This window comes from Rhodococcus sp. C26F, from assembly GCF_053345925.1.
Map to the genome: position 1 here is coordinate 1 of NZ_JBKFBA010000022.1, position 94,417 is coordinate 94,417.

A 94,417-nucleotide genomic window follows, 5' to 3' on the forward strand; every position below is an offset into this window, starting at 1 on the left:
CGGGCCGGGGTCAGGCGCGCGCGGGGGCGCGGCGGGGCCGGGGAGGCCAGCGGGCGCAGTTCGATGATCGCGCTGAGCGGATCGGTGGGCTCGCCGACCCGGCGGGCATGGACCCGCACGTCGATGCCCTCGGCGAAACGCAGCGGTCCTTCCCATTCGTCCTTGGCGGCCAGGTGGGTGCTGATCCAGTCCCAGATCATCATCTGATCGGTCGAGTCCATCAACCGCGACACCGTCGGGGTCGCGATCACCGTGTCCCGGCTCATCGCCACCACCGCCGCGTGGCCGCGGCGTTTGCTGCGCATGTATTCGCGCAGCAGGCTCTGCTCGCTTCGCGCGGACAAGGCGAACAGCCGCTCTTCGATGTCGCGCACGGCCGAGAGCACCAGCGGCGCCATCAGCTCGTTGACATCGTCGACCTCGCAGGTGATGTCGAGAATGCCGGTCACCGCACGCGAGACCGGATCGACGATCGGTGAACCGACACAGGCCAGCGGGTGCAGCGACTCGAGCAGGTGTTCCTCCCCGCGCACCCGGAACGCTTTGCGTTCCTCGAGTGCGGTGCCGATCCCGTTGGTTCCGGCGCATTCCTCGGCGAAGATGAACCCCGGGGCGACCTGGGCACGGTCGAGACGACCGAGCAGCGACCGCTGCCCGGCCCGGCGGTCGACGATGGTCGCATCCTGGGAGGCGAGCAAGATCGTCACCGGTGCGTCGGCGAGTTGATCGGCCAACCGATCCAGGACCGGCCGGGCCGCACGCACAAGCTTCGGATCGGTGGGTGCGTCGTCGATATAGCGCAGTGGAGAACTGTCGGGTGTCACTCCCATTGCGAGGCAGCGGCGCCAGGACTGTTCGATCTCCGGCCGCATTTTCGGTATGAGATTCTCACAGCTATCGGAACCGTGTTCTTCTGCTTGCTCACGGAACCGGTCGGTTACCACACATCCACCTCCGAAGACCTCACGGCGAGAACGGACTCTATGCAAACGAGGTGACACCGGTTCGGAGTGTCCCAGAACGCTACACCGGGAACTTCTGGACATGTCTTCGGTGCGTGCGCACCTTGTCCAGTGTGTTCACCGGCGTCTTGAGGGCCTGTCGATCCGCACGGTGGCGGAACACGATGCTACTCATCGTGCAGCGTTCCATCTCCTCTGCAGGACCAGGGCCGTTTCGGCCGATGCCATTCCAGTCGATCGGTCCGGCGGAGTCGGCGGAAGTGAACAGTGGGGAGGTGTGCGTTGGCATTGTCGGCGAGGCCGTGCGTCTGCGCGCGTCCGTTCGCGCCGTGTTCCCCTGGAACGACGCTGGTGCGTCACGAAAGCTGTTGGTTGGCAGTGTGGCCCCTGCTGTCGACCATCAATGCTCCGTGAACTGTATGTGTATATCACAGGGTTCCTGCGCGTGACCACGAGTTGCCTAGCTACCAGTGGGTTTCGTGGCCGGGCAGGGTTCGGGGACAGTGGGGTCGGCTGTGTGGCATTGATCCGGGCGTTCGGAACTCGTCCGTATCTGTCCGACCGGAACCCACGGTTGTGGGAGTGTGCTCGGCGCCGGACTCAGGGGGGTGGAGTCGTTCGTCGGCGGCGTTGGCAAGAAGATCCGGTCTGTCGGGAGATGGGAACGGGACAGGATGTCATCTGTGCTCATCGTCGGGTGCTTCGACGATGCAGTGTCGGGACGGATGAAAAGCCATGTAATTTGCTGTTACGGCGAGTTTTTCGCTAGTCTTTTGGTGTTGGAGCGAGTCGCCCTATCGGGGAGGACGGGGCCTTGTTTCAACATTCTGTTCTCCGTGCTTGGAACCTCGCCCCTGCTGTTCCGAGTTGCTACGCGACTATGTCCGAGTCGCTGCGCAGTACCGAGAACGAGAACCCCGTTTCGTCGCTCTGCGACGAACCGTCGCCGCCCTGTCGGCGACAGGTACGGGAGCCGTCGGTGTCCGCCTCGACAATCTAAGCGGGCACCGACGGTGCCTCCCGATACGACCTAATCGACTTCAATCAGAAGTACTAGTGCACAAACAATTTCGGAATCGCGTTCGATTCGTGCAATGAGGGAAGACGACTTCACGCGGTGGGGCGTCGAGCCCGGACACAGAATACCGGCATCCGCGGCTGCCGGGTACTCATCACCTTCACCATGGGTGAGTGTGGCGGAAGCCGGCCCGAGCAATCGGTTCCGTGGCCTCCGAGACGACTGTCACCCCGACGCGCCGGCCCGGGGCGCGTCCCTATCTCATCTGGGGCAAGCCGTGGATGGGGTCGAAGGGGCCGATGTCGTACGTGCATTCCTGTGGTCGAGGATCCAGTACGAAGGCCCACAACAGCGCCCCGGCAGTGCCCATCGTGTGATACCGGTCGATCTGGGCACCGACGCGGGTGGCGCGTTCGGTCAGGGGTAGGCAGCTTCCAGCGCGGATCCCGAACTCGGCAACGAGCACAGGTTTTTCGGTTTGTTCGAGTCGCAGTGGGAGGAATGCCGCATCGTCGTAGTCGTGGTACTGAACCACGTCGAGATAGGGCGAGGCAGCGACCAGGGCATAACCACCGTCGGCGAGACCGCACTGCTCGCCCCCGAGTAGACCGAGCGTGAGCAGGTGTCTCTGATCGTGCGCACGAGCCACCGCCCCGGCCGCATCGACCCAGTCGCGCAGCACCTGCGACGAGTCTTCCGGGCACCGATGTTGGTGCAGGTCGCAGTCGGGGGTGGTGCAGACGCCGACCTCGGGTTCGCCGAGTAGTTCCCATGCAGCGATCGAAGGTGATCCGGCCCAGCGATCGACGGCGGCAGCAACCCACTCGCTGTAGCTCAGCGGCATGTCGGTGGGTTCTTTCCATCCGCCGAGATACCACTCGCGCGTTTTGTATTGCTCGTCCTCACAGGCGCCGTCCTGGGCGGCGAGCACCGGGATGAGTAACTGTCGGTGCCGTTCGGCGGCCGCGAACACCGCATCGATCGGTTCGAAGTTCAGCTTGCCGTTGCGCTTGTCCACGGCCAGATTCTGAAAGGCGTTGAATCGGGTCACTGTCCCCGGTTGGCGGGACGAGAAGTAGGAGTCCAGATCCACCATCGCTCCGCAACCGGCGTTGACCGTCCAATCCGTAGCCAGTTGATATGCATTGAAGCCGGTCGGCCACCAGGGTCGGCCGTCGAGGTGCAAAGTACCACTGGTGGTGGTCACCCGCAGTGGGTGAGCATACGAGACCCATGGGGTGGAGGTCGGTGCGCTTGTGTCCTCACCTGGCGATGCTGCACTGGGTCCGGGGATGATGCACGCGCTCGCAAGGGCGACGACCAGGAGTATCGCCGACATGCAGACGAGTCGCATCCAGGTCATATCGGTGCCTCTCCCAGGTTTCCAGCCTTCCCGACTCGACGGGTGAGCGTGGGGGTAGCGACCGTTGCGTCGGCCGAACGCGCGCGATCAACGAGCTGCGTCGGCGCGGGTGCACCGGTGACAGTTGTCGACGTGAACTGCCCAGGAGCGTCTTTCGAGAACATGGGTTTCGCTCAAGGTTCCATGATTTGGATGGAGTGCAGAGGTGGCCGTGGTCCGGCGGATCTGCAGCGGTGTGTGTCTGTGTCTGTGTCGGTGTCTGCTCGAGCGTGACGGATCATCGGATGCGTTCCATAGCAGCCTCGACCGACGGCGACAGTGTGATTACCGACTGTAAGCGGGTCCGTTCGATCATCGCCTTCACCCGGGTGCTGGGCGCGGCGAATGTCAGAGAACGACGATGCGTCCGTGCCGTCTTGATGGCATGGACCATCACACCGAGACCGGTGGAATCTACAGCGGTCACGCTCCCGAGGTCGACGACCACATCGGTATCGTCGGCCAGCGCTCGGTCCAGACGCTGCCGCAGCCGAGCCGACGGGGCGCCTCGCAGCACACCGATCGGGCGTAGCACCAGGATGCTGTTCTCTACACGTTCTTCGTAGGATTGCATGCGGGGTCTTTCGCTCGATAATTGCGCCTTCCTCAGGAAAGTCCTTCCAGAGCAGCGGCGTACGGCGGGTTGAGTGTCCTCGCTCCCGAACGCGCGCTCGGGGCGAGGGAGGTGTCCGATAGTCACCGGTTCCGGTCCGACCGTACGAGTCCGCAGCGCATGGTCTCGTACGGTCGGACAAACGGGTTATGCGATGGTGCTGGCTGCAGCCGGCGGCACAGGATAGTTCCCGACTGCATGTTCGTAGAGATGGGCGACGCGCAGCACCGTCGCGTCGTCGAAATGCTTGCCGATGATCATCATTCCGGTGGGAAGACCGTGGACCAGATCAGCGGGGACACTGCAGGCGGGGTGACCGGTGACGTCGAATGGTGCGGTGTTGATGATCATCGACAGTGCGGTGTCCAGGTAGTCGGCCAGCGGAATGTCCATGGTCGGGATCTTGGTGGCGGTGTAGGGGAGGGTGGGCATCACCAGCACGTCGTACCGCGCCAATGCGGCGTCGTAGGCGGCGCGGACTTCGGGGACGAGTTGGCGGGCCATGGCGTAGTACTTGCCACCGCCTACCTCCAATGTGTAGCGCCCGGACATCCCGACGAGTTTGACCGTCTTCGACAGTTGGTGACCGTGCTCGAGTCGTTGACGGGAGAAGTGGGCGATCAGTTCGGGATCGTAGAAGCCATCAGTGTTCATGCCGTAGGCATTGCCGTCGAGCATCTGGTAGGCCGCTCCCTCGGTGGCGATCACGTTCCAGACGGCCATTGCATCGAGGTGCCAGGGGATCGAGACTTCTTCGACGGTAAGTCCGGACGAGCGCAGTACGTCGATGGCGGTGCGGACGGCATTGTCGACGGCAGCGTCGGAGACAGGGGTGTCGAAGCCTTCGGTGACCACACCCACGCGCAGACCCGATGCGGGTTCGGCCAGCGCCGCGAGGTAGTCCACCGGTTCGATCCGGTGGGTCTGTCGGGGATCGAGGCCGTCGGTGCCGGCGAGGACGGTGAGCATTGCGGCGGCGTCGCTGACCGTGCGCGTCATCGGACCGAGGTGGTCGATGGTTCGCTCGATGGGAAATGCTCCCGTATAGGGGACCAGTCCGTGGGTGGGTTTGTGTCCGACGATGCCGCAGAACGCGGCGGGGATGCGGATCGAACCGCCCTGGTCGCCGCCGACTGCCATATCCACCTGGCCGCTGGCGACCAGGGCGCCGCTGCCACTGGACGAGCCGCCGGTGATGCGGCTTTCGTCCCAGGGGTTGCGGACCGGCTGGGGGTGGGAAGTGAAACTGGCGCCGGAGAAGCAGAGATCTTCACACACCGCTTTACCGGTGATCGTTGCGCTGGCGTCGAGCAGGCGGCGTACGACGGTGGCGTCGTAGCGTGGGGTGAAGCCCTCGACGGTTCGGGAGCCGTTCATCATCGGCACGCCGGCGACTGCGACGTTGTCCTTCACGGCGACCGTTCGCCCGGCGAGGGGGCCGTCGTCGGTTTCGCTGATCGAGGTGGTGACGTACCAGGCGCTCAGCGGGTTCTCGTCCGCCGAGGGTGAGGTCCATGACCGCTGAGGCGGCTCGGGCGCGGTGCGCTCGTAGAGGCGTTCGACGGTTTCTGAGGACGCGAGCGTCGCTTCGAGGGCCGGTGCGAACTCTTCGAGTTCCGGCGTCGTCAGTCCGAATCGGAAGTGGTTGTTCAGGGCCGACATTTGGTTGGAATTGGGGCGAGTCAACGAAGACATGAGGTTCCTTTCGAATATGTGAACAGCATCATCGAGTGGAGGAGGGAGGGATCGCTCGGTGCGCTGTGTCGTAAGTGTCTGTCAGCGCTATGGGTATCTCGGTGGCTGATGTGATCGTGGGCGCCTTCAGTTCCGTTGAGCTTTCAGGTGGTTGAACAGCAACGCGCCTGTCCAGGTGAGGATGAAGGCGGCTGCGACGGCATAGCCGAGGAATTCGAAGTTTTCGGAGATGTCACCGATCGGGGACAGCGCAGCGAACATGGGCAGGTGTGCCAGTAGTGCACATACGTAGATGCCGGCTACGAAGAGGCCGATGATCACGGTGGCGCCGGTCGTCGCAATGTTGAAGTTCAGTCGACGCTGGGGGTCCTGGTACGACCACGAGTATGCACGGGTCATGAACAAGGAGTCCGCTGTGTCGAACGTGCTCATCCCCGCGGCGAAGAGCAACGGGAGGCTGAGCACAGCGGCTATCGACAACGTGCCCCCGGTGGCTGCCGAGGCGGTGAGGGTGAGCAAGGTGACCTCGGAGGCGGTCTCGAGCCCCAGTCCCATCAACAGGCCGACGGGGTACATGTGCCAGGACGATCGAACCAGTCCGCGCCAGCGGTTGCCCAGTAGGCGGGTGAACAGCCCGCGCTCACTGAGTCTGCTCTCGAGGTCGCCGGTGATGTCCGATCCGGCGCGTACCTGTCGGGACAGGCAAAGCAGATTGCGCAGGACCACACTGTTGAGTCCTGCAACGATCAACAGGAAGGTGACGGCGACGACGGTGGCGACCAACCCGCCGATTTCCTGTACTCCTTCGAGTTCGGTCGTGGTCAGGGCGCTCGCGCCCAGTGCCACGACGAGGGCAAGGACAACGACGACGGTCGAGTGTCCCATCGCGAAGAAGAATCCGACTCCAACGGGACGGCGTCCCCGTAGCAGCATCAGGCGTGTCGTGTCGTCGATTGCCGCGATGTGGTCGGCGTCGAATGCGTGACGAACGCCGAGCACGTAGGCGAGCACACCGGATCCGGCGAGGCCCCCGGCCGCTGCCGGGTTGCCCGAGTATCCCAAGTACAGCGCCACGCCCAAGACGTGCAGGATCACGATGGCACCGACAACGGACGCCAACCGTCGACGCTCGGTTCGAGTCCAGGCACCACCTATGTGGTGCGGTGTAATGGTGGTGCTGGTCAAACGCTTGTCCTTCAGATGATTCGCAGCGTTTTTCGGATACGCCTGAGACTGAAATGTTCGGGGTGCCGCGGGTGCGGTGCGGGCATGATCCGGCCCGATTCGAGCCGCGGTACCGGTGACGCTCCGTAGGTCCGCGGTGGAGCCGGGCCTGAAGACCGGGAAGATACTGATGTCGCGGCGTTCGGGATTCGCACCAACAGTCGCTGTTACACGGAGCGCGCTTCCGGGAGCGACTCGACGTCGGTGAACCCGCTGGGTTCGCGGCGACGAGGCTCCGGCTACCCGTCGGAGTCAGTGGTGGGTGTGCCGATGGCGTGCACGGCGATGGGATCGCGCACGGCGTGCTGGTGATGGGCGCCGACGGGCGTTGCCAGCACCTGATCGGTACGGTGCGCGAGCTCCTCGCCTGCGACAAATCCCTTGTCGTGCAGCAACTCTTCGAGTGCGAGCATCCAACGCTCGTAGTAACTCCACTGCTCGGTGGTGGCGTGTTCGGCTTCCCACTGTTTGATCGACTCGATCAGGCGGGACTGGAATTCGTCCCATTCGAATCGGCCCTGGCCATGCAATGCGGTGGCAATGCTGAAGGCGCGGATCTCCCAGGCCTGATCGAAGGCGACCTCGCCGGAGCGGCGGGGGATTCGTTCGTTGAACGGCAGATTCTGTACCAGGTCGCCGAGGTTGTCTTCGAGATCCGGGTGGGGTTGTTCGTTGAGTCGGGGCATGTCAGGCCTTGCTGGGTGTGGTGGGGACGGATACGCCGATGAGCGAGTCGCGGGTGACGAGGTCGGCGAGTTGTTCTTCGGTGAAGTTCTCGGTGCCGGCTGGGCGTTGCGGCAGGACCCAGTAGCGAAGTTCGGCACTCGAGTCCCATATCCGGATCTCGACGTCAGCGTCGGGGGTATATCCGAATTCGGCCAGCACACCCCGGGGGTCGCGGACAGCGCGGGCGCGGTAGGCGGGGTACTTGTACCAGTTGGGTGGCAGGCCGAGAACCGGCCACGGATAGCACGAGCACAAGGTACATACGACCATGTTGTGGACCGTGTCGGTGTTTTCCAGCACGACCATTTCTTCGCCCTGCATGCCGCCGACGCCCATTTCACGGCAGGCGCTGGTGGCGTCGGTGAGCAGGCGCTGCTTGAACTCGGGATCGACCCAGGCGCGGGCGACGATCTTGGCGCCGAGTTGAGGACCGACCTCGTTCTCGTAGACCGAGGACATGTGGTCGATGGCGTCGGTGGAGATCAGGCCCTTGTCGACGAGGATGGTCTCCATGGCCTTCACGCGTGCGGCGATCTCCTCATTCGATCGTGGCAACGGGCCCTGGACGGGATTGTGGGCGGTCATCGGGGTGGACTCGTTTCTGTCTGTGGTGAAGGGACGTCTCGCTGGGTGGACCGGATGACCTGGTCAGGCCGGTAGCAGATACGGTTCGAACACGTCGATGTGATTGACGACGTTCGGGGCGGCAGGTTCACCCCACAACTCGGTCGCCGAGAACCGCACTGTGTACAGGTGTTCGGGGTTTTCACCGGCGCCGAGTGCGTTGGTGTCCGGGAAGACATACCCGCCGTGGGTCGCCACGACTTCGCCGACACGGCCACGGACGTATCCGGCGCGGCGGGTGTGGGTGTTCGGTGAGGCGTCCGGCCGCACGATGACTTTGTCGCCTACGGCGAATGCGGGCTCGGTGGCGGTTGGGCGTCGGTAATCGGCTCCGTGGGTGATCAGCTGCGAGATCGTCTCCACCAGTCGCGGATCCTGCCGCGTGGGGGTCGCTTCGTCCGGATGGTCCATGTAGTACTGGGTGCGGCGGTCGAGTTCGTCGGGATCGAAGATGCCTGCCTCGATGCCGTGGTGGATCATCGCGTGCATCCAGTGCTCGTAGTATTGCGAGGTCAGATAGTCGTGCGGGGGGATCTGCTCCATCGCGCCCCGGAACTGGTCGAGATTGAACGCGCCGGCCAGCGCCATGGCCGGAAACATTGTCAAAACCGACCGCTCCCAATCGGAATGGAAAACAGGTTCATCGGATTCGGGGTTGACCGGACCTAGGCCGGCGCGGCCCCCGAGGTCGTGGATTCCATCCATGAAATGCTCTCCTTGTGCCGTGAGTCACCAACCCTATGTGCCCCCATCTAATGCGTCAACACGTCATGACCTAATGACATGTAACTGTCTTGTTACCACCGGACTGGGTGATCCGCGCTGTGGGCTGTCCGGGCGTGGACGCGTCGGCGCGAGTCGCTCCAGAGAGAAAGTGCGCCTCCCGCCATCCGTCTGGAGGCGCGATCGTGACGACCGATCCGGTGTGCGGGTTGCGTACAGTAGAGTGCCGCACTCCCTGCGTCGGCAAAAGCGTTGTGGCAGTAATTCTTTGTTCCCGCATGTATCACACTGACGCGCTATGGACAGTCCGGCAACGGCTCGCTAATCTGAGTTCGATTGCCGCGCATTCACTCTGCCGTTCGACCTCGCTGACGGCAACAAATTCAACCACACTGCTGCTCGCTTCGGCGACAGGAAGGCGCTCGTCGATCCCCCGGACGGAGCTGTGAACCGTCTGCATTCGGAGCTATTCCATAAGATGCTGAACTGTGGCCAGATGCGCCGCAGTGAGACGTGCACAAAGGAAGATGGAGAATGAAGTCAGAGCCACCCCCGAGAGGGAAACGGATCTCACCGGGGCAGAAAGACTCGACCTCCGCATCCGGTCCCGATCCCACAGACGAGGATCTGGCAGCTGTCATCGTCGCCTTGACCGAGATCGACATCGCACCGAACAGTGATGACGTGGGGCCTGATCGCAGTCGGAAACAATTCTGACGACACCGATGTATGGACGACCCGGCAGGTGCACACGGTGGGCCCGGAGGTTGCGCATCCCCGGCGAAGAACCGAACGGTAGGCGAACGCAACCACGTCGAGGTGATCAAGACACATGCCCTGATCTTCGGTACCAGAAATCGTGGTTGCCCGAACTTATCCGAGGGCGGGATACAGTTCCGTGCCGGTCGCTTTCGTCAAATGCAGCTGCTGTCTGAGTCGGTCCTCGCTCAAAGTGACGGTACCCCGCGGTAGCTGAAACTCGCCGTGACGCATTCTCGCGGCGATCCGCTCGCTATCCTCGGCTTTCCGAGCCGCCTGCCACCATATGTGAACCGCCTCGAACACAGACTCGCTCAACGTCGACAGCGGCGGTGCCCAAGGACCGAATTCCGCCTGGTACCTCTTCAGAAGCGAGGCGTTGCCTTCCGTTTGTAATCTTTGGAAGTACCCCGAGACGGTGTAGAGGCCACGAGCCGCTTCGGCGCCGATGTACGTCAGCGTGGACTCTTCCAAGGCAGGCGCCAGAGTAATGCACTGATCCCGCAATCCCATTGCATAACATTGCCGTTCGAACGCAACAGCATCAGCTCCGACGAAGGTCGACAGTACGATGTCGGCACCCGATTTCTGGATCGATTCGATGATCGGGGCGAAGTCACGAGTTCCCAGAGACGCGAACTTTTCCCCGACGACTCGGGCGCCGTACCGAGGCAACAGTTGGCGAGCCAGGCCGTGTGTCGTGCGGGGCCAACAATAATCATCGCCGGCCAGAAACCATCGTCGCACCCCCTCCATCCGCATGAGCGGTTTCACGGCTGCTGCCAACTGGTCGTCCGGCCGCTCGCCGAGCTGGAGACGGAGACGATCGCCGCTCCCTCCTTCGTTCATGACCGGCTGTACCAGCAGCACGGGTGCATCGCTGAGCGCTTCGGCAACTGCAGTGTAGGTAGCCGATGTGGTGGCGACCAGGATGGTCCGGCAGCCTGCCTGGACGAGTCGTCGCGCTTCCCTGACGCCGGTCTGCGGGTCTGTGGCGTCATCGCCCACGATCAACTCGACTGGACGGCCGCGGATACCGCCCTCGGCATTGATTTCCTCCAGCGCCAGCATGGCGACGTTGTCGATTGCGGTGGCGAAAAGACTGCCGGGTCCGGATTTCGACGTCAACAAGCCCAAACGGGTATGGGAAGAGACGTTTCGAGAGGTAGGGAACCCTCGACGCCGCATCAACCATTCCAATCCGGGCTGGTCGAGCTCGGCGACGAGCCGAACTCTCGTGCCACCATTTGCGGCTTCGAAACGGAGTTTGATACGCCCTCGCCAAGGCTGGTCGTGCACGATTTCAAGGTACGCATGCGGACGTGCGGCAGCAATGCGCCCAAGGATTTCGACCGGATCTGCTCCGGAACCGCTGAGGTGGACCGCCATACGCACAGCGGCGCCGGGTTCGACCCGATCGCATACCGCGCCGAACAGCCATCCCGCCTCCGCGTCTGCTCCGAAAAGGCTGTAGGCCACCGAGGGCAGGGATGCGGTCCACTCTTCCGCGTGCAGTACGAGCTGGGTCACCGTGTTCCCTGGAAGCTACGCACGTCGCAAGGTTGTGTCGGTGACAGCGGTGCGGTCTGCGGCCTCGACGGCATCTGCCAGCGCTCCTCGGAACAATTCCTGCAACATTGCGATGACGTCCCGAGCGGGACCGGCCGGGTCGATCGAGTAGAAGCGGAAGCGGCCGGCCTTACGTTCGGTGACCAATCCCGCGTGCCGCAGGATTCGAAGGTGGTTCGAGACCCCGGTACGTCCCACGCTGTCGATCTGTTCGACCAGTTCGTTGACACTGCACTCGTCGCGCTCTGCCAGCACAGTGAGAATGGCTCGCCGTACAGGGTCGGCGAGGGCATCGAAGGCCAGCTGTGCGGACAAGGTCCCGATCTCCTCGAGTCAGCAGTCAATGACATATAGAAGAGTACCCCCCTTGTAGCTCGTACAGGATGGGCCGACCTCGCGGCACTCGGACGGCAGGGCAGCTACATCTGCAGCGGGAGAAGCCGGGTGTTAGGGTCGGTGCCGTCCCCACGGGAGCCCTATTGCAGGGGCTGAGATCGGGCTGAGGCAGCCTGCGACCGTCGAACCTGCCCGGGTAATGCCGGCGAAGGAAGTAGGAACGATTCCGATGAGTGCATCCGATTCCCATGCCCTGAGCTATGTCCACGACGAGGAACACGACCTGCGTGTGCCCGTCACGGAGATCCGTTTGGATGACTCTCCCGACGGGGTGCCGAATCCGCCGCTGCGGGTCTACCGCACTGCAGGTCCCGGTAGCGACCCGCTGGCCGGGCTCCCGCCGACGCGCGCCGACTGGATTGCTGCTCGCGGCGACGTCGAGCACTACCCGGCGCGAGAACGGGATCTGCTCGACGATGGCCGCTCGGCGGTGCGGCGTGGAGAGGCGTCCCGGGAGTGGAAGGGGCCCCGACCTGTCCCGGTGCGAGCGAAGACAGGCCGGACGGTCACGCAGATGCACTATGCCCGGGCGGGGATCATTACCCAGGAAATGCGGTTCGTGGCGCTGCGGGAGAACTGCGACGTGGAATTGGTGCGCTCGGAGGTGGCGGCGGGTCGGGCGATCATCCCGGCCAACGTCAACCATCCCGAGTCCGAGCCGATGATCATCGGCAAGTCCTTCCTGGTGAAGATCAATGCCAACATCGGTAACTCAGCGGTGACCAGCTCCATCGTCGACGAAGTCGACAAGATGCGCTGGGCCACCCGTTGGGGCGCGGACACGGTGATGGACCTGTCCACCGGCGAAGATATCCACACCACCCGAGAGTGGATCATCCGTAACTCCCCGGTGCCGATCGGCACGGTGCCGATCTATCAGGCCCTGGAGAAGGTCGCCGGACAGGCCGACGCACTGACATGGGAGATCTTTCGCGACACCGTGATCGAGCAGTGTGAGCAGGGCGTGGACTACATGACCATCCACGCCGGAGTGCTGCTGCGCTACGTACCGCTCACGGCCGAGCGGCTCACCGGCATCGTCTCCCGAGGTGGTTCGATCATGGCCGGCTGGTGTCTCGCCCATCACGAGGAGAATTTTCTCTACACCCACTTCGACGAACTGTGCGAGATCTTCGCCCGCTACGACGTCGCATTCTCCCTTGGAGACGGGCTGCGACCCGGGTCGATCGCCGACGCCGACGACGCCGCGCAGTACGCCGAGCTGGACACCCTTGCCGAACTGACCACCCGTGCCTGGGCTCACGACGTTCAGGTGATGGTCGAAGGCCCTGGCCACATCCCGATCCATCGGGTGCGGGAAAATGTGGAGCGTCAGCAGAAGTTATGTCATGGAGCGCCTTTCTACACCTTGGGGCCGCTGGTGACCGACATTGCTCCGGGCTACGACCACATCACCTCCGCGATCGGAGCTACCGAGATCGCCCGCCATGGCACCGCGATGCTGTGTTACGTCACCCCGAAGGAGCATCTGGGACTGCCGAATCGGGACGACGTGAAGACCGGGGTCATCACGTACAAGATCGCTGCTCATGCCGCCGACATCGCCAAGGGCCATCCCGGTGCCGTCGAGCGCGACGACGCGTTGTCGAAGGCGCGTTTCGAGTTTCGGTGGCGGGATCAGTTCGCTCTGTCGCTGGATCCGGATACGGCCGAGCAGTTCCATGACGAGACGCTTCCGGCTGAACCGGCCAAGACTGCGCACTTCTGCTCGATGTGTGGGCCGAAGTTCTGCTCGATGCGCATCTCCCAAGACATCCGGACCAGGTTCGGTGAGGCCGCCGACCAGGCCGCCGTCGCCGGGATGCAGCATATGTCCGACCGGTTCCGGGCCGCCGGCAGCACGGTGTACCTGGATGCGCCCACCGTTCCGGGTCTCAGGGATGTGGTGGGGCATAAGTCGATTGGAGCCGAAACGGGCGGTATGCCCACGTGAGGAGGCGGGTGAGTTCCGGATGTTGGTGGCGGTCACGGCGCGACGGAGAAAATTGGCCCAGGGCTGCATGACTTGGCAATCGTCAAGGCTATTGCCTATCCGGTCCGGATTGGTGTCACGTTGATGTGTGCTGCCTCGACGGCGTTTGTCGGAGTCGTACCTCAAACGAGGGGTGGTGAGCGTCTGTTCCGGTGATATGGGGGCAATGGTGTCGTGCGGAGAGGACGAACTGTTCGAAGGACCCGTCGAGCTCGAGGTAGATCCTGTCGTTTGCAACTACCACGCGGTGGGCATCGAGACCGAGCAACCGTCCGACGACAAAGGTTGCGCTCAAGGTTGCGACGTTTCTGGTAATCCCTAGCGGTACAAGGGATCCGGTGTCGGTGAGGGCTTCGTGTTCGCCGGCTCTGAGGACGAGTCTGGCGTCGGGGTGTACACCGTGGGCTGCTACGGACACGGCGATGTTGTCACGGTCGTCAGAACCCACAGCAGCAAGGCATCGGGCTCGGTCGAGGCGGGCGCGTTCGAGGAGGGTTCTGTCGGTACCGTGCCCGACGATGGTAGGAATATTCAGTGCTCGGGCCAGGCGAAGATTGCGAGCTCGATCATCGCGTTCGATGGCGACGACGGGGATACCGAGCTTGCGAAGTTCGAGGCATAACCGGAGACCGACCTGTCCCAATCCGACGACGATGACGTGGTTGCGGCGGGGAAGAACCCGCTGACCGATCAAGCCGATGAGACTGGCTCCGAGCAGACGTTCGATTATCCCGGCGGTGAACATGGCGGTGAACACGATCGCCGCCAACATCGCCACGGCCGCGAACACGTCATAGGCGTGGTCGCCGTGTGAGGCCGGTGCGGGACCGACGGTCGCGACGACCTGGACTGCTTCCTTGAGGGACTCGACCCAGTGGTGACCCTTGCCGACAGTGAGCCATATCCAATCGATCAGAAGTATGGCGAGCAGTCCGGTAAGGCCGGTGAGCAGCATGCGGGTTCCGGCATCGTGGGATCGCAGGGTGCCTACGGAGTGGACGAATCGGCGGCGAATTCTGCTGGTACGGCTGTGGGGTAGAGGCCGCCAGGTCGGCTGGTCGCCGTGGGTGGGGTGCCGGAGGACGTGTGCGATGCCGTGGGGTGCGGTGTACGCCGCGTCGATCGTGGCAGCGATGCACGGGCCGGCCAGGGACGGTGTCGCGAGGTCTGCGGGGGAGGTGACCTGGCAGTGGGGAATCAGTCGGATGAGCTGGTTGGCGATGGTGCGGTCGAAGACGGTCACGACCATCGGCACGTGGGGACTGATGTGGGCGATGGCGAGGGCATAACGGACGGCGACCGCGTCGTCGTGGGTGACGACGGCGACCCCGGCCGGGTCGTGCTGGGGTATCTGCAGAAGTTCCGGGTCGTCGGGTGCATCGAGGTGGAGAACATCGAAGTGGCGTTGGGTGAGCGAGGCACACACGAGCCGGGCAACATTCGACGCCCCGATGACAACGAATGGGGACATCGGGCCGACGCCGGTCACCGCGCAGGTGCAGGGAACGAGGTGTAGGCAGTGAAGATGCCACCGGAGCCGATATCGGATGCTGGGTCGATCAGCTCCGGTAGCACCGCCTCGAGGCGTATCGGGGCAGCAGCGGCGACACCTGTCTCCCGAACCGGGGTGGGTACCAGACGGACGTTGTTGATCCGTAAGAGGTTGCTGCCGAGTTCACGTCCGGCGGCGAGAGCGAATGATTCGATTGCGCCGTCCATGGAGTCGCGTGCCGGTCCTCGATCGGTGTCGGTGATTCTGCGGAGCGTGTCCAGGCCGGTGACGGTGACGATCGATCCGATGCCACCGGTGCGGTGGAGGGATACTGCAGCACGTCTGGTCGTGTGGAACAACAACGCCATGTGGTCGTAGGTGAACCGGCCCCAGTCGGCGGGACGGATCCTGCTCAGCGAGTGGCATGCGGTCTCCGGGCCGGGTAGCCAGGCGGTGTGCACAAGCGCGTCGATGCCGCCGTGCCGTCGCTCGAGGTGGGTGAACATGTTGTCGACGTCGGATTCGAGGGTCAGATCGGCCGCGACCGAGTGAACGATCCCGCCGTCATCGGTGATTCGGCCGGCGAGGTGCTCGGCAGCGTCGAGGGTGAAGCTGTGCGTGAACACGTGATGTCCGGCCGCCGCCAACGTTCGGGCCACGTGGGCACCTTCGTTCTGTTCGACGCCGGTGACCAGGACACGCAGCGAGGTAGTGGGCAGAGCCAACGGGTGCAGCGACGGTTCGGCGATGCTCATCTGAACTCGTTTCGATGGTGCCGGGGGCGCGGGGGGAGGCGTTCCGCGCCCCCGGAATCGGGGTGGGATGGATGTCTGTCGAGGTCCACGGCCGCGGGTCACGCGCGGACGAATGGCGGCCCGCCGCAGGGGGCGGGTGCGTCGCCGACCGGGGACCGGTGCGTGGGCCTGCTCAGCGAGAGGTCGGTGACAACTGTTCCTGTCCGGAGGTTTCGTCGTTGCCGGACAGATCCTGCCGGTAGGTCTCGCGCATGGCGATCACGCAGACGACGGAGACGGCGCACATTGCGACCATGAACAACGCCACGGCGACGTACGAACCGGTGCGATCGAGCAGGTACGTGGCGACGATCGGGGCGGGAGCGCTCGAGGCAAGGGTGCCGATCGTGTAGCCGAAAGAAATTCCGGTGTAGCGGATACGGGTGTCGAAGGCTTCGGCGAAGAAGGCTGCGAGGGGACCGTAGGAGGTGGCGAAGGCGAGGCAGAACACCACGAACCCGATCATCGCCAGCGCGAAGGATCCGGAGTTGACCAGCCAGAACCAGGGGAAGGTGAACAGCAGCATGGCGAGAACCCCGGCGAGGAAGACCGGCTTTCTGCCGTAGGCGTCCGACAGCTTGCCGAACAACGGTAGTGCTACGAACGTGACCGCCATGGCGACGAGGACGAGTGCCAACATCTGGTTTCGGGTGTAACCGACCTGCGTGACGCCGTAGCTGAGGCCGAACACCGTAGTGCCGTAGAAGGTGACGCCGATGGCGAAGTAGGCACCACAGGTCAGGATGACCTGCTTGGGGTAGTGGCGAAGAACCACCCCGATGGGCAGCTTCTCCAGCTGTGCGTTCTTCTTGACGCGGTCGAAGTTCGGGCTTTCGCCGACATGCAGACGGACGAACAGACCGATCGCGACGAACGCGCCGCCGATCAGGAAGGGAACCCGCCATCCCCAGGACTCGAACGCTTCGGGAGACAGTCCGGCCATCAACAGGAACACCGTATTACCGAGCATCAATCCTGCCGGCACCCCCATTTGCACCCAGCTGCCGTAGTAGCCGCGTTTGTCGGCGGGAGCGTGTTCGACGGCCATGAGAATCGCACCGCCGATCTCACCACCGAGTGCGAGACCCTGCACGAAACGCAAGGTGACGAGGATAATCGGTGCGGCGACACCGATGGTCTCGTAGCTCGGGAGCAGCCCGACTCCGAGAGTGGTCAAGCCCATGATGGTCAAGGTGATCACGAGCATGGACTTGCGTCCGATCCGATCCCCGAAGTGACCGAACACCACTCCGCCGAGCGGGCGCGCCACGAAGGCGGCGGAGAACGTGGCAAAGGCGAGCAGAGTGCCGATCAGAGAGTCGAACTCGGGGAAGAAGATCTTGTTGAAGACGAGTCCGGCTGCGGTGCCGTAGATGAAGAAGTCGTACCATTCGACTGTTGTGCCGACACCGCTGGCAAATCCTACTTTCGATGTTTGGGACATTTTTGGCATGTGGGGCCTCCGTTGCCGCGAGCGCGAGATGATTTCTGCGGCTCGAATATATGGGTGACCCAGAACACACAACATCTCCATGTGGAGAGGTGGAGTGCGCTCCGGGGAAAGCGAATTCGGTTCAGAGCAAGCGAAGTTCGTGCGCGCGTGCAATGGCTTCGACGCGATTGCGCGCGTTCAGTTTCTGCATGGCGCTCTGCAGATAGGTCTTTACGGTGTTGCGGGTGAGAGACAGTTCCTGAGCGATTTCGGGATTGCTGTGACCCATGGCCGCAAAACGCAGCACTTCGTACTCGCGCCGGGTCAGGCCGGCCCGGTACAGCGCCTCGGAGGTCACGACGTTTCGTGGTCCCGTCAACCTCGGGTCGACCACCCGGATTCCGCTGGACACACGGTGAATGGCTGTGGCGAAGTCCTGTCCGCTGATGTCCTTGACGAGGCAGCCGTCGGCGCCCGCTTCCATCAGCAGATCGATGGCACCGTGATCGGCGAACGCGGTGAACAGCAGTATCCGCGCGTGCGGCGCGGCTCGACGAAGACGCGGAATCAGTTCCGGTGCAGGGATATCGGGGAGTCGAAGATCGAGGAGGATGACGTCGACGGGCAGGGTGCGGGCCAATTCGACCGCGGCCGCGCCGGTCAGTGCCCCTCCCACGACTTCGAGGTCGGTGTCCTCGCGGGCGAGCAGTTCCACGCCGCCACGCACGATCGGATGATCGTCGACGACGAGGATGCGGATGGTCTTCGGTGGCGCGGTCATGTGCTCGGTCCCTCCAGAGCGTCTACCCAGCCGCGCACGGTGGTGCCGCTTTCGTCGTCACTGACGACCGACATGCCGCCCCCGAGCCGCTCGAGGCGCCCTGCAGCCAATCCGAGCCCCAGCTGGCTTCCTCGCATCGGATCGTCGGTGCCGTCGACGCCCCGGCCGTCGTCGCTGATGACGACCGTCACCCTGCCCGACCGCGCCGACAAGCTGACCACCACGGTGGACGCGTCGGCGTGCTTTTCCACGTTGACCAGCGCCTCGCGCACAAGGCGTTGGAGGGCCTCGACGCGGCTGGCATCGAGGTCGGGAGATTCGGTCAGGGGCACGAAACGAGCCGGGATACCGGTCCGGAGCGTGAATGCCTGGCAGTCCTCCTCGATGCCGACCGGAAGATTTCGTTCGGGAGGCCGCGCGGTGAGGTCGGTCAGCGATCGGCGGATGGAAGCATTGACGGCGTGTACCTGTTCGGTGATCTCCTGCAGGCGATCGTGGATCGCCTGCGCGTCAGCGAGGGTGCGCAGGCTCTGCAGTTCGGCGCCGATCCGGAAAAGGACCGGGCTCACGGAATCGTGTAGGGATTCGGCGAGCCGTTTCCGTTCGGCCTCGAGGGCGAGTTCTGTCTGGGTGGCGGCCCTTTGGGCGCTGAGGAGAGTGACGGCGGCCGTTTCGGCGATCGATTGGATCTCTGCGATGACTCGATCACCGAAGGACGAATATTCGCGGGTGCCGACGTACATGGCGCCGAGTACATGACCTTCATAGGCCATGGGCACGGCGAGCATTCCTCGCAGTGACTCCTGTTCGACGAGCGCGTCGAAGTCGTGGGTGATTCCGGGGTCGGACAGATAGTCCCGTACCCAGACGGGTTGTTGGAGCATGATGCTCTTGCCGCCGAGCCCGATCCCTTCCGGCACCACCAGTCGGTGCAGGGCGTTGCTCTTCGTGCCCTGCCAACTGCGGTGAACCATCACCCCATCGACCTCGACGCGCCCGATGAGCGACATGTCGAAGTCGCCGATCTCCCGGATCCGCTGGCCTGCTGTGGTCATCGCCGACGCTTCGTCGGTCAGAACCAGCAGTTCGGCGCGCGAAAGTGCGAGGTTGTCGAGGATCGACGGTTTGAGGTCCGAGTGGGTGAACTCGTGAGCTGCAGTAGGTGTATTTTCCGACACCGGCTTTCCTCGATCTTCTTTCCGGGGTCTCGGGTGACCCGTCATGGTGGCTCGGTCACAACTTCAGCGTATCGGACCGGCTGTTCAGGTTGATCAGGCACTCGAGCAGGAAGTAGTCGCCCCAGATCAGTTCGTTTCGGGTCGCGAAGTCGCGGCGTTTGTCGAAGCAACCGTCCATCAGGATCCCTGCCGGTCTGCTGTCGTGCGGTCCGGTGGGGGTGAGGTGATCGAGGAGTGCCTCGACGTGGGCGACGGCCCGGTCGCGGAAGTCGGTCCGCTCAGGGACGAGCCGGTCGAGCTTGAGCAGCGCGGCAGCGGCGATGGCCGTGGCGGAGGTGTCGATCGGAACGTCCGGACCGGTGCCGGCGTCGAAGTCCCAGGACACGACGGCGCCGTTCGGTGTGCGGTCGAGCCACCATTCGGCCAGTCGGACGGCGGTCGGCAGGAAGGACGGCGATGCCCACTGTGCCGCCTGGGCGTATGCCACCATCGCCCACGCCTGTGCCCGGCCCCAGGTGCTGTCGGTGTTCATGCCCTTGTGGGTGTAGCGGTCCAGCAGTGCACCATTGGATGTGTCGAATCGCGCCGACTGACAGACCGAGCCATCGGTGCGGATGCACAGTTCGATGTGCCGCTGCGCGTGGCGGATCGCGGCGTCGTGGAAGCGTGGGTCGCCGGTGTGTACCGAGGCCCACGACAGCAGCGCGACGGTGCCCGGGACGGCGTCGATGTTCGCGGCGCCTTCTCCGACCGCTTCCGCTTCTTCTGCTTCTGCTCCGAGTGGGATGATGCCGGCGCGATCGTTGAAGCTGGTGAGCAGGCCGTGGGCACCTGCCAGAGCAGTCTGCGCCGCGTCGTCGCTTCCGGTGACGAGGTGGTTGACTGCGGCCCCGTACCAGAAGAGGAAGCCGCGGAAGGCGGTGTCGGAATTCTGCCGGGGCAGGATCTGCGCGGTGATGTCGTCGGCGAGGTGTGCCAGGCGCTTGTCACCCGAGGCGGCGAAGCCGAGTGCGGCCAGGCCACCCCAGAATCCTCCGGTCCAGTTTCCGTCGGCGGTGGTGGTCCATTCGCCGGACTCGATGTCACCGTAGTGCGGGAAGGTGCCGTCGGTCTGCTTGGCGGTCGAGTCGATCCGCTCGAGCATCGCCTCGATCGCCGCGGTGTACCGGGAGTTGGTCACGACCGGACTCCGGTGGTGAGGACCGACTTGAGCGTGCGCCCGTCCCGCATATCGGCCATGGCGTCGTCCGCCTCGGTGAGCGGGTATTCGGTGACCATCGACGCGAGATCGAAGCGGGCGGTCAGCCCGGGGAGCGATTCGACGTATTCGAGGTGGTTCTGCGGCGAGAACGCCCAGCTTCCCAGCACCTGCAGCTGCTTTTTGGTGATGTAGTGGGGGTTGATCGGGGTGGCGCCGTGGTCGGTGTACTGCCCGACGACGAGGTACTTGCCGCCGCGGCGGGCGAGGTCGATGCCCTCGGCCACTGCGGTCGGGACGCCGGTGGCCTCGATGACGACGTCGGCGCCGCGCCCGTCCGGTGTGTGCGCGAGGATCCGTTCCAGGCGGGCCTCTTGATCGGTCTCGGTGAAGATGTCGATGTGGATGTCGCCGATGCCGGCGGCCTGCGCGACCTCGAGACGGTTGGCCGGCCCACCGACGATGATCACTTTCGCCGCGCCGGCGAGTGTGGCGTACATGGCGCAGGCCAGACCGACCGGTCCGCTGCCCTGGACCACGACGACATCACCTGTCTGCGGCTTGGCGATATCGTTCACGGCGTGCACGGCCGTCGGGCCGGCGCAGCCGAGTGCGATCACCTGCTGCGGGGTCACCGAGGACGGGATGCGGATGATCGTCGAGCCGGGCTGGAGGTAGATCTGTTCGGACCACCCACCCGACAGATGGGGCCAGTCGGCCGACGACTGGTTGATGCCGTACACCTTGCGGGTCTCGCACAGCGACGGTTCGTGCTGGTCCTGGCAGTAGTAGCAGTGCCCGCACGGGATGTTGGACGCCCATGAGACCGCGTCCCCGACGCGCAGCTGCTCGCCCCGGGCATCGGTGGTGACTCCCTCGCCGAGGGCGTGTACACGACCGACCGCCTCGTGTCCGAGGATGAGCGGTACCGGAATGGGCAGGCGACCTTGCTGCAGGTGGATGTCGGTTCCACAGATTCCCGCGTGCGTGACGTCGACGACGACCGCGCCGGCGTCGGGGGTCACGCGCGGAAACGTCGTCGCGGTCATGGTCTGTCCGAAGCCCTCGAGCACCATCGCGGTGGCGGTGCCGGTGGTCGGGCTCGTCGGGTCCGTCTGCATCGCATTACTCATCGGATCACTCCCTTACTGCGCAAGGTCTGGACATCGGACTCGGAGATACCGAGCTCATGGAGGATTTCGTCGGCATGTTCACTGACCGCCGGCACCCCACGGCGCACCTGGGCGGGGGTACGGGACAACGTGACAGGGTTGCCCATCAACCGGGTGGTGCGCACACCCTCGATCTCGACGTCGACGAGCGTGCCGTTGTGCCGCGTCTGGGGATGATCGAGCGCTTCTTGCAGGGTGAGCAGCGGTGCGCACAGCAGATCGACCCCGTCGAACAACTCTGCCGCCTCGGCGGTGCTCAACTGTGCGACCAGCGGACGCAGAACCGCGTTGGCGGCCTCTTTGTTCTCTGCCTGGAGCTGTGGTGTGGCGAACGTCGGCTGGACGGACAGATCGTCGATGCCGAGAGCTTTGCATGCCAAACCCAGAGCGTTCTCGCGGAACAGGCCGAGTACCAAGAGCAGACCGTCGGTCGTTTCGAAGATGCCGCTGTACCAGTCGCTGACCCAGTTGGTCTCACGCTGGTACGCCAGCAGTGTGGAGCTTTCGAGAGTCTGCAGGGCCAGTGCTGTATCGAAGAGGTTGACGCTGACCTTCTGGCCGCGGCCGGAACGCTCGCGTTCGAACAGTGCCGCCAAGATTCCCTGGGCGAGGGCCATACCCGAGGCGTAGTCCACGGTCGGTACCGGATGTACGTATGCCGAGATCGACGGGTCGCCGCACGCGCGTGCCATTCCGCTCAGTGCCTGCGCGAGCATGTCCTGGCCTGCTTTGTGGGCGCATGGTCCGGTCTCGCCGAATCCGGTCGCAGTGCCGTAGACGAGCCGAGGATAGCGCTCGTGCAGATCGTCGTAGGTCAAGCCCAGTCGTTCGACTGCCGCGGTCCGGTAGCTGTGGATGAGAACATCCGCCTCCGCGAGGAGCTGATGGAGAATGTCCTGCCCCTCAGAGGTTTTCAGGTTCAGTGCGATGCTGCGCTTGTTGCGGTTGACCGCGGCGAAGTAGGCACTGGGGCGACCTTCGTCGAGTGACTCGCGATCGAGGCCTCGCAGCATGTCTCCGCTGACACCGCGCTCGACCTTGATCACTTCGGCGCCGAGGTCGCCGAGAACCTGCGCGGCCACGGGTGCCTGCATGATCTCGCCGAGGTCGAGGACCCGGATGCCGCTCAGCGCGTGTTGTTGCTGGGGGTGGTGCACGGTGCGCCTACTTTCCGTATACCGACTTGGCGATGATGAGTCGCTGGATCTGGTTGGTGCCCTCGTAGATCTGGGTGATCTTGGCGTCGCGCATCATCCGCTCGACCGGATAGTCACGGACATAGCCGTATCCGCCGTGCAGTTGGAGCGCATCGGTGGTCACCGACATGGCGGTGTCGCTGCACAGCAGCTTCGCCATGGCCGCCTTCGTCCGTCCCGCCGGTTCCCCGTCGTCGATGAGACGGGCTGCGTCGTACAGCAGCGTGCGGGCCGACTCGATCTTGACGGCCATATCGGCGACCATGCCGCGCAGAAGCTGGAAGCGGGAGATGGACTGGCCGAACTGCTCGCGGTCGGTCGTGTACGACACGGCGGCATCGAATGCGCCCTGTGCGATGCCGAGGGCCTGCGCGGCGATGAGTGCCCGGCTGACGTTCAGTTCCTCGGAGATGTACGCGAACCCCTGGTAGGGGTCGTTGACGACCCGGACGGCGGGCAGTCGGCACTCGTCGAAGTTCACGTCGGTCGTGGGGCTGCCGCGCATACCCATCTTCTTTTCGGGAGCGCCGAAACTGACGCCGGCATCGTCCTTGTGCACCATGAAGATGCCGAGTGACTTCTCGCCGGTCTTCGCCAGCACGGCGTACCAGTCGGCCCACGGCGCATTGCTGATGAACCGCTTCTGACCGTTGAGGATCCAGTCGGACCCATCCTGGGTTGCGGTCGTTGCGATCGCCGACAGGTCCGAGCCCACGCGCGGCTCGGTCATGCACCATGCGGCGCCGGCGGCGCCCGATGCGACGTTCGGTACCACCAGTTGCTTGAGTTCGTCGGAGCCTTGGCGGAGCACGGTGGAGGTGCCGGCCCAGTTGACCAGCATGACCAGTGCCGTGCTTGCACAGGACGCTGCGACTTCTTCTACAGCGATGACCTGGGCGAGCAGGTCGGCTCCACTGCCGCCGAGGCGCTCGGGGTAGGCGAGTCCGGGCAGGTCGTTGCTGCGCAGGGCTGCCCAGGATTCCGAGGGGAATCGTTCCTTGTCGTCCACATCGGCGGCGTGCGGTGCGATCTTGGTCTGCGCGAGTTTGCGGACGCTCTCGCGGAATTCGCGATATTCGATACTCATGAATTACTCCTGGTCTGTGTGGGGAAGGTGATGATTCGGAAGTTCGACGGTCACAGTGGGGGCCAGCTCAGACCCGTCACGGACGAGGGGATACCGGCTGCGGCTGCCCGGTGGGCGAGGTCTTCGGCGACACCGGCACGGCGCAGCACGTCCTCGGTCTTGACGTGGGTGTCGGTGGCGCGCCGTGTCGGGCCGTCGGAGAACACCGGGACCACGGGGACCGAATGAAGTGTGAAGTCCGGGTCCCGGGCCACGATCTGATCGAAGGTGGCCAGTTCGTGCGGTTCGAGTACCGGTGTCACGCAGGCATCGACATCGGCGAACACTGTGGTCCACTCCGCCATCGTCTTCGTCTCGAATGCTGTGGTCAGTGACTTTTCGATGTGGTCCCAGGTGGACTCGTCGAAATGGTTCGGAACGGCACCGAGGTCGAGGGTGGTCCACAACCGTTCGAAGAAGGCGGTCTCGAGGGCCCCGACTGCGACGTAGCGATCGTCGGAGCAGCGGTAGCACCGATAGAACGGCATCGATCCGGTCAGTACGCCGTGTCCACGGCCGGGCAGCGTCGGCGTCTGCCAATCGACGAAGTTCATTCCCATCATCGACAGCACGCCGTCGACCATGGCGGCATCGATGTACCGGCCTTTGCCTGTACGCGTGCGGTCGTAGAGGGCGGACATGATGCCGAATGCCGACAGCAATCCGCCGCCTGCGAAGTCGGCGACCAGGTTCAGCGGCAGTGTCGGCGGGTGATCCGAGGGGCCGAAGGTCCCGAGGGCACCGGCGATGGCCAGGTAGTTGATGTCGTGCCCGGCGCGCTGCGCCATGGGCCCGTTCTGGCCGTAGCCCGTCACGCTGCAGTAGACGAGTCCGGGATTGAGGGCCGACAGTTCCGCGTAGCCGGCGCCCAGCTTGTCCGCCACCCCGGGGCGGAATCCTTCCATGAAGACGTCGGCTTCCGAAACGAGGGTGTGCAGGGCGTCGAGGCCGTCGGCGGTCTTGAGATCGAGCGAGATGAATTCCTTGCCTCGCGACAGCGCGGGCACCGGGAGCCCGGAACGACCACCACCGATTGCGATCACTTCTGCGCCGAGGTCCGCGAGCAGCATGCTCGCGTACGGTCCGGGCGCCAGACGTGTCATATCCAGTACCCGAATCCCCGCGAGTGGTCCTGTCATTGCGGTCATCGTCGTCCTCCAAAGTCATCCGGTATCTCGTGTGATGCCCATCCTGGAGGCGGTGACTGCACTCACACCATCTCCATGTGGAGATGTCGCATCACATCGGTTCTCCCGCACACTGAGATCCACACACTCAGCACGGGACGCTCCGAATTCGACAGGACAGCAATGGAAACCACTGCGACAGACACTCTCCTCGACACCACCGCGCAGGATTACGAGCGGATTCTCGACGCCGCCGAGGCCGCCGCGACGCCTCTTGCTCGTACGGACCTGCATGAACGAGCGCACCTTCTGCGGTCGGTGGCCGATGCGCTCGACGCCACAGCGTCGGAACTGGTGCCGCTGGCGGCCGCCGACAGCTCACTGCCCGAGCCGCGCCTGCGCGGCGAAGTCACGCGGACGACGACGCAGCTGCGGATGTTCGCCGAGGTCGTCGAGGAGGGCTCCTGGCTGGAAGCGATCATCGACACGGCCGATCCGGATGCGCACCCTGCTCCGCGTCCCGATCTGCGCCGGATGCTCGTGCCCACCGGACCTGTCGCAGTGTTCGGCGCGAGCAACTTTCCGTTCGCGTTCGGACTCGGCGGCGGAGACACCGCTTCGGCATTGGCTGCCGGCTGCCCCGTCGTGGCCAAAGCCCACCCTGCTCAGCCACAATTGACCGCCGCCTATGCGCAAGCGATCGACGAGGGACTGCGGGCGTGCGGCGCCCCGGACGGTACCTTCGGGGTTGTGCAGGGCGCCGAGATCGGACGTCAGCTCGTCCAGGATCGGCGTATCACCGCCGTCGGGTTCACCGGTTCGACATCGGGTGGCCGGGCGCTGGCCGATCTGGCAGCCGGCCGACCGGATCCCATCCCGTTCTACGGTGAGTTCGGTAGCACCAACCCGGTGTTCGTGACACCTGCTGCCGCCGAGGACCGGTCGGGAAAGATCGCCGGCGATTTCCTCGAATCGTTGCTCCTCGGCGCGGGTCAGTTCTGCACCAAGCCGGGGCTGCTGTTCGTTCCCGAGCAGAGCTCGATCGAGTGGCTCGTTCGAAGCGCGGTCACGGATGATTCGTTCCGTCTGCTGCACGCAGGGATCCGCCAGTCGTTCCTCGACGTGTCCCAGGAGATCCTCGAGCATCCCGATGTTAGGCCGGTGGCAGCGCCGGAGCAGAGTGGTCTGGACGATCTGTCGGTACGCCCGGTCATCGGCGTGACCGACGCTCGGGCGTTGCGTCGAAACCCTCAGGACCTGCTCGAAGAATGCTTCGGTCCGTTCGGGCTGATCGTGACCTACACATCGATTGCGGAGCTGTACGCGGCGATGGCTGTCCTGCCGGGCACGTTGACAGCGACCGTCCACGGAACCGATGACGATCCCGATGCTGCGGGACTGCTCGGTGCGCTTGCGCGCCGTGCGGGGCGCGTCATCTGGAATGGATGGCCCACCGGTGTGGCCGTCGGTTGGGCTCAGCACCACGGTGGTCCCTACCCGGCCACCAACTCGGTACACACCTCCGTCGGAGCGACCGCGATTCGGCGGTTCCTGCGTCCGGTCGCCTACCAGTCGGTGCCCGAAGCGAACCTGCCGTCCGCTCTCGTCGATGCGAACCCGTGGGGTATCCCCCGCCGGGTGAACGGCCGGCTGTCGTAGAGTCACCGCTGCTCGCGATGTCGCCTCGATCCGGACTGGGTGCGCAGAGGACTACGTCTGTTACGCAGCTTCGGACCGGGTTTGTATGTGGCGTTGTGTCACACGACCTTCCGGACCGGCGCGGGTAGTCACGCCCAGGTGTGCTGCACAACCAACGACACGGCGGTCTCCGGAGGGAGGCCGCCGCGTCGTTGGGAAGTGGGTCTCAGGAGGTGGTGGTGTCGGGAGTGGCCGGTTCTGTGTCGGCGACGGTGGTCTTTCCGCCGTTCTCGTCGACGAAGTACAGGATCACTGCGCCGATCAACGGTCCGACGGCGAGGGCTGCGAACGCTGCCAGGAACGAGCCGGTGGCCGAGAAGACCGCGCCGATCGCGAGGGGGACGAGGGTGCTGGCGATCTGCCAGAACGCGTTGGATGCGCCGGCGGCTGTGCCGGTGACCTCGCTCGAGACCAGGCGGGGGATCATCGCGACGATCAGGGGCAGGTATCCGTAACCGACCAGGCCGAGAATGGGTGCTGCGATGAGGAGCGCAGGGACGTTGTCCAGCGTGCCGAAGAAGATCAGGATGACGGAGAACAGCGCGAGAATGACGATCGCGGGCTTTCGGGCGCTGCCTATCCGGTCGCCGAGTATTCCGGTGAGGGGTTTACTGACGACCGCTACGCCCGCGAAGATCGCCACGATGAATCCGGCGGTAGTGCCGGAAACGCCGTGTCCCTTGATGAGCAGGGCGTTGGACCAGGTGACGAATCCGTATGTGCCCCAGAACCCGCCGAACCCGGCGAGGGAGAGCAGCATGAGGTCACGGTTGGTGGTCAGGGTCTTCCAGGCGGAGGGGCGCTTGCCGTCGCCTGCGGTAGCGATCGTGTTGGTGACCGGTCCCGGCCGGATGATCACATAACAGATGACCGCCGTGACGATCGAGATGGCACCGAAAAGGTGGTAGGAGGCGTGCCAGCTGTAGTGGTTGATCATCCACGGGACGGCGGTGTTGGCGATGACGGTGCCGAGCGAGGTCGCGGAGGTGAACAGTCCCATGACCTTGCCGAGTTCCTTGGGCTGGAACCAGCTTGCCAGGAGCTTGACGCCTGCGGCGTAATCCGCGCCGGCGAAGAAGCCGACGACTGCTTGCACGCCGATGCCGATGACCGCAGAGGTGGTCGATCCGAAGATCATCATGAACACGCCGGCGCCGGCGAGTGAGACGGTGACCACCTCGCGGCCACCGAACCGGTCGGAGAGCACCCCGGTGAGGGCGTTGGAGCAGACGTAGCCGATGTAGTACGCGGTGGCGAACACGCCGAGGCTGGCCAGTGGTACGCCGAGGTCCTCGCCGACGAACACCGATGCCGGGCCCCAGGTGGAGCGATCGACGGAGGTCATGGTGAAGGCGAGCCAGCAGAGCACGAGCACGACCCACCGATATCGGTTGCGTGCCTGTTGATCAGGTGATGTGGAAATCGTCTGCACGAGGGGTTTCCTGTCTGGTCTCGGCGCGATAAGGGGTCTCGGGTTGTGTTGCTGCTACCCGGTTCTCGTGGGAGAGGATCGCTGCCGTCAGTCGAATAGCGTTGGTGCAGTCGAGGTGTGGAAGGGACTGTGAACGTCACGAGGGGGTATGTCGCGGAAAGTTCAGGGTGGGTCACCTTCGACCGGTCGAGCGCTGCACCTGTTTTATCAAGGTGATCGCGTTCACACAATGTTTGCGTCCGTTTGTGGAGCAATTGCGCGCTATTCGGACGCATTTTGCCCATCGGTCCGGTCCGGGAAGCCATCGGCCGGATCGTGTGATCGCCGCTCGATTCGTCGATCACGGCGCGCAGGTCGACGTCCCGACGACGACCGCGATCGCCGGACGGGGCCCTCACATGGCTGCGAGCTCCTCGCGGATCTGCTCGGCCGCAGTGCGCAGAGCGGTGAGGATCGATCCCCTCATATGATCGAGTGATACGCGCGAGGACTGGGCGGAGACGTTGAGAGCGGCGACTGCGTAGCCTTCGGCGTCGCGAACGGGCACGGCGATCGACCGCACTCCCTCGGTGAGTTCCTCATCCGCCAGCGACCATCCCTCGGTGCGTGCGGCGAGGATCTTCTCGCGTAGTTCGGCGGTGTCGATCGTGGTGGCCGCGGTGTAACTGTGGGTGTCCACGCTCGCCAGATAGGCGTCGAGTTCGGCATCGGTGCGGTCGGCCAGGAGTACACGACCGGTGGCGACGGCGTAGGCCGGCAGACTCGTCCCGACCACGATTTCGACCGTGAGGACCCGGTCGGCCTGGACCCGGTCGACATAGAAGATCCTGTCGTGATGCAGCACGGTGAGCGAGGCCGTCTCCTGCGTCTGCTCGGCCAGGCGTTCGAGGTGGGGCCGGACGATCTCGGGAAGTCCGCTGCTCAGGACGTAGGCGTCACCGATTTCGAGTATCGCGGGGCGGGCGGTGTAGGCGGTGCCGTCGTAGGACAGATAGCCCATGTACTCGAGTGTCAGCACGAAGCGCCGGGCCGCGGTGCGGGTGATACCGGCGAGGCTCGCGACTTCGGTGACCGACAGGGGGCGACGTTCTCGCCCGAACAGTTTGAGTACCTCGAGCCCCCGGCCGAGAGCTTGAACGTGATCGCGGTTCTGCTCCGGGGTCGTCGTGGTTGCTTCGTTCTCGCTCACAGGCTCAACCTATCTACTTCGTGTGATGCTGCCGATCGAGTGGGGGCGTGAGAGGTACGGATCCCCCAGAGGCCGAGCGCGACGCATACTGCGTACAACGCTGCCGCCGCAGACCAACCGGTCGCGAATCCACCGGTGTGATCGGTCAGCAGTCCCATCAGAGCGGGCCCGCCGGCGAATCCGAGGTACATCCCGACTGCGATGGCGCTCGAGGCGCGGCCCACGGTGCTGGTCCGAACCACGCGGAGCGCACCGGCCATCAACACCACATTGGCTGCGAGGGCGGTCGCACCGTGCACGCCGACGCCGATCCACAGGAGGGCAAGCCATCCCCAGAGTTCGGCACCGAGCAGGGCGAGTGCGCCGAGCAGGGAGCCCGATGCGAGGACCAGTAGCAGGGTGAAGGGGCCGGTTTTTCCGGAAAGCGAGCGGCCCCAGCCGATTCGCGCGGTGACACCGATCAGGCCGGCGATCGCGGCGGTCAGCCCGGCCACGGTCAGGTTCAATCCCATTTCGTCGTGCGCGAACAACGGAAGATAGACGTTGGTGGCCTGAAGGGCGGCGCCGGAGAACAAGGCGTAGGCGGCGAACAGCCAGACGGCCGGGGGCAGGGTGCGGCGCTCGGTGCGGTCGGAGGAGGGTGCGGCACGCTCGGGGGCGCTCGCCGGCCGTTGGGAACGGTTCCGGGACGGTGCGCAACGCCAGGCCCAGAGGGCCGAGATGCCCGCGATGGCCGCGCCGACCCATAGTGGGCCTCGCCATCCCCAGGCAAGTGCCAGGGTGGGGCATCCGACTCCGGCGGCGAGTTGGCTGACCTGCACCCCGGACTGCTTCACTCCGATCCAGGGAGAGCGTTTGGCCGGTGGGGCGTGGTCGCTGATCACGCGGTTGGTGACGGGATTCGACAGGGCCTGTGCAGCCCCGGACAAGGCCATAGCTGCGAGTAGCCACAGGTAGTTCGTCGACAGCGCCGCGATGACGAACGAGAGTGCGGCGCCCGCGAAGATCGTGACGAGCAGTGCGCGAGCGGGGAAGCGGTCGCTGAATCGCCCGAAGGTCAGGGACAGGGCGGCCGCCGCCAGGAAGCTGAGCGTGGCGAGCATTCCGAACTGCGCCGCGGTGATGCCGAGCGAGTGGATGACCAGCGCGCTCGTCGCGCTCAGTCCGTAGGTCAGCAGTGGGCCGATCGCCATGGCTGCCGTCAGCAATGGCAGTAGTGCTCGGGAATTGCGGTTGTTCACTACAGGCACTCCATCGACAGTCCTATCGCTGCGCGGCGGTGCGCACGATCTCAGCGCAAAGCGTCCGCATAGCGTTCAAGAAGCCTATCTTCGGACGCAAGTGTCGCACGTCCTCGGGTGTGGCACCTACCTCGCCGCGTCCCCGACTCTCGTGGGCCATCGAAGCGTGGCGAGATGTGACGGGAGGCCGCGGAGCACGCCGTGGGTGTTCGGCGACGGGTGGACGTGCGCGTCCTCGCGGCATGGGATGCGCTCAGACGTCGATTCCGGCGCGCAGTTCCAGGGAGATTCGACCGGCGGTTTCGAGGAGTGGGGGAAGGTACCGCGGAACCAGGGTGCGCGCGGATTCGTGCGTTTGGTACATCGACACGGTGAGTGCGCCGACGACGCGGCCGGTTCGGGAGCGCAGCGGCACGGCCAACGCTTGCACTCCGACATCGAGAACCTGGTCGGCGAAGGCCCAGCCCTGGCGGCGGATGATGTCCAATTCGCGCTCGAGTCGACTGCGCTCGTCGTGGGCGGGCGCCGGGTGCGGGTCCTGGGGAGCCGAGAAGTCGAGATGTCGGTTCAGTTCGGCTTCGGGAAGTGCGGCCAGCAGCACCCGTCCGGTCGCTGTCCGATGGGCGGGCAATCGGCTGCCCGCCTTCAAGGACACCGACATGCCGGACACAACCTCCACTCTGCTGACGTACCGGATGTCCGGACCGTCGAGCACTGTGACGGACGCGGAGAGACCCAGGTTTCGCGCAAGTGCCTCGAGGTGTGGCTGGCACACGTCGGCGAGGGTGAACCTCGACAAGTTGGCATAGCCCAGCTCGAGTACCTGCGGTGTCAGGGTGAACTTGCGGCCGGAGACCTCGACGAATCCGAGTTCGACGAGGGTGTGCAGGAATCGGCGCGCCGCCGAGCGGGGAAGTCGGCACCGCTCTGCCACCTCGGTCAGTGTGAGGTGGCGATGCTCGCGGTCGAAGGTGGTCAGCACTGCGATGGCGCGTTCGAGTGATTGGACCGCGTCCTTCGGGCGGGCCGGCCGCACGGGGGTCGACGTCGGCATGGCGTCCACCGCGCTTTTGGCTCGCGTCATCTGTTCCCTCCGGTGCCCTCACTGAGTGGGCTTCTTCGATCCCACGACCGCGAGTGTAGTGGAGTCCGATCTGCGCGCATATGCGCGTTCTTTTCGGACCTTCCATGGTGGAGTGCGCACCTTAGTCGGAGGTGATTCATCGCGTGTCTCGGCGACAGAAACAGCGATTACCAGGGTTCTTAGGGCGAAAAGTAAGGCCGCCCATGGTTGACGGTGCGAAGCGACGTGTGCCACAGTGCTCTCACCGATCAATTTCCGCGCACGTGCGCGCTATTCGGACGCAATCAGTCGTTGAAGGTCGAAAGGACTGCCATGCTGACGCAAGACCAGAACACCCTGCTGGTTCAGACGGGCCCCGATACGCCCATGGGCCAGCTTTTCCGCCGGTACTGGATCCCGGCGTTGCTGGCGGAGGAGTTGCCGGAGCCGGACTGCGCCCCGGTCCGGGTCAAGCTGCTCGGCGAGCAACTGATCGCATTCCGCGACACCCAGGGCAGGCTCGGACTGCTCGACGAGTTCTGCAGTCACCGCACCGCCTCGCTGTACTTCGGCCGCAATGAGGACTGCGGCCTGCGCTGCGCATACCACGGCTGGAAGTACGACGTCGAGGGCAACTGCGTCGACATGCCGTCCGAACCGGAGGACTCGAAGTTCAAGTCCCGGATCAAGCAGAAGGCATACCCGTGTGTCGAGCGCGGCGGCGTGATCTGGACGTACATGGGTCCGCCCGAGCTCAAGCCCGAACTGCCCGAACTCGAATGGGCCATGCTCGGCGACGGCCACCGATTCGTCTCGAAGCGACTGCAGGAGACGAACTACCTGCAGGCAATGGAGGGCGGCATCGACTCGAGCCACGTCTCGTTCGCCCACCGATTCAACCTCGACGACGACCCGATGCACTCGGGAACCGAGGGCAACAAGTACCTCAAGGCCGACACCCGCCCCAAGTTCGAGGTCGCCGAGAGCGACGGCGGTCTGGTCATCGGTGCTCGCCGCAACGCCAACGACGACGAGTACTACTGGCGGATCACCCAGTGGATCATGCCCTGGTACACCATCATTCCCCCGTTCGGCACCCACAATCCGCTCGGCGGGCACGCCTGGGTGCCCATCGACGACGAGACGTGCTGGGCGTGGAGCATCAACTACCACCCCACCCGGGAGCTGCGCGAGGACGAACTCGCGTCGATGCGCAACGGAGACGGAATCCACGCCAAGTACATCCCCGGGACCTACCGGACGCTGGCGAACAAGGACAACGACTATCTGATGGACCGCGAGGCCCAGAAGCAGAAGAAGACGTTCTCCGGCATCGAGGGCATCGCCGCCCAGGACTTCTCCCTGCAGGAATCGATGGGCGCAATCTGCGATCGCACCAAGGAACGCCTCGGAACCTCCGACGCCGGCATCATCTTGGCCCGCCGCCGACTGCTCGCCGCCCTCGAGGAACTCGAAGCGGAAACCCTGCCCGGCCTGCAGCCCGAACACCAGCGTGTGCGGTCGACCTCGGTCCTGCTGCCGAAGGCAACGCCCTTCCAGGAGGGTGCCGAGGACGCACTCCGCATGGTCGAAGGCGAAGACTTCGTCTCCATCTGACCACTCCGGCAACAAGAAACAAGGAGTCCGTCGTGACCAATAGAGCCGACATCGACATCGCATCGACACCCTCGTTAGCCGGCCCGCCGAAGATGGTCCGCGCCGCGGTGTCGATGCCCGACACAACGACGACCATCCGCCACCTCGACACCAGCGCAGCCGTCGGTGCGGTGGGCTGGCTCGAAGTCGAATCCTCCGCGGTGTGCGGAACCGATGTCGGGCTCTATCGGGCCGGACTGGACTCGCCCACAGTGCTCGGCCATCACGTCGTCGGGACCGTCGTCTCGGTGGATCGGACCCAGTCCGCCGCATGGGACGTGCGGCCCGGCGACCGGGTCGCGCTGGAGGAGTACCTGCCGTGTATGAAGCAGGACTGCCCGGCGTGCCGCATCGGTGATCACCGCATGTGCCCCCAGACCGATCTGTTCGTAGGAAAGCGGCGAGTAGGTCTGGTCCCGGCGAACGACGGGTCCGGTCTGCACGGCGGCAACGCCGAATACATGCAGCTCAGCGCAAACAGCCTCGTGTACCGCCTACCGGCGGAACTCGATGCGGACCTCGCGGCGTGGACACAGCCCTTCGCCAACGCGCTGGATTGGACGGTCGATGCCGGCGGCGCCGAGGAGGGGTCGACGGTCGTGATCATCGGCCCCGGCTACCACGGTATCTCCGCAGTAGCCGCAGCCCGGGCTGTCGGTGCCGCCCGCATCGTCGTGATCGGGGTACCGGAGTCGGCCGGGCGCCTCGAGATCGCCGAATCGCTCGGTGCGGTGCCGGTGATCAACGACAACGACGACCTTGCCGAACTGATCCTGCGAGCCACCGGCGGTGAAGGAGCCGATGTACTCCTCGACACCGTAGGACTCGGAGGACAGGCCGTGGCCGCCGCCGCCCGTGCGTTGCGCAAGCGGGGCCGGCTGGTCATCGGCGGACTGGGGTCGACGCCGGTCTGCGAACTCGATCTCAAATCTCTGGTGCGCGGCGCCAACACCATCGTCGGTGTCCGAGGCCGCTCTCCTGATGCAGTCACACGCAGCATCGAACTTCTCGCCGGCGGCCGATCCGGATTGGAGATCGTGCCCTCCGTCGACGTCGGCCTCGACGAGGTCGACGACATGCTGGGGCGGATGGCCACCGGACAGGGGCCGGTGAGTCCCCACGTCGTGATCCGTCCACAGTTGCGCCGCCCGAACACTCAGAAACGAGGAACGCTGTCATGAGCGAGACGACACCCCGCCGGCTGTCCTACGTAGCTCGAATACTGCTGGTGCCACTGGGGAAGTCCGGTGACGACCTGGTCGAGCAGATGGCTCGGGCGGGGTTGACCGATGTCGACGTCGTCACCGCGCACTCGCCCGCCGAGGCGGCCGTACGCGACATCAACGCCGAGGCCACGGTGGTGCGTCGTATCGACGAATTGGTCACCGAATCGGACATGGTCATTCTCATCGGTTCGGTACTGCCCCAGGTCCCCATCGGCTTCGCCACCGCCATGGCCGAAGCAGCCCGCGAATCGGGCAACCTGCTCGCCGGTGTCCTGATCGACCAACAGGACTGGGACAGCCCGCAAGGCGCCGAAGCGATGGCAGTACTGCGGATGGAACTCGACATGCTGGTGTCCCTCACCCAGGTCTCTCTCGCCACCGCCTTCGTCGACGTTCTCAAAGGGGGATACCGCACCCCGGGTGCTTACGCGCCAGTTCTCTCGACCCCAAGGATCTGACAATGACACAAGAGACCAGCCGCCTCGTGGTCCGGCAACAACGACTCGAATCCGACGGCGTGTTGTCGCTGACCCTCGAGCACCCGGAGGGGGCCGCCCTCGACGAATGGGAGCCCGGAGCACATATCGACCTCGTGCTGCCCTCCGGGACCGTTCGGCAGTACAGCCTGTGTGGTGACCCCGAGGACAAGACTGCCTACCGGATCGCCGTTCTCAAAGAAGAGCAAGGACGCGGTGGGTCGAAGGAAATCCACGACAGTGTCCGGGTGGGGGACCTCCTCGCGGTGCGGGGACCCCGCAACCACTTCGCCCTCGAGCCTGCATCCCACTACCTCCTGATCGCCGGAGGAATCGGAATCACTCCGATTCTTTCGATGGCACGGAAACTGTCACGGGAGAACGCCAGCTGGTCCGCACTCTACGGCGGCCGCAGCCGCGCCACGATGGCATTCGTGGAAGAGATTTGCGGACTCGGCGAAGTAGATGTCTGTCCTGCAGACGAATTCGGAAACCTCGACCTGGCAGGCGCCGTGGCCGACGTTCCGGCCGGCACCGCCGTGTACTGCTGTGGCCCCGAAGGTCTACTGCAAGCGGTCAAATCGGTGTGTGGTCCGGCGCTCGGTGACGAAGCAATTCATTTCGAGCGGTTCGGTGCCCCTGTCGTGGAGGTCGATTCCTCCGAGGCTGCCGACGCATCGGACGGGCAGTCGCCCACCGAATTCGAGGTCGAACTGCGCCGGACCGGGTGCACGTTGAAGGTGCCTGCAGACCGCACCCTGCTCGAAGTCGTTCTCGAAGCGAACCCGAACATCCTGTACTCCTGCGAGGACGGATTCTGCGGGTCCTGCGAAACCCGCGTGCTCGACGGAGTTCCCGAACATCACGATTCGATCCTCTCTCAGGCAGACCGAGACAAGGGCCAGACGATGATGATCTGCGTCGGACGTTCTCGCACACCCACACTGGTCCTCGACGCTTGACGTAGCAGGATGCTGCGAGGAGGCGGGTGTCCGCTTTCTCGCAGTCAATGGTCGTGATTCCCGGAGCACGGCTAGGGATATCTCTGATGTCGACCGGCGAGGTAACGTGAGCGTTCGCTGCTTTGATCACAGCGGCCTTCGAGAACATGCGTAGCATGGGATCGGAATGACCACTATCGTCGAAACCGACTTGGCCTATCGCCATTCGCATACCGCGTCGAAAACAATCGATCGGGTCATCGGGTGCCGTTACTGAACTTGGTGTGCAAGACATCCCTTGGAGCACGATTGAGTGGGGCGCAGCGCACCGACGGCGCCCTTTACGGTAATCCCGCATTCGTGCAAGAAAGAGCCGATACGGTGCGCAGTGCGGATGAGCCTTGCCAGCCGCCGTACTGCACAGGATGTGCAGTACTGTGAAGTCCCTTTGCTGTACTCAGGACGATCCTGTGTCAGATGGCATCCACCTGACACAGGATCGGTCGTCTATGTGCCGTCACTTGGGGGAGACACGTACTGGGCGTTGCGGTCGACCTCCATATAGATGCGGTTGGCGATGGGCGCCCGCATTTCTTCGGAAATCTGACCGAGGAGGCCCGCAGACCGCGCGAGCAGCGCGAATCCGCGTAAGATATCGGGCGGGAAACCGAGATCGGCGAGCGCGGCACCGCATACGCCGGCTCCATTGAGCGGGAGTTTCTTTCCAAGTCCGCGTTCGCTGACCCTACCGAGGGCGGCGAACAGTGCTAAGTGAGGACCGGTAATCCCCTCATCGGCAGCGATGTCGAAGATGATGGGGGTGCGCGGGTCGCCGCCCTTGTGATTGGGGTGCCCGAGTCCAGGAACGATCCGTCCGGCGGCACGCTCGGTACGGACCAAGCTGAGCGCGAAGTCGTCCCACTCGGTTTCGGAGATGGGAAGACCCTCACGGGACGCGAGTGCGGTGGAGAGGAAGCGCCCGGTGTCCTCGGTGACGCCGAGGAAGCGTGACCCGCCACCGAGCAGGCCCGCAGCCATGGCTCCCTGGATGGATTCGGGCGCGCTCAGGTAGGTGAGCCGAGCTGCTAGGGCGGTAGGAGTGAACCCATGATCGGCCAGCGCAACTAACACTGCCTCGAACAAGCGCAGTTCCCCAGGCTGCGGGCGTCGCAATGCAACGAGCCAGAACGCCAGTTCGCCGAAGCTGACCTTGCCCATCAGCTCGTTGGCCAGGTCGTGGCCAAGCAGCCGGATTTCGGTTGCCGAGGAGGTCCCCAGCGAGGTGGAGTACGGCGCGATCGAGTCAGCGTTGATCGAGGGGTGCGGCATCAGGCGTCTTCCTTGTTTCGGGTGGGAGTGGAGTTTTCAGGCAGCTGTGCCGTGACATCTGGATTTGACAGCCATCTCTTGATCTCGTCGGTGTGCTCGCCAAGTGCAGGGGGCGCGAAATCGTAGCGTGGTGTTGCCGCCGAGAACGAGATCGGATTGCGGATACCGGGCACTTTGGCGGCGCCCACTTCGACAACGGGTTCGAGACCGAGTTCCTCGGCATACTCGACGCCTTGGGCGATGGTGTTGATGGGACCCGAGGGGACGCCAGCGGCGTTGAGTTTGGTGAACCAGTAGCGGGCCGTGTCGGTGCGCAGTCGCTCCACCAGGATTGGGCGAAGTTCCTCGCGGTTGGTGGTGCGGTCGCTGTTGGTGCTGAAACGTGGGTCGTCGGCGATCTCGCTTATGCCGAGCACTTGCACGAGTCGCCGGAACTGGGCATCGTTACCGGCCGCGACGATCAGATCGTTGTCTGCGGTCGGCAGCGGCTCGTACGGGAACAAGCTGGGGTGGGCGTTACCCATGCGAGTGGGTACCGTTCCGCCCGCAACAAAGGCGCCAGTTTGGTTGACGAGTCCGCTCAGGGCCGACGCCATCAAACTGGTCTCGATATGTTGGCCGGCGCCCGTCCCGCAGATGTCGCGATGCCGCAAAGCAGCAAGAATTCCGATCGCAGAGTGCAATCCGGTGATCACGTCGAAAACGCTGATGCCTGCGCGATATTCAGGTCCGTCTGGATCGCCGGTGAGGCTCATCAAACCTGACATCGCCTGGACGATCAGATCGTAACCTGCAAGGTTTGCTCCTTCGGTGGTGCCGAACCCGCTGATCGAGCAGTACACGATTGCGGGGTTGATCCGTTGCACGTGCTCGTAACCCAGTCCCAGCTTGGCTAAACTGCCGGGCTTGAAGTTCTCGATCAGCACGTCGGCGCGGCGGGCGAGTTCCCGAGCGGCAGCAGCGTCGTCGGGATCCCGCAGGTTCAGCACGATGGATCGCTTGTTGCGGTTGACCGAAGAATAATAGGTCGATACCCCGTCAGGTCGTACCGGCGGCATCCAGGAGCGCGTGTCGTCCCCACCCGGGCTCTCTACCTTGATGACCTCAGCGCCCATGTCCGCCAACAACATTGTGGCGTACGGGCCCGCGAGGATCCGGGAGAAGTCGGCTACCAGGATGCCTTGTAAGGGCCGTACGTGAGTGTCGGCAGCGGACGGAGCGGGTTCGGGTGGGTGAATTGTCGACGTCATCTGGTGCCTCCCGTGTAGCCCGAGAACGTAATGCGGACAACTGTCCGTTGCTTCTCGGTTGATTGCAGGTGCCTGTCCCCGTAGCTGGGTCGGCGAAGCGAGTATGGCTTGTGGGGTGCGGTCTACGCCAGCCTGAATGGCCTTTTTCCAGCTGTTTCCTGCGCTATTCGTATTCTCTGCGCGATCTGGATAGATCTTATCGGGATCCGTGGGCAGCATGACCTGCGTTACATCCGTCACTGCGCGATGAAACTCTCGCATTCCGATCTGGGCTGTTATGTCCGTATAGCGGACAACTGCCGGGCGGGTTCGGGTGGTTGGTCGTGAGGAGAACAAGGGAGAAAACCATGAGCACGCGAACCGAAGACCAGGCTGTCGAGGATCGGGGAGTGGGGGGTCCGCCGATGCGTCTGCATCACAACGCGTACGTCACCAACGATCAGGCAGCCACCCGCGAGTTCTACGAGGACATTATCGGGATGCCATTGGTGGCGACATGGAAGGAGTCTGACGTGCTCTTCGGTAAGGAACGCGTCTATTGCCACACCTTCTATGGGATGGCCGACGGGAGTGCTCTGGCGTTCTTCCAGTTCGCGAGCCCGGAGGACCAAGCCGAGTTCGGACCGGAGATGCCGCATTCGCCGTTCCAGCACATTGCGACCAAAGTCGACGCCACGACCCAGGCGGTGCTCGAGAAGAAGCTGCAAGACGCCAACTGGAAGCCGGAGGAGACTTACGTGCTCGAACACGGCTACTGCCGCTCGCTCTACACTGTCGACCCGAACGGGCTTCTACTCGAATTCACAGTCGATGCACCAGGTGTCGAAGAAGCCGACGCAGAGCGCCGCGCGACCGCCCGCGCTGATCTCGAGTCCTGGCTCGCTGGTGACTACACCAGCAACAACAACTACCGATGAGGAAAACCATGCGCGCCAACGACAATCCTGAAGTCCTCATCGTCGGTGCCGGCCCGACCGGTCTGATCCTTGCTCACGAACTTCTGCGCCGCGGTGTGCAGATTCGGCTCGTGGAGAAGCGTCAAGGGCCATCACACACCACTCGCGCAATGACCGTGCATGCGCGGTCGATGGAGATGTTCGACCATATCGGTGCTGCACACCGGCTCGAGGAGGTGTGCGCTGAATGCCCAGGCAACATCTACCATTTCCCCGGACGTGAGGAGGACGATCAGCCTCGTACCGATTACCGATCGTTGCCGACTCGGTACCCGTTCTACTACAAGATCAACCAGAACGACTTCGAGCAGGTTCTGCGTGAGCATCTGCTGGCGGTGTACTCGCTCGTCCCCGAGTACCGCACCGAGGTTATCCGTATCGACAGGACTGGTGGGGACGGTGACGTGACTGCCGTGCTCCGCCATGCCGACGGCACAGAGGAAATCGTGACGGCGCCGTGGGTGGTCGGCTGTGACGGGAAGCGCAGCTTCGTGCGGGAGGCCGCGGGTATCGGATTCCGGGGTGAGGAAGTCGCATCCATGTCAATGATGGATGTCGAGCTCACCAATGTGACGTTCGACGACCGGTGGATGAACTATTTCTTCGACAAAGACCTCTTCATGAACTGCACCAAGCTTCCGGGCAGGAACTGGCGCATCTACATGAGTGACGCGACCGGTGAGTACGTCCATGCCGAGGACCAACGCGCCGCTTTCCAAGAGGTTGCCGACAGGATCGGCGTCGGTATCAAGATAGGGGAGCCCGAATGGGTCACCCGGTGGCCGATCCTCAACAATATTGCGGACCGGTACCGGAACGACAGGCTGCTCATCTGCGGCGACGCCTCACACATCCATTCCCCATCCGGCGGGCAAGGCATGAATGGGTGTATGCAGGACGCGTTCAATCTCGGCTGGAAGCTGGCCGCGGTTGTGCAGGGAAAATCCGATCCGGTCATCCTTGACACCTACGAGCAGGAACGGCGCCCAATTGGTGAGCAGGTCACCGCCGGAGCAATGGCCACTCACGAAATCGTGATGGGCTTCGGCATCGAGCCCGAGGAGCGGTACCCCCTGACCCAGGTCCCCGGGTGGGAGGAAGAGACCATCCGGCTCGTATCGGGGCTGGCACACACCTACCGCGATGTGGTAGCGGTGCCCGAAGGTCTGCGCACACTGGACGGCCCGCAGCCGGGCGAACGTGCGCCCGACGCAACGCTGGTCGTCGAGCCGCACAAGCGCCTGTACGACGTATTCAGACATCCCGGTTTCACTCTTGTCGCAGTCACGGGTGAGGGTGCTGACGAGTCCGAAACGGTGGATGTCGCGCTGCGTGTACAAGGTCTGATTGACGCCCGGCATCCAGGACAGGTACGGACGCACTTCGTCACCGAGACCTCTGACGATTCGACGTTCGACTTCGACCACCGCAGTGCAGACGAACTCGGTGAACTGCACGAGCGCTATTCGGTTGGTGCCGTCAGCCGGCTGATCCTCGTGCGGCCGGACCTCTACGTCGGAATGACCTGTGCTCTCGAGGATGCGGACAAGATCATCGACTATCTCGACACCTGGTTCATTCCGGACCCGGTCGTCCCGCGCGTCGAGGGATTGACGGCTGTCGGCGCGCGCTGACGGTCACAGACATGAGGACGCCGGATCGTGCCACTAACTCGCTGCGGTTGGGGCACGGTCCGGCCGTTTGGACAAGGATTTTCATGACAAGCACGCCAAGCACGGCCAGAGATCGCGTCGAGGAACTTCTTGCGCTGCAGGGCGCAGGTAAGGCAGCAGACGCTGCCGATCTCTTTGCTGAAGAGGTTGATTTTCACATCCCTAATAGTCGTCATCTACCGTGGGTGCCCCACGAGCCAGGCAGCCGCGCGTCGATGAGGAAGCTGTTCGAGTCGCTGGGAAGCCTGACCGAATCGCGACGGTTCGAAGTCTTCGTTATCGTCGGTGACGCCGATAACGCCGTGGTACTGGGAGAATTCACCTCGGTAGTGTTGGTCACCGGTCGCACGGTTACCTCGAAATTTGCCTTATGGGTGACATTGCACGACGGCATGATCACGCGCTATCACTTGTACGAAGACAGTTTCGCTATGGCGCAGGCCGCGCGATGACGGCGGAACCTCAATTTCAATCCGGTGAACCGTCGGTTGTCCTGGTGCACGGCGCTAACCACGATGGATGGTGCTGGACGATCGTTGTCGGGTTGCTCGAGAATGTCGGGATCCGTTCGCACGTAGTGGATCTACCATTGAGCAGTCTCGAGTCGGATTGCCGCGCGGTCGCTGTTGCTGTCGACCGCGCCGCTTCCGAGGGCCCAGTCCTTGTGGTTACGCACAGCTACGGAGGGCTCCCGGTGTCGATCGCGGCGGAGCGTGCGGACGCGCTGATCTACGTCGCTGCCCGGATGCCACTGCGGGGACAGAGTCCGGCGGAACGGACGTCCTCGTGGAATACTCCAGAATTCACAAACTGTGTGCGGCGCGAGGACGGCGTCATGACCCTCGCTTCGCACGCGGACGGCGTCCTCTATAACACGACCCCACGGAGTCTGCGTGAGCTCGCACGCGCTCGGTGGCGGCCGATGAGGAGCGGTGTACCTGTTCAGCCTGTAGCCAACCCGGTCTGGGAGCACGTGCCGACGGTGTACGTGGTGTGTACTGCCGATCGTGCGGTTGACGTTGCGGCCCAACGCGAGGCGGCCACTCACGCTGATGAGATAATCGAGCTCGATTGCGACCACTCACCGTTCTTCTCTGCCCCCTCACAGCTCGCCGCCGTGGTGGAGTTCGAGGTTGCCGCTATGCGTTCACGGACCGGACTTTCGGGCGGGTAATCCCTGGTCGTGTTCGACGCAGTTGCTATGTGGCAGAGGAGTCGGCCGAGGCCGGGGTCAGATCTGCGATCGGCACGCGCTTTCCCAGCTCGATGTCAGCGGAAATCTCACTCGCTGTATGTAGCAGCGGCGATAGATATCGGCTCACCAGCTCGTCCATCGACGTTTCCGCCGCGTGCGCATTGACGTTCACCGCCGCGATGGTGGCACCGTGACCATCACGAATCGGCGCGGCGATGGACCGGATGCCCGGTGCCAGTTGTTGGTCGGTCGTTGCCCAGCCGCGTGCGCGAACCTCACGTAGGACAGGCCTCGCCTCGTCCACGCTGGGTTGCCACACCGGCAGGATCCTGGAGCGACTGGGTTGAGATAGAACGAAGTCGAGTTCGTCGTCGGGGAGGCCTGCGAGCAGTACTTTTCCGAGCGAAGTCTGTAAAGCTGGAAATCGTGTACCGATCGTCACGCTTAATGTGACCAGCTTAGGTACTGCGACGCGGCCCACGTACACGATGTCGGATCCGTCTAGTTGAGCGATGGAGCAAGACTCTCTCGTCTGTTCGGCGAGGTTGCGCAGGTGTTCGCGGCTGAGGTCCCAGATGTCGCAATTCGCAATGTATGCGAGCCCGAGTTCTAGTACTCGCGGTGTGAGGATGAATGTGTTGGCGTGTGAGCGTACGTAGCCAAGTTGCTCGAGGGTGATAAGCATGCGCCGTGCTGTGGGTCGGGCCAAGCCGGTTGCCGCCGCAATGTCGGAGAGAGAGGCTTCGGCAGGTAGGTGCTCAAAGGCCTTGATCACATCCAACCCCCTGGCGAGCGCTTCAATGAAGTCCGGCCCTTCTCCACGTCTCATGCTGTCATCGTACGCCAGGCGGACATATGGCCGGGAAGATGCTCTCGAAAATGCCGTAGGAAGCTCCGATGTTGGTACCTTCGTGCAGTTCTCAAGAGATAAATACTCAATCTTGACCGGGATGCGTACACTTGACCGAAAGTGATCGGAGGCTATAGGTATGGGTGCGACGCAACCACTCCATCGTCATCTCGTCGTATCGTCCTCCGACGTCGACAGGGTGGTTTCAGCAGGTTCTACTTTGTTCTCGCCGCACCGCCTGCGTTGCCGGGCAGTGGATGCATCCCTGGCGGCGATGGAGCTCGACACTGTCACCTTGATTTCGATGCAGTATGGTGGAGATTCGATCGTCGAACCCTCTGACCCCCTCGACTATTACGCCGTCCACGTTCCCTTGAACGGACACGGCATCGTGCGTTTCTCTGGCGAGCAGATCGAGACGGGCCCTAATACCGCAGTGGTCTTCAGTCCTCGCGACGAGCCCAAAATGCGTTGGGCGCCGGATCTCCTCCAGATTGCATTCACCGTCCCCGCGGACGCGATGCGAACTCATCTCACCAAGCTGACGGCCCGTTCCAGCGGGCGTCCGCTGGTCTTCTCACACTCGGCGCCGTCGAAACGCAGCGTGGCTACTGACGGCTGGATCAACACCGTGCGGATGGTTTTTCGCACGGCAGACGCTTACCGACAACGCCCTCTTCCTATTGGTCTGCGCCGGTCACTGGAGGACATGCTGCTCACCAGTCTTCTGATGACCCAGCCCAACAACTGGACCGATACCCTGTATTCGGGGGTTCCCAGTGCCGCCCCGCATGCGGTCGCCCTCGCGATTGAGATGATCGAGGCGGAACCTGAGGACAATTGGAGCCTGGCGCGGTTGGCAGCTGAGACGGGCGTCAGCGCACGATCCTTGCAGGAAGGGTTTCGCCGCGCCAAAGGAATGCCCCCTATGACGTACGTCAAGAACGCTCGTCTTGATCTGGTACGACGTCGCCTGGAAGATCCACTTCGGACCGGCGAATCGATCTCCGATATTGCATTTGACGCCGGATTCACCCACCTGGGCCGGTTCTCATCGGCGTTCCGTGAGCGCTTCGGGATCAAACCGTCCGAGTTGCGTCGCACCACGTCGCACCGAACGTGATCAAGGTCGTTCGTTCGGGGGGACATCACCACCACAAGCGGCGCCGTACCACACGTCGCTATCAGCGCGGTCACGCGACGATCGGCTGAAAGTACGGTTCACCGTCCCTCCACGAATCCTGCAGGATCCCCGACCGTGTCGCCCGGCGACCGGTTGCTGTGCCGTGCGGATGTCGTGATCGCCGGGGCCTTATTGAGGTTGCGCGACGTTACTGTCGGACACAGTTATCCCGCGATATAACCTCGGTGCAGGAGGCGCGCTCGTCGCGCATTGGGAGACTACCTGGCCGCTGTGGAAACGCTTCCATATCTCTTGGCAAGTCTCGTTTGCAGTCGCCTCGTCTGCGTTTTTCGTAAGGCCCCCGAATCCGTTTGGGAGCGCAACTTCCCTGATCGGTCATTGCGGGTCTCAGCTGGGTGTCAATGATCGTCTCGCGCTTGGCCCACCGCGTGCGCGTAACGCACGGGGCGCGGCCCGGGTGAGACCTCAAAGAAGCCGGCCGAGCCTTTCGGCGTACTCGTTCAGTACGGGCACGGCCGCTTCCTGGAGGTCGTGGAGGGTGGTTCTGGCGGTGGATGCACTGACGCTCATGGCCGCCACGGTTTCACCGCGGGCGTTTCGGACCGGTACGGCTATCGACAGCATGCCGAGTTCGATTTCTTCGTCGGTATACGCCATGCCGCTCTCCCTTGCTGCCAGAATCCGTTCCCTGACGGCATCGATATCGGTCAGCGTCTGGGGTGTGCGTGTCTGGAGGTTGCACTGTCGGAGATAGTCGTCCAGTTGTGTATCGGTCAGTCCTGCCAGCAGTACTCGACCGGTTGCCGAGTTGTGGGCGGGCAGTTTGGCGCCGACCCGGACTCCGGTCGAAACGATCCGGGTGGCCTCGGCGCGGGCGACGAACAGGGCCCATCCGTCTTCGAGAACAGCGAGCGATACCGATTCGTCCAACGCATCGCGAGCCTCGGTCAATTGCGGCTGGGCGAGTTGCGGGAGCGGCGCGGTGTCCAGATAGGCGCCGCTGAGACGGAGCATTCTCGGTGTCGGGCGGAAGTTTCCGTTGTCGTGGGTCAGGTAGCCGAGCTCGACGAGGGTGAGCAGGCAGCGCCGTGCTGCGGCGCGAGAGGTGTTGGTCCGCTGTGCGGCATCGGTGACGGTCAGTTGTGGGTGGCGGATGTCGAAGGCTTCGATGACCGCCAGACCCTTCGCCAATCCGGCCATTCCTTCGGGGGCGCGGGAAGAACTCTTGACACTTTCTTGGGCGTCCTGCTTAATTGTTCGAGAATTGCTCATCTGTTCGTTATACGAACAAGCGCGGGGTGTGTCAAGCCCAAGCGAGCGAGTTCTCTGATGTCCCGACTGGTTGTCCAGACTGAGGAGAAATAATGGAAAGCAGCGTTGTCGACACAGGCCGCGAGACCCCGGTGGAGTGGACCGACGACCTCACCCGAGTGCCGTATCGGGTGTTCCAGGACCAGGATGTCTACGCCGCCGAGCAGACCAAGCTGTTCCAGGGGCCGTATTGGAGCTACCTGTGCCTCGAGGCAGAGGTAGCCGGCCCGGGAGACTACTGCTCGACCTTCGTCGGCGAGACGCCGGTGATCGTGGCACGTGATCGCGACGGGGAGCTCTACGGATTCGAGAACCGCTGTGCCCACCGAGGTGCCCTCCTGGCACTGGACGACCGCGGGAACACGAAGGATTTCACCTGCGTCTACCACGCCTGGAGCTACAATCTGCAGGGCGATCTGACCGGCGTCGCCTTCAAAGACGGAATCAAAGGCAAAGGGGGAATGCCTGATTCGTTCTGCATGGAGGATCACGGCCCGCGCAAGATGCGCATCGCCGTCCTCCACGGCCTGGTCTTCGGAAGCTTTTCCGATGACGTGCCGGACATCGAAGAGTATCTCGGCGAAGAGATCACGAGCCGGATCGCCCGGGTCCTCAGTGGCCGTGCGCCCGAGATCATCGGACGCTTCACGCAGGTGCTTCCCAACAACTGGAAGCTGTACGTAGAGAACGTCAAGGACTCCTACCACGCCAGCATTCTGCACCTGTTCTTCACCACCTTCGAACTCAACCGCCTGTCGCAGCGCGGCGGGATCATCGTCGACGAGAGCGGCGGCCACCACGTCAGTTACTCGGCGATCGACCGAGACGCCGAGAAGGACGTCGCCTACGCCGACCAGAACATCCGATCCGAAAGCGCCTACAAACTGGCCGATCCGTCGCTGCTCCAGGGGTTCAGCGAGGTCGGCGACGATACGACGCTGCAGATCCTCTCCGTCTTCCCGGGTTTCGTGCTGCAACAGATCCAGAACTCCGTGGCCGTGCGCCAGATCCTCCCGACCGGAGTCGAGCAAACCCGCTTGAACTGGACATATCTCGGATTCGAAGAAGACACGCCCGAGCAGCGGGAGATCCGTCTCAAGCAGTCCAACCTGGTGGGCCCCGCAGGTTACATCTCGATGGAGGACGGCTGCGTCGGAGGTTTCGTGCAACGCGGAATCGCAGGTGCAGCAAGCGAGTCTGCAGTGCTCGAAATGGGAGGAAGTCTGGCCGAATCCAGTGAGAGCCGTGTCACCGAAGCATCGGTACGCGGCTTCTGGAAGGCATACCGGACCGCAATGAACCGACAGGAAGAGGCATGAGCATGAACGACTTCCAGCGAATCGGCCGTGTGCAGGCCGACTACTCCCGTTGCATCGACGAGGGCCCGCTCGAGCGTTGGCCGGACTTTTTCGTCGAGGACTGCATGTACCGGATCACCACCGCGCAGAACTACAGCGAGGGCCTGCCCGCAGGACTGGTATGGGCCAACACTCGCCGCATGCTCGTCGACCGCGTATCGGCACTGCGCGAAGCCAACATCTACGAGCGGCACACCTACCGTCATATCCTGGGCCAGCCCCTGGTGCTGGAGGAGAACGGCGACGGTATCCATGCCGAAACCAGCTTCCTGGTGGTGCGGGTGATGCGTGACGGCCAATCCGACATCTTCACCAGCGGGCGATATGTCGACCGGTACGTGGAGGTCGACGGTCAGTTGAAGATTGCCGAACGGGTCGTGGTGTGCGACAGCACCAACATCGATACCTTGCTGGCGCTCCCACTATGAACGGGTCCCCGCCCCGGGTCCTGCTCACAATCGGCGACCCGAACGGAATCGGCCCCGAAATCGCGGTGAAAGCCGTCGTGGCAGCACAGGAACATCCCGCATTCAATCCGGTCCTGGTGGGCGATCGACATGTCATCGAATCGCTCGCCCACCAGGCCGGCATGACGCTCCGCGAGACGGTCGACGGCCACCGCGCACCCCTCGCCGGTGCGGTCGACATGCTCCCCGTCGACTCGTTGCCCCCCGGAGCGTTCGCCCCGGGCCGGGTGAGCGCAGAAGCCGGGACGGCGACCGTGGCGTACCTCGAACGCGCGGTGCGCTGCCTGCAGGGCGGTGGATCCCGCGGCATCGTCGCGTGCCCGCACTCGGAAACCGCGATCAACGCCGCCGGTATCTCTTTCGACGGATATCCAGGCCTGCTGGCCGAACTCGTCGGCGCGCGACCGGACGAGGTTTTCCTGATGCTCGTCGGTGCCGGCCTGCGCATCGTGCACGCCACCTTGCACGAATCATTGAAAGATGCGCTCGGGCGCCTCACACCGGAGCTGGTGTACAGGGCAGCGCACGCTGTGGTGCAGACCCTTCAGGACCAGGACATCGCGTCCCCGCGTATCGGCGTGTTCGGTATCAATCCGCATGCCGGAGAAGGCGGCCTGTTCGGCGACGACGATCTGCGGGTGACAGCGCCTGCGGTCGAGCGGCTGCGCGCCGCAGGGATCGACGCCTGCGGACCGGTCGGAGCCGACCTCATGCTCGGCGATACCAGCTTCGACGCGTTCGTCGCCATGTACCACGACCAGGGCCATATTCCCGTCAAACTCCTCGCCGGACGCACCGCAGCCGCGATGACGATCGGCGCCGGCGTGCGGTTCTCCAGTGTCGGGCACGGCGCCGGGTTCGACATCGCCGGCAAGGGAACAGCCGATGCGGACGCCGTTGTCGCGGCGGTGCGGCTGGTCGGCGCCTCATCACACGTAACCGCAGGAGTCACGTCATGACCTACCAGGTAACCGTCACGGGATCGGACATCAATTTTCCGTGCGAGCCCGACGAGAGTGTGCTCGACGCGGCGGAACGCGCGGGATACGCGATCCCGTACTCGTGCCGCAAAGGCGTGTGTTCGAGTTGTGAAGGTGCGCTCGATGCCGGCAGCCTCGCGGTGCGCGGCCGGGGAACGGCGCAAGGCCCCGAAAACGGAGTGCTGTTCTGTCAGGCGCAGCCCACCACGGACGTCGACATCACACCGAAGCGGATCACCGAACGAGACAAGGTGGTACGTAAGCAACTCACTGCGAAGGTCCACCGAATCACTCGCCCGACACCCGATGTTGCGGTCGTGCAGCTGCGTCTGCCCACCGGAGTGCGTGCGAAGTTCGCCGCGGGTCAGTACCTCAAGGTTTTTCTCGACGACGGGGACAGCCGGAACTATTCGATGGCGAATCCGCCACACGAGAACGACGGAGTGCAACTGCACATTCGTCACGTGCAGGGGGGACGATTCTCCGAGGAGGTGCTTCGCACGCTCGAGAAGGGAAGCAAACTGAGAATCGAGCTGCCCTACGGCGAGTTCTCGTTGAACCCCGACTCGGACAGGCCCGTCATCTTCGTCGCCAGCGGCACCGGCTTCGCCCCGGTGAAGTCGATCGTCGAGGACCATCTCAAACGCGGGGGAGAGCGGTCGTTGCATCTCTACTGGGGTGCACGACGGCAAGAGGATATCTACCTGCCCGAGTCGCCCGAGAAGTGGCCCTCGGTTTCGGATCGGGTTTGCTTCACTCCGGTCCTGTCGCATCCCGCCGAGGACTGGACCGGTCGCACCGGTCTCGTTCATCGAGCCGTGCTCGAGGATTATGCGGACCTCAGCGGCCACGAGGTCTATGCATGCGGAAGTCCCGCAATGACCTCGGCGGCACGCGAGGATTTCGTCCACGAGGCCGGTTTGGCACCGGACAACTTCTACTGCGACGCCTTCGTACCGTCGGGCGATCTTGTTGTCACCGCGTGATCCGCTACCACCACCACATCCGGGAATCCCGGTACCAGACACTGTGAGGCACTCATGTCCATCGCACCATCGCGCGTGACACTGCCGGATTTCATCGATTCGCGGCCGGTGAGTCGATACCAGTACATCGTGATCGGCCTGTGTGGGTTGGTCATGTTCATCGACGGCTTCGACACCCAGAGCATCAGCTACATGGCGCCCCACATCGCCGAGGAGTGGGGTCTGTCGAAACAGGTGCTCGGACCCATCTTCTCTGCCGCTCTCGCCGGTCTGATGGTCGGCTATCTGGCGCTCTCGCCGCTGTCCGAGCGGTTCGGTCACCGCCGGATGATTATTGCGAGCACAGTCCTCTTCGCGCTCGGCACGTTGGCCGCGGCCTGGTCGCAGAACGTCACCGAGCTGATGGCGTTGCGTTTCATCACCGGAATGGGACTCGGTGCTGCTGCGCCCAGTGCCATCGCGCTGACGGGCGAATACAGCCCCAAGCGTCTTCGAGCGACCTTCGTCCTGGCGATCTACTGCGGTTTCTCCCTCGGTTTCGTCGCGGCAGGGTTGGTCTCCGGTTGGCTGATCCCGATCTTCGGCTGGCGGTCGGTGCTGGTCGTCGGCGCAGTAGCACCGCTTCTGCTGCTCCCGGCATTGCTGCGCTTTCTGCCGGACTCGCTCACCTTGATGATCAACAAAGGTGCCGAACCCAAGCGGGTCAGGTCGATCCTGCGCAGGATCGATCCCGGTCTCGCCGCCGACTCCGACTTCACCTACGAGGCAGAGAAGCAGCCTGACGAACAGCGCACTGCACTGAGGAACCTGTTCACCCGTGACCGGGTGTTGGGCACGCTGCTGCTGTGGTTGGTCTTCGTCATCAATCTCGGTGAGTTCTACGCACTGCAGAGCTGGCTACCGTCGATCATGACGAGCCTGGACTACGACATGGGTACGGTGGTCACCGCTACGACCCTGACGACTGTCGGCGGCATCGCTGCGGCGTTTGTCACCGGGCCGTGTATGGACCGACTCGGTGCGTATCTCACCCTCGGAACGGTGTACATCGTCGGATTCGCGTTCGTCGCATTGACCGGTCTTGCTTTGAGTGCGCCGTTGTGGGTCCTGCTGACTGCCAACTTCTTTGCGGGTGTGTGTATCAGCGGCGGACAGAAGAGCTTGATCGCCTTGTCTGCGGTGTTCTATCCGACATCGATGCGTTCGACCGGTGTCGGTTGGGCATTGGGTGTGGGCCGCATCGGTGGAATCGTCGGGCCGATCGTGGTCGGAGCGGCTCTCGGGATGGGGTGGTCCGCCAGTGCAGTGTTCTATGCGATGTCGATTCCCATGCTCGTGGCCGGCGTGGCGGTACTGCTCCTGGGTCGATGGGTCCGGAGCGACAAACACCCCGACCGTGCGGTGGCGGAAAGTCAGTCACTGGCGCACAAGTAGTACGAGTCGGCGACATGCCGAGGAGTCGGAGCCGGGGCTGCTCCGCGAACGGATGTCCGCGTACCCGCTTGCGGGTAGGTCCGGGTAGAGCCGTCTCTGTCGGTGTTCGGTGAGCGCTGCCGTAATGCGTCTCCACGACATGGGCCGTCCTTCGGTTCGCTTTTCGTCAGGTCGACGAACCGAAGGGCGGCCCGTGCCCAGGGTTGTTGATGGAGATCGCGAATCGCGGAAGCTCGCGAGTTCGTCGGGTGACAGCCGACGTCGCGCTGCACGGCAATGTGCGTGCGACTGCATGGAGTTTGCAGGGGTACCGAGCGGGTACGCGAAGACGGTGTCGGCGAACGAGCATCTGCAAGGACCGCGTTCCGGTGCCGGCGGTGAGCAGGTCTCGGTGTTGTTGATCGCGGATCCGGGCGAGCCGGCGGCACTGGCCGAACGCATTGCGGAGTACCTGCCGGAACGCCTGCGCAGCTCTGCTCGCGTCGAGCGCCGGTGGACGATGTGCGTGCGCAACGAACCGTATCTTCCCGACGAGCAAGCGGAGTTCGCGGAGGTCATCGACACGGTCGATCCGTCTTCGGAACACGAAGACATCGTCGTCTACCTCACCGATCTGCCGCGCCGCGATGACACCCTGCCGGTGGTGGCCGACGTCAGCGCCGACCACAAATTCGCGCTCGTCTCGGTCGCGGGAGTGGGTGGTTTCGACATCGAGCGTCGCGTTCGCACGGTCACCGAACTTGCGATCACCTACATACTCGGTGAGCCGGAACTCACGCCCGGGGCCGCGCGGCAGTTTCCGTCTACGCAGATCGAGGACGGCATCCGGTATTTTGCGCCTTCGGGACTGCGGCGACTGCGGTTGTTGTCGGGGATGATGCGTGCCAACCGGCCGTGGCGGCTGGTGACCGGACTGTCGAAGGTTCTCGTGGGCGCGTTCGCCACGGGGGGCGATCGCCTTGGCCACCAATACGATCTGGTTGTTCGCCGACACGATGGGACCGTGGCGTATGAGGGCGGTGACGGTCCTGTCGATCGTGGCGATGATTCTCTGGCTGATCCTCGACCATGAACTGTGGGAGCGTCCGAAATCGCCGGAGGAGCGTGACCGTTCGGTGCTGTACAACACCGCGACCGTGGTGACCTTGACCGTCGGTGTCGTCGTGCTACACGTGGCTCTGTTTTGTCTGCTGTTGGCTACTGCGAGTTTGACTCTTCCCCCGGAACTGCTGTCCCGTGTTCTCGGGCACGGGGTGAGCTTCTCCGATTATCTGACGCTCACCTGGTTGCTGACGTCCATTGCGACCATCGGTGGGGCGCTCGGGTCGGGGCTCGAGGACGACGCCGCCGTCCGAGAGACGGCATACGGGGTTCGGCAACGGCAACGCATGGAGAAGATGAGCGAGGCGTCGAACGAGACGGGGTAGGTGTCCTCGGGGCATCCGGTGGCGGGGACATCAAAGACGGATCAATCGAGATGGTTGTGGTCAGGTTTCGCACCTTGACCGGGGTTCGGTGAGACGGGGCCGTCGTGACAAGAACGCAGTCTCGACGTCGTAGGTGAGAGCCGGCCTGTGGTGGGGTGATCGGTGACCGAGTTGTCGTGATTCGTCTGAACCAGCCAATGCTTTCGTCGGTTTTCGGGTGGTGTCCGTGCAATGGGGGCCTTGTCGGTGACCTGGTCGGCGCTCATTGTGGGCAACTGGGCAAAGAGATGATCTGTGCGTCAGGCTCCGAAGTGTCTGAGCATTCGGGAGCAGGGCGCTCATGAGAAGGGGGCCGAAATCGGCAGTCGCGGACAAGGCGATGCGGTGCCGCGATGCCGACGTGTCCGATGATGCGTCCTCGTCGAAGGTCACGAGCGTGCGGCCACGATGCTCTCCGTCGGTTTCTACCGAAATCGTGCACGAGGGGGACTCGTTCAAGCTGACCGAACCGAGGGCAATCGCTGCGGCAAGGGGGTCGTGCCACAGGCATTTGGAGTGGTCGAACTCCGGGTTTCGGTCGAGATAGTAGGCGAGCATCGTTGCAGCGAGTTGGACTGCCGGATCGGTGGATGCGGTCTGCAGCAGGTCCACGTCGGCTCGGGAAGGACTGTGATTGTTCGTGATGTCGAGCGGTACTCGCACGCTGAGCAATGAGTTCGGTAAGAAGGCACCAGTGATCGGAATGCTGATTCGAGGGGCCAGGAGAAGTCAGCCTGTCGTGCGGTGGGCACCTTCGGTGATCGAGTTGTGAGGCCGGGTGGACCATGCTCCGGGCACGGTATGGAACGAGGCCACAGCACGTGCTGTGTCGATGAAATCCTGCACGGGCTTGGACGCGACATCCGTGCGCCAGGCGATGGACAGCGCGGTGGGCGGGATGTCGGTCACCGGCACGAAGGCCAGGCTCGGTCTGCTGTAGAAACGCTGCGTCGAGGCTTGCGAGAACGCCACGCCACGCTCGGCGAGGATCGCTTCGAAGCACTCGTCGACGGTGGCGACGTCTGCGCCGACCCGGACGGGTTCGCCTTGGCGCGATTCTGTGGCCAGCCAGTAGTTTCGCCAGTTCTCGGGGGCTTTGCGTGCGACGAAGAACTCGTTGGTGACCTGTTCGACGCTCACCTCGGGCAACTGGGCGAGCGGATGGTTCGCCGACACGACCATCACCCTGGGTTCGACGAACAGGGTTTCCATGCCCAGCCAGTCCTGCATCAACAGCGGGGGCCGGACGAAGGCGACATCGGAGGATCCGTCGGCCAACCCGACATACGGGTCGGAGAAATCGTAGGAATGCATCTGCACCTGGATGCCCGGATGCAGCGACTGGAACGTACTGAGAATGTGCGGTGTGAGCTCGGCAGCTGCGTTGCCTTGGAAGCCGATGACCAACTTGCGGGTACTGACGCCGTGGGCGGCTTCGCGGGTGAGGTTGACTGCTCGTTCGGCGTTGGCCAGCAACCGGCGGCTTTCGTCGAGCAGGATCTGGCCGGCAGGGGTCAGTTCGACATGCCTGCTGCTGCGCAGCAGCAGCACTGCGCCGAGGTTCTGCTCGAGTTTGCGGATCTGCACGCTCAGTGAGGGCTGAGCGATGTGCAGACGGGCGGCTGCGCGCCCGAAGTGCAGCTCTTCGGCAACTGCCACGAAATAGGACAGAAGTCGCAGGTCGAGCTGGGGTTGCATGTTTCCGAAGATAGACAACACCACCCCGGGAGACCAGTAGTCATTGCCTATCGATCCGGGCCGGATAGGTATTGGACGCACCCGGCGGACACGAGGTGTGATGGCTGTCATGGCCGGCACGGCATCCGGGAGGCCAGCACTTTCCGGATTCGGGTCGGCATACCGGAGCGAGTGCTCGCACTCGGCCTCGCTGTCTCCCTCATCGAAGGAATCCCACATGACCGTCACTACACGTGCCCTCGACACGGCCGACTGGGCTGCCTCGTTCACCGAGGCGAACAACACCGACCCCGAGATCCAGGCACACGGCAAGTACTTCACCTGCTCGTACCTGCTCGACATGACCGACCACACGTTCGTCATCCAGATGAGCCGCGGCAACGTGGTGGACATCGCGATCGACCCAGGTCCGCTGGATGTGCCGTACCAGTTCGCGCTGCGTGCCAGCGCCGAGACCTGGCGTAACTTCGGCGTCCCGGTGCCCGCCCCGATGTATCACGGCATCTGGGCCGCGAGCTTCCAGCGCGACATGAAGCTCGAAGGCGACATTCTGGTGCTGATGCAGAACCTGCGGTGCATCACCCGCCAGATCGAACTCCTGCGCACCGTCGGCGTCCCGGTCTGATCCTCCCACCCCCTTTGAGCCGTAAGGAACACTGATGAGCAAGATTTCCCCGGTCACCGGTCACTACGTCGACGTGGACGTCGACGGACTGCTGTACAAGGTCTTCTACCTCGAGAACGGCACCGGCCAGCCGCTGGTGTGCCAGCACACCGCCGGCTGCCACAACCACCAGTGGCGCGGTCTGCTCGAAGACGAGGAGATCACCGCCAACTACCGTGTCATCGCCTACGACCTGCCGCGGCACGGCAAGTCGGATCCGCCGGAGAACACCGAATGGTGGACCGAGGAGTACCAGCTTTCCGCGGACCACTTCGCCAATTTCATCGTGGCGTTGTGCGACGCGCTCGAACTCGAGAACCCGATCTTCATGGGCTCCTCGTTCGGGGGGAACATCGCCCTGCAGCTTGCGCTTCGGCACCCTGACCGCTTCGCCGGCGTCATCCCTGTCGAGGGTGCGGACTATTCGCCCGGCTTCTACCTCGACTGGTGGCAGCACCCCCACGCCAACGCGGCACAGGTCTGCGCGAGCGGCGTGTGGGACCTGATGGCACCTCAGTCGCCGGAGGCGGATCGCTGGAAGACCTGGTTCTACTACAGCCAGGGTTCCGAGTCCTTCCGCGGTGACCTGCACTTCTACTCGGTCGATCACGACCTGCGCGGAAAGCTCACGGACATCGACGGTGACCGGTGCCCGGTTGTGATGCTGACCGGTGACTACGACTACCTCACCACCCCCGAGGACAGTGCCCGGACCGCGGCGCAGATCCCGAACGCCGAGTTCATCGAGATGAAGGAGATCGGCCACTTCCCGATGAGCGAAAACCACACTGTCTTCCGTGGATACCTCATCCGGGCACTCGAAATCCTCCAGGACAAGGCACGCAAGTCCGTCACCACCAGCTAGTACCCGCTCGCCCGCTCGGGTGTGGCCACCGAACGCGGGNCACCCGAGCGACCTGCATCGGCCTCGGCTCCCGCTTCGGGTGCCGACTGGTCGGGCGTGGCGATGAACCTTCACACACTCGGCAGGAGCTATGACCCACACTCTCCCCGCGGGCGTCCCCACCCAACTCTGGATCGGTGGGAAACTCGTCGATTCGTCTACCGGCACCACTTTTCCCGTAGAGGACCCCGCGACCGGTGCCGTGATTGCGCATGTCGCCGACGCCGCGCCCGAGGACGGACGCCGAGCTCTCGAACACGCCACTACCGCGCAAGGAGCCTGGGCGCGGACCCCCTCGCGTCGACGTGGCGAAATACTGCGCACCGCATTCGAACTCATCCGCCAGCGGGCAGACGACCTCGCGCGCACCATCACTCTCGAGATGGGTAAACCGCTCCACGAGGCGTATGCGGAGATCGAATACGGCGCATCATTCCTGCACTGGTTTGCCGAGGAAGCGAACCGAATCAGCGGGCGAGTCTCGCCGTCCCCGTCGGGAACCGGCACCATCGTCGTCACCAGAGAACCGGTCGGGCCGGTACTGGCCATCACCCCCTGGAACTTTCCGTTGGCCATGGCCACGCGCAAGATCGGTCCAGCACTGGCGGCCGGATGTTCGATCATCGTCAAACCAGCGGCCGAAACGCCTTTGACGATGCTGCTGGTCGGTCAGATTTTCGCCGATGCGGGTCTGCCCGAGGGTGTGCTGTCGATTCTGCCGACCTCCGATGCTGCAGCGCTGACCGCACCACTGATCGACAGTGCTGATCTGCGTAAGATCACGTTCACCGGATCCACCGGTGTCGGCAAGCTGCTGGTTCGTCAATCAGCGGATCGGCTCCTGCGGATGTCGATGGAACTCGGAGGCAATGCCCCCTTCCTCGTGTTCGATGACGCTGATGTCGATGCAGCGGTCGACGGCGCGATGGCTGCAAAATTCCGCAACGGCGGCCAAGCATGTACAGCAGCCAACCGATTCCACGTCGCACGTAGCGTCGCAGAAGAGTTCAGCGAGAAGTTCACCGCACGCATCGGTGCCTTGCGCACCGGACACGGCCTCGAAGCAGGAACCGATATCGGACCGCTGATCACCGCGAAGCAGTGCGCCACCGTCGATGCTCTGGTCGAAGACGCCGTCGCGAAGGGTGCACGTATCCGCATCGGCGGTGGCCGTCCTGACGGGCCGGGAACGTTCTATTCCCCGACCGTTCTCGACGGCGTGAGCCCCGACGCGCGTCTGCTGCGTGAGGAGATTTTCGGCCCGGTAGCCGCGATCACCACCTTCGATACGGAGGACGAAGCGATCGCGGCGGCGAACAACACCGAATACGGCCTCGCTGCGTACTTCTACACCCAGAATCTCGACCGAGCGTCCCGAGTCGCCAACGCACTCGAGACCGGCATGGTCGGAATCAACCGAGGCATCATCGCCGACGCGGCCGCACCCTTCGGAGGGGTGAAGGAGTCCGGTTTCGGCCGCGAAGGATCGGTCGAAGGTATCGACGAGTATCTCGCCACCAAGTACATCGCACACTGATCACCAGTGGCAGCATCCAGACCGGCGAATGCTACTGCCCTCAACAAACACTCGTGCGCCGGGGGCTGGTGAAGGACCCGCCGAACGGTGGGTCCTTCACCAGAGAGGTGGTTACCGCACTCGTTCGTGTGGCACTACCTGCACATCACCCTTGCGAAGGGGATCGGCAGGTCGACGCGGAACGTCCCGACCAGTGTCGAGTTCAGCTGTGGCCTCCTGCCCTCGGTCACCGGGGTAGGGGACAGCATCATTGATCTCCGCGCTCCACGTGGCGATCGCTTCGTCGACCTCGGTGTCGGCACTCTGGCGAGCGAGCACCAATGCGACGAGCGGCGCGGCCAGTATGATCGTGCCGAAAATGTATGCCGGAAGCATCAAATCGAGGAGCGTCGCGCCCTCCGGCATGGTGGCCGTCGAGTCCAAGGACGCGTGAACTCCAGCCATGCCGGTGTAGTGCAATGCCGCCACTGCACAACCCATCACCAGCGCGCCGAGCAGACGCGTGGCTCGGATGAATGCCGTTCGTACCAACCACAACGCGGCGATGGACGCTCCGATCCCGATAGCCACCGAGGCGGCGGTGAGTACCGGGTCGTGGGACAGTTCGCCGCGAATGCGGATAGCGGCCATGCCGCAGTAGTGCATCAGGCTCACCGCGACGCCCATCACGGCGCCGCCGATCAGTAACGCCGACCTGTCCAGGATCGGACGCCCGGCCAAGGCCCGTAGATCGACCAGCCACAGCCCGAACAGGGTCGCGCCGATAGCGATGACCGCCGAGAGGATCGTCAGCATCGGGTCGTAGCGGATGATGGTGCCGGGCACCGCGAAGCCCATCATGGCGATGAAGTGGGTCATCCAGATCCCGACACCCCCGATGGACAGGGCTGCCATCACCAACCAGCGCCAGCGCGTCGGACCGAGTGGGGTGGTAGCGGCTCGGCGAGCGCAGGACAGGCCGACGAAGGACCCGGCGATCGAGGTGCCGTAGGCGAGAAAGAGCACCCACAGTCCCAGATCGAAATGGTGCATTTCGTGTGACATCAGTGTTCCTTACCAAGGCACGCTCAAGCACCTGCGCCGGCGGTCGCGTGCCGAACCGTCCGGGCAGGACTGCGATCTCGGCCCCCCGAGCAGCGACAGCAGCGTACCTAACGCGACTTATGTTTCGAACCAGACCAAGACAACGGGGCGACCCGGACAGCCTCGCCTCCTCGGTCGCGGCGGTTCCTTCGCTGGATGGTTGCCGACTCGACGCGGCGCACCGTGATGGGCCGTACGCCGATCTCCCTCAGGCAGTCAAAGTTCGAGTTCGTTGGCTGCGCGATGTATGGACGAGTCTGCCTCCATGTACGGATTAAGGCTGAGGCCGTAGCAAAAACGATTGGCCTCTCCTTCGGCGGACGCCGGCTGTGGCGGTGACGGACGCCACGCTGTCCGTCGGTGTCGGATTCCCGCTCGTTTCCTTCCGTCATCGCGTTGATTTCGATCGCAACCGGTGACGCGGCCGGTCGCCTGACCGCCGACGGGGCAGNGACGACTCCGGCCCCCTGCGCCGGAAGTGTCGTGCCCCGTCGGCTCTCCTCGTCAGCGGAAGATCGCCGGCGAGAAGATCAGGCGGTGCTCGTGCAGATTATTCGTTTTCTGCAAGATCATGCGTATTTTGAACAGGTCCGGTCGGTCTGGTGTCCATGCTCCGGTGAATGTCCCCTTCGTTCGGGTCGTCGGGACGCTGTGGTTCGTCCCGTCTTCGTGGCGGCTCCCGGGGACGAGGGATCAGTCGATGGCAATTCGAATTGCAGCTACCAGAACACGGTTCGGATTCTGGGGCATCCAACGGTCGCGGTTGGAAGGCCGGAATGTGTCGGATCGCCGACTGTGTGCTCATATCGGTGCGGCAGCGACCCGAATCGAGATCGCGATCGCGGCGGTGTCGAGCATGCGGCAAGATGGGTCCGGAACTGGACTGGTGGTAGGAATCAGTGCGCGACAGTATATTTCGGATGTATTACAGGCCTCTGTGCCGAAGGTTGCCCACCGCGTCGTCGAAAACCTCCCTGAGTTGTAGATCGGTTCTGCTGGGGTGCTGGCGGTGCGAGAGGCGCCGGACTCGGTGATATCCGTGTCTGCGAAGCCGGGGAAGTGTCCGAAGATGGGACAGCTGAGTGAGGCGCACATCACGATGATGGCTTCCACGTGACCTGAACTACAGAAAGGCTAGGACATGTCGCCTCACTCTTCCTCTGCGGTCGGACTTGCTGATACCGAGGTGTCACTCGAGTTGGATGCGTTGATCATCGGTGCGGGAGTCGCCGGTTTGTATCAGCTGCATCAGCTTCGCGAGCTGGGGCTGCGGGTGCGCGCTTTCGATACCGCCTCCGACGTCGGCGGCACCTGGTACTGGAATCGCTATCCGGGTGCCCGATTCGATTCGGAGGCCTACATCTACCAGTACCTGTTTTCCGATGAGCTGTACAAGAATTGGAGCTGGAGCCAGCGTTTCCCCGGCCAACCCGAGATCGAGCAGTGGTTGCACTATGTGACCGACAGTCTCGATCTGCGTCGCGACATCCAATTCTCGACGACGATCACCAGCGCGCACTACGTCGAGGACTCGAGGCGGTGGATCGTACGCACCGATCGCGGGGACACGATTGCCACCCAGTTCCTGATCACCTGCGCCGGCATGCTGTCGGCACCGATGTCGTCGGTGTTCGAGGGTCAGGAAAGCTTCGCCGGCCCGATCTTCCACACCTCTCGATGGCCGAAGGTAGGTGCCGATGTCGCGGGCAAGAAAGTTGCAGTGATCGGTGTCGGCGCCACCGGGATCCAGGTCATCCAGACCATCGCCGACAAGGTCGAACATCTGAAGGTGTTCATCCGTACACCGCAGTACGCCCTGCCGATGAAGAATCCGTCCTACGACGACCGGGATGTTGCCGCGTACAAGGAGCGCTTCGAGGAACTTCGCGCGACGTTGCCGCATACGTTCAGTGGCTTCGAGTACGACTTCGAGCATGCATGGGTCGACCTGACTCCCGAGCAACGGCGGGAAAGGCTCGAAGAGATCTATGACAACGGTTCACTCAAGCTCTGGCTCGCTTCTTTCGCGGAGGTGTTCTCCGATGACGAGGTCAGTGAGCAGGTGTCCGAGTTCGTGCGAGAGAAGATGCGTGCGCGACTGAAGGATCCGAAGCTGTGTGAACTGTTGATTCCGACCGACTACGGCTTCGGTACACACCGGGTACCGCTGGAAACCAACTATCTCGAGGTCTACCACCGTCCGAATGTCGAAGCAGTGGGGGTGCGCAGCAATCCGATCAGCCGCATCGTCCCGGAAGGGATCCTGTTGGAGGACGGCACGCTGCACGAAGTCGACGTCATCATCCTGGCCACGGGATTCGATGCGGGATCCGGCGCGCTGACACGAATCGATATCCGTGGACGTGAGGACCGATCGCTCGCGAGCGACTGGTCGCGTGACATCCGCACGACGATGGGCCTGATGGTGCACGGCTATCCCAACATGCTGACCACCGGCGCCCCGCTCGCCCCCTCTGCGGCTCTGTGCAACATGACCACCTGTCTGCAGCAGCAGACCGAATGGATCACCGAGTGCATCCGGCACATGCGTGAGCACGGGTACACCGTCATCGAACCGACCGTCGAGGGTGAGGACGAATGGGTCGCCCACCACGACGAAACCGCGAATGCCACGCTGATCTCGAAGACCAATTCCTGGTACAACGGCGCGAACGTTCCCGGAAAACCTCGCCGCGTGCTGTCCTACACCGGTGGGGTCGGCACCTACCGAGAACTCACTCTTGCGGCCGCCGCGGCCGGCTACAAGGGATTTCAGCTGAGCTGACCTTCTCGGATATCCGACCCCTGCGGTCGACCACTGCTCGTCTCACGGCGGCGTAGGTGCATGTCCATTGGGTGAGCACGCGCTGCTACCGCTTTCTCATAGCTCAGGAGGACGATCTCGATGATCGACAACCCGTACTACACGCACGACTTCCACGGTGATTACGACCTGATCGGCATCGGAGCCCTCGACCTCGAGGAGGGTGGCTCGATCCCGGACTGCCGGCTCGCGGTGGCAACGTTCGGAACGCTGAACGAAGCCAAGGACAACGCAATCCTCATCCCCACCTGGTACTCGGGGACCCATCAGATCTGGCGTGACGCATACATCGGTCCTGAGCATGCTCTCGACCCGAACAAGTATTTCATCGTCTGCGTGGATCAGATCGGCAACGGTCTGTCGACGTCTCCGCACAACGCCACCGGCGTCAACGCAGGTATCGCCATGTCGAAGTTCCCTCGTGTTCGGATCGGGGACAATGTCGTGGCCCAGGAGCGGCTGCTCCGGGAGCATTTCGGTATCGAACGCCTCGCGTTGGTGACGGGAGGCTCCATGGGAGCTCAGCAGACCTACGAATGGGCGGTGAGGTTCCCCGACAAGGTTCTGCGCGCCGCACCGATTGCCGGTACGGCACGCAACACTCCCGGTGATTTCCTGATCGCGGAGATCATGCGCGAAGCGATCCTGTCGGATCCGGGCTGGAACGGCGGCGAATACACCTCGCATACGCAGGTCGTCGACGGCCTCACCAGGCAGGCTCACATCTGGGGAGTGCTCGGATTCTCGACCGAGTTCTGGAAGCAAGAAGTATGGCGAGCAATGGAGTTCGATTCCCTGGACGCGTTCCTCACCGGATTCCTCGAGCCCTACTTCACGGCGATGGATCCCAACGCACTCCTCACTCAATCCTGGGCCTGGCAACGCGGCGACGTCTCTCGGCATACCGGGGGAGACCTGGCCGCTGCACTCGGACGGATCACCGCCAAGACCTTCGTGATTCCCATCGACGAAGACCAGTTGTTCCCGGTTCGCGACTGTGCTGCCGAGCAGGAACTGATCAAGGGCAGTGAACTGCGCGTGGTCGAAGATGTGCTCGGGCATCTGGGTCTGTTCGCTGTCGCTCCGACCTACATGCCGCAGATCGACCGCCACCTTGCGAATCTTCTCGCGATCGAGGTCTGAAGCGGTGCCGCCACGACAACGGTCCACGTGGGCGGGACGGTAGTGAGTGTGCCCGCCGGCGGTCGTGGCGGCAGAGAACATCGAGATTTTCGCGCGGTTGCCGGCGATGTCGACCTCTATGCGTAGGGCGGGGCAGGTGATGGAACGGGCTCGGCTTCCCCNAGCCCGGTGCTCCGGTCGCCGTCGACGACCTGACGTCAGTCTCCTGATGGTGGTGTGCACCCCGGATCGCGGCAGTCGGTGGTCCGGGGAGTAGGCGCGGTGCGGACCGCGAGTGCCGACCTCCGGCCGGCGGGGTGGTCGTACCCGCCCCCGCTACTGCCGTTGGAGACGGCAGGTTGATGTCCTATTCTGGGACATCCATAGAATGTGATGTGCGGCACATTGAGGGGGATGGCAGTACTGCGACCTGCAAGGAAATGTGATGGACAGTGACAACCGCCGGCGCCGCGTGACCACCGCCCGGCACCTCCATGACCTCGCCGGGTCCCCCTCCGAGGACGTCTCGCCCCTCATCGCACAGTCATGGCGACGCTCACGTCAGGCGGGTGTCATCCCGGACGGCTCGCACCTTCCACAGCTGCAGTACGTCGAAGACCTCGATCTTCGCCGACGACTGGTGCAATGCGCTCTGCCGATCCTCGATCGGCTCCATGACGACCTGTCCGACATGTCCCTCAGTGTCGCGTTGAGTGACGAGCATGCGCGTGTGCTGGTCCGGCGGGACAATGATCCCGTCCTCGCCGCGAAGCTGGACAAGGTGTACTTCGCTCCCGGGTTCACCTACGCCGAAGAGCTCGTCGGTACCAATGGAGTGGGCACAGCCCTCGAGACCGGGATGGCCGTCTACGTCGACGGCGCTCAGCACTATCACGAATCGATCCAGTACTTCACCTGTGCCGGCGCGCCCATTCACAACCCCACCACCGGTCGTGTCGAAGGACTGATCGACATCACAGGCTTGACCCACACATCGAACCCGTTGATGCGCCAGCTCGCCCTTGGAGCGGCTCGTGATATCGAGTCGGCTCTTCGCGCCACGGGATCGATCAAGCAACAGCTCGTGCTTGGCGAGTTCCTCGTAGCCTGTCGGCGCCGGCAGACGGCGGTGTACTCACTCAGTTGCGGTGTTTTCATGTCGAACGAGATCGGCTCGCGCCTTCTCGACCCGATCGACGAGGCTTTTCTCCGCGAGGAAGCACAGTCGATGCTCGATCCGTCACGAGTTGCCCAGTTCGACCTGCGCCTTCCGTCCGGAGGTAGCATCACCGTCAAGCGCACCCTCGTCGAACATGGCGGCGACATCGCCGGCATCGTCCTCGAAGTCGAGGCGACATCGTGTCCCACGAAGACGATGCAACCCCGGCGCACGGTTCCCGTGTTTCCGGGGGTGGCGGGGTCTTCGCTCCAATGGAACCGGTGTCGAGGGGAGTTGACGTCCCTCGCCGCGACAGATGCCAACGTGATCCTCAAAGGTGAACCCGGAAGCGGCAAACTCACTCTCGTTCGGGGCATGCACCTGTACAAGAATCCGCAGGCCCCGATTGTCGTCGTGGATTGCTCTGCTGGAAAGTCCGCTCACGAGGAATTGCGCACTGCGCTCGACTCCGCGGCGACCACGATCGTCCTTCGTCGCATCGACCGACTCGACGCGAGCACCGATGAGCTCTTTGCCGACCTCATATCCGCCGACCAGCACCGATACCCCGCTCGGTGGATCGTCGCGACCACATCCACTGATGGGGACGCACTTCAGAATTCTGCTCTCGCCGAGCATTTCATCGCCACCGTCGAGGTCCCCGCATTGCGTCATCACCCCGATGACATCCCGGACATCATCCGAATGCACCTTGCACCTCACCGCGAAACCGCTTTCAGCGACGACACGATGCGAACCCTGAAGAAGTACCACTGGCCCGGCAACGTCCGTGAACTGGTCGACACTCTCAATCACGTACTTCGCGCCAAGCCCGCGGGAAAGATCGCAGTAGCTGATCTGCCTTCAGCGCTCAGCTCCGCGCCTCGCCGGACGATGACGGCAATGGAAAGAGTCGAGCGCGATGCCATAGTGGCTGCGCTACGGGACAGCGGTGGCAATCGCGTCGCCGCCGCGAAGTTACTGGGGATCGCGAGGTCGTCTCTCTACCGCAAGATCGACACGTTCGGCATCCACGTGTGATCGCGCAGAATGCGGTGATCCGAGAGTCGTCTTATGGCCTTGCGTCCGGTAGCGGTGACTGTCGGAAGGTGCAGTTGATTTCATGCCGGAGAGCAGGTTTCCGGCGCACCAGATCTGATCGCAGGTGCTCGGGTAGTTCAGTCTGCCCGGGGAGGTGTGGCTGAATGTGTAGTCCTGACCATCGAATTCACGCACGATCGCGTGGTGGTCGATCATGCCGGAGGCCGAGCGCGGTGCCGGGGCACAGTTGAACACACACGATGTCGTTGTTGTATCTGTTTGTGGTGTCGAGCTGCCTACGCCCTGGGCAAGCGTGGCGGTGGCGCGCGCTTCCAGGGCAGGTGGGCTGCTCTCTCGCAATCGGTATGCAGCACAGCCCGACCGGACTCATGGCCGAGTATCAGGGTGCAGGATGGTTCGTCTCCGGGCGACCTCGGGAAATCGATCGCCCTCGCGGCAAGCCCGTGGCAGATGGTGTTCGCGCTCGACCTGTTGCACCCAGACCTCGAACGGCGTGGCAACACCACACCGCTGCGGGTGTTTCGACACCCGCAGCGGTGTGGTTTCCGTGCGTCGGGTGGGGATTTCACCCGATCTCGTTGATGTCGTCGTGTGGCTGTTCGGCGAGCGCGCCGGTTACGCGAGCGGTCAACGGATCGAGGTCGATGTCCGGTGCCGCGGCTTGGGATGGAACCGGGTCAGGAAAGGGCTCGATAGACGGCGGTCTCCATGTCGAGGTAACCACCGAGTGAGCCGGGGTCGGCGAACGGGAAGATCTGCGTCGCCCAGTAGCCTCCGATCTTGTTGTGCCGGTCGATCCAGTAGTAGAGGTTGGCCAGGCCTGCCCAGGCGAGAGAGCCTGCGGGACGGCCCGTGGGTGCTTCGGTTTCGTTGGTCATGAACGTGTAGCACCAGCCCTTGCGCTGGCCAGGGAAGAACTCGGCGTCGTTCGACAGCGACCCGATGACACCCGGAAGCATCTTCACGGTCAGGTCGCCGAGGTCGTTTCTGGTCGCCCACTCGACGGTGTCGGGGCGGAGGATGACGGTGCCGTCGTCTGCCTTGCCGTCGTTGAGCCACATCCGGATGAAGGCGAGGTAGTCACCGACGGTGGAGAACAGTCCGTGCCCACCCATGTCGACATCGGGCGGGGTGGGGATGACGAAATCGGTGGCCTGGAGCCCGTCGTCGGTGCGCTGGTGCATGGTCGCCAGACGCGCGCACATGTCGTCGGACGGAGTGAAGGACGTCGATGTCATGCCGAGGGGGTCGAGGACTCGTGTCTTCAGCGCCTCGCCGAGGCGGGTGCCGACGATGCCTTCGATCACCTGGCCTGCCCAGTCGATATTCGAGCCGTACTCCCACTGGGTGCCGGGATCGAACAGCAGCGGTGTCTTGAGCGCGTCCTTGGTGGCGGTGACGATGCTGGGCTGACCATGGTTCTCGGCGAGGCGGTTGTACGTCTCGTTGAAGAAGTCGTATCCGAAGCCGGCGGTGTGCAGCAGTAGTTGGCGGGTCGTGATGTCGGTCTTCGGTGCTCGCAGCAGCGGCTCGCCGTTCGAGTCGAAGCCCTCGATGACCTGGAGTTCGCCGATCGCGGGCGCGTATTCCTCGGCCGGGGAATCCAGGTCGAGATCACCGGATTCCACGAGTTGCAGCGCCACGGTGCCGGTGAGGGCCTTGGTGGTCGAGAAGATGCTGAAGACGGTGTCATCGGTCATCGGTTGATCGTTGTCGACAGACCGCACCCCGGCGGACTCGATGAACAGGGTTTCCTGGTCGTTCGTCATGCCCGCTACTACTCCGGGCACGGCACCGCTGTTCACCGTGGTGTGGATGGCTTCGCGGGCTGAGTCGACAACGCGCTGGGTATAGGGCATGCGAGGTTGTTCCTCTCGTTCGGTCGACAGTGACGCTGCTCCAAGTTTCACGAACGTGTGATGGACGTCTCAACCGACGCGGCGGCGCAGTTTCGCTCTGTTTCCCCGCCGAATGGCGGGTCCCTCGGTCGAGCGGTCGCCGTATTCTCGATCCGAGTCTTCGAGGAGGTGACGTGACGATGGCCCGAGCCGTGCCCCATCCACCATTCGATGCCGAACTCAAGGCGGGATTGGCTGTGGTAGGCGGTATGTTCCCTCCGACCATCACTGCGGACCTGATCGAGTTCATGCGTACGTCCTATGCGTCCCCTCCGATGGACGAGGAATTCGACCGCCGACGGATCGCGGTGAACGACGTGACCTTCCCCGGGGGTGATGGCGCTGCCGTCAACGCTGCGGTGCTTCGTTCCCGGGACTTCAGCGGGCCCCGTCCTGCGGTGCTGTACGCGCACTCCGGAGGATTGATGTTCGGAGACATGTTCAGCGGCCTGGACCTGGTGCTGGACTGGGTGACCGAACTGGGGGCGGTTCTTGTCACGGTCGATTATCGTTTGGCCCCTGAGTATCCCGACCCCTACCCGCGTGAGGACATGTATGCCGCCCTGGAGTGGTTGGCTGCGCATCTCACCGATCTGGACGTGCGGGCGGACCGGATCCTGGTCGCCGGTGCCAGCTCCGGTGGCGGACTGGCAGCCGGACTCGCGCTGGCTGCGCGGGACCGCGGTGGTCCCCGGTTGTGTGGGCAGGTGCTCGACTATCCGATGCTCGACGACCGGTGCATGACCGCTTCGATCGAGCAGTTCGACGGTATCGGTGTGTGGGACCGGATCAGCAACGAAACCGGCTGGACCGCCCTGCTCGGCGAACAGCGGGGCACCGATCTTGTCTCGCCGTATGCAGCCCCGGCCCGCGCGCGGGATCTGCGCGGGTTGCCCCCGGCCTTCATCGACGTCGGCGCGGCCGAGATCTTCCGGGACGAGGCGATCGACTACGCCAACAGGATCTGGCAAGCCGGTGGCGATGCCGAGCTGCACGTATGGTCCGGCGCCTTCCACGCGTGCGACATCTTCGCCCCGCACACCGGCGTGGGCCGGTCCATGATCCGGATCCGCAACACCTGGGTCGAGAAAATCCTTGCGGACTGAGGGCAGGAACGGACATGCAAGAGCTACTCGGTCGGATCGCCCGCCTCGATCCCAGCGCCAGTCTCGGTCTGCGCGTCATCGCGTGCTTCGACGAGTTGATCGTCGGCAACGTCAACACCCGTGCCCTGCTGGCAACCGCCGCCGCGCTGGCCGGTTGTACTGCAGGGTTCCGGCAGAGCGTCCCGCCACGGACTCTACGAGTCACTCCGAAAGGAGAAGCAGTGCAGGGTAAATCGCCGACAGATTCCTCCCATCTGCACGTGGCGTCGGAGGACGGCATCGATGTCTGGCTCGAACGCGACGGTGCTGCTGGGCCGAACGACGCACTCATCCTCGAGCGCTTGGCACTGGCCGTGCGGATCCGGAACGGGCGTGGAGCCCGGGAGATCGACAATCGCCGCCACCTCGGCATACTCACCGGTCGCGAGAGCACCCCCGACGAGCGGTTGACCGCGGCGAGCGCGCTCGGCTTGTCGGCAACGGGCATGTATCGCCTCGTGGTGGCACCGCTGTTCGCGGTGTGGCGCAATCATCCCGCCGGTCCGGAGGACGTGATTGCCACCCCGTTCGGTCCGGTCCACGCCATCGTTGTGCCGGAGCGGTACCCGCCGTTCGGCGCTTCGCCGTGCGGTATCGGAACAGCCACGCCGCCGGACTCGTTGGATCGGTCGTTCCGGACCGCGATGGTCGCTCTGCGCCTGTGCCGAGCCCCGAAGGAACCCCAGGTCGTCGCCGACTCCTACGGGGGTCTGATCGAACTGCTTGCCGACGCCGATGAGCACGCTCCGCACAGCGACGCCGACCGTGTCGAGGCCATCGCACACTACGCCTGGGGGATGGAGACGATCGATGCCGTCGTCGCTGCGCAGTCCGTTCGAGAAGCGGCGCGACTGCTCAACATCCACCACAGCACGCTTCAGAGCAGGATCGATACCATCACTGCGACACTCGGTTTCAACCCGTTCGAGGGATTCGGGCGCAGCCGGCTCGGGGCAGCGTTCCTGCTGCATCGCTTGCGTACGTCGACGGTCCTCGACCTGCCGGCGGCTGCGGCACCCGGCAACGTCGCCGCGCTCGGTTCTGCTCGCCGCGCGACGGTATGAGGCCGTCAACGCTTCACGATGTGGTCTCGGTCATCTCTGTGCCGGTTCGGTGCGTTGGCGTGTCGGTGATCGCCGGAAGTGGCACATCGTTGTGCGGGTGATGTCCCTGCGACGTCAGCTCCGGGCGGCGGAGCCGTCTTCATCCCAGTCGGGTAGGGCCGGCACTCGGGTGGCGAGGGCGGTATCGGCGACGATCAGCACGACTGCGACTGCGCGAGCCAGAGGCTGGATTACGAGGCTGGAAATCATCAGAAAACGGTCTTCCTTGGTCGTGTGTCGTCCGGTGGAGCCGGGGCGTCCCGTCGGGAGAACGGGTCTGCCGATCGTGGTCGGACCTGCCATCTACGTGCCGGAGTTGATCGTCCGGGCGGATCGGCTCGGACGACAGCAGCAGTAATCGATTGTTCAACTATAATTATGCTACTCGGTTCCGAAAATCAAGTCGATCATGCCACGGAGCCGAACGAGCAGCCGACATCGATGGTGCACCCTCCGACCGGACGTCCGAATCTCTTCTGCATGAGCGGTACCGTCCATGTTCGCAGGTGAACGTAAAGAGGATTCCGATAAGGGGGCGGGATTCGACGGTGGGAGCGATCGGCATACCGACTGTCCCGCAGACAAATACCGGCGAATGGCACCGGCGGGACCTGGCGAGCCCATCGACCGAACGGATGGCACACAACCCCGCCCTGCGCCGCACGGTATGGAGGGCCCGGATGTCCTGCCCGTTGGAGGAGGGGGGCAGGCAGGGCATCTGGGACGGGTCGGTTCACCGGCCGGGATCCACGGTCCGCCGACAGGGGGGTGACGGGTCGTGGTGGGTGTCGCAAGATCATGTTGTCGGTCGCTTCGCGCGTCGCCTATCTTTACGGTACCGGGTACCCAAAATCAAGTCTCGGGTCGGAAAAAGAGGGGGAACGCGATGGCTTCCGGCAGACGTGGACGTCCACAGGTGTCGTCTCGTGCGCAGGTCGAGGCCGCCGCGTTCGAGTTGTTTTTCGAACGGGGCTATGCGGAGACATCGATCATGGACATCGTTGCGGCCGCAGGGATCAGCAAGACCACCTTGTTCCGGTACTTCTCCAGCAAAGCGGCACTCGTGTGGTTTCCTTTCGAGGAAAGCACCCGCGATCTGCAGAGCGCCTTCGACACGGTCGACGATGAGGTGCCGGTCATGGAGGCGATCCGGGCCGGGGTGATCGATACGGTAGCGGCCCGACTCGACGACGAGGGCGTCTGGACCGCCCAGATTCGGATCCTCGACGCCTCACCGGAACTCCAGGCCGAGGGTGCGCAACGGTGGTTCGTGTGGTCCGAGGTCGTCTCGACGTTCGTTGCGTCCCGTATCGGTACGCGTCCGGCGGCGGTGGTGCCGGCTGCTGTCGGGGGTGCGGTGCAGTCCGTGGTGCTCGCCGTCCTGCGCGAGGGAGTGAGGTCTCCCGCGTCCCCCAGTGAGGTGTTGACCATACTCGATAGGTCGTTGGCTTCGCTGGGGCACAGCCTGCAGAAGTGGATCGACGAACAACCTTGCAAGTAAGGCGCATCGGCCTCCTCTGCAGTGGCGGAACCTACGTGCGAGATGTGCCCGAGGGCCAGTGACGTGCGCACCGTCGATGTACCGGATCGATGCACCGCCGGTGGCGGTGGTGGTTTGCCCGCGGACGGGACTCACCGTTTCCCGACCCGTTGCCGTCCGGAACGCCGGCCGTCGATCGTGAGGCGCTGCATCGTGCCGAACCGGTGGCCCAGGCAGAGTCGTCGCCGCTCGGCCGGATGGGGAACTGATGAAGTATCTGGCCGGTGAAGCGCGTGGCGCCACTGGGTTCGGCATTCGCGACACTTCGAGCGATCGGAGTGGTGCGTAGGTGCGAGTCGCACTTGTTCGGATGTCGAACTGCATCGCAGGCCGTGCCGGTGATGCACATCTCGAAAATTCCTCGTACACTATTCGTTCGTGCACGAGCGATTCCGGTACGCTCGTCCTGTGACCACAGGTGACCTCGCTTCGATCGGGCTGGGGAACGACGACCTCTTGGCGTTGGACCGACAGGTCTGCTTCGCGCTTGCCGTTGCCAACCGGGCCGTCCTGGCTGTCTACCGGCCCATCCTCGAGCCGCTAGGGCTCACTCACCCGCAATACCTGGTGATGTTGGCGCTGTGGGAGAAAGCTCCGATGTCGGTCAAGGCGATCGGCGAAGCGTTGGCGCTGGACTCGCCCACGCTCTCACCTTTGTTGAAGCGCCTCGAAGCCTCGCAGCTGATCACTCGTTCGCGCAGTCGTGTAGACGAACGTCAACTGGTCGTCGATCTCACTGCCCGAGGTCGCGCCCTGCGGAACGAAGCCGAGAAAGTCCCGGTCGCCGTAGTCGAGAAGCTCGGTGTCTCGCCCGCGGAGCTCCAGGAGCTGCATCGGGCACTGACCCGTCTCAATGATGCTGCAGCACATGCAACAACCAGTTCGGATCGACGTCCGTCCCGAGATCCATCCGAGCCACCGGATACAACGAAGGGAACGCTGTGACGACCCCACTTCGCACACGACCTACCGTGATTCAGCGCCTGGCCTATGTGGTTGGCCGCCCCTTGCCTCCGCAGATGCAGGACTGGGTCCGTAACGACATCCTGGGGCCGGGTGGCGTGCGCCGATATCTTCTTCGGTGGAATGTGCCGGTCATCCCGCTGCTGCTGTTGTTCCTGCTGATCCCGGGACCGGTATGGATTCCCGTCTCGATGATGATGTTGCTGCTCTTGCCCTGGACGTACTTTTCTGTGGCGTTGATGAGCATCTGGCAACGTCATCGACTCCAGCAACACGGTCTCGATCCGGATCTGCTCAGTGCGAAGGCACAGGCGCGCGCCTCGCGTGAACGCGAGGATTACGAACGCCGGTTCGGTCGCGCAGCCTAGACAGTATGGGCAGCTCTGAACGCGGAGTCAGGGTTGCGGACCGGCGCCTATCTCACCCACGTTGGCGGATTGCCGGGGATAGAGCCCCGTGGGGTGGTGGGCTTTGAGGTCGAATCCTCGGTGCCTACTCGCCGCGGTTGAGCGCGGCGATGGTTTCAGTATCGCTGCTGGGGACCAGCAACGCCATCGACCCTTCGGAGAGGTAGCGGCGCTCGCCGGACTGCCACTCGTCGTGCATGTCGGCCAGGACCGCCCCGACGAGCCGGATCACGGCCCCTTCATTCGGGAATATGCCCACGACGCGGGCTCTGCGCTTGATCTCCTTGTTCACCCTCTCCAACGGATTGGTCGACCAGATCTTCGACCAATGCGCCCGCGGAAAGACGCTGAACGCCAGGACCTCTGCCTTGGCCTGGTCCATCAGCGGACCGATCTTGGGGAACCGGCCGGCCAGCTGGTCGCGGACCTCGTCCCACGTCGAGGCGGCGGTGGCGGGATCGGGCTGGGCGAAGATCGTGCGAAACACCGCGGCGACCATGTCGGAGTGCGACTTGGGCACGTGCGCCAGCAGGTTTCGCGCGAAATGCACCCGGCATCGTTGGTGCCCGGCCCCCTGGAACGAGCGGCGCAGTGCGGCGACCAGGCCGGCATGTTGATCGCTGATGACCAGCCGGACACCGGACAGACCGCGTCGCCCCCGCGAAGCGAGGAAACCACGCCAGAACACCTCGTCCTCGCTGTCCCCGACATCGAGGCCCAGCACTTCTCGGGCACCCTCGGCGGTGATCGTCGGTGGCGACCACGACCGCCATCGAGGTCACCTGCGAGGACGAGTTACGTACGTGCAGATAGGTCGCATCGAGATAGACGTACGCAAAACGCGATGTGATCGAGCGGGCGGGTGCGGAACGCGCCGACCACCTCACCCGAGGCCGGCGCAGATCCGCGGGCACCTCGGACTTGGAAATGCCCGACTCGATTCCCAGAGCCGCGACGAGGTCGTCCACGCTGCGGGTGGAGACGCCGTGCACGTAGGCCTCCATCACCACCGCGTACAGCGCCTGGTCGATCCGTCGGCGGGGTTCGCCGATCGTGGGGTAGAACGAGCCTTTGCGCAGTTTCGGGATCCGCAGTTCGACGTCGCCAGCCTGGGTGGCCACCAGTCGGGGCCGGGCTCCGTTGCGTTCGGTCGTGCGTGCTTCGGTGCGTTCGTAGCGGCCGGCGCCGATCTGTTCGGTGGCTTCGGTTTCGATCAGTTCTTGCATGACCATTCGGACCGATTCGCGGATCAGATCGACTCCTTCTCCGGCACGGAATGCGTCGAGCAGTTCCGACAGGGCAGACTGGGACAGGGCCATCGGTGGACCTCTTTCTTCGATGCGTGCTTGGCCGTACACACCGAAGATCCCGCCGATGGCCCTCTCTACGTCGGAGCCGCGCCGTTCGGTCCCAAACCCCACCACTTCACGGGACGCCTACAACGGTGCCAGCAGCGCCGCACAGTCTCGACATTTCCAGATGACAAGCTTTCCGAACCGGGTGGTCCGCTTGTGGGCGTGACTACGGGACGGAGGCAGTGCGGGAAGGTGGCCGCCGGTACGAGGTAACGGCGATCGGTGTCGGTGGACCATGACGGGGCCTTCGATCGAGCGGGTAGGACACCTGCCACCCTGCGCCTGCCGGGGGTGGGAGGCNATGCCCTGCCTGCAGGGGGGAGGGAGGAGGCAGGGCATCCGGGCGGGGTCGAGTCGTCGACCCGGGATCCACGATCCGCCTACGGGGGGGATGACGGGTCGTGGCATCGGATGGGAGGTCGCATTGTCGGTCGCGGCGCTTCTCGTCTATGTTTACGGTACTAGGTACCTAAAATCAAGAGTTGGGTAGAAAAAAGACATCCCAGGGGCTCGAGAGTCAAGCAGCGGCCTTCGGGGCGTGATGCGACCAGGCGGCCGTTTCGTCGTAGCAGGTGCGGGTCTTGAGGCATCCGTGCAGAATGCCGACGAGCCGGTTGGCCAGCTGCCGTAAGGCGGGACCGTGATCGAGACCGCGTGCGCGCTGTTTGTCGTAGTAGGCGCGGGCACCGGGGGAAGCTTGCAGGGCTGAAAGCGCCTGCCTGTTCAGCGCATCGACGAGTCGATCGTTGTGGACGAACCGGGCCACGACGACTCTCTTCTTTCCGGAGGCGCGGGTGATCGGACTGGTCGCGGCATAGTTTTTACGTGCCTTGGCGGTGGCGTAGCGGTTCCGGTCGTCGCCGAACTCGCCGAGTACCCGGGGACCGAGCAGAGGTCCCATCCCTGGCTGGGACAGGATGATCCCAGCGTCTTCGGTGCCGGCCAAAATGCGCGTCGACCTGCTTCTGCAATGCTGTGATCTCGTGATTGAGAGTGCCCAACACGGCGACAGCGGACCGGGTGGTGGCCGCATACGCGGCGGTGATCACCGCCGCCCGGCCCAGGTGCTCGGCGCGCAACGCGGCCTGGATCCGAGTTGCCTTGGTCTCGAGGTCACGGCGGCGAGCATTGCGCAGCGCCGCGGTGATCTGACCGCGTGTCAGTCGCGCCGCCGAGACAGGGTCGGGCGCCTTGCCCAGCAGCTCGAGGGCGTCGACTTCCGTCGAGGTCGTCGAACGCCTCCAACGCGGCCGGGAAATACTCCCGTAGCGCATGTCGCAGCCGTTGGGTGTGGCGGGTCCGTTCCCAGATCAAGGTCTTGTGCGCCCGGGCCACGACCTTGATCGCCTCGGCCTCGGGGCTGTCGCCGGCCACCGGCCGCAGCTGGTGTGAATCGGTGCGCACCATGTCGGCCAACATGTGCGCATCGGCGGCGTCGCTCTTGGCCCCCGAGACACTACTGCGTTCTCGGAACCGGGCCGCCTGCAACGGGTTCACCGCAAAAACCGTGTACCCGGCAGCCACCAACGCCGCCACCCAGGGACCGCGGTCGGTCTCGATGCCGATCGCCACTTCGGCCTCATCAACGTCACCGAGGTGCTCCCCGACCATCGCATGCAAGCGGGCGATCCCGGTCGCTCCCTCTGGCAGCTGGCCTTGCTCAGCCTGCGCCCGGCAGGGTTCATCAGCTCGACATCGTGATGGTCCTGAGCCCAATCGTCTCCGACAAACAGCAACATCAGCCCGTCTCCCGTCGTCGGTCCTCCGTCCGGCAGGGTGCGGAAGAACCATCAGCGACCTAATGAAGCAGTGCTCACGCCGGAGCGGGCACGACATCCCATCAGCGATTCTGTTCTCCCGGCGGACGGGCAGGGGCACGATCTTTTTTCAGGACTCCCAGGTGTCCAGGGGCTCTGAGTGCTCACCTGTCCGCCGCTACCGGTGACGAGTCTGCCGTACAACCGGACCCGCTGGCTCTCATTAGGGGGAACATGATGGTCGCCGGCAGGCGCGGACGTCCGCAGGTCTCTTCTCGCGCACAGGTCGAGGCGGCTGCGTTCGAGTTGTTCCTCGACCGGGGCTATACCGAGACGTCGATCATGGATATCGTTGCGGCCGCGGGGATCAGCAGGACCACGTTCTTCCGGTACTTCCCCAACAATGCGGCACTGGTGTGGTCTCCTTTCGAGGAGGGCACCCGCGATCTGCAATCCGCGTTGGACACGGTCGATGATGATGTGCCGGTGATGGAGGCGATCCGGGCCGGGGTGTTCGATTCGGTGGTGCCCCGGCTCGACGACCAGGGTCTGTGGAGGGCCCAGTTTCGGATCCTGGATACCTCGCCGGAGTTGCAGGCCGAGGGTGCGCAACGGTGGTTGGCGTGGGCCGAGGTCGTGGCGAGGTTCGTTGCGTCCCGTATCGGTGTTCGTCCGACGGCGGTGGTGCCGGCCAGCATCGGGGGTGCGGTGCAGGGCGCTGTGCTTGCTGCTCTGCGCGACAGTGTGGAGGTTCCCGGGTTCGGCGGCGATCTGCTGTCCGTGCTCGACACGTCGCTGGTATTGCTGGGCCGGAATCTGCAGAAGTGGATCGATGAACAGTAGATGAGATAGGTGTTCCGTATCTCTTGCCGGGCACACTTCCGGCTGGCTGAGTGCGCTGAGCAATGATCTTGTACGTGGCTCTGTGACAGCAGGAGTTTGCCGGGGATGAATTGCTCCGGGGCGGTCTCGAGGCAGTCGCGCGCCGCGCCGATCGCGCCGAAGACGATGCCGAAGCGGGCCTCGCCGAGCGAGGTGAGCGGTCCGCGCAGGCCCTTGGCCTTCGGCAGCACCGCCGAGGCGGGCAGGCGCACGCCGTCGAGGACGAGCTCCGAGGTGACCGAGGCGCGCAGCACCAGCTTGGCGTGGATCCCGGGAGCGGAGAAGCCGGGGGTGTCGGTGGGGACGGAACCGCGGATGTCGAACTCTTCCTGCTCGATCAGGAGGCGAACGCGAAGAGCTGGGTCAGCAGCCGAGCGTGGGCTCAGTAAGTAGGGACGAGACCCAGGGACACGTGCTCGAGGTTGGTGTCGCAGCGAGTGCCGTGTGATGCGATATCGACGATGACCTCGGGAGACAAGGTGGAGCGACTTCTGCTCGAAGGAAACGGCGACCTCAGTTCCGGGCAGCGGCGCCGTTCTCATCCCAATCGGGCAACGGCGGCACCCGCGTGGCGAGAGCGGAATCGGCAACGATGAGGACGACTGCAATCGCGCGTGCCAACGGACGGACCACGAGGCTGGTGATCATAAGAGATCGCACTTTCTTCTTCGTATGCCATCCAGCGGAGGAGTCGAGGAGTTCCCGCCGAGAGAACAGTCCTGTCGATCGTGGCAGGACCTGCGACTCGCGTGCCGGAGACAATCGCCCAAGCGGGTCACTCAGACGACAGCAACGGTAATGTTTTGTTCAACCATAGTTATGCTACTCGGTGCCAAAAATCAAGATGAAGGTGGGTCTTGGCGGCCTGACAGGGGCCTGTATCGTCAGCTGACGGCCCCGACATCGACCCTATAGGTGCTGCGCCGTCCTACTGTTGAAACGGAGCGAGTCATCGTCGTTTCATTGCGGTTCTGAATCGATCGTGCAGGTCATCGAGGACTCTTGGTGGTGTCGGGCGTAGCTCCATCGGAGGTGGGCCCCATCTCGGCGTTGAGTGGCACAGGACCCTCCGTGGTGGCTTCCGGGGTCGGCCTTGCCGTTGGTAACGAACGCGATCTGTGTTCCGACCTACGGTTCGTGAACCTTCACAACGCACCGCTTGCTGCCGCGTCCTCGGCCGTCGCGTGCGCAGCTGCCGGCGTCCTTTTCTATGGACACAGTGTCGCTGCCGTCTTCGTCGGGGCTGCGATTTTCCTGATTGTGGTCAGCGCAGCACTGAGCGTGGCTCGGGTTTCTGCCTGTGATCTTCCGCCTCGATGTGCGATATGCCGACAGCGCACCGCCGATGCTGAGCACGGCGGACTGTGCTCATCGGCCTGTGCTGCGCAATACCTCGCTTTGTTGGACAGGCAGGAGGAAGAGGACCAGTGGTGGCGCGCCATCGCATGACTGGAAGCAGCGGCAGCGGGCGTCGGTAGAGAACCCGCAGTGGTGCTCATAAATCTGCGACGTGAAGCGAGCCTCGACGGAGCGGGACAGGCGGCCCGACTCATCGTTTCCTCCATGCATGTGTAAGGCACGATGGCAGTAACGCACTACACCATCGGCGCCTTCTCGTCGCCGGGCGCATCGGACCCGCCGACTCCATGTGCTGTTGGAAGGAAAGCGTTGTGCCGTCGCTCAATCGAGGCGCAGACCCGTGGCGAAGGGGGGCGGCGTCCGTGCTGTAACGCCGCGGTTGCTCGATCACTGGAGCGAATTCGGTTGCAGCGCGCAGAACCGGGCGACGTCGAACGCCTTCTCGTAGGTGTCAATTCGGATTACAGACACCGTGGGTAACAGGGAAGATTTCGATAGGTCGGCAGGCGCCGAATCGGCAGACCGAGCGCCAAGTCATCCCTACTCCAAGCTTGAAGTTCTGAATAATCAATGCCAGCAATATAATTGATCGAATTGAGGAGGTTTTCGGCGAGCTTCCTGACGCCGTGCGGAGGCGTCGACATCGAACGCGCGAGTATGCACTGCGTCCTATTGCTGTTCTTTGCCAAATTAATGTAACGTCTTGAACGTTCGGCGTGATCTCTTGCGAGGGAGGGCAAGTGATACCCGAACGTGCACCCCAAGCTTGTCGACGGTCGCTCCCGGCCAGCATCGACACTGCATGGGGTGCCGCTGTGTCGATGCCCGCCCCTGCGCATCGACATATATTCCGACGTCGTCTCTGTCGCGTCGGGACCCTTCCGTCGGCGCGGCTGTGTCCGTCGCCGCGCCGACGGAGCGGGGGTAATGAGGTCGATGGCGCCGCGGGCCTCGCCTTCTCATTCGTCCAAGCCTGGTATGGCTGGCGATACCAAGGCAAGAACCGAAAACGTGCGCCCCGCCGGAATCGATCGTGGCAAACGGAGAGCGGCACCCGAACTTCAATCAAGGAGGTATGGCAGAGTCACCGAACGTCCATCAATGAATCGTCTCCACAGAGGAAGATGCGCGATGCATTGCGGCACCGCCCGGAACACAACCTTGTGTACGCGCCGTCGACCGAGAGCCAGTAGGCCATCTGACAGCACCCTCGGCAGCGGGTCATCTACCCGTGGCAATGCCACCCGTGGCGTAACGACATTCGCCGCTATTCCGCACCCGAAGGCCACGAGTGCGACGGCGACACATTTATCACCCACCGCGATCCTCCACCGGTAGAGCGTCGCTGATCGGTGATGTGATCGTGCCGCTGTGACTGGGGCGGCCGGCTCGGGTAGGTGCGTGCGCAACTGTGTTCAGGCACCCAGTTACCTCACGTGTGCATCCTGGCATTGGTACGCACCCACCCGAGGGGCATGGTCACCCACGCGTGGCTTACACGGTGTTCTGTTGCGTAGCTGCGTCCCGTCCGGCCAGGTAGCCGAACACGAGTCCGAGCGAGATGGTGCCGCCGGCACCGCCGTAGAAGCCCTTGGTAGGTGCGCCGCCGGAGTTACCCGCGGCGTACAGGCCGGGGATGACCTCGCCTTCGGTGTCCAGTGCTCGTCCGTTCGCGTCGGTCTTCGGCCCGCCGACGGTGCCGAGTGCGCTGGCTTCGACCTTCAGTGCGTAGAACGGCGCGGTATCGACGGTGCCGAGAACGCTCGACTTCGGGCTGTTCAGCACGGGCCGGATGATCTTCGCCAGCGGGCCGACGACGAGCGATCGCAGGCGTTCGGGATCGTTCTTCCGCGCGACCCGTCCGGCGAGTTTGTCGACTACTGGGCCGATGACCTCGGCGAGGAGTGTGCGGGCCTTCGCGGTGGCGGCGGGGAAGCGGTTGTCGGGGGAGTACTTGCCCAGTCGCGGGTAGTAGGCGCCGAAGTACCGGTCGAACAGGGTGTCGCCGCGGTGGAACTGCGGGTCGTGGCCGCGGGCGGCGTCGGGGTTGAACCGGTCGACCGTGCGGAGCAAGCCGACCTCGTCCACGCCGGTCTTGCTCGCCAGCTCGGCGAGAGTTTCTTCCTGGTAGAGATATTCGGGTGTCTCGCCACCGGGGGTGACTCCGAAGATGCCGAACTTCGTCCAGTACTGATGATCGAAGATCAGCCATGCCGTGGCGTTGGGCATGGTGCCGGTCTCCGGGTCCACCTCGCGCATGATCTTGCCGAACTGGTCGTAGGCCAGGGCTTCGTTCGCGAAGCGTTCGCCCTTGCTGTTGACCATGATGCTGTGCGGTAGGGCACGTTCGCCGAGGAAGACGCGGCTGAGGGGCGTGCCTTCGAGCTCTTCGCCGGGCAGCTGCACGCCGGGCATCCACCAGGCGTCCTGCATGCCGGTCAGGTCTGCGCCTACTTCCTCGGCCAGCTGCACGGCGATGCCGTCGTGGCCCTTGGGTGAGACCTGCACACCGAACGGTGCGCCGAGGTGAGTCGTCGTCAGCTCGGGGGAGCTCTCGTATCCGCCGCTGGCCAGCAGAACACCCTTGGTGGCGCGGACCGTGTGTTCGGCACCGCCGGCCGTCACAACGACGCCCTTCACCTTGGAGTTCTCGATCACGAGCCGGGTGGCGGGTGCCTCGACGCGCACGTCGACACCGTTGCGCAGGTTCGCTTCGAGCAGTGCGCCGATCAGGGCCGGGCCGGCGAGCCAGACTTCGTCGATGCCGATGCCGCCCAGCAACCAGAAGGGAAGTGGGTTCTTGGCCCTGCCCGTGGTGAGAGCCGGCCGGACATATCTTGCGGCTTCACCGAGTCCCGCGGGGGAGTAGGGGCCGGGGAACAGTGCGCGGCCGACGGACGCGCCGTCGATGTCGGAGCGGTAGTCGGGCCAGATCGTCGGGATCCACCCGAACGAGGTGTTCTCTTCGATGTACCGGGCGACGGAGGGGCCGGTTTCCAGGAATTTCTCGATCATGGTGTGGTCGAGGATCTTGTTGCGTCCCTCGCCGTAGATGTAGCGGCGGGCCTGGTCGAGGTCGTCGTCGACCTTCAGGTCGTCGGTGGAGAAGCCGTGGTTCGGGATCCAGGCCGCGCCTGCGGAGATGCCGGTGGCGCCGCCGACGAGTTCGCGGGATTCGACCACGAGGACTCGTGCGCCTTCCTTGGCGGCGGTCAGCGCCGCCATCAGGCCGGCTCCGCCGGAGCCGACGATTGCGACGTCCACCTCCTGCGGGATGCCCTTGTGGGGCACCGTTCCGATGGAACCGCTGAACTGAGTCGAATTGCCGATCATGATCCTCCAACCTTCAGTTGTTGATACGCCTTCGGCTGGGAAGGGTGAACTCTGTATTTATTTTCTTGCCAATCGGATTGGGATCGCCTCGGCGTGTTACTGCACGATCGTGACGCGCATTTTCCGAAGATGATTTCGGCGCCGAGTGCGGTGGGGTTCGGTCTCTGCCGGCCCCATGCGCAGCAGGGCACAGAGCCGTCGAGCGGGACCTCCTCCGCGGCGGAGCCCTCGACGACCGGATGGCGGATGGCGCAGATCGGAAGGTCGTCCGGGCAACACTCGATTGCGGAGTTGTTCGCGACGGTGATCCCTTCCGGTCTGCGACGGGAAGGACGGTGTCAGTTCGCGAGTTTGGCGGCGACGGTGACGACGCGGTGGGCGAGGTGGTCGAGCGCCGCGATCGTGGCGTCGTCGAGCTCGTTCTGGTTGTTCGGTCCGGTGACGTGCCCGACCCCGTAGGGATTGCCGTCGGCGAACTTGAGCGGATCGGTGTAGCCGGGCGGAACGAGGATCCCGCCGAAATGCATCAACGAGGTGTACAGACCGATGAGGGTCGTCTCCTGGCCGCCGTGCGCAGTCTGGCTCGAGGTGTAGGCGGCGTAGGCCTTGTCGGCGAGCTTGCCCTGCGCCCACAAGCCTCCGAGCGAGTCGATGAACGTCTGGAACGGGGCGGCGGTGCTGGCGAAGCGGGTCGGTGAGCCGAAGATGACGGCGTCGGCCCACACGATGTCCTCGCCGGTAGCGGCCGGCAGGTTCTTGGTGGCCTCGTAATTTTCTGTCCAGGCGGGGTTTTCCGCGAAAGAGGCAGGGTCGCGGGTTTCGGCGATGTGGCGCACGCGCACCTCGGCGCCGGCGGCCTCGGCGGCCTTGGCCAGGCGCTCGGCCATCGTTGTTCCGTGGCCGGTGGCGGAGTAGTAGATGATCGACAGCTTGGTCATATCGGTCCTTTCCTGCTCGGTGGTCGAGTCCTTGCGGATGGGGGTGGGATCTGCGCCGGCTTCCCCGCGAAAGAGGCGGCGGAAACTGAACTTCATGGGGCTCGATCCGTTCTGTCGGGTTATGGGGTGACACACGCAAAAGGTTGCGTGGTCAACTAGTTGTCACTGTAGTTCAGGTAGTTGAATTGTCAACTTAATCGTTCGGCGGCCACGCGACCCGCGCTCCGGGGCGCATGCAGTCCGGTGAACTACTTCCGCATGGAAGGTCTCGTGCCGCCGGCGAGGACCGACAAGGGTGCAGCGCGTCGCCGGAGATCCGCTGACCACCACCGTGGACGCCGCCACGATGTACAGGAGGCGCTCGCTGCTGCCGTACTGGCCACACTCGACGCCATCCCTGATCTCGGGTACCTCGGTTGCTGTTGAACGAAGCGCCTGCTGTCCTCGGCTGGTGACATGAGTGAATCGCACGGGTCGTCGCGACGCACCCGCAAGCTTCGCCGAGGTGCTCGCGATCGCAACCTTTGTGCCGATACGCGGCGGTTAAGTCTACGGCGGTTGAGGGGCCGGAGTTCGAAGATCTCCCTTACGCCATGCGTGTGCGACTACTGGCTGATTGTGTTCTTGCGAAGTAAAATTCGGTGTGACCGACCTTCGGAGAAGCCTGGCTTCTCCTCACCCGGTATCGCCAGGTGAGTACGGAGGCCGGTCACCTTCTTTCCGGGGGTTGGCCCATACGCATCGGCTGCTGTATCGCTGAAGCCGATGACGCTCCTGCTCGGTAGTTCGACTACCTGTTGTCCTTCGTCGACGTGACTGCAGGACGAGTGATCAGCCCGGACGCTTCCGATCGTGTGAGCAGAGATGAGAGCGTCGGCGAGTCCTGGGAGAAGGCTTGGCCGATGTCCTCGACTGACATCGGCGCCTACTCCCACCACGCAGCATCACCAGATGCTGCAACTGGCCCGACTTGCGATCCTGGTCCGCGTTTCCCGATGTTGTCCTACGCATCTCGGGTCGTGCTCATAGGAATTCTCGGTCTGACCCGACGGCCCCGGAAACCTTACGACTTGTGACCGGATGCGATCAGCTGCGACGGAGTGCGAGTACCGGAATGGTGCGCACTCCGCGAGTCTTCTCCTCGTAGTCGGCAAAACCCGGATAGCGGCGTGCCTGTTCGGTGTAGATGCGGTCGCGCTCGGCTGCGGTGATTTCTTGCACGGTGACCGCGTAGGTCTCGGTGCCGATCTCGACCTCGGCTCGACCTGCGGTGATGAGGTTGTAGTACCACGCCGGGTTGCTGGGCGCGCCTGCCTTGCTGGCGAAGACATATACCGTCGCGTCGTCGTCTGGGTTGGGCAGATGCATCATCGGGGTCACCATCTCCCGTCCGCTCTTGCGTCCGCGATGGTGCACCAGCACCATCGGGGCTCCCTCGAAGTTGCCGCCGACGCGACCTTCATTGGCCCTGAACTCGGCGATCACCTGTGCATTCCAGTCGTCGGACGTACCCATGGGACAAATCCTCCTGACTACGGCGGGCAGGGATGCTCAGCCATCCCGGGATGCGACTCACGATAGGGCATCGATCGACTCGCAGGCCGATGCCGCGACGAGTAGCCGACTGCGGAGACCGCGCTCGAGGCTCGCGCACGGCCCCATAGTGTCGGCGACCTGAACATCGGGACATTCGAATACCTGCGCCGGTTCGGAAGTGACCGAAGCCAGAGTCTGTGCAGGACCGATGCCGCACCGGAGGTGCAGTTCCAGCTCCCCGGTGGAGGCTGCCATGAAGACGGTCCCGGAGTTCGGCGCGGCGGTGCCCGTCACCACCGTCAGATCTGCCACTTGATCGACCTCGACTCTTACGTCCGAGGTTCAGTAGAGGTTGTCGATGACGTGCTCGACTGTTCGAGCGTGGCCTGCATGCCGGCGATCAGGATTCGTAACGCAAGCGGATAGGCGTTGCGCGCTCCCAACTGTGCGATGTGTTGCGCGGTGGCGGCGATGTTCGGGTAATCGTCGGGGGAGACGCGAGCGTAGATGTTCTGCCATCGTTGGATGTCGGCCTCTTGATTCCGCCCGGGCATCAGTTTCCTGGCACCGTCCCAGGCGGCGTAGGACAGCATCTGAGTGGTGAAGCACTCGTAGTACATCACGGTGTGGCGGTCCGAGAATCCGGCATTGCGCAGCAGGCCGAGAATCAGTTCGACGGCTGCGAGTTCGGCGGGGCGACCCGAGATTCGGGTAGCCGAGATCATCGCCGCTTGTGGGTACTGCATGTATACGGCGTGGGCGCTCAGACCCCATCGGTACAGGTCCGCTTTCCAGTCTCCTGTCGGGTGCCAGTTCTCGGTGACGCGATTGATCAACTCATCGGTGAGGGCCAGTTCCAGGTCGTCCATGCCCCGGAAGTAGCGGTAGATCGCGGTGTGGTCCGCTCCGAGCGCCCGGCCGAGTCGGCGGGTCGACAGTCCTGCCGGCCCATGCTGCTCGAGCATCCGCAATGCCGTGTCGACGATCATCTTCTCGTCGAGCGTGACGCCTGTCTTGGTCGGCCTTCGACGCCTGCGGTCTGCTTCCCGCGTTACTCGATCGGTCACCGTGGCCTCCTTATGTCAACACCGTTGACCTATGTTACGTCGGATCGGATCATATGAAGCACGCCACATCCTTCGCCGGAAAGAGTGGTAGCCACAGCCTCGGAGGAAGGAAGTTCCACGGCCTGTTTCCGGTACCGCGCCAAGGCACGGAAGTATCGCGCTCCAAGTCACCGCTGCCGTCGAGCTCCCTTCGTCACATTCGCGCAGAAGCACTGCCGGACAGGATATTCGGGATCATCATCAGGATGACACCCGGGATCACGCGCGCGGCCTGACGTTCACCCGCACATCTGACGCATGTGACACCCCTCGAAACAGATCGCCCACCGTCGTGGGCCGAACCATCAGTGCGCCCCGACTCGTGTCGGAGGCAGAAGCTCGTCGCACAGCTGTTGTGGCTACACGCCGAGACAGAGACGAGAGCAACGATCGAACTAAGGAATCCGTGTAATGACAACACATCCCACACCCGAATCAGTCGTCCCTCACGGCATCACCTCGGATGACAAGCCGTGGCAATGGACCGCCACACAGATGGCCTCGGCGGTGGCCACCGGTCTCGTCTCGAGCCGCGAGGTGGTCGCAAGCTGCCTGGAACGGATCGACGAGGTCAATCCGCACCTCAACGCCCTCGTCGAGGTGCGCCCGGAAGAGGCGTTGGCCCTCGCCGACGATGCGGACCGTCGCCGCTCGGCCGGGGAGGAGCTCGGGCCCCTTCACGGGGTGCCTGTCTCGATCAAGGTGAATTCGGACCAGGCCGGTTACGCGACCACCCAGGGCGTGGTGGCGTTCAGGGATGCCATAGCCGAGGAAGACAGTCCGCACGTGGCGAGCCTGCGTCGTGCCGGGGCTGTGCTCATGGGACGAAGCAATTCTCCCGCGTTCGCCTACCGGTGGTTCACCAACAACGACCTGCACGGGCGCACCCTCAATCCGTGGGACTCCTCCCGTACACCGGGCGGCTCGAGTGGCGGAGCAAGCTCCGCGGTGGCCTCCGGCATGGTGCCCGTCGCCGGAGGCAACGACATCGGTGGGTCGGTGCGGTACCCGGCATACGCGTGCGGAGTGGTGGGCCTGCGGCCCACCGTCGGACGCGTCGCGCAGACCTATCATCCGGACGATGTCGACGCGAGCCTGTCCGTGCAGACCATGCTGGTCCAGGGTCCGCTGGCCCGCAGCATCGCCGATATCCGGCTGACGATGAGTGCCCTCGGCGACTTCAGCCCTCGGGATCCGGCCTTCGTCCCCGGTGCACGGGCCGCTGCACGCCCCGAACGTCCGCTGCGGGTCGGCCTCGTGCGAAGCCTGGGTGTTGCCGAGCCTACGGACGCAGTGAATGCTTCCCTCGATCAGACTGCCTATTGGCTTCAGGACCTCGGTTACATCGTGGAGGAAATCGAACTGCCCGTCCTCGCCGAGGCCTACCGGCTGTGGTATCTGCTGTGCATGGAGGAGTTCCGTCTCGCCATGCCGATGGTCGAAGAGGTAGGTGATGAGGGAATGCAGAAGGCAGCAGCCCACTACTACGCCGTAGCCTCCGACTGGTGGGGCGAGAAGCCCACTCTCGAGACCTTCATCAACGGCTACGCGCGGCGGGGCACTCTCATCCGTGAACTCGCGAAGATTCTCGATTCCTATCCGATCGTCCTCCTCCCGGTTTCGGCCGAGCAGGCATTCGAGCAGGACGCCGATATCGAAAGTGTCGAGAGCATGCGCCGGCTCATGGCCGCCCAGGCATCCATGATGGCCATTCCCGTCCTCGGATTCCCCGCAATGTCGGTGCCCACCGGAATCGTCGGAGGTCTCCCCACGGGGGTGCAGTTGCTCGGCCGCCGGTTCGACGAGGACACCCTGCTCGATGCTGCCGCCATCATCGAGGCGCGGGCCGGCACATTCACCCCGATCGATCCTCGCTGAGAGAATGCGGAACACACCGAACTCGTCGTGTCCGAGTTGTACGCCGACTCGTACGGTTGTGGGGCTCGACAGGTGCCGATGATGTGACCGAGCAGCAGCGGATCGGCCTGCGCCCTGTGGCGTCGGTCGATCCGCTCGGCAGATGTACGCGTGTCCTTGCGCAGCGGTCCTGGAGTCCGGCTCTGTTCACTGCTGCGACCGTCGTGTTATTCGGAGCGGGTCACCGTTTCCGCCTTGCCTACTATCCGGCTGCAGGTTTCGACCGCCTGCGGGGACCGAACACCGACCGCGCCGAGGTCCACAGCACGTTGGGGGATCGTCGGGAGTTCCGCAATCGGGTAGCCCACCACGAACCCATCCTCGACGCATCCGAGTCTCGGCGTCGTCAGCTGGTCTTTGCCATACGCCTGATCCGCTCGAAGTCCTCGACCACTTCACCGCGCACAGTGACGTTTCCGCGATTTTTGTCCAACGACCGTGGCGTGCCGGCATGAGCTGAAGACAATCGCGCCCAAGGTATCTCACAGTCCATCTGATCGGTGCGCTCGGTGTTTCTGTAGGGCGTATGGATGACCCGCACGAAATCGACCGGAATACACCCGCCTATGCGTCGACTTGGTGATTGCGCCCGCGATCAGCGAGACAGTGCGGCGGCGAGATCGGCCGGAATCGGCATAGGGGTGGTGAGACCGGCGGCGACGCGGCCGGTGTTGCCGTCGGGATAGCGGCCGGTGAGTGATCCCGGTGCCGCGACGACGATGCGCAGTACCTGACCGAGCGCTTCGCGTCGGTCCCGTTGGCGCAGTGCCGATGCCAGCATCGCCACGTGGTTGCAGGTGTGCAGCCACGGGTCCGGTTGGGAGGCGATATGGGCGCGTTCGAGGTGATGCCACCGCACTTGTGGACTGGTGGCGTTTTTCGCGGCGGTCATCTCCTGCTGGTACACGCGGTGAGCGGCCGGGGTCATCCGAGACATCGTGGAACCTTCCTTGTTCGTCTTGTCAGTGCTGAAGTCAGGACGCGGCGTTCCGGTCCTCACAGCAGTGATCACTGCACGCTGTTCCGTCAGTGGTCAGCGTTGTGGGGCAACAGGTGTGGCCGCGCCAGGCATTGATTCCTTCTTTGACGGCGATCACAGCGATGGCCAAGGTAGCGATCGGGTCGGCCGACGACCATCCGAACAAGCTGTTGACGAGGAGTCCGGCCAGCAGGATCGCGGACAGATAGGTACACAGCAGGGTCTGCTTGGAATCGGCGACCGTCGAGACGGAGCCGAGTTCGCTGCCGGCGCGGCGTTGTACCCACGAGAGCACCGGCATGATCAGCAGACTCACAGTGGCCAGGGCGATCCCCACGGTCGAATGGTCGGCCTCGTCGGTCCCGGCGAACGAGCGAACGGACTCGACGGTGACGTAGGCGGCCAACGCGAAGAACGAGAAGGCGATGATCCGCAACGCTGTCTTCTCCCGCGCCGCGGGATCTTCACCGGCGAACTGCCACGCGACCGCCGCGGCGGAGGAGACCTCGATGGCCGAGTCCAGGCCGAACCCGACCAGTGCAGTCGACGACACTCGGGCACCCTCGGTGATCGCGACGGCGGCCTCGATCACGTTGTAGGTGATGGTCGCGGCGACAAACCACCGGATCCGCCGCGCCAGCATCGCCCGCCGATCCGACGTGGGCGGCCGGGCAGTAGGAACACCGCACGGGGTGGGCATCAGCAGCATCCGTCGTCGGCGGCATCGGGGCAGCAGGCCGGATCGACCGCGAGCACCAGCCCGACCAGATCGTCGAGAGCGCGTCCGATCCGCGGATCCGCCAACTCGTAGCGGTTACGTCGCCCTTCCGGAATCGCCACGACCAGACCGCAGCCGCGCAGGCAAGCAAGGTGATTCGACAGAATCTGGCGCGAGACCCCGATCTGTTCGGCCAACTCCGACGGGTACCCCGGACCCGAACGCAGATTCAGCAGAATCTGCGTACGGGTCGTGTCGGACAGGGCGTATCCGAAGCGGACGAGGGCGTCGCGATGAATCAGCGTCTCCATGAATCCAACAGTACATATATTTCTGTATTCAGAAAACTCTGAATTATCGATGCGGGGCCGGTGGAGCTCCGAATCGTTCGTTCCCAACGCCATGGAATGAACTTCCTCCCCAGCGCTCACGCCGAGTCACTCCAAGCGCCGCGCACAGCGTTGGACCCGGACTGTTTTCGCCGACCTCCAGCCGGGGCGCGGCGTCGACGCTCGCCGTGTGTCCGCGAGGCGGACGGGCACGGGAATCGAAGAGCCAGGTGGGTAAGACTCTCGACGCTGTCCTGATCCGCCGCCAGATTCTGCTTCGGCGAGCGTCAGTCCAATAGTCCCTCACGCGACCCCGCCTGCGGTCACAGCTTCCACAACCGCAGCAGCGCTTCCCGCAGGCGTGGGGAGATGACCCGGTGGTCGTGGTGCAGTCGCGGATTCGGGTGACCCTGCTCGGCAAGGCTGCGCGCGGCGTCCGCCACGGAGATCGGGTCGAGGTCGGTGCGGGTGCGCACCCGGTAGGCCACGGCGCGGCGGGTGTGGGGGAGGCGGTGCGGGCCGGTCTCGACCGCCGCGGGTGGGTACAGCCGGCTGTCGTCGTCGCTGATCCGAAGCAGGACGTCGCCGGGTTCGAGGCGGCTGCGGCGTTCGGCGCCGGGAGTGTTCCGGCGAATCCATTCGATGTGGTAGCGGGGATCGGGCCCACCCCTGCCCGGTGCCGGTGCCGCCCAGCGGGTCTCGTCCTCCGCGGTCGGGGTGTAGTCGCGGGTGTGGAGCAGGAACATCCGGCGTACCGGGGTGGGAAGAAAGTCGTGGCCTGTGCGGGTGCGGCTGCCGATCCCGGCCAGCGGCACCACCCGACCGACCTGCCAGATTGCGGTGGCGCTGTCGAGGAACACCTCGTCGATCTCGATTGTGTCGGTCAGGCTGTCGAGGAACGCGTGGGCGCCGGCAATGGCGGCGGGATCATCGGTGATGAGCGCGGTTTCGTCCGCAACGGTGGAGGCACGGGAGGCGCTGGCCGGGCCGACGATCACCTTCTCAGGGGTGGCGATCAGACCGGTGTGCAGGTTCGGCGTGGACAGCACCTGCACCCCGGCATCGAGGAATCGGGCGAGGGCGGTGGGGGAGGTGGCATGTGCGCGCACGGCGGATCGGGCGGCGTTGACGATCAATTGGTCCCCGGCGCGCAGGGGCAGCAGTTCGGGTCCGATGTGGTCGAGATAGGCGATGGCCACTCGGCGGGGTCCGTGGCCGCGCAGGACTGCAGTGATGTGTGGCCAGGGCTGGGGTGCGTGCAGGGTCGTGCCCACACCCGGTCACCCTAGCGGTGCCATGCACCTCGGACAGAAGAAGTGAACAACGCCGACAGCGCATGTTGCCGGCGCCGGCGACGAGACCACCGATCGCGGGATAGTGACGGGCTGCCCGGGTGGCCGCCACCGAGAATGGTGTGGTCAACGCTCGCTACGCCTGTTCAACTCGGCCTCGAACACCTGCGCGATCCGGTACTCCTCCAGTGCACCTCGCAGGTGATCCGCCTCGAAGTGGCGCTGCGCCAGCTCGACCGCAAGATCCTCCGCCCTCTGAAGCACCGCGGTCGGCGCCTTTCTGAGCCACGCGTACATACCGCCACTTTTCTCGGGAGCTTGCCCGTTCGGAGATAACAACCCCCGTTCTGTACCCCGAGAAACGCCGGCCTAGACATCGTTGCTTTACCGAAAGATCACTTTTCTGTTTCCTGCCCTTTTCGGTAGGCTCTCCAGTACCACCGCCACCCCCTGCGCGGTGGTCGAGACCCCGCCGCAGGTACGCCCCTGCTGGCGGGGTTCTTCGTTGAGGTCACACGTCCTTTTCCGAGTCGACCGCGACATTCTCAGCGAAAAATTATGCACTTCGGCGCAACCCGTTGGCAGACTCGAGGGGCCGGAGTGCTCTGCTTGGGGCAGGGGGCCAGGGATAGGGCACTCCGGCACGGGGATAGCCACTGACTCTTGAAGCATGTGTTCCACACACCCATGCTCGACGTGTGCACATCTCACCGCGAGAGCTGGATGACGACGAACACTCCACCCACCTACTCGGGCCACGCGCCGCGCTGATCACGGTCGCCGACGAGGACGCAGACGACACCACACGCGAGGACATCGCCCGCTCGATCAAGAACAGTTAGGCGGAGATGGATCGCCGCGGCCTCGCGTAGCGCGGCGACAAGCGGGTCAGGCCTATAGATAGCCCACCGCTCGCCGTTCCTGCAAGGGTGAGGAGCGACGGGCGCCCAGGCATGGTCCGACGATAGCGGAGGCCATCGGACTACGACTTGGCGTTGGGGCCATTCGATCAGAGTGTCGCGGCGGTGTCGTCCGAACGGGTGATTTCGCGGGTGACTTACCTACTCGTCGGTAACAAACGGGCCGTTCGGATCGTTGGTAGCCATGTGAACTGGGTTTTCTGGTTGATCGTCGCGTGGCTCGCCATATCGGTGACCGTCGCCGTCGTCTTCAGTCGTGTTATCCGCGTCCGCGACAAACGCGAGATGCCGCCTTCGCTTGACGGTCAACCGTCGCGTAACTGGACCTACCGCATGGAAAGTGCGCCAGATCCACGTTCGTTGAGCGCCGGCACCTTCGGAGAAGTTTGACCATCCTGCGCAGGGGGAAGCGTGGTCGGCCAAGAGCTGATCTTGAATCTTCTCTCCGACGACCGGCCTACATGCGAGATCTCTATGCGTACGCAGCGGACACTTGTGTCCTGGTCGTGACGGCCTGTCGCCCCAACTCGGACTTTGTCCACTGCCGGTGACACATGCGGTGCGCTTGGCCGAAGCGCAGGCCCTGACCTGCGCGGACCTCGCTTGTCGGACCCCCGGAGCGGGTCTCGACACTCGCAGGGGCAGGTGAACCCGGTTCCGGTCAGGGGGGAGCACAGCTTGTTACGCCACGCGAGCAGAGAAACCAGTGCCGAAGCTGCTGTCCGAAGAGTCGACGTTTTACGGCGACAATCGGGAACCGATACCGCGACCGGTCAGAGTGCGTTGCTGATAACGCCGTTCAGCGTAGGCCAGGTCGTCACGCCACAGTCGGATGGCCGCGCTGCGAAGCACTGGAGAAAGGGCCCGGTGAACACGGCGTGCGACGGCGAAGCCGCGCCGGGGGGAGTCGGCGATGACGGCCTCGATAACGCAGGTACGCGGATGTCCGTCCGCTCCGGAGCCGAGGGGGGTGGTGTGAGTTTCGACGACACTGTCGGTGCCTTCCCCGTCGATAATGCGCATGACGACAGTACGAGGTTCGGGACTGGTGAACTCGGCCTTCACCGGGACACCGAGCCGGCCGCCGACGCGGAAGGTCACAGCGACAACGAATCGGTCGTTGTCGTCGTCGGTGCCGTGGCGGCTGGGTGCGTCGAGGACCTCGAGGTGCGTGAAGGAGTAGGGGTGAAACCACGCGCCGTGCCATGGGTCGAGCCGGTTGGCGATGATATCGACCGGTTCACAGATTCCGGTGAGCGTCGCCACGGCTGCCAGGTGGGTGTCGGCCGGTGGTCGTGCCGGGATGACCGGCGCGTCCAGCGGGGGCTCGTTGCCGATGTGGTCGAGACGGACCCATGCCAGGACGCCATCGTCGTGACTAGGAAACGGGGCCCAACCGTGCTCGGCATCAGGGCCTAGACGTAACCCGTGCCAGCGGCACATCAGGGTGTCGCAGTCGAGGACCGCCGATGCCAGGGGCGCGCCGAGGTGGGGGCAGGCGCCGGGCCCGACATGAAGTTGTTGCCGAGAGTCGCGCCAGGCGACGAGTTCGATGCCGGCGACGGTGGCGCCCAACGGACGATCGCTGTGGATGGCGCCGCTGGCGGCGAATACATACCAGTTACCGGAAGGTCGTTGCTGCGATCGATCAAGGACCGCCGTGATCAAGCGGGGATCGGCAGCCTGATAGGTGGGCTGTTGCCGGGCCCAGGTGGTCGGCGGGATCGGTTGCAGCGGCCACGTGGGAGGCCACCGCCGGTACAGAGGTTCCAGAATGCTCATGGCATGTAGCTTTCTCGAGTGGCCAGTCGTCGGAGCAGTGCCGATCGGCCATGGGTGGGCACCGTATACAGCTCGTGGCCGCGCACGCCCCATTCGGCGAGCAGGTGATTAGCTGCCGCCCAACCGGTGGTGGCGGCACGTTCCATCAATGCCACCGGTAGGTCGATTCGGATTCCGTCCCCGGCCAGAACCAGTCCGCGGTGCGGGGTGGCCACGGTGGGCCGGGAAGCGAAGTCTCCGGGACCGAGTCGGGGGCAGTCGCGTCGGTACTGCAGTCGTTCGCCGAGAATGTGAGCGTCCGCGGTTTCGGGATACAGGGCGTGCAGTCGCGCCAACATCTGCTGTTGCAGTGCGGCCCGACTGGGGTCGACGGTCGCGGTCTCGGGCAGAGCGTAGGCGTGCAGCTCGACCACAGATCCGTCGTGGCGATGAGCCCAGCGCCGGGCTTGATCTTCGTAGCGGTTGACGACGCTGATGTTGTCGAGCGGACGCAGGCTGCCGGTGCCCAGAAATGCCGGGCGGTCCTCGTTGACGGGCCGGTCGAGCCAGAGTCGCTGCACCAGGAATGCCGGAGCGGTGCCCATACCTTCGATCCGGGCCCGCCAGGCCGTGTCGCCGAGGGTGGGCGAGGCCCCGACGATTCGGCGGAGCGCACCGATGTCGGTGGCCAGGACCACCGCGTCGGCGTCCACCCAGGTGCCGGTGATGTCGAAGAGCCGGAACGGGGCGCCGGTGGTGGTATCGATGGCGGCGATATCGACACCGGTGTGAAACCGGACAGTGCCGGTGAGGGAACGGGCTCGCCCTGCGGTCAAGTATTCGCGCAGCGGCGACCACAGCTCATCGAAGTTGGTGTCGGCCACGTCGAAGAGCAGGCCCTCGCTCGAGCCGAGGAAATAGATGTGGAACATGGTGGCCAACTCCGCCGCGGACATGTGCGCCGGTTCGATGAAGAAGCTGCGCGAAAACACCTCGAATGCCAGGTGCCGGGCGGCGGCAGGGAAGTTGATCCGTTCCAGAAACGTCTCGGCGTCGAATTGATCGAGTCGATGATAGATGTCGGGAACCGACACCGCTGCCAGTGGCGCCGCCGCGCGGCGGTTGATGCGCATCAGGTCGCGCACGCCGAATGTGGGGCTGCGCAGCACGAAGGCAAGCGCGTTCCACGGCGGCGTGCGGGGCAGACCGCGGAAGCTGTCTCGTCGACCGTGTGCATCGATCAGGGGGTAATCGTCGAGTGGTGTCAGGAAGCGGAGTTCAGAGTCGGTGCGGCGCAACAATGCCCGCAAGTTGTAGTACTGCCGGAAGAAGGCGTGGAATCCACGGTTCATCGCGACCGGGGTGCCATCGGCGAGGTGGTCTGTCCAGCCTCCGACCCGTCCACCGAGGTAGTGTTCGCGTTCGACCACGTCCACGCTCACGCCGCGTTCTGCCAGGCCGGTCGCGGCCGCGAGTCCGGCGATACCGGCGCCGACGACCACTACGTGCGGGCGCGTCGGGAGCAGTGCGGCGTCGGGCAGACCCGGTGGTGCGCGGTGCCGGATACGCCGCGGATCGGCCTGAGCATGGGATGTCATCGTGATCCTGTTTCGCCGGCGGTCCTCGATGCGGGCGGGGAGAAGGTGGTCGACAGGTGCCCATCGATCCTGCGACATCGCGTTTCGGTGGTCGTCATGACACCCTTGTCCGTTTCCGGTCGGCGCGCTGGTGACGGCGTGGCTCCCATGCGAGCAGCACTGCAGTGACCAATGCGAAGCCGAACAGGAAGTCCTCGATCGGGATATCGAGCGGGAAGCGAACACCACTGATGTGGTGATCGTTGTAGATCACGATCGGCGCATGGAGCTTGGTGAGCCAGCCGTCGACCGGAATCTGGAAGCCGAGCACGATGATCATGCTCAGCCAGTAGGCAGGCCGACGGAACAGGCCGGTACGCAGTACTACTGCCTCGGCGAGACATACAACCAGGACCGCGATCGCTGCAGGCAGGGTGTACCCGAGACCGGTCATGACCGTCGCCGCCCGGCTCGCAGTCGCCCCTGCGGTATCCGATCCAACAGGAATTCGACAGCGCCGTAGGTGAGCAGCCCACACAACGGAACCACGACGAAGAACAAGACTTCCTCGACCGGGAGGTGTCCCGGTAGTTCCACCCCGGTGACGTAGCGGGGATTGAAGCTCCAGACCCCGGCAGTAACGGCCAGCACATCCCAGGCCAGGAAGATGACAGCCACCGGTGCGACAGCTCGGACGACGCGGGCCGGCTGTCGGTAGATCCGTGCCCCCCACTCCAGGGGAGCGGTCACGATCAAGCAGGCCGCCAAGACGAATAAGTAATGCCAGGAATCCATCTCACGCTCCGTTCAGGGTGAAGGAGTCGATGCGGCTCGCGTCCAGCAGGAGCATTTCGGCCGCGACCGACGGACTCCTGATCTGCCAGGAGCGTGGCAGCCGAGCACAGTTCGGACCACGATCCCAGCGCTGTTTGTCACTCCGCCGACGCGTGTCGAGCACGCACCTGCGAACACAGCCAATCACGACCTCAGGCCGGCCATGCCCAAACGGTGCAGAAAATTGCAGAAGG

General features: G+C 64.0%; 82 protein-coding genes, 5 pseudogenes and 1 riboswitch. Of the genes and pseudogenes, 34 read left to right on the forward strand and 53 right to left on the reverse strand.

From position 1 onward, the window contains the following. The 10 genes and pseudogenes from ACLBYD_RS19685 to ACLBYD_RS19730 all read right to left on the reverse strand — a co-directional run. Positions 1-872: pseudogene (locus ACLBYD_RS19685) on the reverse strand (sigma-54-dependent Fis family transcriptional regulator); the annotation flags it as partial. 1,364 nt (positions 873-2,236) lie between these two features. Continuing rightward, positions 2,237-3,343: a beta-mannosidase gene (locus ACLBYD_RS19690; protein ID WP_447817754.1), complete on the reverse strand. Its 1,107-nt coding sequence runs from the start codon at positions 3,341-3,343 to the stop codon at positions 2,237-2,239. 277 nt (positions 3,344-3,620) lie between these two features. After that, the gene (locus tag ACLBYD_RS19695) at positions 3,621-3,956 is read right to left on the reverse strand and encodes an STAS domain-containing protein (protein ID WP_447817755.1); all 336 of its coding nucleotides are present in this window, start codon (positions 3,954-3,956) and stop codon (positions 3,621-3,623) included. Between the two features lie 186 nt (positions 3,957-4,142). Further along, positions 4,143-5,690 (reverse strand): amidase, encoded by a 1,548-nt coding sequence (locus ACLBYD_RS19700; RefSeq protein ID WP_447817756.1) that lies wholly within the window; start codon positions 5,688-5,690, stop codon positions 4,143-4,145. 126 nt (positions 5,691-5,816) lie between these two features. Further along, on the reverse strand, positions 5,817-6,809 hold the full coding sequence (locus ACLBYD_RS19705) for a HoxN/HupN/NixA family nickel/cobalt transporter (RefSeq protein ID WP_447817757.1): 993 nt from the start codon (positions 6,807-6,809) through the stop codon (positions 5,817-5,819). Between the two features lie 344 nt (positions 6,810-7,153). Further along, positions 7,154-7,600, reverse strand: coding sequence for a nitrile hydratase accessory protein (locus ACLBYD_RS19710; RefSeq protein WP_447817758.1), 447 nt, complete (start codon positions 7,598-7,600; stop codon positions 7,154-7,156). Between the two features lies 1 nt (position 7,601). Beyond that, positions 7,602-8,225 carry a nitrile hydratase subunit alpha gene (gene nthA / locus ACLBYD_RS19715; RefSeq protein ID WP_447817759.1) on the reverse strand — a complete coding sequence of 208 codons (624 nt, stop codon included), beginning with the start codon at positions 8,223-8,225 and terminating at the stop codon, positions 7,602-7,604. A gap of 63 nt (positions 8,226-8,288) precedes the next feature. Continuing rightward, the gene (nthB, locus tag ACLBYD_RS19720; protein ID WP_447817760.1) at positions 8,289-8,969 is read right to left on the reverse strand and encodes a nitrile hydratase subunit beta; all 681 of its coding nucleotides are present in this window, start codon (positions 8,967-8,969) and stop codon (positions 8,289-8,291) included. A gap of 891 nt (positions 8,970-9,860) precedes the next feature. Then, a complete protein-coding gene (locus tag ACLBYD_RS19725; protein ID WP_447817761.1) occupies positions 9,861-11,276 on the reverse strand; it encodes a substrate-binding protein in 1,416 nt (471 codons plus the stop codon). Positions 11,277-11,291: 15 nt separating this feature from the next. Then, a complete protein-coding gene (locus tag ACLBYD_RS19730; protein WP_447817762.1) occupies positions 11,292-11,630 on the reverse strand; it encodes an ArsR/SmtB family transcription factor in 339 nt (112 codons plus the stop codon). A 142-nt stretch (positions 11,631-11,772) separates the two neighbouring features. Beyond that, a riboswitch (TPP riboswitch) is annotated at positions 11,773-11,882 on the forward strand. Between ACLBYD_RS19730 and thiC the strand changes: the two genes are divergently transcribed. Next, positions 11,881-13,665 (forward strand): phosphomethylpyrimidine synthase ThiC, encoded by a 1,785-nt coding sequence (thiC, locus tag ACLBYD_RS19735; protein WP_447817763.1) that lies wholly within the window; start codon positions 11,881-11,883, stop codon positions 13,663-13,665. (Overlaps the previous riboswitch by 2 nt.) A gap of 115 nt (positions 13,666-13,780) precedes the next feature. Here the strand turns inward: thiC and ACLBYD_RS19740 are convergent, their stop codons facing one another. Next, complete coding sequence (locus ACLBYD_RS19740; protein ID WP_447817765.1) at positions 13,781-14,659, reverse strand: potassium channel family protein; 879 nt, start codon at positions 14,657-14,659, stop codon at positions 13,781-13,783. Between the two features lie 136 nt (positions 14,660-14,795). On the opposite strand from ACLBYD_RS19740, the gene ACLBYD_RS19745 reads away from it, so the two are divergent. Both ACLBYD_RS19745 and ACLBYD_RS19750 read left to right on the forward strand, forming a co-directional pair. Beyond that, positions 14,796-14,993, forward strand: coding sequence for a hypothetical protein (locus tag ACLBYD_RS19745; protein WP_447817766.1), 198 nt, complete (start codon positions 14,796-14,798; stop codon positions 14,991-14,993). Further along, positions 14,960-15,220: a hypothetical protein gene (locus ACLBYD_RS19750; RefSeq protein ID WP_447817767.1), complete on the forward strand. Its 261-nt coding sequence runs from the start codon at positions 14,960-14,962 to the stop codon at positions 15,218-15,220. The genes ACLBYD_RS19745 and ACLBYD_RS19750 overlap by 34 nt, the downstream gene beginning before the upstream one ends. Here the strand turns inward: ACLBYD_RS19750 and ACLBYD_RS19755 are convergent. From ACLBYD_RS19755 to ACLBYD_RS19795, 9 genes are all read right to left on the reverse strand, one after another. Continuing rightward, positions 15,190-15,951 (reverse strand): SDR family oxidoreductase, encoded by a 762-nt coding sequence (locus tag ACLBYD_RS19755; protein WP_447817768.1) that lies wholly within the window; start codon positions 15,949-15,951, stop codon positions 15,190-15,192. The genes ACLBYD_RS19750 and ACLBYD_RS19755 overlap by 31 nt on opposite strands. 172 nt (positions 15,952-16,123) lie before the next feature. After that, on the reverse strand, positions 16,124-17,434 hold the full coding sequence (locus ACLBYD_RS19760) for an MFS transporter (RefSeq protein WP_447817769.1): 1,311 nt from the start codon (positions 17,432-17,434) through the stop codon (positions 16,124-16,126). 130 nt (positions 17,435-17,564) lie between these two features. After that, positions 17,565-18,203 (reverse strand): response regulator, encoded by a 639-nt coding sequence (locus tag ACLBYD_RS19765; RefSeq protein ID WP_447817770.1) that lies wholly within the window; start codon positions 18,201-18,203, stop codon positions 17,565-17,567. Beyond that, on the reverse strand, positions 18,200-19,381 hold the full coding sequence (locus ACLBYD_RS19770) for a GAF domain-containing sensor histidine kinase (protein ID WP_447817771.1): 1,182 nt from the start codon (positions 19,379-19,381) through the stop codon (positions 18,200-18,202). The genes ACLBYD_RS19765 and ACLBYD_RS19770 overlap by 4 nt, the downstream gene beginning before the upstream one ends. Before the next feature lie 55 nt (positions 19,382-19,436). After that, positions 19,437-20,561: a glucuronyl hydrolase gene (locus tag ACLBYD_RS19775; protein WP_447817772.1), complete on the reverse strand. Its 1,125-nt coding sequence runs from the start codon at positions 20,559-20,561 to the stop codon at positions 19,437-19,439. Then, a complete protein-coding gene (locus ACLBYD_RS19780) occupies positions 20,558-21,712 on the reverse strand; it encodes a zinc-binding dehydrogenase (protein WP_447817773.1) in 1,155 nt (384 codons plus the stop codon). The genes ACLBYD_RS19775 and ACLBYD_RS19780 overlap by 4 nt, the downstream gene beginning before the upstream one ends. Continuing rightward, positions 21,709-22,908 carry a CaiB/BaiF CoA transferase family protein gene (locus ACLBYD_RS19785; protein ID WP_447817774.1) on the reverse strand — a complete coding sequence of 400 codons (1,200 nt, stop codon included), beginning with the start codon at positions 22,906-22,908 and terminating at the stop codon, positions 21,709-21,711. Before ACLBYD_RS19785 ends, ACLBYD_RS19780 begins: the two co-directional genes overlap by 4 nt. 7 nt (positions 22,909-22,915) lie before the next feature. After that, entirely contained in the window at positions 22,916-24,034 is a 1,119-nt protein-coding gene (locus ACLBYD_RS19790; RefSeq protein ID WP_447817775.1) for an acyl-CoA dehydrogenase family protein, read from the reverse strand. A gap of 50 nt (positions 24,035-24,084) precedes the next feature. Then, positions 24,085-25,221, reverse strand: coding sequence for a CaiB/BaiF CoA transferase family protein (locus ACLBYD_RS19795; RefSeq protein WP_447817776.1), 1,137 nt, complete (start codon positions 25,219-25,221; stop codon positions 24,085-24,087). A 162-nt stretch (positions 25,222-25,383) separates the two neighbouring features. Here ACLBYD_RS19795 and ACLBYD_RS19800 point away from each other — a divergent pair, with 162 nt between their 5' ends. After that, positions 25,384-26,859 carry an aldehyde dehydrogenase (NADP(+)) gene (locus tag ACLBYD_RS19800; RefSeq protein ID WP_447817778.1) on the forward strand — a complete coding sequence of 492 codons (1,476 nt, stop codon included), beginning with the start codon at positions 25,384-25,386 and terminating at the stop codon, positions 26,857-26,859. 205 nt (positions 26,860-27,064) lie between these two features. On the opposite strand, the gene ACLBYD_RS19805 is transcribed toward ACLBYD_RS19800, so the two are convergent. From ACLBYD_RS19805 to ACLBYD_RS19820, 4 genes are all read right to left on the reverse strand, one after another. After that, positions 27,065-28,330: an MFS transporter gene (locus tag ACLBYD_RS19805; protein ID WP_447817779.1), complete on the reverse strand. Its 1,266-nt coding sequence runs from the start codon at positions 28,328-28,330 to the stop codon at positions 27,065-27,067. Between the two features lie 394 nt (positions 28,331-28,724). Beyond that, the gene (locus ACLBYD_RS19810; RefSeq protein WP_447817780.1) at positions 28,725-29,519 is read right to left on the reverse strand and encodes an IclR family transcriptional regulator domain-containing protein; all 795 of its coding nucleotides are present in this window, start codon (positions 29,517-29,519) and stop codon (positions 28,725-28,727) included. After that, the gene (locus tag ACLBYD_RS19815) at positions 29,516-30,760 is read right to left on the reverse strand and encodes an MFS transporter (protein WP_447817781.1); all 1,245 of its coding nucleotides are present in this window, start codon (positions 30,758-30,760) and stop codon (positions 29,516-29,518) included. Before ACLBYD_RS19815 ends, ACLBYD_RS19810 begins: the two co-directional genes overlap by 4 nt. Before the next feature lie 253 nt (positions 30,761-31,013). Then, complete coding sequence (locus ACLBYD_RS19820) at positions 31,014-31,844, reverse strand: IclR family transcriptional regulator domain-containing protein (protein WP_447817782.1); 831 nt, start codon at positions 31,842-31,844, stop codon at positions 31,014-31,016. 312 nt (positions 31,845-32,156) lie between these two features. Between ACLBYD_RS19820 and ACLBYD_RS19825 the strand changes: the two genes are divergently transcribed. The 4 genes from ACLBYD_RS19825 to ACLBYD_RS19840 are packed head-to-tail and all read left to right on the forward strand — an operon-like array spanning position 32,157 to position 36,143. Further along, positions 32,157-33,440: a Rieske 2Fe-2S domain-containing protein gene (locus ACLBYD_RS19825; RefSeq protein WP_447817783.1), complete on the forward strand. Its 1,284-nt coding sequence runs from the start codon at positions 32,157-32,159 to the stop codon at positions 33,438-33,440. A 32-nt stretch (positions 33,441-33,472) separates the two neighbouring features. Continuing rightward, a complete protein-coding gene (locus tag ACLBYD_RS19830) occupies positions 33,473-34,660 on the forward strand; it encodes a zinc-binding dehydrogenase (RefSeq protein ID WP_447817784.1) in 1,188 nt (395 codons plus the stop codon). Continuing rightward, the gene (locus ACLBYD_RS19835; RefSeq protein WP_186455408.1) at positions 34,657-35,163 is read left to right on the forward strand and encodes a hypothetical protein; all 507 of its coding nucleotides are present in this window, start codon (positions 34,657-34,659) and stop codon (positions 35,161-35,163) included. Before ACLBYD_RS19830 ends, ACLBYD_RS19835 begins: the two co-directional genes overlap by 4 nt. A 2-nt stretch (positions 35,164-35,165) precedes the next feature. Then, on the forward strand, positions 35,166-36,143 hold the full coding sequence (locus ACLBYD_RS19840; protein WP_447817785.1) for a PDR/VanB family oxidoreductase: 978 nt from the start codon (positions 35,166-35,168) through the stop codon (positions 36,141-36,143). A gap of 486 nt (positions 36,144-36,629) precedes the next feature. Here ACLBYD_RS19840 and ACLBYD_RS19845 read toward each other — a convergent pair whose 3' ends face one another. Both ACLBYD_RS19845 and ACLBYD_RS19850 read right to left on the reverse strand, forming a co-directional pair. Further along, the gene (locus ACLBYD_RS19845; RefSeq protein WP_060654649.1) at positions 36,630-37,451 is read right to left on the reverse strand and encodes a citryl-CoA lyase; all 822 of its coding nucleotides are present in this window, start codon (positions 37,449-37,451) and stop codon (positions 36,630-36,632) included. Then, positions 37,451-38,701 (reverse strand): CaiB/BaiF CoA transferase family protein, encoded by a 1,251-nt coding sequence (locus ACLBYD_RS19850; RefSeq protein ID WP_447817786.1) that lies wholly within the window; start codon positions 38,699-38,701, stop codon positions 37,451-37,453. The genes ACLBYD_RS19845 and ACLBYD_RS19850 overlap by 1 nt, the downstream gene beginning before the upstream one ends. Positions 38,702-39,048: 347 nt before the next feature. Between ACLBYD_RS19850 and ACLBYD_RS19855 the strand changes: the two genes are divergently transcribed. The 4 genes from ACLBYD_RS19855 (at position 39,049) to ACLBYD_RS19870 (ending at position 42,504) form a co-directional block, all read left to right on the forward strand. Continuing rightward, positions 39,049-39,618: a VOC family protein gene (locus tag ACLBYD_RS19855; RefSeq protein WP_447817787.1), complete on the forward strand. Its 570-nt coding sequence runs from the start codon at positions 39,049-39,051 to the stop codon at positions 39,616-39,618. Positions 39,619-39,626: 8 nt separating this feature from the next. Further along, positions 39,627-41,291 carry an FAD-dependent oxidoreductase gene (locus tag ACLBYD_RS19860; RefSeq protein ID WP_447817788.1) on the forward strand — a complete coding sequence of 555 codons (1,665 nt, stop codon included), beginning with the start codon at positions 39,627-39,629 and terminating at the stop codon, positions 41,289-41,291. Between the two features lie 83 nt (positions 41,292-41,374). Next, positions 41,375-41,782 carry a nuclear transport factor 2 family protein gene (locus ACLBYD_RS19865; protein WP_447817789.1) on the forward strand — a complete coding sequence of 136 codons (408 nt, stop codon included), beginning with the start codon at positions 41,375-41,377 and terminating at the stop codon, positions 41,780-41,782. Further along, entirely contained in the window at positions 41,779-42,504 is a 726-nt protein-coding gene (locus tag ACLBYD_RS19870) for an alpha/beta fold hydrolase (protein WP_447817790.1), read from the forward strand. The genes ACLBYD_RS19865 and ACLBYD_RS19870 overlap by 4 nt, the downstream gene beginning before the upstream one ends. 25 nt (positions 42,505-42,529) lie before the next feature. On the opposite strand, the gene ACLBYD_RS19875 is transcribed toward ACLBYD_RS19870, so the two are convergent. Beyond that, positions 42,530-43,354 carry an IclR family transcriptional regulator domain-containing protein gene (locus ACLBYD_RS19875; RefSeq protein ID WP_447817791.1) on the reverse strand — a complete coding sequence of 275 codons (825 nt, stop codon included), beginning with the start codon at positions 43,352-43,354 and terminating at the stop codon, positions 42,530-42,532. 160 nt (positions 43,355-43,514) lie between these two features. Here ACLBYD_RS19875 and ACLBYD_RS19880 point away from each other — a divergent pair, with 160 nt between their 5' ends. Beyond that, entirely contained in the window at positions 43,515-44,498 is a 984-nt protein-coding gene (locus ACLBYD_RS19880; RefSeq protein WP_447817793.1) for an AraC family transcriptional regulator, read from the forward strand. A 486-nt stretch (positions 44,499-44,984) separates the two neighbouring features. Here the strand turns inward: ACLBYD_RS19880 and ACLBYD_RS19885 are convergent, their stop codons facing one another. Further along, complete coding sequence (locus tag ACLBYD_RS19885; RefSeq protein ID WP_174247169.1) at positions 44,985-45,791, reverse strand: IclR family transcriptional regulator domain-containing protein; 807 nt, start codon at positions 45,789-45,791, stop codon at positions 44,985-44,987. Positions 45,792-45,883: 92 nt separating this feature from the next. Between ACLBYD_RS19885 and ACLBYD_RS19890 the strand changes: the two genes are divergently transcribed. The 6 genes and pseudogenes from ACLBYD_RS19890 to ACLBYD_RS19915 all read left to right on the forward strand — a co-directional run bounded on the left by ACLBYD_RS19890 (position 45,884) and on the right by ACLBYD_RS19915 (position 52,482). After that, positions 45,884-47,149, forward strand: coding sequence for a Rieske 2Fe-2S domain-containing protein (locus ACLBYD_RS19890; RefSeq protein WP_447817794.1), 1,266 nt, complete (start codon positions 45,884-45,886; stop codon positions 47,147-47,149). Beyond that, positions 47,146-47,616, forward strand: a complete 471-nt coding sequence (locus ACLBYD_RS19895) for an aromatic-ring-hydroxylating dioxygenase subunit beta (protein WP_120285013.1) — start codon at positions 47,146-47,148, stop codon at positions 47,614-47,616. Before ACLBYD_RS19890 ends, ACLBYD_RS19895 begins: the two co-directional genes overlap by 4 nt. Positions 47,617-47,693: 77 nt before the next feature. Further along, the gene (locus ACLBYD_RS19900) at positions 47,694-48,614 is read left to right on the forward strand and encodes a PdxA family dehydrogenase (RefSeq protein WP_447817795.1); all 921 of its coding nucleotides are present in this window, start codon (positions 47,694-47,696) and stop codon (positions 48,612-48,614) included. After that, positions 48,611-49,621 carry a 2Fe-2S iron-sulfur cluster-binding protein gene (locus ACLBYD_RS19905; protein WP_447817796.1) on the forward strand — a complete coding sequence of 337 codons (1,011 nt, stop codon included), beginning with the start codon at positions 48,611-48,613 and terminating at the stop codon, positions 49,619-49,621. The genes ACLBYD_RS19900 and ACLBYD_RS19905 overlap by 4 nt, the downstream gene beginning before the upstream one ends. 75 nt (positions 49,622-49,696) lie before the next feature. Further along, positions 49,697-51,055: an MFS transporter gene (locus ACLBYD_RS19910; protein ID WP_432714993.1), complete on the forward strand. Its 1,359-nt coding sequence runs from the start codon at positions 49,697-49,699 to the stop codon at positions 51,053-51,055. Between the two features lie 331 nt (positions 51,056-51,386). Continuing rightward, a pseudogene (locus ACLBYD_RS19915) lies at positions 51,387-52,482 on the forward strand (hypothetical protein). Between the two features lie 60 nt (positions 52,483-52,542). Here ACLBYD_RS19915 and ACLBYD_RS19920 read toward each other — a convergent pair. Both ACLBYD_RS19920 and ACLBYD_RS19925 read right to left on the reverse strand, forming a co-directional pair. Continuing rightward, positions 52,543-53,184: a nucleoside hydrolase gene (locus ACLBYD_RS19920; RefSeq protein WP_447817797.1), complete on the reverse strand. Its 642-nt coding sequence runs from the start codon at positions 53,182-53,184 to the stop codon at positions 52,543-52,545. Between the two features lie 66 nt (positions 53,185-53,250). Next, positions 53,251-54,219, reverse strand: coding sequence for a LysR family transcriptional regulator (locus ACLBYD_RS19925; protein ID WP_447817798.1), 969 nt, complete (start codon positions 54,217-54,219; stop codon positions 53,251-53,253). A 217-nt stretch (positions 54,220-54,436) separates the two neighbouring features. On the opposite strand from ACLBYD_RS19925, the gene ACLBYD_RS19930 reads away from it, so the two are divergent. The 3 genes from ACLBYD_RS19930 (at position 54,437) to ACLBYD_RS19940 (ending at position 57,324) form a co-directional block, all read left to right on the forward strand. Beyond that, positions 54,437-54,844 carry a hypothetical protein gene (locus ACLBYD_RS19930; protein WP_006553284.1) on the forward strand — a complete coding sequence of 136 codons (408 nt, stop codon included), beginning with the start codon at positions 54,437-54,439 and terminating at the stop codon, positions 54,842-54,844. Positions 54,845-54,878: 34 nt separating this feature from the next. Beyond that, entirely contained in the window at positions 54,879-55,748 is an 870-nt protein-coding gene (locus tag ACLBYD_RS19935; RefSeq protein ID WP_447817800.1) for an alpha/beta fold hydrolase, read from the forward strand. 130 nt (positions 55,749-55,878) lie between these two features. Further along, positions 55,879-57,324 carry an NAD-dependent succinate-semialdehyde dehydrogenase gene (locus ACLBYD_RS19940; RefSeq protein WP_447817801.1) on the forward strand — a complete coding sequence of 482 codons (1,446 nt, stop codon included), beginning with the start codon at positions 55,879-55,881 and terminating at the stop codon, positions 57,322-57,324. A 111-nt stretch (positions 57,325-57,435) separates the two neighbouring features. Here ACLBYD_RS19940 and ACLBYD_RS19945 read toward each other — a convergent pair whose 3' ends face one another. Beyond that, on the reverse strand, positions 57,436-58,368 hold the full coding sequence (locus ACLBYD_RS19945; protein WP_447817802.1) for an MHYT domain-containing protein: 933 nt from the start codon (positions 58,366-58,368) through the stop codon (positions 57,436-57,438). A gap of 1,180 nt (positions 58,369-59,548) precedes the next feature. Here ACLBYD_RS19945 and ACLBYD_RS19950 point away from each other — a divergent pair. Together ACLBYD_RS19950 and ACLBYD_RS19955 are read left to right on the forward strand one after the other, a co-directional pair. Next, positions 59,549-61,192, forward strand: a complete 1,644-nt coding sequence (locus tag ACLBYD_RS19950) for a flavin-containing monooxygenase (protein WP_447817803.1) — start codon at positions 59,549-59,551, stop codon at positions 61,190-61,192. Between the two features lie 120 nt (positions 61,193-61,312). Beyond that, positions 61,313-62,374: an alpha/beta fold hydrolase gene (locus ACLBYD_RS19955; RefSeq protein WP_447817804.1), complete on the forward strand. Its 1,062-nt coding sequence runs from the start codon at positions 61,313-61,315 to the stop codon at positions 62,372-62,374. Positions 62,375-62,909: 535 nt separating this feature from the next. Here ACLBYD_RS19955 and ACLBYD_RS19960 read toward each other — a convergent pair. Further along, positions 62,910-63,077 carry a hypothetical protein gene (locus ACLBYD_RS19960; protein ID WP_447817805.1) on the reverse strand — a complete coding sequence of 56 codons (168 nt, stop codon included), beginning with the start codon at positions 63,075-63,077 and terminating at the stop codon, positions 62,910-62,912. 135 nt (positions 63,078-63,212) lie between these two features. Between ACLBYD_RS19960 and ACLBYD_RS19965 the strand changes: the two genes are divergently transcribed. After that, positions 63,213-64,553 carry a sigma-54-dependent Fis family transcriptional regulator gene (locus tag ACLBYD_RS19965; protein WP_447817806.1) on the forward strand — a complete coding sequence of 447 codons (1,341 nt, stop codon included), beginning with the start codon at positions 63,213-63,215 and terminating at the stop codon, positions 64,551-64,553. A 698-nt stretch (positions 64,554-65,251) separates the two neighbouring features. On the opposite strand, the gene ACLBYD_RS19970 is transcribed toward ACLBYD_RS19965, so the two are convergent. Then, positions 65,252-66,433, reverse strand: a complete 1,182-nt coding sequence (locus ACLBYD_RS19970) for a serine hydrolase domain-containing protein (RefSeq protein WP_447817807.1) — start codon at positions 66,431-66,433, stop codon at positions 65,252-65,254. A gap of 179 nt (positions 66,434-66,612) precedes the next feature. On the opposite strand from ACLBYD_RS19970, the gene ACLBYD_RS19975 reads away from it, so the two are divergent. Continuing rightward, positions 66,613-67,578 (forward strand): alpha/beta hydrolase, encoded by a 966-nt coding sequence (locus ACLBYD_RS19975; RefSeq protein ID WP_447817833.1) that lies wholly within the window; start codon positions 66,613-66,615, stop codon positions 67,576-67,578. A 14-nt stretch (positions 67,579-67,592) separates the two neighbouring features. Then, complete coding sequence (locus tag ACLBYD_RS19980; protein WP_447817808.1) at positions 67,593-68,681, forward strand: helix-turn-helix domain-containing protein; 1,089 nt, start codon at positions 67,593-67,595, stop codon at positions 68,679-68,681. Positions 68,682-68,795: 114 nt separating this feature from the next. Here ACLBYD_RS19980 and ACLBYD_RS19985 read toward each other — a convergent pair whose 3' ends face one another. Continuing rightward, on the reverse strand, positions 68,796-68,930 hold the full coding sequence (locus ACLBYD_RS19985; protein ID WP_256922670.1) for a hypothetical protein: 135 nt from the start codon (positions 68,928-68,930) through the stop codon (positions 68,796-68,798). 706 nt (positions 68,931-69,636) lie between these two features. On the opposite strand from ACLBYD_RS19985, the gene ACLBYD_RS19990 reads away from it, so the two are divergent. The 3 genes from ACLBYD_RS19990 to ACLBYD_RS20000 all read left to right on the forward strand — a co-directional run bounded on the left by ACLBYD_RS19990 (position 69,637) and on the right by ACLBYD_RS20000 (position 71,591). Beyond that, positions 69,637-70,221, forward strand: coding sequence for an acyl-CoA-like ligand-binding transcription factor (locus ACLBYD_RS19990; RefSeq protein WP_447817809.1), 585 nt, complete (start codon positions 69,637-69,639; stop codon positions 70,219-70,221). A gap of 447 nt (positions 70,222-70,668) precedes the next feature. Next, entirely contained in the window at positions 70,669-71,205 is a 537-nt protein-coding gene (locus ACLBYD_RS19995) for a MarR family winged helix-turn-helix transcriptional regulator (RefSeq protein WP_088898921.1), read from the forward strand. Between the two features lie 26 nt (positions 71,206-71,231). After that, positions 71,232-71,591, forward strand: coding sequence for a DUF5313 family protein (locus ACLBYD_RS20000; protein WP_447817810.1), 360 nt, complete (start codon positions 71,232-71,234; stop codon positions 71,589-71,591). 124 nt (positions 71,592-71,715) lie between these two features. Here ACLBYD_RS20000 and ACLBYD_RS20005 read toward each other — a convergent pair whose 3' ends face one another. The 3 genes and pseudogenes from ACLBYD_RS20005 to ACLBYD_RS20015 all read right to left on the reverse strand — a co-directional run bounded on the left by ACLBYD_RS20005 (position 71,716) and on the right by ACLBYD_RS20015 (position 74,721). Continuing rightward, a complete protein-coding gene (locus tag ACLBYD_RS20005) occupies positions 71,716-72,354 on the reverse strand; it encodes an IS256 family transposase (RefSeq protein WP_447817811.1) in 639 nt (212 codons plus the stop codon). Positions 72,355-72,442: 88 nt separating this feature from the next. Further along, positions 72,443-72,949 (reverse strand): annotated as a pseudogene (locus ACLBYD_RS20010) (transposase); the annotation flags it as partial. A 553-nt stretch (positions 72,950-73,502) separates the two neighbouring features. After that, positions 73,503-74,721 (reverse strand): annotated as a pseudogene (locus ACLBYD_RS20015) (IS110 family transposase). Positions 74,722-74,979: 258 nt separating this feature from the next. Here ACLBYD_RS20015 and ACLBYD_RS20020 point away from each other — a divergent pair. Continuing rightward, a complete protein-coding gene (locus tag ACLBYD_RS20020) occupies positions 74,980-75,585 on the forward strand; it encodes an acyl-CoA-like ligand-binding transcription factor (RefSeq protein ID WP_447817812.1) in 606 nt (201 codons plus the stop codon). A gap of 119 nt (positions 75,586-75,704) precedes the next feature. On the opposite strand, the pseudogene ACLBYD_RS20025 reads toward ACLBYD_RS20020, so the two are convergent. The 6 genes and pseudogenes from ACLBYD_RS20025 to ACLBYD_RS20050 form a co-directional block, all read right to left on the reverse strand. Then, a pseudogene (locus tag ACLBYD_RS20025) lies at positions 75,705-75,944 on the reverse strand (acyl-CoA dehydrogenase); the annotation flags it as partial. 193 nt (positions 75,945-76,137) lie between these two features. Beyond that, entirely contained in the window at positions 76,138-76,272 is a 135-nt protein-coding gene (locus ACLBYD_RS20030; RefSeq protein ID WP_447817813.1) for a hypothetical protein, read from the reverse strand. A 2,205-nt stretch (positions 76,273-78,477) separates the two neighbouring features. Next, positions 78,478-80,316, reverse strand: a complete 1,839-nt coding sequence (locus tag ACLBYD_RS20035; protein ID WP_447817814.1) for an FAD-dependent oxidoreductase — start codon at positions 80,314-80,316, stop codon at positions 78,478-78,480. A gap of 338 nt (positions 80,317-80,654) precedes the next feature. Next, positions 80,655-81,254 (reverse strand): NAD(P)H:quinone oxidoreductase, encoded by a 600-nt coding sequence (gene wrbA / locus ACLBYD_RS20040; RefSeq protein WP_447817815.1) that lies wholly within the window; start codon positions 81,252-81,254, stop codon positions 80,655-80,657. Positions 81,255-82,340: 1,086 nt separating this feature from the next. Continuing rightward, positions 82,341-82,769 carry a nitroreductase family deazaflavin-dependent oxidoreductase gene (locus ACLBYD_RS20045; protein ID WP_447817816.1) on the reverse strand — a complete coding sequence of 143 codons (429 nt, stop codon included), beginning with the start codon at positions 82,767-82,769 and terminating at the stop codon, positions 82,341-82,343. A gap of 350 nt (positions 82,770-83,119) precedes the next feature. After that, the gene (locus ACLBYD_RS20050; protein ID WP_447817818.1) at positions 83,120-83,857 is read right to left on the reverse strand and encodes a TetR/AcrR family transcriptional regulator; all 738 of its coding nucleotides are present in this window, start codon (positions 83,855-83,857) and stop codon (positions 83,120-83,122) included. Positions 83,858-84,307: 450 nt separating this feature from the next. On the opposite strand from ACLBYD_RS20050, the gene ACLBYD_RS20055 reads away from it, so the two are divergent. Continuing rightward, on the forward strand, positions 84,308-85,774 hold the full coding sequence (locus ACLBYD_RS20055) for an amidase family protein (protein ID WP_447817819.1): 1,467 nt from the start codon (positions 84,308-84,310) through the stop codon (positions 85,772-85,774). 634 nt (positions 85,775-86,408) lie between these two features. Here the strand turns inward: ACLBYD_RS20055 and ACLBYD_RS20060 are convergent. The 5 genes from ACLBYD_RS20060 to ACLBYD_RS20080 all read right to left on the reverse strand — a co-directional run bounded on the left by ACLBYD_RS20060 (position 86,409) and on the right by ACLBYD_RS20080 (position 89,428). Then, positions 86,409-86,750, reverse strand: a complete 342-nt coding sequence (locus tag ACLBYD_RS20060; RefSeq protein WP_447817820.1) for a DUF3703 domain-containing protein — start codon at positions 86,748-86,750, stop codon at positions 86,409-86,411. A 37-nt stretch (positions 86,751-86,787) separates the two neighbouring features. Further along, complete coding sequence (locus ACLBYD_RS20065) at positions 86,788-87,492, reverse strand: cation transporter (protein WP_447817821.1); 705 nt, start codon at positions 87,490-87,492, stop codon at positions 86,788-86,790. Continuing rightward, positions 87,492-87,821 carry an ArsR/SmtB family transcription factor gene (locus ACLBYD_RS20070; protein WP_447817823.1) on the reverse strand — a complete coding sequence of 110 codons (330 nt, stop codon included), beginning with the start codon at positions 87,819-87,821 and terminating at the stop codon, positions 87,492-87,494. The genes ACLBYD_RS20065 and ACLBYD_RS20070 overlap by 1 nt, the downstream gene beginning before the upstream one ends. Before the next feature lie 341 nt (positions 87,822-88,162). Beyond that, positions 88,163-89,113, reverse strand: a complete 951-nt coding sequence (locus ACLBYD_RS20075) for a phosphatidylserine/phosphatidylglycerophosphate/cardiolipin synthase family protein (protein WP_447817824.1) — start codon at positions 89,111-89,113, stop codon at positions 88,163-88,165. Between the two features lie 144 nt (positions 89,114-89,257). Then, a complete protein-coding gene (locus ACLBYD_RS20080) occupies positions 89,258-89,428 on the reverse strand; it encodes a hypothetical protein (RefSeq protein ID WP_447817825.1) in 171 nt (56 codons plus the stop codon). 401 nt (positions 89,429-89,829) lie between these two features. Between ACLBYD_RS20080 and ACLBYD_RS20085 the strand changes: the two genes are divergently transcribed. Together ACLBYD_RS20085 and ACLBYD_RS20090 are read left to right on the forward strand one after the other, a co-directional pair. Beyond that, a complete protein-coding gene (locus ACLBYD_RS20085; RefSeq protein WP_447817826.1) occupies positions 89,830-89,973 on the forward strand; it encodes a hypothetical protein in 144 nt (47 codons plus the stop codon). Between the two features lie 183 nt (positions 89,974-90,156). Beyond that, entirely contained in the window at positions 90,157-90,441 is a 285-nt protein-coding gene (locus ACLBYD_RS20090; protein WP_447817827.1) for a hypothetical protein, read from the forward strand. Positions 90,442-90,789: 348 nt separating this feature from the next. Here ACLBYD_RS20090 and ACLBYD_RS20095 read toward each other — a convergent pair whose 3' ends face one another. From ACLBYD_RS20095 to ACLBYD_RS20115, 5 genes are all read right to left on the reverse strand, one after another. Further along, positions 90,790-91,833: a DUF5914 domain-containing protein gene (locus tag ACLBYD_RS20095; protein WP_447817828.1), complete on the reverse strand. Its 1,044-nt coding sequence runs from the start codon at positions 91,831-91,833 to the stop codon at positions 90,790-90,792. Further along, positions 91,830-93,410, reverse strand: a complete 1,581-nt coding sequence (locus tag ACLBYD_RS20100) for an FAD-dependent oxidoreductase (protein ID WP_447817829.1) — start codon at positions 93,408-93,410, stop codon at positions 91,830-91,832. Before ACLBYD_RS20100 ends, ACLBYD_RS20095 begins: the two co-directional genes overlap by 4 nt. Before the next feature lie 94 nt (positions 93,411-93,504). Next, positions 93,505-93,843, reverse strand: coding sequence for a lycopene cyclase domain-containing protein (locus ACLBYD_RS20105; protein ID WP_447817830.1), 339 nt, complete (start codon positions 93,841-93,843; stop codon positions 93,505-93,507). Continuing rightward, positions 93,840-94,184 (reverse strand): lycopene cyclase domain-containing protein, encoded by a 345-nt coding sequence (locus ACLBYD_RS20110; protein ID WP_447817831.1) that lies wholly within the window; start codon positions 94,182-94,184, stop codon positions 93,840-93,842. The genes ACLBYD_RS20105 and ACLBYD_RS20110 overlap by 4 nt, the downstream gene beginning before the upstream one ends. 1 nt (position 94,185) lies before the next feature. Continuing rightward, on the reverse strand, positions 94,186-94,417 hold a 232-nt coding region (locus ACLBYD_RS20115), incomplete at its 5' end, for a hypothetical protein (RefSeq protein WP_447817832.1).

Bases quoted from the DNA above. Each gene is read 5' to 3' on its own strand.
- ACLBYD_RS19870 (WP_447817790.1), top strand. From the start codon at position 41,779: ATGACGGCGGAACCTCAATTTCAATCCGGTGAACCGTCGGTTGTCCTG.
- ACLBYD_RS19965 (WP_447817806.1), top strand. From the start codon at position 63,213: ATGGCCGTCTACGTCGACGGCGCTCAGCACTATCACGAATCGATCCAG.
- ACLBYD_RS19840 (WP_447817785.1), top strand. From the start codon at position 35,166: ATGACACAAGAGACCAGCCGCCTCGTGGTCCGGCAACAACGACTCGAA.
- ACLBYD_RS19755 (WP_447817768.1), bottom strand. From the start codon at position 15,951: ATGAGCATCGCCGAACCGTCGCTGCACCCGTTGGCTCTGCCCACTACC.
- ACLBYD_RS19925 (WP_447817798.1), bottom strand. From the start codon at position 54,219: ATGCAACCCCAGCTCGACCTGCGACTTCTGTCCTATTTCGTGGCAGTT.
- ACLBYD_RS19850 (WP_447817786.1), bottom strand. From the start codon at position 38,701: ATGACGTCGACAATTCACCCACCCGAACCCGCTCCGTCCGCTGCCGAC.
- ACLBYD_RS19895 (WP_120285013.1), top strand. From the start codon at position 47,146: ATGAGCATGAACGACTTCCAGCGAATCGGCCGTGTGCAGGCCGACTAC.
- nthB (WP_447817760.1), bottom strand. From the start codon at position 8,969: ATGGATGGAATCCACGACCTCGGGGGCCGCGCCGGCCTAGGTCCGGTC.
- ACLBYD_RS19955 (WP_447817804.1), top strand. From the start codon at position 61,313: ATGATCGACAACCCGTACTACACGCACGACTTCCACGGTGATTACGAC.
- ACLBYD_RS19760 (WP_447817769.1), bottom strand. From the start codon at position 17,434: ATGTCCCAAACATCGAAAGTAGGATTTGCCAGCGGTGTCGGCACAACA.
- ACLBYD_RS19845 (WP_060654649.1), bottom strand. From the start codon at position 37,451: ATGCCGCACCCCTCGATCAACGCTGACTCGATCGCGCCGTACTCCACC.
- thiC (WP_447817763.1), top strand. From the start codon at position 11,881: ATGAGTGCATCCGATTCCCATGCCCTGAGCTATGTCCACGACGAGGAA.
- ACLBYD_RS19780 (WP_447817773.1), bottom strand. From the start codon at position 21,712: ATGAGTAATGCGATGCAGACGGACCCGACGAGCCCGACCACCGGCACC.
- wrbA (WP_447817815.1), bottom strand. From the start codon at position 81,254: ATGACCAAGCTGTCGATCATCTACTACTCCGCCACCGGCCACGGAACA.
- ACLBYD_RS20095 (WP_447817828.1), bottom strand. From the start codon at position 91,833: ATGAGCATTCTGGAACCTCTGTACCGGCGGTGGCCTCCCACGTGGCCG.
- ACLBYD_RS19695 (WP_447817755.1), bottom strand. From the start codon at position 3,956: ATGCAATCCTACGAAGAACGTGTAGAGAACAGCATCCTGGTGCTACGC.
- ACLBYD_RS19865 (WP_447817789.1), top strand. From the start codon at position 41,375: ATGACAAGCACGCCAAGCACGGCCAGAGATCGCGTCGAGGAACTTCTT.
- ACLBYD_RS19930 (WP_006553284.1), top strand. From the start codon at position 54,437: ATGACCGTCACTACACGTGCCCTCGACACGGCCGACTGGGCTGCCTCG.
- ACLBYD_RS19825 (WP_447817783.1), top strand. From the start codon at position 32,157: ATGCTGACGCAAGACCAGAACACCCTGCTGGTTCAGACGGGCCCCGAT.
- ACLBYD_RS19960 (WP_447817805.1), bottom strand. From the start codon at position 63,077: ATGCTCGTCACTCAACGCGACACTGAGGGACATGTCGGACAGGTCGTC.
- ACLBYD_RS20070 (WP_447817823.1), bottom strand. From the start codon at position 87,821: ATGGAGACGCTGATTCATCGCGACGCCCTCGTCCGCTTCGGATACGCC.
- ACLBYD_RS19970 (WP_447817807.1), bottom strand. From the start codon at position 66,433: ATGCCCTATACCCAGCGCGTTGTCGACTCAGCCCGCGAAGCCATCCAC.
- ACLBYD_RS20030 (WP_447817813.1), bottom strand. From the start codon at position 76,272: ATGATCACCAGCCTCGTGGTCCGTCCGTTGGCACGCGCGATTGCAGTC.
- ACLBYD_RS20035 (WP_447817814.1), bottom strand. From the start codon at position 80,316: ATGATCGGCAATTCGACTCAGTTCAGCGGTTCCATCGGAACGGTGCCC.
- ACLBYD_RS19985 (WP_256922670.1), bottom strand. From the start codon at position 68,930: ATGATTTCCAGCCTCGTAATCCAGCCTCTGGCTCGCGCAGTCGCAGTC.
- ACLBYD_RS20080 (WP_447817825.1), bottom strand. From the start codon at position 89,428: ATGTACGCGTGGCTCAGAAAGGCGCCGACCGCGGTGCTTCAGAGGGCG.
- ACLBYD_RS20100 (WP_447817829.1), bottom strand. From the start codon at position 93,410: ATGACATCCCATGCTCAGGCCGATCCGCGGCGTATCCGGCACCGCGCA.
- ACLBYD_RS20065 (WP_447817821.1), bottom strand. From the start codon at position 87,492: ATGCCCACCCCGTGCGGTGTTCCTACTGCCCGGCCGCCCACGTCGGAT.
- ACLBYD_RS20110 (WP_447817831.1), bottom strand. From the start codon at position 94,184: ATGGATTCCTGGCATTACTTATTCGTCTTGGCGGCCTGCTTGATCGTG.
- ACLBYD_RS20020 (WP_447817812.1), top strand. From the start codon at position 74,980: ATGGTCGCCGGCAGGCGCGGACGTCCGCAGGTCTCTTCTCGCGCACAG.
- ACLBYD_RS19940 (WP_447817801.1), top strand. From the start codon at position 55,879: ATGACCCACACTCTCCCCGCGGGCGTCCCCACCCAACTCTGGATCGGT.
- ACLBYD_RS19800 (WP_447817778.1), top strand. From the start codon at position 25,384: ATGGAAACCACTGCGACAGACACTCTCCTCGACACCACCGCGCAGGAT.
- ACLBYD_RS20055 (WP_447817819.1), top strand. From the start codon at position 84,308: ATGACAACACATCCCACACCCGAATCAGTCGTCCCTCACGGCATCACC.
- ACLBYD_RS19860 (WP_447817788.1), top strand. From the start codon at position 39,627: ATGCGCGCCAACGACAATCCTGAAGTCCTCATCGTCGGTGCCGGCCCG.
- ACLBYD_RS19975 (WP_447817833.1), top strand. From the start codon at position 66,613: ATGGCCCGAGCCGTGCCCCATCCACCATTCGATGCCGAACTCAAGGCG.
- ACLBYD_RS19690 (WP_447817754.1), bottom strand. From the start codon at position 3,343: ATGACCTGGATGCGACTCGTCTGCATGTCGGCGATACTCCTGGTCGTC.
- ACLBYD_RS19880 (WP_447817793.1), top strand. From the start codon at position 43,515: ATGGGTGCGACGCAACCACTCCATCGTCATCTCGTCGTATCGTCCTCC.
- nthA (WP_447817759.1), bottom strand. From the start codon at position 8,225: ATGACCGCCCACAATCCCGTCCAGGGCCCGTTGCCACGATCGAATGAG.
- ACLBYD_RS19875 (WP_447817791.1), bottom strand. From the start codon at position 43,354: ATGAGACGTGGAGAAGGGCCGGACTTCATTGAAGCGCTCGCCAGGGGG.
- ACLBYD_RS19935 (WP_447817800.1), top strand. From the start codon at position 54,879: ATGAGCAAGATTTCCCCGGTCACCGGTCACTACGTCGACGTGGACGTC.
- ACLBYD_RS19945 (WP_447817802.1), bottom strand. From the start codon at position 58,368: ATGTCACACGAAATGCACCATTTCGATCTGGGACTGTGGGTGCTCTTT.
- ACLBYD_RS20105 (WP_447817830.1), bottom strand. From the start codon at position 93,843: ATGACCGGTCTCGGGTACACCCTGCCTGCAGCGATCGCGGTCCTGGTT.
- ACLBYD_RS19745 (WP_447817766.1), top strand. From the start codon at position 14,796: ATGCCGTGGGGTGCGGTGTACGCCGCGTCGATCGTGGCAGCGATGCAC.
- ACLBYD_RS19890 (WP_447817794.1), top strand. From the start codon at position 45,884: ATGGAAAGCAGCGTTGTCGACACAGGCCGCGAGACCCCGGTGGAGTGG.
- ACLBYD_RS19710 (WP_447817758.1), bottom strand. From the start codon at position 7,600: ATGCCCCGACTCAACGAACAACCCCACCCGGATCTCGAAGACAACCTC.
- ACLBYD_RS20060 (WP_447817820.1), bottom strand. From the start codon at position 86,750: ATGTCTCGGATGACCCCGGCCGCTCACCGCGTGTACCAGCAGGAGATG.
- ACLBYD_RS19885 (WP_174247169.1), bottom strand. From the start codon at position 45,791: ATGAGCAATTCTCGAACAATTAAGCAGGACGCCCAAGAAAGTGTCAAG.
- ACLBYD_RS19820 (WP_447817782.1), bottom strand. From the start codon at position 31,844: ATGACGCGAGCCAAAAGCGCGGTGGACGCCATGCCGACGTCGACCCCC.
- ACLBYD_RS19765 (WP_447817770.1), bottom strand. From the start codon at position 18,203: ATGACCGCGCCACCGAAGACCATCCGCATCCTCGTCGTCGACGATCAT.
- ACLBYD_RS19835 (WP_186455408.1), top strand. From the start codon at position 34,657: ATGAGCGAGACGACACCCCGCCGGCTGTCCTACGTAGCTCGAATACTG.
- ACLBYD_RS19740 (WP_447817765.1), bottom strand. From the start codon at position 14,659: ATGCTGCTCACCGGCCTTACCGGACTGCTCGCCATACTTCTGATCGAT.
- ACLBYD_RS19790 (WP_447817775.1), bottom strand. From the start codon at position 24,034: ATGAGTATCGAATATCGCGAATTCCGCGAGAGCGTCCGCAAACTCGCG.
- ACLBYD_RS20045 (WP_447817816.1), bottom strand. From the start codon at position 82,769: ATGGGTACGTCCGACGACTGGAATGCACAGGTGATCGCCGAGTTCAGG.
- ACLBYD_RS19700 (WP_447817756.1), bottom strand. From the start codon at position 5,690: ATGTCTTCGTTGACTCGCCCCAATTCCAACCAAATGTCGGCCCTGAAC.
- ACLBYD_RS19980 (WP_447817808.1), top strand. From the start codon at position 67,593: ATGCAAGAGCTACTCGGTCGGATCGCCCGCCTCGATCCCAGCGCCAGT.
- ACLBYD_RS19950 (WP_447817803.1), top strand. From the start codon at position 59,549: ATGTCGCCTCACTCTTCCTCTGCGGTCGGACTTGCTGATACCGAGGTG.
- ACLBYD_RS19905 (WP_447817796.1), top strand. From the start codon at position 48,611: ATGACCTACCAGGTAACCGTCACGGGATCGGACATCAATTTTCCGTGC.
- ACLBYD_RS19855 (WP_447817787.1), top strand. From the start codon at position 39,049: ATGAGCACGCGAACCGAAGACCAGGCTGTCGAGGATCGGGGAGTGGGG.
- ACLBYD_RS19795 (WP_447817776.1), bottom strand. From the start codon at position 25,221: ATGACCGCAATGACAGGACCACTCGCGGGGATTCGGGTACTGGATATG.